The 114864-nt window shown below is 49.4% G+C and carries 115 protein-coding genes and 7 tRNA genes (2 of these 122 only partly in view); 70 read left to right on the forward strand and 52 right to left on the reverse strand.

Features of this window, described 5'->3' with window-relative positions:
* The 3 genes in view from M2371_RS02635 to M2371_RS02645 are tightly spaced (at most 12 nt apart) and all read left to right on the forward strand, a layout consistent with a single transcriptional unit that may run on beyond the window.
* Positions 1 to 375, forward strand: the final stretch of a protein-coding gene (locus M2371_RS02635) for an ABC transporter ATP-binding protein (protein WP_172893762.1). It extends 405 nt beyond the left edge of the window; the window shows 375 of its 780 coding nt (coding positions 406-780); its start codon lies beyond the left edge, outside the window; its stop codon occupies positions 373 to 375.
* Positions 372 to 1130 carry an ABC transporter permease gene (locus M2371_RS02640; protein ID WP_172893763.1) on the forward strand — a complete coding sequence of 253 codons (759 nt, stop codon included), beginning with the start codon at positions 372 to 374 and terminating at the stop codon, positions 1128 to 1130. The genes M2371_RS02635 and M2371_RS02640 overlap by 4 nt, the downstream gene beginning before the upstream one ends.
* Positions 1131 to 1142: 12 nt before the next feature.
* Positions 1143 to 1643 carry a nucleoside deaminase gene (locus M2371_RS02645; protein ID WP_259266821.1) on the forward strand — a complete coding sequence of 167 codons (501 nt, stop codon included), beginning with the start codon at positions 1143 to 1145 and terminating at the stop codon, positions 1641 to 1643.
* Positions 1644 to 1699: 56 nt separating this feature from the next.
* Here M2371_RS02645 and cueP read toward each other — a convergent pair whose 3' ends face one another.
* Complete coding sequence (gene cueP, locus M2371_RS02650; protein WP_259266822.1) at positions 1700 to 2242, reverse strand: copper-binding periplasmic metallochaperone CueP; 543 nt, start codon at positions 2240 to 2242, stop codon at positions 1700 to 1702.
* Positions 2243 to 3699: 1457 nt separating this feature from the next.
* Here cueP and M2371_RS02655 point away from each other — a divergent pair.
* Both M2371_RS02655 and M2371_RS02660 read left to right on the forward strand, forming a co-directional pair.
* Positions 3700 to 4194, forward strand: coding sequence for a molybdopterin-dependent oxidoreductase (locus M2371_RS02655; protein ID WP_172893766.1), 495 nt, complete (start codon positions 3700 to 3702; stop codon positions 4192 to 4194).
* 17 nt (positions 4195 to 4211) lie between these two features.
* Complete coding sequence (locus tag M2371_RS02660; protein ID WP_259266823.1) at positions 4212 to 6140, forward strand: bifunctional diguanylate cyclase/phosphodiesterase; 1929 nt, start codon at positions 4212 to 4214, stop codon at positions 6138 to 6140.
* A 45-nt stretch (positions 6141 to 6185) separates the two neighbouring features.
* Here M2371_RS02660 and catA read toward each other — a convergent pair whose 3' ends face one another.
* On the reverse strand, positions 6186 to 6845 hold the full coding sequence (catA, locus tag M2371_RS02665) for a type A chloramphenicol O-acetyltransferase (RefSeq protein WP_172893768.1): 660 nt from the start codon (positions 6843 to 6845) through the stop codon (positions 6186 to 6188).
* A 475-nt stretch (positions 6846 to 7320) separates the two neighbouring features.
* Between catA and M2371_RS02670 the strand changes: the two genes are divergently transcribed.
* On the forward strand, positions 7321 to 7803 hold the full coding sequence (locus M2371_RS02670; RefSeq protein ID WP_259266824.1) for a glutathione peroxidase: 483 nt from the start codon (positions 7321 to 7323) through the stop codon (positions 7801 to 7803).
* Between the two features lie 71 nt (positions 7804 to 7874).
* Here M2371_RS02670 and M2371_RS02675 read toward each other — a convergent pair whose 3' ends face one another.
* A complete protein-coding gene (locus tag M2371_RS02675) occupies positions 7875 to 8573 on the reverse strand; it encodes an RluA family pseudouridine synthase (RefSeq protein ID WP_259266825.1) in 699 nt (232 codons plus the stop codon).
* Positions 8574 to 8710: 137 nt separating this feature from the next.
* Positions 8711 to 8786: transfer RNA gene (locus M2371_RS02680), tRNA-Asn, on the reverse strand.
* A 530-nt stretch (positions 8787 to 9316) separates the two neighbouring features.
* Between M2371_RS02680 and M2371_RS02685 the strand changes: the two genes are divergently transcribed.
* The 7 genes from M2371_RS02685 to M2371_RS02715 all read left to right on the forward strand — a co-directional run bounded on the left by M2371_RS02685 (position 9317) and on the right by M2371_RS02715 (position 17765).
* Positions 9317 to 10438 carry a branched-chain amino acid ABC transporter substrate-binding protein gene (locus tag M2371_RS02685; RefSeq protein ID WP_034496440.1) on the forward strand — a complete coding sequence of 374 codons (1122 nt, stop codon included), beginning with the start codon at positions 9317 to 9319 and terminating at the stop codon, positions 10436 to 10438.
* Positions 10439 to 10577: 139 nt separating this feature from the next.
* Entirely contained in the window at positions 10578 to 11492 is a 915-nt protein-coding gene (locus M2371_RS02690; RefSeq protein ID WP_034496437.1) for an ABC transporter permease subunit, read from the forward strand.
* Positions 11493 to 11502: 10 nt separating this feature from the next.
* Entirely contained in the window at positions 11503 to 12795 is a 1293-nt protein-coding gene (gene livM, locus M2371_RS02695) for a high-affinity branched-chain amino acid ABC transporter permease LivM (protein ID WP_259266826.1), read from the forward strand.
* The gene (locus tag M2371_RS02700; protein WP_034496433.1) at positions 12792 to 13667 is read left to right on the forward strand and encodes an ABC transporter ATP-binding protein; all 876 of its coding nucleotides are present in this window, start codon (positions 12792 to 12794) and stop codon (positions 13665 to 13667) included. Before livM ends, M2371_RS02700 begins: the two co-directional genes overlap by 4 nt.
* On the forward strand, positions 13664 to 14383 hold the full coding sequence (locus M2371_RS02705) for an ABC transporter ATP-binding protein (protein WP_259266827.1): 720 nt from the start codon (positions 13664 to 13666) through the stop codon (positions 14381 to 14383). The genes M2371_RS02700 and M2371_RS02705 overlap by 4 nt, the downstream gene beginning before the upstream one ends.
* 172 nt (positions 14384 to 14555) lie before the next feature.
* Positions 14556 to 15998 (forward strand): EmmdR/YeeO family multidrug/toxin efflux MATE transporter, encoded by a 1443-nt coding sequence (locus M2371_RS02710; RefSeq protein ID WP_172893773.1) that lies wholly within the window; start codon positions 14556 to 14558, stop codon positions 15996 to 15998.
* Positions 15999 to 16247: 249 nt separating this feature from the next.
* Positions 16248 to 17765: an AbgT family transporter gene (locus tag M2371_RS02715; protein WP_034496429.1), complete on the forward strand. Its 1518-nt coding sequence runs from the start codon at positions 16248 to 16250 to the stop codon at positions 17763 to 17765.
* An 83-nt stretch (positions 17766 to 17848) separates the two neighbouring features.
* Here M2371_RS02715 and M2371_RS02720 read toward each other — a convergent pair whose 3' ends face one another.
* Positions 17849 to 18757, reverse strand: a complete 909-nt coding sequence (locus M2371_RS02720) for a LysR family transcriptional regulator (RefSeq protein ID WP_172893774.1) — start codon at positions 18755 to 18757, stop codon at positions 17849 to 17851.
* A 111-nt stretch (positions 18758 to 18868) separates the two neighbouring features.
* Here M2371_RS02720 and M2371_RS02725 point away from each other — a divergent pair, with 111 nt between their 5' ends.
* The 3 genes from M2371_RS02725 to M2371_RS02735 are packed head-to-tail and all read left to right on the forward strand — an operon-like array spanning position 18869 to position 20862.
* Positions 18869 to 19876: a zinc-binding alcohol dehydrogenase family protein gene (locus tag M2371_RS02725; RefSeq protein WP_259266828.1), complete on the forward strand. Its 1008-nt coding sequence runs from the start codon at positions 18869 to 18871 to the stop codon at positions 19874 to 19876.
* Between the two features lie 27 nt (positions 19877 to 19903).
* The gene (gene nfsB / locus M2371_RS02730) at positions 19904 to 20557 is read left to right on the forward strand and encodes an oxygen-insensitive NAD(P)H nitroreductase (protein WP_259266829.1); all 654 of its coding nucleotides are present in this window, start codon (positions 19904 to 19906) and stop codon (positions 20555 to 20557) included.
* Positions 20558 to 20559: 2 nt separating this feature from the next.
* Positions 20560 to 20862 carry a putative quinol monooxygenase gene (locus M2371_RS02735; protein ID WP_259266830.1) on the forward strand — a complete coding sequence of 101 codons (303 nt, stop codon included), beginning with the start codon at positions 20560 to 20562 and terminating at the stop codon, positions 20860 to 20862.
* 71 nt (positions 20863 to 20933) lie between these two features.
* Here the strand turns inward: M2371_RS02735 and M2371_RS02740 are convergent, their stop codons facing one another.
* On the reverse strand, positions 20934 to 21833 hold the full coding sequence (locus M2371_RS02740; RefSeq protein ID WP_259266831.1) for a LysR family transcriptional regulator: 900 nt from the start codon (positions 21831 to 21833) through the stop codon (positions 20934 to 20936).
* A 107-nt stretch (positions 21834 to 21940) separates the two neighbouring features.
* Here M2371_RS02740 and M2371_RS02745 point away from each other — a divergent pair, with 107 nt between their 5' ends.
* Complete coding sequence (locus M2371_RS02745; protein ID WP_259266832.1) at positions 21941 to 23323, forward strand: MFS transporter; 1383 nt, start codon at positions 21941 to 21943, stop codon at positions 23321 to 23323.
* The gene (locus M2371_RS02750; protein WP_259266833.1) at positions 23320 to 23697 is read left to right on the forward strand and encodes a DUF4440 domain-containing protein; all 378 of its coding nucleotides are present in this window, start codon (positions 23320 to 23322) and stop codon (positions 23695 to 23697) included. The genes M2371_RS02745 and M2371_RS02750 overlap by 4 nt, the downstream gene beginning before the upstream one ends.
* Positions 23698 to 23700: 3 nt before the next feature.
* Here M2371_RS02750 and M2371_RS02755 read toward each other — a convergent pair whose 3' ends face one another.
* The 6 genes from M2371_RS02755 to M2371_RS02780 form a co-directional block, all read right to left on the reverse strand.
* Positions 23701 to 24402, reverse strand: coding sequence for an ABC transporter ATP-binding protein (locus M2371_RS02755; protein ID WP_172893780.1), 702 nt, complete (start codon positions 24400 to 24402; stop codon positions 23701 to 23703).
* An 11-nt stretch (positions 24403 to 24413) separates the two neighbouring features.
* Positions 24414 to 26102, reverse strand: coding sequence for an iron ABC transporter permease (locus tag M2371_RS02760; RefSeq protein WP_259266834.1), 1689 nt, complete (start codon positions 26100 to 26102; stop codon positions 24414 to 24416).
* Positions 26086 to 27123: an extracellular solute-binding protein gene (locus M2371_RS02765; protein WP_259266835.1), complete on the reverse strand. Its 1038-nt coding sequence runs from the start codon at positions 27121 to 27123 to the stop codon at positions 26086 to 26088. The genes M2371_RS02760 and M2371_RS02765 overlap by 17 nt, the downstream gene beginning before the upstream one ends.
* 240 nt (positions 27124 to 27363) lie before the next feature.
* Positions 27364 to 27439 (reverse strand) — tRNA-Asn (locus M2371_RS02770).
* 198 nt (positions 27440 to 27637) lie between these two features.
* On the reverse strand, positions 27638 to 29416 hold the full coding sequence (locus M2371_RS02775; RefSeq protein WP_259266836.1) for an aminopeptidase P family protein: 1779 nt from the start codon (positions 29414 to 29416) through the stop codon (positions 27638 to 27640).
* A 12-nt stretch (positions 29417 to 29428) separates the two neighbouring features.
* Positions 29429 to 30889: an AMP nucleosidase gene (locus M2371_RS02780; RefSeq protein WP_034496411.1), complete on the reverse strand. Its 1461-nt coding sequence runs from the start codon at positions 30887 to 30889 to the stop codon at positions 29429 to 29431.
* A gap of 228 nt (positions 30890 to 31117) precedes the next feature.
* On the opposite strand from M2371_RS02780, the gene M2371_RS02785 reads away from it, so the two are divergent.
* Positions 31118 to 31906, forward strand: a complete 789-nt coding sequence (locus tag M2371_RS02785) for a phosphotransferase family protein (protein WP_259266837.1) — start codon at positions 31118 to 31120, stop codon at positions 31904 to 31906.
* A gap of 177 nt (positions 31907 to 32083) precedes the next feature.
* Here the strand turns inward: M2371_RS02785 and M2371_RS02790 are convergent, their stop codons facing one another.
* The 9 genes from M2371_RS02790 to M2371_RS02830 form a co-directional block, all read right to left on the reverse strand.
* Positions 32084 to 32617 carry an RcnB family protein gene (locus M2371_RS02790; protein WP_259266838.1) on the reverse strand — a complete coding sequence of 178 codons (534 nt, stop codon included), beginning with the start codon at positions 32615 to 32617 and terminating at the stop codon, positions 32084 to 32086.
* A gap of 333 nt (positions 32618 to 32950) precedes the next feature.
* Positions 32951 to 33388, reverse strand: a complete 438-nt coding sequence (locus M2371_RS02795) for a glyoxalase (protein WP_172893786.1) — start codon at positions 33386 to 33388, stop codon at positions 32951 to 32953.
* Positions 33389 to 33477: 89 nt separating this feature from the next.
* Positions 33478 to 34092, reverse strand: coding sequence for a transcriptional regulator (locus M2371_RS02800; protein WP_404979378.1), 615 nt, complete (start codon positions 34090 to 34092; stop codon positions 33478 to 33480).
* A gap of 40 nt (positions 34093 to 34132) precedes the next feature.
* Positions 34133 to 35077, reverse strand: coding sequence for an NAD(P)-binding domain-containing protein (locus M2371_RS02805; RefSeq protein WP_259266839.1), 945 nt, complete (start codon positions 35075 to 35077; stop codon positions 34133 to 34135).
* Entirely contained in the window at positions 35074 to 36039 is a 966-nt protein-coding gene (locus M2371_RS02810; RefSeq protein ID WP_259266840.1) for a threonine/serine dehydratase, read from the reverse strand. Before M2371_RS02810 ends, M2371_RS02805 begins: the two co-directional genes overlap by 4 nt.
* Positions 36040 to 36281: 242 nt before the next feature.
* On the reverse strand, positions 36282 to 36485 hold the full coding sequence (gene ydfZ / locus M2371_RS02815) for a putative selenium delivery protein YdfZ (protein WP_034496451.1): 204 nt from the start codon (positions 36483 to 36485) through the stop codon (positions 36282 to 36284).
* Between the two features lie 165 nt (positions 36486 to 36650).
* The gene (locus M2371_RS02820; RefSeq protein ID WP_259266841.1) at positions 36651 to 37679 is read right to left on the reverse strand and encodes a methionine synthase; all 1029 of its coding nucleotides are present in this window, start codon (positions 37677 to 37679) and stop codon (positions 36651 to 36653) included.
* 26 nt (positions 37680 to 37705) lie between these two features.
* Positions 37706 to 38683 carry a DUF1852 domain-containing protein gene (locus M2371_RS02825; protein WP_172893790.1) on the reverse strand — a complete coding sequence of 326 codons (978 nt, stop codon included), beginning with the start codon at positions 38681 to 38683 and terminating at the stop codon, positions 37706 to 37708.
* Positions 38684 to 38966: 283 nt separating this feature from the next.
* Positions 38967 to 39042, reverse strand: a tRNA-Asn gene (locus M2371_RS02830).
* A 189-nt stretch (positions 39043 to 39231) separates the two neighbouring features.
* Here M2371_RS02830 and M2371_RS02835 point away from each other — a divergent pair.
* The 7 genes from M2371_RS02835 to ldtA all read left to right on the forward strand — a co-directional run bounded on the left by M2371_RS02835 (position 39232) and on the right by ldtA (position 45799).
* Positions 39232 to 39597, forward strand: coding sequence for a copper resistance protein (locus M2371_RS02835; protein ID WP_259266842.1), 366 nt, complete (start codon positions 39232 to 39234; stop codon positions 39595 to 39597).
* 49 nt (positions 39598 to 39646) lie between these two features.
* Positions 39647 to 41530 carry a protein-disulfide reductase DsbD gene (locus M2371_RS02840; protein ID WP_259266843.1) on the forward strand — a complete coding sequence of 628 codons (1884 nt, stop codon included), beginning with the start codon at positions 39647 to 39649 and terminating at the stop codon, positions 41528 to 41530.
* The gene (locus tag M2371_RS02845; RefSeq protein ID WP_259266844.1) at positions 41530 to 42141 is read left to right on the forward strand and encodes a DsbA family protein; all 612 of its coding nucleotides are present in this window, start codon (positions 41530 to 41532) and stop codon (positions 42139 to 42141) included. Before M2371_RS02840 ends, M2371_RS02845 begins: the two co-directional genes overlap by 1 nt.
* The gene (locus tag M2371_RS02850) at positions 42131 to 42634 is read left to right on the forward strand and encodes a protein disulfide oxidoreductase (RefSeq protein WP_172893794.1); all 504 of its coding nucleotides are present in this window, start codon (positions 42131 to 42133) and stop codon (positions 42632 to 42634) included. Before M2371_RS02845 ends, M2371_RS02850 begins: the two co-directional genes overlap by 11 nt.
* 221 nt (positions 42635 to 42855) lie before the next feature.
* Positions 42856 to 43773 carry a nitrogen assimilation transcriptional regulator NAC gene (gene nac, locus M2371_RS02855; RefSeq protein ID WP_034496396.1) on the forward strand — a complete coding sequence of 306 codons (918 nt, stop codon included), beginning with the start codon at positions 42856 to 42858 and terminating at the stop codon, positions 43771 to 43773.
* Positions 43774 to 43878: 105 nt separating this feature from the next.
* Positions 43879 to 44823 (forward strand): HTH-type transcriptional regulator Cbl, encoded by a 945-nt coding sequence (gene cbl, locus M2371_RS02860; protein ID WP_034496395.1) that lies wholly within the window; start codon positions 43879 to 43881, stop codon positions 44821 to 44823.
* 61 nt (positions 44824 to 44884) lie between these two features.
* A complete protein-coding gene (ldtA, locus tag M2371_RS02865; RefSeq protein WP_259266845.1) occupies positions 44885 to 45799 on the forward strand; it encodes a L,D-transpeptidase in 915 nt (304 codons plus the stop codon).
* A 45-nt stretch (positions 45800 to 45844) separates the two neighbouring features.
* On the opposite strand, the gene M2371_RS02870 is transcribed toward ldtA, so the two are convergent.
* From M2371_RS02870 to ompC, 3 genes are all read right to left on the reverse strand, one after another.
* Positions 45845 to 45920 (reverse strand) — tRNA-Asn (locus tag M2371_RS02870).
* 100 nt (positions 45921 to 46020) lie between these two features.
* A complete protein-coding gene (mtfA, locus tag M2371_RS02875; RefSeq protein ID WP_172893797.1) occupies positions 46021 to 46818 on the reverse strand; it encodes a DgsA anti-repressor MtfA in 798 nt (265 codons plus the stop codon).
* 340 nt (positions 46819 to 47158) lie between these two features.
* Positions 47159 to 48301, reverse strand: coding sequence for a porin OmpC (gene ompC, locus M2371_RS02880; RefSeq protein WP_259266846.1), 1143 nt, complete (start codon positions 48299 to 48301; stop codon positions 47159 to 47161).
* Positions 48302 to 48880: 579 nt separating this feature from the next.
* Here ompC and drpB point away from each other — a divergent pair.
* The 3 genes from drpB to M2371_RS02895 all read left to right on the forward strand — a co-directional run bounded on the left by drpB (position 48881) and on the right by M2371_RS02895 (position 51456).
* The gene (gene drpB, locus M2371_RS02885) at positions 48881 to 49117 is read left to right on the forward strand and encodes a cell division protein DrpB (protein ID WP_115631804.1); all 237 of its coding nucleotides are present in this window, start codon (positions 48881 to 48883) and stop codon (positions 49115 to 49117) included.
* 103 nt (positions 49118 to 49220) lie between these two features.
* Positions 49221 to 49925 (forward strand): phosphohydrolase, encoded by a 705-nt coding sequence (locus M2371_RS02890; protein WP_259266847.1) that lies wholly within the window; start codon positions 49221 to 49223, stop codon positions 49923 to 49925.
* A gap of 112 nt (positions 49926 to 50037) precedes the next feature.
* On the forward strand, positions 50038 to 51456 hold the full coding sequence (locus tag M2371_RS02895) for a DNA cytosine methyltransferase (protein WP_259267258.1): 1419 nt from the start codon (positions 50038 to 50040) through the stop codon (positions 51454 to 51456).
* Between the two features lie 53 nt (positions 51457 to 51509).
* Here M2371_RS02895 and M2371_RS02900 read toward each other — a convergent pair whose 3' ends face one another.
* Complete coding sequence (locus M2371_RS02900) at positions 51510 to 52028, reverse strand: hypothetical protein (RefSeq protein ID WP_259266848.1); 519 nt, start codon at positions 52026 to 52028, stop codon at positions 51510 to 51512.
* Between the two features lie 341 nt (positions 52029 to 52369).
* On the opposite strand from M2371_RS02900, the gene M2371_RS02905 reads away from it, so the two are divergent.
* Positions 52370 to 52870: a very short patch repair endonuclease gene (locus M2371_RS02905; protein WP_259266849.1), complete on the forward strand. Its 501-nt coding sequence runs from the start codon at positions 52370 to 52372 to the stop codon at positions 52868 to 52870.
* On the opposite strand, the gene yedA is transcribed toward M2371_RS02905, so the two are convergent.
* Positions 52871 to 53788: a drug/metabolite exporter YedA gene (gene yedA, locus M2371_RS02910; protein WP_172893801.1), complete on the reverse strand. Its 918-nt coding sequence runs from the start codon at positions 53786 to 53788 to the stop codon at positions 52871 to 52873.
* Between the two features lie 175 nt (positions 53789 to 53963).
* Between yedA and M2371_RS02915 the strand changes: the two genes are divergently transcribed.
* The 3 genes from M2371_RS02915 (at position 53964) to dgcQ (ending at position 57043) form a co-directional block, all read left to right on the forward strand.
* Positions 53964 to 54878 carry a DUF808 domain-containing protein gene (locus tag M2371_RS02915; protein WP_172893802.1) on the forward strand — a complete coding sequence of 305 codons (915 nt, stop codon included), beginning with the start codon at positions 53964 to 53966 and terminating at the stop codon, positions 54876 to 54878.
* 91 nt (positions 54879 to 54969) lie between these two features.
* Positions 54970 to 55149, forward strand: a complete 180-nt coding sequence (locus M2371_RS02920; protein ID WP_034496372.1) for a YodC family protein — start codon at positions 54970 to 54972, stop codon at positions 55147 to 55149.
* Between the two features lie 214 nt (positions 55150 to 55363).
* Positions 55364 to 57043 (forward strand): cellulose biosynthesis regulator diguanylate cyclase DgcQ, encoded by a 1680-nt coding sequence (dgcQ, locus tag M2371_RS02925; RefSeq protein ID WP_172893803.1) that lies wholly within the window; start codon positions 55364 to 55366, stop codon positions 57041 to 57043.
* Positions 57044 to 57052: 9 nt separating this feature from the next.
* Here the strand turns inward: dgcQ and M2371_RS02930 are convergent, their stop codons facing one another.
* Together M2371_RS02930 and yodD are read right to left on the reverse strand one after the other, a co-directional pair.
* Entirely contained in the window at positions 57053 to 57868 is an 816-nt protein-coding gene (locus M2371_RS02930) for a mannosyl-3-phosphoglycerate phosphatase-related protein (RefSeq protein ID WP_259266850.1), read from the reverse strand.
* A 305-nt stretch (positions 57869 to 58173) separates the two neighbouring features.
* Positions 58174 to 58389, reverse strand: a complete 216-nt coding sequence (gene yodD / locus M2371_RS02935; RefSeq protein ID WP_034496366.1) for a YodD family peroxide/acid resistance protein — start codon at positions 58387 to 58389, stop codon at positions 58174 to 58176.
* Between the two features lie 143 nt (positions 58390 to 58532).
* Between yodD and dsrB the strand changes: the two genes are divergently transcribed.
* Entirely contained in the window at positions 58533 to 58721 is a 189-nt protein-coding gene (dsrB, locus tag M2371_RS02940) for a protein DsrB (protein ID WP_034496365.1), read from the forward strand.
* Between the two features lie 59 nt (positions 58722 to 58780).
* Here dsrB and rcsA read toward each other — a convergent pair whose 3' ends face one another.
* The 14 genes from rcsA to fliF form a co-directional block, all read right to left on the reverse strand.
* Entirely contained in the window at positions 58781 to 59404 is a 624-nt protein-coding gene (gene rcsA, locus M2371_RS02945; protein WP_115627995.1) for a transcriptional regulator RcsA, read from the reverse strand.
* A gap of 215 nt (positions 59405 to 59619) precedes the next feature.
* The gene (gene fliR, locus M2371_RS02950) at positions 59620 to 60405 is read right to left on the reverse strand and encodes a flagellar biosynthetic protein FliR (protein WP_259266851.1); all 786 of its coding nucleotides are present in this window, start codon (positions 60403 to 60405) and stop codon (positions 59620 to 59622) included.
* Entirely contained in the window at positions 60402 to 60671 is a 270-nt protein-coding gene (gene fliQ, locus M2371_RS02955; RefSeq protein WP_034458225.1) for a flagellar biosynthesis protein FliQ, read from the reverse strand. Before fliQ ends, fliR begins: the two co-directional genes overlap by 4 nt.
* A gap of 11 nt (positions 60672 to 60682) precedes the next feature.
* Positions 60683 to 61420 carry a flagellar type III secretion system pore protein FliP gene (fliP, locus tag M2371_RS02960; protein ID WP_034496358.1) on the reverse strand — a complete coding sequence of 246 codons (738 nt, stop codon included), beginning with the start codon at positions 61418 to 61420 and terminating at the stop codon, positions 60683 to 60685.
* On the reverse strand, positions 61420 to 61827 hold the full coding sequence (gene fliO / locus M2371_RS02965; protein WP_172893805.1) for a flagellar biosynthetic protein FliO: 408 nt from the start codon (positions 61825 to 61827) through the stop codon (positions 61420 to 61422). Before fliO ends, fliP begins: the two co-directional genes overlap by 1 nt.
* Positions 61828 to 61831: 4 nt before the next feature.
* Positions 61832 to 62245 carry a flagellar motor switch protein FliN gene (gene fliN / locus M2371_RS02970; protein ID WP_034496354.1) on the reverse strand — a complete coding sequence of 138 codons (414 nt, stop codon included), beginning with the start codon at positions 62243 to 62245 and terminating at the stop codon, positions 61832 to 61834.
* A complete protein-coding gene (gene fliM / locus M2371_RS02975) occupies positions 62242 to 63246 on the reverse strand; it encodes a flagellar motor switch protein FliM (RefSeq protein ID WP_034496352.1) in 1005 nt (334 codons plus the stop codon). The genes fliN and fliM overlap by 4 nt, the downstream gene beginning before the upstream one ends.
* 4 nt (positions 63247 to 63250) lie before the next feature.
* A complete protein-coding gene (gene fliL, locus M2371_RS02980; RefSeq protein WP_034496350.1) occupies positions 63251 to 63718 on the reverse strand; it encodes a flagellar basal body-associated protein FliL in 468 nt (155 codons plus the stop codon).
* A 249-nt stretch (positions 63719 to 63967) separates the two neighbouring features.
* Complete coding sequence (locus tag M2371_RS02985; protein WP_259266852.1) at positions 63968 to 65182, reverse strand: flagellar hook-length control protein FliK; 1215 nt, start codon at positions 65180 to 65182, stop codon at positions 63968 to 63970.
* On the reverse strand, positions 65182 to 65625 hold the full coding sequence (fliJ, locus tag M2371_RS02990; protein ID WP_172893806.1) for a flagellar export protein FliJ: 444 nt from the start codon (positions 65623 to 65625) through the stop codon (positions 65182 to 65184). Before fliJ ends, M2371_RS02985 begins: the two co-directional genes overlap by 1 nt.
* 60 nt (positions 65626 to 65685) lie before the next feature.
* On the reverse strand, positions 65686 to 67044 hold the full coding sequence (gene fliI, locus M2371_RS02995) for a flagellar protein export ATPase FliI (RefSeq protein ID WP_034496345.1): 1359 nt from the start codon (positions 67042 to 67044) through the stop codon (positions 65686 to 65688).
* Positions 67044 to 67745 (reverse strand): flagellar assembly protein FliH, encoded by a 702-nt coding sequence (fliH, locus tag M2371_RS03000; RefSeq protein ID WP_172893807.1) that lies wholly within the window; start codon positions 67743 to 67745, stop codon positions 67044 to 67046. Before fliH ends, fliI begins: the two co-directional genes overlap by 1 nt.
* The gene (gene fliG / locus M2371_RS03005) at positions 67738 to 68730 is read right to left on the reverse strand and encodes a flagellar motor switch protein FliG (RefSeq protein WP_172893808.1); all 993 of its coding nucleotides are present in this window, start codon (positions 68728 to 68730) and stop codon (positions 67738 to 67740) included. The genes fliH and fliG overlap by 8 nt, the downstream gene beginning before the upstream one ends.
* Entirely contained in the window at positions 68727 to 70406 is a 1680-nt protein-coding gene (gene fliF / locus M2371_RS03010; RefSeq protein WP_172893809.1) for a flagellar basal-body MS-ring/collar protein FliF, read from the reverse strand. Before fliF ends, fliG begins: the two co-directional genes overlap by 4 nt.
* Positions 70407 to 70636: 230 nt before the next feature.
* On the opposite strand from fliF, the gene fliE reads away from it, so the two are divergent.
* Both fliE and yedD read left to right on the forward strand, forming a co-directional pair.
* Positions 70637 to 70948, forward strand: coding sequence for a flagellar hook-basal body complex protein FliE (gene fliE, locus M2371_RS03015; RefSeq protein WP_172893810.1), 312 nt, complete (start codon positions 70637 to 70639; stop codon positions 70946 to 70948).
* Between the two features lie 251 nt (positions 70949 to 71199).
* Entirely contained in the window at positions 71200 to 71613 is a 414-nt protein-coding gene (gene yedD, locus M2371_RS03020) for a lipoprotein YedD (protein ID WP_259266853.1), read from the forward strand.
* A 47-nt stretch (positions 71614 to 71660) separates the two neighbouring features.
* Here the strand turns inward: yedD and amyA are convergent, their stop codons facing one another.
* From amyA to fliD, 4 genes are all read right to left on the reverse strand, one after another.
* Positions 71661 to 73148, reverse strand: a complete 1488-nt coding sequence (gene amyA, locus M2371_RS03025; RefSeq protein WP_259266854.1) for an alpha-amylase — start codon at positions 73146 to 73148, stop codon at positions 71661 to 71663.
* Between the two features lie 102 nt (positions 73149 to 73250).
* Entirely contained in the window at positions 73251 to 73613 is a 363-nt protein-coding gene (gene fliT, locus M2371_RS03030) for a flagella biosynthesis regulatory protein FliT (RefSeq protein WP_172893813.1), read from the reverse strand.
* Positions 73613 to 74020, reverse strand: coding sequence for a flagellar export chaperone FliS (gene fliS, locus M2371_RS03035; protein WP_120064550.1), 408 nt, complete (start codon positions 74018 to 74020; stop codon positions 73613 to 73615). Before fliS ends, fliT begins: the two co-directional genes overlap by 1 nt.
* Before the next feature lie 15 nt (positions 74021 to 74035).
* Positions 74036 to 75436 carry a flagellar filament capping protein FliD gene (fliD, locus tag M2371_RS03040; RefSeq protein WP_172893814.1) on the reverse strand — a complete coding sequence of 467 codons (1401 nt, stop codon included), beginning with the start codon at positions 75434 to 75436 and terminating at the stop codon, positions 74036 to 74038.
* A gap of 242 nt (positions 75437 to 75678) precedes the next feature.
* On the opposite strand from fliD, the gene M2371_RS03045 reads away from it, so the two are divergent.
* The 8 genes from M2371_RS03045 to sdiA all read left to right on the forward strand — a co-directional run bounded on the left by M2371_RS03045 (position 75679) and on the right by sdiA (position 83101).
* Positions 75679 to 77352 carry a FliC/FljB family flagellin gene (locus tag M2371_RS03045; RefSeq protein ID WP_259266855.1) on the forward strand — a complete coding sequence of 558 codons (1674 nt, stop codon included), beginning with the start codon at positions 75679 to 75681 and terminating at the stop codon, positions 77350 to 77352.
* A gap of 164 nt (positions 77353 to 77516) precedes the next feature.
* A complete protein-coding gene (locus M2371_RS03050) occupies positions 77517 to 78236 on the forward strand; it encodes an RNA polymerase sigma factor FliA (RefSeq protein WP_259266856.1) in 720 nt (239 codons plus the stop codon).
* 37 nt (positions 78237 to 78273) lie between these two features.
* Positions 78274 to 78825 carry a flagella biosynthesis regulatory protein FliZ gene (gene fliZ, locus M2371_RS03055; RefSeq protein ID WP_259266857.1) on the forward strand — a complete coding sequence of 184 codons (552 nt, stop codon included), beginning with the start codon at positions 78274 to 78276 and terminating at the stop codon, positions 78823 to 78825.
* An 85-nt stretch (positions 78826 to 78910) separates the two neighbouring features.
* On the forward strand, positions 78911 to 79711 hold the full coding sequence (gene tcyJ / locus M2371_RS03060; RefSeq protein WP_172893817.1) for a cystine ABC transporter substrate-binding protein: 801 nt from the start codon (positions 78911 to 78913) through the stop codon (positions 79709 to 79711).
* 124 nt (positions 79712 to 79835) lie between these two features.
* Positions 79836 to 80822 (forward strand): D-cysteine desulfhydrase, encoded by a 987-nt coding sequence (dcyD, locus tag M2371_RS03065; protein WP_259266858.1) that lies wholly within the window; start codon positions 79836 to 79838, stop codon positions 80820 to 80822.
* Positions 80823 to 80844: 22 nt separating this feature from the next.
* On the forward strand, positions 80845 to 81513 hold the full coding sequence (gene tcyL / locus M2371_RS03070) for a cystine ABC transporter permease (RefSeq protein ID WP_034496204.1): 669 nt from the start codon (positions 80845 to 80847) through the stop codon (positions 81511 to 81513).
* Complete coding sequence (gene tcyN / locus M2371_RS03075) at positions 81510 to 82262, forward strand: L-cystine ABC transporter ATP-binding protein TcyN (RefSeq protein WP_034496202.1); 753 nt, start codon at positions 81510 to 81512, stop codon at positions 82260 to 82262. Before tcyL ends, tcyN begins: the two co-directional genes overlap by 4 nt.
* A gap of 116 nt (positions 82263 to 82378) precedes the next feature.
* Positions 82379 to 83101, forward strand: a complete 723-nt coding sequence (gene sdiA / locus M2371_RS03080) for a transcriptional regulator SdiA (RefSeq protein ID WP_172893819.1) — start codon at positions 82379 to 82381, stop codon at positions 83099 to 83101.
* Between the two features lie 73 nt (positions 83102 to 83174).
* Here the strand turns inward: sdiA and M2371_RS03085 are convergent, their stop codons facing one another.
* Positions 83175 to 83399: a DUF2594 family protein gene (locus tag M2371_RS03085; RefSeq protein WP_034496197.1), complete on the reverse strand. Its 225-nt coding sequence runs from the start codon at positions 83397 to 83399 to the stop codon at positions 83175 to 83177.
* Between the two features lie 422 nt (positions 83400 to 83821).
* Here M2371_RS03085 and uvrY point away from each other — a divergent pair, with 422 nt between their 5' ends.
* The 20 genes from uvrY (at position 83822) to M2371_RS03185 (ending at position 104242) form a co-directional block, all read left to right on the forward strand.
* Complete coding sequence (gene uvrY, locus M2371_RS03090) at positions 83822 to 84481, forward strand: UvrY/SirA/GacA family response regulator transcription factor (RefSeq protein WP_034496195.1); 660 nt, start codon at positions 83822 to 83824, stop codon at positions 84479 to 84481.
* A complete protein-coding gene (gene uvrC, locus M2371_RS03095) occupies positions 84474 to 86306 on the forward strand; it encodes an excinuclease ABC subunit UvrC (RefSeq protein ID WP_259266859.1) in 1833 nt (610 codons plus the stop codon). The genes uvrY and uvrC overlap by 8 nt, the downstream gene beginning before the upstream one ends.
* A gap of 57 nt (positions 86307 to 86363) precedes the next feature.
* Positions 86364 to 86912, forward strand: a complete 549-nt coding sequence (gene pgsA / locus M2371_RS03100; RefSeq protein ID WP_034496190.1) for a CDP-diacylglycerol--glycerol-3-phosphate 3-phosphatidyltransferase — start codon at positions 86364 to 86366, stop codon at positions 86910 to 86912.
* Positions 86913 to 87070: 158 nt separating this feature from the next.
* Positions 87071 to 87146, forward strand: a tRNA-Gly gene (locus M2371_RS03105).
* Positions 87147 to 87195: 49 nt separating this feature from the next.
* Positions 87196 to 87269 (forward strand) — tRNA-Cys (locus M2371_RS03110).
* 12 nt (positions 87270 to 87281) lie between these two features.
* A tRNA-Leu gene (locus M2371_RS03115) sits at positions 87282 to 87368 on the forward strand.
* A gap of 316 nt (positions 87369 to 87684) precedes the next feature.
* Positions 87685 to 88596 carry an N-acetylmuramic acid 6-phosphate etherase gene (gene murQ, locus M2371_RS03120; RefSeq protein WP_259266860.1) on the forward strand — a complete coding sequence of 304 codons (912 nt, stop codon included), beginning with the start codon at positions 87685 to 87687 and terminating at the stop codon, positions 88594 to 88596.
* Positions 88596 to 90038: a PTS N-acetylmuramic acid transporter subunit IIBC gene (gene murP, locus M2371_RS03125; RefSeq protein WP_259266861.1), complete on the forward strand. Its 1443-nt coding sequence runs from the start codon at positions 88596 to 88598 to the stop codon at positions 90036 to 90038. The genes murQ and murP overlap by 1 nt, the downstream gene beginning before the upstream one ends.
* 164 nt (positions 90039 to 90202) lie before the next feature.
* Complete coding sequence (locus tag M2371_RS03130) at positions 90203 to 90787, forward strand: UPF0149 family protein (protein ID WP_172893824.1); 585 nt, start codon at positions 90203 to 90205, stop codon at positions 90785 to 90787.
* A 323-nt stretch (positions 90788 to 91110) separates the two neighbouring features.
* Positions 91111 to 92526: an undecaprenyl-phosphate glucose phosphotransferase gene (locus tag M2371_RS03135; protein WP_259267259.1), complete on the forward strand. Its 1416-nt coding sequence runs from the start codon at positions 91111 to 91113 to the stop codon at positions 92524 to 92526.
* Positions 92516 to 93802, forward strand: a complete 1287-nt coding sequence (locus M2371_RS03140; protein ID WP_259266862.1) for an outer membrane beta-barrel protein — start codon at positions 92516 to 92518, stop codon at positions 93800 to 93802. The genes M2371_RS03135 and M2371_RS03140 overlap by 11 nt, the downstream gene beginning before the upstream one ends.
* A gap of 1 nt (position 93803) precedes the next feature.
* Positions 93804 to 94361 carry a polysaccharide biosynthesis/export family protein gene (locus M2371_RS03145; protein WP_115628073.1) on the forward strand — a complete coding sequence of 186 codons (558 nt, stop codon included), beginning with the start codon at positions 93804 to 93806 and terminating at the stop codon, positions 94359 to 94361.
* 2 nt (positions 94362 to 94363) lie between these two features.
* Entirely contained in the window at positions 94364 to 96502 is a 2139-nt protein-coding gene (locus M2371_RS03150) for a polysaccharide biosynthesis tyrosine autokinase (RefSeq protein ID WP_259266863.1), read from the forward strand.
* Positions 96499 to 97710 (forward strand): lipopolysaccharide biosynthesis protein, encoded by a 1212-nt coding sequence (locus tag M2371_RS03155; RefSeq protein WP_034496176.1) that lies wholly within the window; start codon positions 96499 to 96501, stop codon positions 97708 to 97710. Before M2371_RS03150 ends, M2371_RS03155 begins: the two co-directional genes overlap by 4 nt.
* A complete protein-coding gene (locus tag M2371_RS03160; protein ID WP_259266864.1) occupies positions 97707 to 99080 on the forward strand; it encodes a capsular biosynthesis protein in 1374 nt (457 codons plus the stop codon). The genes M2371_RS03155 and M2371_RS03160 overlap by 4 nt, the downstream gene beginning before the upstream one ends.
* Before the next feature lies 1 nt (position 99081).
* Positions 99082 to 100071, forward strand: a complete 990-nt coding sequence (locus M2371_RS03165; protein WP_172893828.1) for a glycosyltransferase family 2 protein — start codon at positions 99082 to 99084, stop codon at positions 100069 to 100071.
* A 9-nt stretch (positions 100072 to 100080) separates the two neighbouring features.
* Entirely contained in the window at positions 100081 to 101292 is a 1212-nt protein-coding gene (locus M2371_RS03170; RefSeq protein ID WP_259266865.1) for a glycosyltransferase family 4 protein, read from the forward strand.
* Position 101293: 1 nt separating this feature from the next.
* Complete coding sequence (locus M2371_RS03175; RefSeq protein ID WP_259266866.1) at positions 101294 to 102406, forward strand: glycosyltransferase family 4 protein; 1113 nt, start codon at positions 101294 to 101296, stop codon at positions 102404 to 102406.
* A gap of 2 nt (positions 102407 to 102408) precedes the next feature.
* A complete protein-coding gene (locus M2371_RS03180; protein WP_259266867.1) occupies positions 102409 to 102816 on the forward strand; it encodes a hypothetical protein in 408 nt (135 codons plus the stop codon).
* Positions 102817 to 102847: 31 nt separating this feature from the next.
* The gene (locus M2371_RS03185) at positions 102848 to 104242 is read left to right on the forward strand and encodes a DUF4832 domain-containing protein (RefSeq protein WP_259266868.1); all 1395 of its coding nucleotides are present in this window, start codon (positions 102848 to 102850) and stop codon (positions 104240 to 104242) included.
* A gap of 56 nt (positions 104243 to 104298) precedes the next feature.
* On the opposite strand, the gene galE is transcribed toward M2371_RS03185, so the two are convergent.
* The 4 genes from galE to yecR form a co-directional block, all read right to left on the reverse strand.
* The gene (gene galE, locus M2371_RS03190) at positions 104299 to 105315 is read right to left on the reverse strand and encodes a UDP-glucose 4-epimerase GalE (protein ID WP_259266869.1); all 1017 of its coding nucleotides are present in this window, start codon (positions 105313 to 105315) and stop codon (positions 104299 to 104301) included.
* A gap of 88 nt (positions 105316 to 105403) precedes the next feature.
* On the reverse strand, positions 105404 to 106267 hold the full coding sequence (locus M2371_RS03195) for a hypothetical protein (RefSeq protein WP_259266870.1): 864 nt from the start codon (positions 106265 to 106267) through the stop codon (positions 105404 to 105406).
* Between the two features lie 309 nt (positions 106268 to 106576).
* The gene (gene ftnA / locus M2371_RS03200) at positions 106577 to 107077 is read right to left on the reverse strand and encodes a non-heme ferritin (protein ID WP_034496153.1); all 501 of its coding nucleotides are present in this window, start codon (positions 107075 to 107077) and stop codon (positions 106577 to 106579) included.
* A 201-nt stretch (positions 107078 to 107278) separates the two neighbouring features.
* Positions 107279 to 107623, reverse strand: coding sequence for a YecR family lipoprotein (gene yecR, locus M2371_RS03205; protein WP_172893834.1), 345 nt, complete (start codon positions 107621 to 107623; stop codon positions 107279 to 107281).
* A gap of 338 nt (positions 107624 to 107961) precedes the next feature.
* On the opposite strand from yecR, the gene M2371_RS03210 reads away from it, so the two are divergent.
* Together M2371_RS03210 and M2371_RS03215 are read left to right on the forward strand one after the other, a co-directional pair.
* On the forward strand, positions 107962 to 109116 hold the full coding sequence (locus M2371_RS03210) for a methyl-accepting chemotaxis protein (protein WP_259266871.1): 1155 nt from the start codon (positions 107962 to 107964) through the stop codon (positions 109114 to 109116).
* Between the two features lie 161 nt (positions 109117 to 109277).
* A complete protein-coding gene (locus tag M2371_RS03215) occupies positions 109278 to 109916 on the forward strand; it encodes an RpiB/LacA/LacB family sugar-phosphate isomerase (RefSeq protein ID WP_034496146.1) in 639 nt (212 codons plus the stop codon).
* A 58-nt stretch (positions 109917 to 109974) separates the two neighbouring features.
* Here the strand turns inward: M2371_RS03215 and M2371_RS03220 are convergent, their stop codons facing one another.
* Positions 109975 to 111393 carry an MFS transporter gene (locus M2371_RS03220; RefSeq protein ID WP_259266872.1) on the reverse strand — a complete coding sequence of 473 codons (1419 nt, stop codon included), beginning with the start codon at positions 111391 to 111393 and terminating at the stop codon, positions 109975 to 109977.
* Between the two features lie 216 nt (positions 111394 to 111609).
* Between M2371_RS03220 and azuC the strand changes: the two genes are divergently transcribed.
* The 4 genes from azuC to M2371_RS03240 all read left to right on the forward strand — a co-directional run.
* A complete protein-coding gene (gene azuC, locus M2371_RS03225; RefSeq protein ID WP_115628089.1) occupies positions 111610 to 111693 on the forward strand; it encodes a stress response protein AzuC in 84 nt (27 codons plus the stop codon).
* A 201-nt stretch (positions 111694 to 111894) separates the two neighbouring features.
* Positions 111895 to 113487 carry an ABC transporter substrate-binding protein gene (locus M2371_RS03230; RefSeq protein ID WP_259266873.1) on the forward strand — a complete coding sequence of 531 codons (1593 nt, stop codon included), beginning with the start codon at positions 111895 to 111897 and terminating at the stop codon, positions 113485 to 113487.
* Positions 113488 to 113646: 159 nt separating this feature from the next.
* A complete protein-coding gene (locus M2371_RS03235) occupies positions 113647 to 114600 on the forward strand; it encodes an ABC transporter permease (protein WP_259266874.1) in 954 nt (317 codons plus the stop codon).
* Between the two features lie 4 nt (positions 114601 to 114604).
* Positions 114605 to 114864, forward strand: partial view of an ABC transporter permease gene (locus M2371_RS03240; RefSeq protein ID WP_115628091.1) — the 5' portion only. Its footprint extends 586 nt past the window's final position; only the first 260 of its 846 coding nucleotides appear in the window; the start codon lies at positions 114605 to 114607; the stop codon falls past the right edge of the window.

Consider the following 114864-nt stretch of genomic DNA (forward strand, 5'->3'; position numbering starts at 1 on the left):
GCGGAGCTGTCAGGCGGCATGCAACAACGCGTTTCCATCGCTCGTTCGCTGCTGCATGACCCGGATATTTTACTGATGGATGAGCCGTTTTCCGCTCTCGATTCCCTGACGCGTGATGAAATGAGCTTTGAATTAATGCGCATCTGGAACGAACGCCCGAAAACGGTGCTGTTCGTTACGCACTCGATTCAGGAGGCGCTGCTGCTTTCCGACCGGATTGTGGTGATGAGTGCGCGCCCCGGTCGGGTCAGTGAAATTATTGATGTGCCGCTGGTACGCCCAAGAAATGAAGAGACGCTGAACCATCCGCTGTTCCACGAGTTAACGGCGCAGATCCGCCACAAAGTATTTAGCCGTCGCAAGGAGCCTGTATGAGAGCGTTTCTGGAAAAGTACATCGCGCTGCTGGCGCTGGTGGTGGCGATTTTGATTTGGGAGGGAGCGTGTAAATTATTCGCCATTCCGGTGTTTATCCTGCCGTCGCCGTCGGCCATTTTTGCTTCTGTCAGCACGCTGGATGCCGGGCGTTGGTTGACGCATATTCTGGCGACGTTAAGCGTGGCGTTAAGCGGTTTCCTGCTGGCGATTGTGATTGCGCTGCCGCTTGCCATTGCTATTGTCAGCTCTAAATTGCTCGCCCGGCTGGTGTTACCGTGGCTGATTGTGATTCAGTCCACGCCGGTTGTGGCAATTGCGCCCATTATTGTCGTCACACTCGGTTCAGGTATGTTGCCACGGGTGGTGATCACCACGCTGATTTCCTTTTTCCCACTGGTGATTTCCACCGCCACGGGTATGACGTCAGTGCCTGCTGAGTTGCTCGAACTCTCGAAAACCCTGCGTGCGCCACGCAACCGCGAATACTGGCAAATCCGCATGCCTTATGCGGTGCCGTATATTTTCAGTGCGCTGAAAGTCGCAATTACGCTTTCGATCATCGGGGCGGTAGTCGCGGAGTTTGTCGCCGCCGATCAGGGGCTGGGTTATTTGATTTTGTTCAGCACCTCATCATTCAAAATCCCCCTGGCCTTCGCCAGTCTGTTCCTGCTGGTGGTGTGTAGTTTGACCCTTTATGGCCTGGTGAGCTGGTTGCAAAAACGCCTGTTCCCGTGGAGCCTTGATGCAAAATAAGGATGGAAAAACATGTCAGTAAAACGTGGGCCTGGGCCGAACAAAGAACAAATTTTACGCCACCTGCGCCGCTCTAATGCCGTGGCGCAGCGAGCGATTGCCCTCGGACATCATCCGTTTGGCGCGCTGTTAGTCGCGCCGGATAACGAAACTGTGCTGCTCGAGCAGTGCAATATCGACACCGTAAACCATGCGGAATCGACGCTTGCGCGAGTCGCCGCCACCAATTACACCGCCGAATATTTGTGGCAGTGCACGCTGTATACCGCCGTCGAGCCATGTTGTATGTGCGCGGGAACCGCGTACTGGGCGAACATCGGGCGGGTGGTTTTCGGCATGTACGAAAGCCAATTGCTGGAGGCGACAGGCAGCCACGAAGAAAACCCGACGATGAGCGTGTCGTCGAAATATGTTTTTGAGCATTGCCAGAAACCGGTGGAGTTGATCGGCCCGGTGCCGGAAATCATCGAAGAGACGAAGGCGATGCAGCAGGCGTTTTGGTCGACGCGGTAGGGGGAAAGGTCGGGTAAGCGTTAGCGCCACCCGACATTCACTCGATATTAAAACGCTTAACTCTGCAATGGCAGCGTGGTTAAACAGGTCTGGCTGTCTTGATGTGTCGCAATGGGCGCGCTGGCCGTTTTGCCCTGATAGTTCACTTCAATTGTGCCTTCGATATCACGAGGTAGCCACACGCCGACAAACCCGTTGGCGTGGCTGGTCATGCTTTTTTGCACCAGTATTTTGCCGCTTTTATCCGTCACTTTTACCTCAAATGGCGTATTCGCCAACTCTCCACGACAGCCCGACAGGCTGTGGTTAAAGCACGGGTGGGTTTGCGTCAGATACGGTGCGAATGACAGATAAAACTTATCGCCCAACGGGTAGCTGAACTGCTGCGTGCCATCGGATAATTTCAACTCGGTGCTGGTGATACCTGCGTTATAAGGCAGTGGACGCGCCTGCGTAGATCCGTCGATCGCCTCCACCATTTGCTCGGTCGTTTTACCGGCTAAACCGTGTGCTGCGAGAAATTCTGCATCAGATTGAGCGGCGATTGCAGAGCCACTGATGCTCAGTGCCAGCAATGCGAACAGTATATTTCGTTTCATCAATGATTCCTTTCTAAAGAGAGAGTTAAGCTACGGCAAACTCTAAACCTTCCTGTAAGGGGAGGGTCAAAAGGATATGCAAAACTTTACGTTTTATAGGGTTATTTGTAGTGATTATCTTCGGAGATTATTTATGACTTTACCCCGTAGCCCCACTTTTCTTCCTTTCCAAAATGACTGGCATCCAGCCGATATCATCGCCGCACTACGCAAAAAAGGCACTAGATTCGGCTGGTTTTGACTGTCCCTTATGTGCCAGGAGCGGACTTTGCTAGTAGGTCGGTACAATGAGTAGCGGGATATATCATTGTCGCTGTAAATAAAAACATGTTTTAAAAAACAGTATTGACCTTAAATCTCAAATGAGTAAATTAGTACTCAGCAGCACAATGAAAGTGGTTAGTAAGTTAGTGAATAGAAAGAAGTTCTGGGAAAGCCATTTTGCTTTACAGGCCACGAAGTTTGTTGTTTGGGATGTAGTTGCTTTCAGGCCTTGTAGTGATTGTGCTGGTTCGCAAAATGGTAGTGTTAGCGCGACGATGTAAGGCCTTGTTTTTTTGTTGATGCTAACGGTTTCGTTTGTTAATGGTAACCGTATTAGCAACGGGCAACGCATCAAAGAGTATATGTCGCGATGGGTGATGTGCTTGTTTAAGTTGCCACGCTTAGGTTCTGAAAGCGCAGGCAGGTGTATGACGAGATAAATAAAGGGAGGATTTTTAGTATTAATGCCCAATATTATCTGTAGTAAACGGGTACATTTGAAAGCAGTATAAATAGCAGTATCATTTTATTAAGTCCATTAATGTTAAATCTGAAGTCTGTAGCACCTTAAAAGCCCTGGCTGCAATGGTCAGGGCTTTTAAGATTACTCCCTCCTTTGAATTGTAAGTTCTCCCAATAAATCATTAATAAAACTAACCTTGCTAATTTCCCCAGATGATCCCCGATGTCTTATCGGTTTGGCTGCGCTTAATCAAGGTAAGCACGCTGTGATCTTCTCCCCATTGATCGTGTTTCCTCAATGGTTCTAGAAATGCTCTCATGTCGTGGCCAATTTTTGTCGGCCACTTCAGTATGAAAAAACGATGGTCTTTCCAGGCACTTTTGGATCATTGCTTCGCTTCGAACTCCTCTATGTACCAGTAGCTGACAATTGCTTTAGAGAAATTCACGCCGGCTCATAAATAAATAAACCTTTATATTGCTGTGTGTTTATTTTAGTCGTGTAAACAGTTGGTTTTTTTTTGTACAGATGAAGCGCTTTTTATGTGTATGTCAAATAACAGTATCGATTTTTTTAATCAATATAAAAATAAAGTGTTTTTTAACCACTTGATTTTAATGAATTAAAATATTAGCGAGATGATTGCATCAACAATAGATCCGGAGCATATATAAATAGCACAGTAACTAAATTATAATTCTTTAACATCCGGTTGATATACGAGGTCAGAATGCGGTTAATTGTCATGCTGTTAAGCTTTGCGCTCTCCACACAGGTCTGGGCGGGTGAATTTTCCAGACCTGCCGGTAAAATCCTTTTAACGCTCTCTGGTAATATCGAAAATACAAATGAAGGTGGAAAAGCCGTTTTTGATCTCGCCAGCCTTGAGAAACTGGGGATGGTCAGCTTTCAGACCACTTCTCCCTGGTATGATGGCCGTACAACATTTACGGGTATTCCACTGCAAAAGCTCATGGATTATGTCGGGGCGAAAGGTTCTGTTGTAAAGGTCACTGCGCTCAATGACTACACCACTGAAATCCCCCTCAATGATTTTAAGAAATACAACGTTATCCTTGCTTTAAAAATCAACGGAGAATATATGCGTATCCGTGATAAAGGCCCGCTGTTTGTTGTTTACCCCTATGACAGCCTGCCTGAGCTGAATAATCAGATTTATTATTCAAGGTCAGCCTGGCAGGTCAGCAGAATGAATATTGAGTAAGGGGTCTGAAGACCAACATGAACAGAATTCTGGCTGGCATCATTTGTTTCCTTTTTATATCTACCGGGTATATCTCTTTCCTTGTGCATGAAAGGCAACAAGAGTTACAGAAACTGACTCACTACGCCGCTTCGTGGTCTGCTGCACAGATGGTATCAGAGTATTACCGGTTCGAGTCGTTACTTGGTCTTTACACTATCGATGAAACGATGACGCTTGATGATGTGCGCATGCGTCTCGACATTATGCTCAGCCAGAGTGATTTAATGAAAGAAGGTGATCTGAGGGATTATATAGAAAGTAATAAAGCCCATCATGCACTGGCTCTACAGCTTGAAAAGACACTTGAGTATCTGGATATTCATCTTGAGAAAATGAACCGCTCAGAACTCCAGGCATATCTGAAAAGAATGCAGACGCTTGACCCACAACTAGCTCGTCTGTCGTCCGGCGCTTTAGACAAAGACATTAATTCAATTAATGACGCCAACCTCAAAATTAAAACCCTGTACTATATTTACTCAGCGACGTCTGTATTGTTGATAATAATGAGTGCAATACTCGGCGTGCTGATATTTTATCAAAACAGAAATATTCTGAAGGCGCATCTTCAGGTAAAGAGTCTTGCTGAAGCGCTGCAGGAATCTAAAGAAAAATTGCAAATCCAGAATACAAAGTTGGAGTATGACGTCTACCATGACTCTTTGACAGAGATGAATAACCGCCATTTTTTCTGGGGGAATTTAAATGAAACCATCGAGAACGCAGTAAAAAGCAATAATTCTGTGAATGTGATGTTGTTTGATTTAGATCGATTCAAGGAGGTCAATGATACGTATGGTCATGATGTCGGTGATATGTTATTACGCCAGATATCACACCGTCTTATTTCAATGGGCCTGACTTCCGATACGCTTTATCGTTTAGGCGGGGATGAGTTTGCGTTTCTCTCCAGTGGCCTGACGGAGAGCAGTGCCGTTTCACAAGCCCAAAAAATATGCAATATAATCAGCCAGCCCTACACTATTAATAATACGATTATCAATATAACCACCAGTGTCGGTATTGTCGTCTCAGACACTGAACGCCGCTCCGACTATCTTTATAAATTTGCCGATCTGGCCCTTTATGAAGCCAAAAAGGAAGGCGCTGGTAAGATAAAAGTCTTCCGGCAATGGATGTTAGATAAGCTGCAAGAAAGCCGAACCCTTGAGCATGATATGGCACTGGCGTTAGTGAATAAAGAATTCGTGGTTTACTATCAGCCAATTGTCGATTCTTTCAGCCAGGAAATTTACAGTTATGAAGCCCTTATTCGATGGATTCATCCTCAGAAGGGGCTCCTGTCGCCGGACAGCTTTATTCCTGTGGCTGAAAAAACAGGAATGATTAACGAGATGGGGAAATTGGTGCTTGAAATGGCCTGCCGGGAAGCCGCTTCCTGGGTGATTCCGACTAAAATTTCAGTCAATGTCTCTCCTGTCCAGCTAAGCAGTAAAACCTTTGCCGGAATGGTGTTGTCCATTCTGAACGAAACAGGACTTCCCGCTGAGCGTCTTGAACTGGAAGTGACAGAATCCTCTCTCTTTACTGAGAGCAATACGCCGATGAATACGCTTAACAGGCTACGGGCTCTGGGGGTGAAAATCTCCCTCGATGATTTTGGTACCGGTTATTCTTCTCTTTCGCGCCTCAGCAGGCTTGCCTGCGATAAAATCAAAATAGACAAATCCTTTGTGCATTCAATATCGACACAGGAAGACGCCCTTAATATTATCCGGCTCATCATCGGCATGGCGAAATCCCTCAATATGAAGTCCGTTGCGGAAGGTGTTGAAACACAGGAGCAACTGGAAAGCCTTCAGTTGCTGGGCTGTGATTTCATACAAGGCTATCTGTTTGGTAAACCTCAGCCTTATGTAGATGGGAAAATCAGATACGGTTAAATGGAGGTCTTCAATACTTCTGGCGCATCAAGCATTGAGTTCCTCTCAAAGGTGCTTGATGCCATCACTCATCTCTTGTAACTCATTGATCAGTCTTGCTACATGGAACCCATCGCACACGGAATGATGTACCTGAACAGCGAGAGGCAACAGTACTTTTCCATCTTGTTTGTAGTATTTTCCAAGAGTGAACATGGGGGCAAAAAAGTTCTGCATGTTAGCAACATTAATATTAAAACTGGTGAAACTTACCCAAGGAATAGCCGATACGAAAAAGATATTTTCCCGCGACTCCCCCTTAGGCCAATAAGAAAGGTTATTACCATAACGTGCAACGTCTTCTGAATAAACGTCCTGGAAGTGCTGAATATTGCCATCGTAGTGACTCCATAATGATGAAAAGGTCTCCGTTTCATTATGGAAAATGGTATAGCTTGGATGAATTTCATTCCATATAACTAACTCATTATTCTTTATAGCCATACGGAACTCCGCATGACTGTTTACGATTTTAGAAAGGAGGAAAATAATAGTAGGGTAAAATTTCCAGCCGGCTTCCCTTATATGTTTTAGCAGTTCGGTAATATCTATCAGGACAGTTTGGTTAATTGTACTTTGAGCAAATGACTGGAATACCTCAAAATGCTCCTTCCTTGCCCAACGAGACAAGTCAACAGGTGTATATTCCAGGGTTGTTTTTTCCATTTTTTAACCTTTGATTATAAATTATATATCCGATGTTAGTCTAAGTTTTATTATGAATTATGCAAGCCTATAGAACCAAACTATTTTGGTAGTGAACGCATTTTTGTGAGTAGCGCATCCTTATACAGAAGGGAAGGGGGAAAACATTTAATATATCAGATAATAAATGTAAGTTGCGCAATCTACAGGTGTTTGCCTATCGGCAAATAAGTATGGAGTAACGGCATATTAGTTGTTCATTTGACCAGATTTAGTATTCCACTTCAGCTTCACCCACATCGCAGTCAGATGATGACACGATGTTTGGTTTCGTGCCAAAACGCGCACCACTAACATCATGGTGTATTGATCAGCGGGGAGCACATCAAAGGTCGCCTGTTTGTTGTTCTTTTCGTTCGACTTTGCAAAGATGTATTGCTTACGATTCCAGACCTGCCGCGTAATCAGCAACAGGTTCTGCTTTGAGGATTCCGATATGACCCCCTTTCATCAACTTACAGCCACCAGTCTGGGCGGCCAGCTTATCTCTTTTGACGACTACGCAGGTAAGGTGGTTCTGGTCGTGAATACCGCCAGCCATTGCGGCTTCACTAAACAATACGCTGGCCTTGAAGCACTCTACAAAAAGTACGCCACCCATGGCTTGGTGGTGCTTGGTTTTCCCTGCAACCAGTTCGGTAAACAGGAACCCGGCGGCGGCGCCGAAATCGCGCAGACCTGTCACATTAACTACGGTGTGAGTTTCCCGATGTTCGAGAAAGTAGAGGTCAACGGAACCGCTGCGCACCCGGTGTTCCGTTATCTGAAAAACGAATTGCCCGGCGTGCTGGGGAGACGGATCAAGTGGAACTTCACTAAGTTCCTGGTCGGACGCGATGGTAAACCGCTCAAACGTTTCGCACCGTTCACCACCCCGGAGAAAATGGAAGCCGCAATCCTTGCAGCACTGGAAATCTAAGTGTTTCGGTCATTTAGCGTAAACAAAGCCAACACAAAAAGGAGACCTTGCTTAAAACACAGAGTCCTTACTCAAAACGGACTCGCATGGCGCGCTTTAATCAACTCACCACTAACCGGGTGAACAAAATCCAGCTCACTGGCGTGCAGCATCAGCCGCGGGGTGTGTTCAGTTCCTGGCAACAGAAGGCCGCCGTACAAGTCGCAGCCCAAAATAGGGTGGCCCAATTGCTGGCAGTGAATGCGAAGTTGATGAGTACGCCCGGTTTCCGGGGTAAGTTCTACCCGCGTCAATGGCAGTAACGCCCCGTCTTCCCGCTCATGGTAAAAGCGTTCAACGACCCGATAGCCAGAACGTGCAGGCTTGCCGTTGATGGCGCAAATCGACATGAGCGGGAACAGCGCTGGATCTTTGGCAATTGCTGCGTCTATCACCCCGTCGTTGTCGCTCACATGCCCACAGAGCAGTGCGCTGTAGACTTTGGTGACTGCGCGCTGGCTGAATTGTTGGCATAGAGCGGCGTTGATAGCTTTATTGCGCGCAATCACCATCAGCCCGGAAGTCCCGAAATCCAGGCGATGTACCAGGGTGCAGCCGGGGAATTCTTGTACCAGACGATGATGCACTGAATCGAGATTTTGCGGGTTTTTCCCCGAGAGGCTGAGTAACCCGGTAGGTTTATTGATCAATACCAGGTGTTCGTCCTGATAGAGCGTCTCAATCTGCTCATGGCACGGCGGGGCAATAAAATTATCGATAATGGTAGACATCAGACTGCCTGGACGGAGAGTGGAAGCGGATGATAGCGAACTTTAAACCGACAGGCGAATTGGGTTATTCGGCTTTTAGCCCCAATCATCAGTCACAAAAAAAGCCTGCTTAGTTTCCTAAGCAGGCTTTTCGAATTTGGCTCCTCTGACTGGACTCGAACCAGTGACATACGGATTAACAGTCCGCCGTTCTACCGACTGAACTACAGAGGAATTGTGTAACGGGGCGCATATTAACGAGAAGCAGGGGGCATGTCAAAGGGTTCGCGAAAAAGAATTTTGTTTGCTCTTTTTATAGTCAACTTGTTGAGTATTAAGGTGAATTGTCTTGGTCTTAATCATCCATTGCTCATTTCACGCAAACTCACCTCCTTAAGCATGACTAACCACATTATCAGTAAGCTCTTTATTGGTGCAAAGCGGCGTAATTCTCAACTTTTCTGCTTTATTGTTAAGCAGATGTGATCCCCGCTGTAATTTCAATCTGTCATACCGGGCCGCTTTCAACCGCACTCTATACTGACATATGTCGAAACAATGACATTCGGTTAACAACGTTGGCAACCATTTTGCTTAATGTTCAGGGCCGTGAAAATCGTAAGGATACCCCGTAAGGAAACCCCGCCGTAAATCACAGGATTTTGTCTGGATAGTCCAATTTGTACTCGTTCGTGTTTTTGCTTGTGAATGGTCTTAAACCGTTGTGCATAAACCTCTTTGCTTCTTTGCTAAGGAACATACAAATGTCGCTGAAATTAATCAGAAGTCCTCTTTCTCTTGTGTTGGCAGGTTGTCTGGTGACGGCATTCTCCGCCCAGGCCGATATTGTGATTGGTGTTGCCGGGCCATTCACCGGGCCGAATGCCACTTATGGCGATCAATACTGGCATGGCGCGACGCAGGCCGCTGAAGATATCAACGCCGCAGGCGGGATTAACGGCGAAAAAATCAAACTGGTTCAGGGCGATGATGCTTGTGAGCCGAAACAGGCGGTGTCCGTCGCTAACCGATTAGTGGATCAGGATAAAGTGAAAGCCGTGGTCGGCCATTTCTGTTCATCTTCTACAATGCCTGCGTCCGAGGTGTATAACGACGCCGGGATCCTCGCTATCACCCCGGGGTCAACGAACCCGCTTATCACCGAGCGCAAGATGAACGATATGTTCCGCATGTGCGGGCGTGATGACCAGCAAGGGAAGGTCGCCAGCGATTTCATTATTGATAAGCTCAAAGCCAAACGCGTGGTGATCATCCACGATAAAGACACTTACGGGCAGGGGCTGGCCGATGCGACCAAAGCCGCGCTCGCCAAACGTGGCGTCAACGATGTGATGTATGAAGGTTTGTCGCGCGGCGAAAAAGACTTTAACGCGCTGGTGACTAAAATCAGTGCGCAAAAACCCGACGTGGTGTTCTTCGGGGGTTGCCATCCGGAAGCCGGACCGCTGGTGCGCCAGATGCGTGAGCAGGGTGTGCAGGCCAAATTCTTCTCCGGTGACTGTATCGTAAACGAAGAGATGGTCACCGCCGCAGGCGGCCCACAATATACCAACGGTATCTACATGACCTTCGGGAAAGATCCGCGTTTGATCCCGGACGGCAAAGCCGTTATCGATAAATTCCGCTCCAGCAAATTCGAGCCAGAAGGCTACACCCTCTATTCCTACGCATCCGTTCAGGCAATTGCTGCGGCCTTCAAAGCCACAGGCGGCACCGATTCCGCCAAAGCCAGCGCCTGGTTAAAAGCCAATCCGGTGGATACCGTGATGGGTAAAAAAGCCTGGGATGAGAAGGGCGACTTAAAAGTCTCGGATTATGTGGTTTATCAGTGGGATGCGCAGGGTAAATACAAAGAAGTTCAATAATATCGGGATTTGTAGGGGGGATAAGCGTTAGCGTCATCCACCATTTACGCCTGTCATTGCAGGAGAAAGTGTCGGGTGACGCGGCGCTTACCCGACCTACAAAAGAAGTTTGTCCGCCACCAAAAGAGACTGCCAAACTATGGATGCCTTCTTCCTGCAACAATTGATAAATGGCTTAACGCTAGGGTCCGTTTACGGGTTGATAGCCATCGGCTACACCATGGTTTACGGCATTATTGGCATGATCAACTTCGCGCACGGCGAAGTGTATATGATCTCCGCATATCTGTGCGCCATCGGCCTGGCGCTGCTGTCGTTCTTCGGCATTCACTCGTTCCCGTTATTAATCCTCGGCACGCTGGTATTCACCATTGTGGTGACGGGCGTATATGGCTGGACGATTGAGCGTATCGCCTACAAACCGCTGCGCAACTCCACACGTTTAGCGCCGCTGATTTCCGCAATCGGCATGTCGCTCATCCTGCAAAACTACGCGCAAATCAGCCAGGGGCCGCGTCAGCAGGGCATTCCTACCATGCTTGATGGCGTGTTCCGCTTCCATATTGGTGAAGGTTTTGTGCAAATCACCTACACCAAAGTGTTTATTTTGATTGCCTCGTTTGCCGGCATGCTGTTGCTCACCTGGATCATCGGCAACACACGTCTGGGGCGCATGTGCCGCGCGGTGCAACAGGACCGCAAAATGGCCTCGATTCTGGGGATTAACACCGACCGAATTATCTCGATTGTATTTGTGATTGGCGCGTCGATGGCTGGGCTGGCGGGCGTGTTAATCACCATGAACTACGGCACTTTCGATTTCTACGCCGGGTTTATCATCGGCATAAAAGCGTTCACTGCGGCGGTGCTCGGGGGGATTGGCTCATTACCCGGCGCGATGTTAGGCGGCCTGATTCTGGGGATTGCCGAGGCGCAATTCTCCGGCATGGTGAATTCTGATTATAAAGATGTCTTCTCGTTTGGGTTGCTGGTGGTGATCCTCATTTTCCGGCCACAAGGGCTGCTTGGTCGCCCGATCGTTGCCAAAGTGTGAGGGAGCAAAAATGACAGCAGAAACGGTATTGCATGAAGGTTTTTCCCTCAAGCGTTGCTTGCTGGACGCGGTTTTCGCAGGCCTGGTGGCGTTAATCATTTTTGGCCCGATTGTCGGTGTGGTGCTGGATGGTTACAGTTTTAACTTCGACGGCCAGCGCCTGGTAATGATTGTCGCGGCGGTAATGGCCGGGCGTTTTCTGTTGAGCGCTTTCTTGACAACCGGAGTGGGAACCCGCTTTCTCAGCCGCTTTGAAACTGATAACTCAGGTGTGTATGTGCGCCCGCCGGACTATAAAAGTCGTCTGCGCTGGATAATCCCGCTGGTGTTGGTGCTGGCGGTTTGCTTCCCGTTTGTCGCCACCAAATATGTGCTGACAGTGGCGATTCTCGGGCTGATCTATGTTCTGCTCGGTTTAGGTCTAAATATCGTCGTTGGCCTCGCCGGATTGCTGGATTTAGGGTACGTCGCATTTTATGCCATAGGCGCGTATGGCCTGGCGCTCGGCTACCAGTACCTCGGTTTGGGTTTCTGGTCGATGCTGCCGCTTTCGGCACTGATGGCGGCGGCGGCGGGCGCGCTGCTCGGTTTCCCGGTGTTGCGTATGCATGGCGATTACCTGGCGATTGTGACCCTGGGCTTCGGGGAAATTATCCGCCTGGTGCTCAATAACTGGCTGACGTTTACCGGTGGCCCGAACGGGATTTCCGCACCGCCTCCCACGCTATTTGGCCTGGAATTTGGGCGGCGCGCAAAAGAAGAAGGTGGCGTGCCGTTCCACGAATTCTTCCATCTCACCTATAACCCCAATCTGAAGTTTATCTTTATCTACGCCATTCTGGTGCTGGTGGTGTTGCTGGTGCTGTACATCAAACACCGCCTGACGCGCATGCCGATTGGTCGTGCCTGGGAAGCGCTGCGTGAAGATGAAATTGCCTGTCGATCTATGGGGCTGAACCACGTGCTGGTGAAGCTCTCTGCTTTCACCCTCGGCGCTTCCACCGCAGGGATTGCCGGCGTTTTCTTCGCCACTTATCAGGGCTTTGTTAACCCGACATCGTTTACTTTCTTTGAATCGGCATTGATTCTCGCCATTGTCGTCCTCGGCGGAATGGGCTCGACGATTGGCGTGGTGCTGGCGGCGTTTGTGCTGACGGTGACGCCAGAATTGCTGCGCAGTTTTGCAGAGTATCGCGTGCTGCTGTTTGGCATGTTAATGGTGGTGATGATGATCTGGCGGCCACGCGGCCTGATTCGTATCAACCGCAGCGGCTATGTGGTGCGAAAGGGAGTAGCGCCATGAGCGAAATGATTTTAAGCGTCGAGCATTTAATGATGCATTTTGGCGGAATAAAGGCGCTAAACGATGTGAATCTTGAAGTGCGACGTGGCTCGATTACCGCGCTAATCGGCCCTAACGGCGCGGGCAAAACCACGGTTTTTAACTGTCTGACGGGGTTTTACAAGGCCTCCGGCGGCAATATTTTATTCAATACGCGCGACAAAACCACCAATGTGATTCAGATACTCGGGCAGAAATTCCAGCCCGGTGACTGGATAAACCCGGCGCAATTAGGCTCGCGTCTGTTCTACAAAATGTTCGGCGGCACGCATCTGGTGAACCGCGCCGGGCTTGCGCGAACCTTTCAGAATATCCGTTTGTTCCGCGAAATGTCGGTAGTGGAAAACCTATTGGTGGCGCAGCACATGCAGGTGAACCGCAATTTACTCGCCGGGGTGCTGAACACGCCCGCCTATCGCCGCGCCGAAAGCCGCGCGCTGGATCGCGCGTTTTACTGGCTTGAAGTGGTTGAGCTGGTGGATTGCGCCAATCGCCTGGCGGGTGAGATGTCATACGGGCAACAGCGACGGCTCGAAATTGCCAGGGCGATGTGCACCGCGCCGGAGATGATCTGCCTGGATGAACCGGCGGCGGGTCTGAACCCGGTGGAAACGCGCACGCTGAGTAAAATTATCCGCTTCCTGCGTGACCATCACGACATCACCGTTTTACTGATTGAACACGATATGGGCATGGTGATGGAAATTTCCGACCACATTATCGTGCTCGACCACGGGGATGTGATTGCCGAGGGCAAACCTGAGCAAATCCAACACGATGAGAAAGTGATTGCCGCCTATCTGGGCACCGACGAAGACGAGGTCAGTGTATGAGTGAGGCGATGCTGGAGTTTCGCAATGTGGACGTGTATTACGGTGCGATTCAGGCGTTAAAACAGGTTTCGTTGCAGGTTAACGAAGGGGAAACCGTGGCGCTGATTGGCGCAAACGGGGCCGGGAAATCGACGTTATTGATGTCGATCTTTGGCCAGCCGCGCATACGTGGCGGGCAAATCCTGTTTCGCGGCGACGACATCAGCCATAAATCGACGCACTTCGTGGCGTCCGGCGGCATTGCGCAAGCACCGGAAGGGCGACGCATTTTCCCGGATATGACGGTCGAAGAAAACTTGCTGATGGGCACGATTCCCATCGGGGATCGATACGCCGCGCAGGATCTGCAAACCATGTTTGATCTGTTCCCACGTTTGAAAGAGCGCCGCAAACAGCGGGCGATGACCATGTCCGGTGGCGAGCAGCAAATGTTGGCGATTGCCCGCGCACTGATGAGCCGCCCTAAATTATTACTTTTAGACGAACCGAGCCTGGGCCTGGCACCGATTGTGGTGAAACAAATCTTCCAGACGCTGCGTGAATTAGCGCGTAACGGCATGACGATTTTTCTGGTGGAGCAAAACGCGCACCACGCGCTGAAACTTTCTGACCGCGGATATGTGATGGCAAACGGGCAAATCAGGTTGAGCGGCAGCGGCGAGGAGTTGTTGGGGAATGAGGAAGTGCGCAAGGCGTATTTGGGTGGTCACGGTTGAGATTTTGCCGGATGACGCTGCGCTTATCCGACCTGCGGTTTGGTTTTGTAGGGTGGATAAGCGTAGCGTCATCCACCGTGATTTCAACGAATATACAAAAAACTCTTTGCAGGATAACGATTTGTAAATCATTATTTGAAATGTGGTTTCACTTCTCCCCCCAAGGTCAATCTTGAACTTACAAGCAGCACTTCGCCAGCGCGTGGCTAAAACACGCTGGTACGCCAAACGAAAAAGCTATCGAGTCCTGTTCTGGCGCGAAATTACACCCCTTGCGGTGCCTATCTTCCTGGAAAACACCTGCGTTTTATTGATGGGGGTTTTAAGCACCTTCCTGGTGAGTTGGCTGGGAAAAGAGGCGATGGCAGGCGTCGGGCTGGCCGACAGCTTCAACATGGTGATCATGGCGTTCTTCGCCGCAGTCGATCTCGGCACGACGGTGGTGGTTGCCTTCAGTCTTGGCAAGCGTGACCCGAAACGGGCGCGTGATGCGGCACGTCAGTCACTGATATTAATGACGATTATCGCCATCGGTCTGGCAGCGGGTATTCACCTGGCGGGTGAGCATGTCGTAAACGTTATCGCCGGAGCGGCAACGCCAGAAGTTAAGGCGCTGGCACTTTCCTACCTGCAAACCACGGTGTGGAGTTACCCGGCGGCGGCGATTGCGCTTATCAGCAGCGGCGCGTTGCGTGGGGCAGGGAATACCAAAATCCCGTTATTAATTAACGGCGGGATGAACATTCTCAACATTATTATCAGTAGCATCCTGATTTACGGCGCGATGGGCTGGAACGGGCTGGGATTTTTTGGTGCAGGACTGGGCTTAACCATTTCGCGCTATATCGGTGCGCTCGCTTTTGTTTATGTGTTAGTGGCGGGTTTTGCGCCGTCGCTGCGCATCTCGCTGAAAAGTTATTTCCGGCCTCTCAAAGTCGGCATTTTATGGGAAGTGCTGGGGATTGGTATTCCGGCGAGCATTGAGTCGGTGCTGTTTAATGCCGGGAAATTACTCACGCAAATGTTTGTCGCCGGTATGGGCACCAATGTGATTGCCGGTAACTTTATCGCGTTCTCCATTGCGGCATTAATTAACTTACCCGGCAACGCCCTGGGTTCGGCATCGACCATTATTGTCGGCAAGCGTCTGGGGAAAGGGCAAATTGGACAGGCCGAAAGGCAACTGCGCCATGTGTTCTGGCTATCCACTCTGGGCCTGACGATCATCGCCTGGGGAACAGCACCATTCGCCGGATTGATGGCCTCGTTTTACACGCATGAAGATGACGTAAAAGAGGTGGTCAAAATCCTCATTTGGCTGAATGCCGCCTTTATGCCGATTTGGGCCGCGTCCTGGGTTTTACCTGCCGGGCTGAAAGGCGCTCGCGATGCCCGTTTTGCGATGTGGGTTTCAATGGCGAGCATGTGGGGTTGCCGCGTGGTGGCGGGCTACACGCTCGGTATCGTGCTGGGAATGGGCGTGGTCGGGGTGTGGATGGGGATGTTCTTCGACTGGACCGTGCGCGGCGTGCTGTTCTACTGGCGAATGGTCAGCGGCCGCTGGCTGAAAAAGTACCCGCGTCTCAAAAAAGAACCGCTTTCACAAACAGAATAAAGCTCTTACTGGACGCTTTTGAGCGATATCTTAATTGCCCTGTGTGTTGATTAAACTCACAGGGCAATTTTCATTTAAAAGCATGATATCTATCACTCTACTATGTCTCGTTTTGACTAGTAACGTAAAGTTACTAGCAGTGAAATATTCTAAAATGTTATTAATTGCTGCAAGCAATCACTTTGGTGAATATAACAGGAAGACGAGGTAGTGATGAGTACAACGACAAGGAACACGGAAGGTCGTCTGATGACAGGATTTCTCAACGCTGTTGAGAAAGCAGGGAACAAATTACCCGAACCCGCATTAATCTTTTTCTATTTTTTACTGGTCGTCATGGCGATGTCGGCGGTGCTTTCCACCGTTGATTTTGATGTCGTCAATCCTGTGACCAATGAAGCGGTCAGAATTAATAACCTGCTTTCGGCACAGGCGTTAACCGTCACTCTTTCCTCAATGGTGACCACGTTTACCACCTTTGCTCCGCTGGGGATCGTGCTGGTGGCGATGTTAGGTGTGGGTGTCGCAGAGAGTTCAGGCTTTATTAATACCGGCCTGAAAAAAATGTTGCGTGTCACGCCGAAGAAACTGTTAACCCCAATGATTATCTTCGTCGCGATGTTCAGCCACGTTGCAGCAGATGCAGGCTATGTGCTGGTTATTCCATTGGGCGCGATTATATTTATGTCTGCCGGTCGCCACCCGTTAGCGGGTATTGCGGCGGCATTTGCCGGGGTTTCCGGGGGCTTTGCGGCCAACATGGTGCCAACCGGTAACGATGCGTTGCTGCAAGGTTTTACCCAAACAGCCGCGCAGTTGTTGGACGGAACTTATACCGTCAACACATTGTGTAACCTGTTCTTCGGTATCGGTTCGACAGTGATGATTACGCTGGTTGGCTGGTGGGTGACGGAACGTATTGTTGAGCCACGCGTGTCTAAACTGGAGATCGACGGCGATTACCAACATAACGAAGATATGAGCAGCTACACCGCTGCGGAAAGCCGTGGTTTTAAAGTGGCAGGTCTGGTGATGCTTCTGGGGCTGGCAGGTCTTGCGGCGCTGGCATGGCCTGAAACGTCTCTGCTGCGTAGCCCGACGGATGGCTCGCTGACCAGCTATGGCGCGCCAATCATGAAATCCATCGTGCCATTGATTTTCCTGATCTTTATCATCCCAGGTATTGTCTACGGTTTTGTAGCTGGCACCTTTAGCCGCGGCAAAGATGTCATCGACGCGATGAACCAATCCATGAGCAAAATGGGTTCGTACATGGTAATGGCCTTCTTCTGCGCGATGTTTATCAAAGCATTTGGTGACTCCAACATCGGGACGCTGATTGCCCTGGCGGGTGCGGACGTGCTGAAAACCATGGCACTGCCGGGCGAAGCCACCATCATCGGTATGATTCTGCTCACCGCAGTGGTGAACATCCTGATTGGTTCGGCTTCGGCGAAATGGGCGCTGTTATCGCCCATTATGGTGCCAATGCTGATGGCTGTAGGGATTTCCCCGGAACTGACGCAGGCTGCGTTCCGTATTGGTGACTCAACCACCAACATTATTACGCCGCTGATGGTGTTCTTCCCGCTGGTGGTGGTGTATTGCCAGCGCTACGTGAAATCAACCGGTGTGGGTACGCTGGTGTCGATGATGATGCCTTACTCGGTCATCTTCTTTATCTGCTGGAGCATCTTCCTGCTGGTGTGGTGGGCAGTAGGTCTGCCGCTGGGTGTGAACGCGCCGTATACCTACCCGATTTCGTAGCACCGGTGGATGACGCTGCGCTTATCCACCCTACAATTGAAGTTTTGTAGGTCGGGCAAGCGCAGCGTCCCCCGACAAATTTGCTAAATTTTAAGACTCTGTAATATGTCACACCGCTGTTTAACCGCCTGATGCAACAACCGCACGGTGGTGGAAAGCTGTTTGCGATGCGGGCAAATCATATTCAGCGGCACGCTATCACCCTGATACTGCGGCAGAATAATCTTCAGGCGACCTTCGCTGACATCCTCACTGACATCCAGCCAGGATTTATAAGCAATCCCTTCGCCCGCGACCGCCAGGCGGCGAATCACTTCGGCATCGTCGCTCATCATGGCGCTTTTCACGGCTACATGATGCGTATCTCCATCCAGGCTTAACGTCCATTTGTCATAAACTCGTCCGCGAAGTGCGTAGGTTAGCGCATCGTGATGGGACAGTTCGCTGATGGTTTTGGGTTCGCCACAGCGGGCAATATAGGCCGGTGAGGCGACAACAACCCGCTGATTATGCGGTGCCAGGGGGAGTGACACGTACGACGCGTCATCGTTGTTGCCATAGCGGAAGGCGACATCCACCGGGTCTTTAAACACATCGGTGATTTGATCGGAGAACAGAATTTTCAGATGCAGTGCCGGGTGTTCGCGGCGAAAAGCCTGAAATATCCCCAGCAACATATTGCGCCCGAGGTCAGATGGCACCGCAATTTGCAGCACGCCACGCACTTCGTCGCTTGCGGGCTGGATTTGCTCGAGTCCACTTTCCAGGGTTTGCAGCGCGCTAATGGCATATGGCAACCAGGTTTCGCCTTCGGGAGTGAGCCGCAGGCTGCGGGTCGAACGGGCAAATAAACGGATATTCAGTGTTTGCTCGAGGCGCTTGATGGCCGTGCTGACCTGCGCAGGCTGCAATCCTGCCTCACGCGCGGTGTCGCTAAAACTGTTTAAAGCGGCGGCCCTGACAAACAAAGTGAGGTCTTCCAACCTGAGCATTTTAACTCTCCGAGTATAAGTGTTGTTTTCAAAGGGCTATTTTTCACCTGCGGCACACCTTGTACCATGAGTTCATTCACTCGCTGAACTCTTAATTCTCTGGAGCACACCATGAAAGCTATTGCTATTACTCAAGCCGCGCAGGCGGGCACTAATCTGGAATTTCTGGCTGAGATCACTTTACCGACACCTGTCGCCACAGGCCACGATTTGCTGGTGGAAGTGAAAGCAATTTCCGTAAACCCGGTTGATACCAAAGTCCGCGCCGGTTTTAAAGCTGACCAGCCACGTATTTTAGGCTGGGATGCGGTCGGCGTGGTGGTGGCAACCGGCGAAAAAGTCTCGCTGTTTAAGCCGGGCGATGAAATCTGGTATGCAGGTTCGTTGACTCGCCCTGGGAGCAACAGCGAATTCCAGTTGGTGGATGAGCGCATCGCCGCGCTGAAACCAAAATCCATTGATAACGCTTCCGCAGCGGCAATGCCGTTAACGGCGATCACCGCCTGGGAAATGCTGTTTGACCGCCTGGGTGTGAAAGAGCAGGGCAACGAATACGACGTGTTGCTGATTGTCGGCGCGGCGGGTGGCGTGGGTTCTATTCTCACGCAACTGGCCCGCAAGCTCACCAATATTACGGTTATCGGCACCGCGTCACGTCCGCAAAGCCAGAAATGGGTGTCCGATTTGGGGGCGCATCATGTTATCGACCATAGCAAACCGCTGACGGAAGAACTGGCGCGGATTGGCGTGAAGCACGTGACTCACGTTGCCAGCCTGAACCAGACCGATAAACATTACGCGCAGCTGATAGAAGCCCTGGCTCCGCAAGGCAAACTGGCGCTGATTGATGACCCGGAAACCCTGGATGCGCGTCCGTTAAAAGTGAAAAGCATTTCACTGCACTGGGAATTTATGTTCACCCGCTCCATGTTTGAAACCAGCGACATGATTGAGCAGCACCGTCTGTTGACCCGCGTGGCTGACCTGATTGACCAGAAAGTATTGCAGACGACGCTTGGCGAGCATTTCGGCACGATTAATGCCGCCAACTTGCGCCGCGCCCATGAATTAATTGAAACCAATCGTGCGGTCGGTAAAATCGTCCTCGAAGGCTTCTAATTACATAAAAATCATAGAGAAATAATCATGGATATTATTAAGGCAGCAGCATCCCGTTACTCGACTAAAGCGTTTGATGCCGACAAAAAAATTAGCGAAGAAAACATTGAGAAAGTGAAAGATTTGCTGCGTCTCAGCCCATCCAGCACTAACTCGCAGCCGTGGCATTTTATTCTGGCAAGCACGCCGGAAGCGAAAGCGCGTATTGCCAAAGCGACGTCCGGTTTTTATGTTTTCAATGAGCGCAAAGTGCTTGATGCTTCACATGTAGTGGTGTTCTGCGCGAAAACGGCTATTGATGAAACGCACCTGTCTAAATTGTTGGACCAGGAAAATGCCGATGGCCGTTTTGCCAGCCAGCAGGCGATGGAAGGGCAGCACAAAGGCCGTTCCTATTTTGTGAATATGCACCGTTTTGATTATAAAGATGCGCAGCACTGGATGGAAAAGCAGGTTTATCTGAACGTTGGCAACTTCTTGCTGGGTGTTTCCACGCTGAATATTGACGCCGTACCAATCGAAGGCTTCGACGCGCGTATTCTGGACGAAGAATTTGGCCTGCGCGAAAAAGGCTTCACCAGCCTGGTTATCGTGCCAATTGGCTATCGCAGCGTGGAAGACTTTAACGCGGCACTGCCAAAATCGCGTCTTGAGTTCAGCGAAATTTTAACGGAGTGCTAAAAATGTCCGATAACACACTGTCGATCATCGCTGTTCTGAAGGCCAAAGAAGGGCAACGCGACAATCTGAAATCCGCGTTACAGGTGCTGATAGCGCCGACGCGCCAGGAAGAAGGTTGCCTGGATTACGCTTTGTTCCAGTTACAGGAAACGCCGGATGTGTTTTACATGCGCGAGTCCTGGAAAGGGCAGGAAGCGCTGGATGAACATATCGCATTACCGCATTTTCAGGCGTTTGTGCAGCAGATGGACTCCCTGCTGGCCGAACCCTTACAGCTCATTCGTTTGACTGCGGTTGAGCCATAAGCCCTGACTGTTTTCTCTGTAAATTGAGCTACCAAACCGAGGCCGCCACAGTATCTGTGACGGCCTTTTTTCTAGTTTTTCGTGCGAGCCACCCACGCCTGAAAGAAATCAATAAACACGCGGACTTTCTCAGGGACATGGCGGGTATTGGGGTAAAGCGCATAGATGCTCTGGCGAGGAAACTGGTGGTGATTCAGTACCGCCTGTAACTGACCCGAGGCGACAGCCGGGCGCACCAGCCACTCGGGTAAAAGGGCGACACCTGCACCGGCAAGGGCAAAGGCCAGCAGCGCGGATGCGCTATCCGCGACGATAGTTGGCGGTTTTTCCACATCAAATAGTATCGCCTGCCGCTGCGGGGTTGTGACTTGCCAGCTAAGAGGCGAAGCCAGGCGGCTGTGTGCAAGCCATGTGGCCTGCGCCAACTGAGCCAGGTTTTCTATGGGGTGTCCGGCCAGATAAGCCGGGGCGGCCACGGGTAAAATCGCGAAGCTATCGACAGGTGCGGCCCGATGATTTGAATCCGCAAGCTGACCCAGGCGGATAGCCACATCGAATCGTTCCGCTATCAAATCCGCATGATACGAAGAAGAAACGTGTTGGATGCGCAGTTGCGGATGTTCACGCGAAAAGGCCGCAAGTGCAGGCACCACCACCTGTGAGCCATATTCCGGTGTGCTGGTAATACGCAAAACGCCGCTCAACCCCTGGTGATCGCGCTGCACATCGTCCAGCAGGTTTTGAGCTTCCTCAAGCAGATGCTGGCAACGGGGATAAAAACGCGCTCCCGCGTCAGTCAGCGAGAGCCGCCGGGTACTGCGCACCAACAGCGATACGCCTGATTCGGCCTCAAGCTGTTTGATGTTAAAACTCACTACCGCTTTGGTCAGGCCCAGCGCGGTAGCCGCTGCGGTAAAACTCCCGGCCTTCACCACGGCGACAAATATGGTTAACCGTTGCAGATTCAGCACAATTATTCTCATCACTGTCAAAAATATTTTGACAGTGTAACGCCTGCCAGACGATTTATCCCCATCTTCCCTCCCGCTACACTCCGTCGCCTCTAATCGGAGGTTTTATGCGTTATCGCACCAAAGTTGCCATTGTTTATCTGCTGGGCTTTTTCGTTGATTTGATCAACATGTTTATCGCCAACGTCGCGTACCCGGCGATCGGGCGCGGGCTTGGGGCCACAGTTAGCGAGCTTTCCTGGGTCAGTAACGCCTATATTTTAGGGCTGACGCTGGTTATTCCGCTGAGTGCCTGGCTCGCGCAGCGCCTCGGTGGGCGCAACGTTTTGCTGCTTTCGCTGAGTTCATTCTTGCTGGCGACACTCGGCGCGGGGATGGCGCACTCTATCGAGCAACTGATTGGCTGGCGGCTATTACAGGGCTTAGGCGGCGGGCTGCTGATCCCGGTTGGGCAGACGTTAACCTACCAGCTTTATCGCAGCCATGAACGCGCCGCATTATCGGCGGCGATCATGCTAGTGGGTCTGTTAGCTCCGGCGCTGTCGCCGGCGATGGGTGGTGTGATTGTCGATTCACTCAGCTGGCGCTGGGTTTTCTTCGCTAATCTGCCGCTTGCTTTCATCGCGCTGCTGCTGGCGGCAGTCTGGCTACAAAAAGAGCCCCGCGCTACACCGTCCACTGCGCTTGATTTTATCGGACTGATTAGCGGCTGCGGTGCGCTGATGTGTACTTTACTCGGCTTCACGATGCTGGCTGAAAATGGCCAGATGTTGAAGGGCATCATATTGTTGCTATGCGCGATAGCGCTGTTCGCGGGGTTTGTGCGTCATAGCCTGCGTCATCCGCAACCGCTGATTAATCTGCGTCTGGTGAAGGAGCCGTTATTACGCAGCGCGATGATGATTTATCAGTGTATTCCGGGGATGTTTATTGGCGTTAGCCTGATAGCGACGCTCTGGCTGCAAACCCAGCTTAACCTGAGCGCGACACGAGTCGGCAGCCTGATGGTGCCGTGGTCGATGGCTTCATTACTGGCGATAACGTTCACCGGAAAACAGTTCAACCGTTTTGGCCCACGCCCGATGCTGATAACGGGTTGTCTGCTGCAAGGGCTGGGTATTCTGGCGTTGACCCAGGTTCACAGCGCGGAACAATATCCCCTTTTGCTGGCGGCATTTGCCTTGATGGGGTTTGGTGGCAGCCTGTGCAGCAGCACCGCGCAAAGTTGCGCCTTTTTACAGGTGGCAGATGAGCAACTCGGCCAGGCCAGCGCCCTTTGGAACATCAACCGCCAACTGAGCTTTTGTATGGGCATATCGGTATTGAGTCTGTTGCTTAATACTTTGCTGGAAACGCTTCCTCCCGCAACGGCTTATCAATGGTGTTTTTATCTGGCGGCGGCCAGCACATTAATTCCTGCGCTGCTTTGTCTGCGCATCGCTAACGGCGCTATCTTGCGTCAACTCAAGGCTCAAAAGGAGAGAAGATGAATCGCTACATTCAGGAAGTGATCGAGGCTCACGTCGCAATCGAAAACTGGCTTGGCAAAGGAGAAGGGGACGTGCAGGCGCTGCTGGCTCGCTTTTCGCCGGTGTTTACCATGGTCACGCCCGGCGGCAAAACACTGAATTTTGACTCACTGAGTGCATTCTTTCAGGCCCAGCCAGCCGCAAAACCTGGATTGAAAATTTCGCTGGATGAGATAACGGTGATTGCCGAGTGGCCTGGCGGTGCGGTGGTCAGCTATAGCGAGTGGCAAAGTTTACCGGGACAAGAAAACACGCTGCGCCATTCCACTGTCGTATTCAGTCAGATGGATTCTGAGCTGCTCTGGTTACGCCTGCACGAAACCGCCGCGGTTTAAGCGTTAAATTAAACCTTCCGTTTGTTGCGCGCGAGAATGCTGACTCGCGCAATACTCACCTTGTTGCACATAACCGATATGGTCGGCCATGAGCTGGGCTTCGTGTTCGCTGTGCGTGACCAGCAGCGCGGTTTGCCCCGCGTCGCGCAGAATATCACGCACCTCACCGCCGAGGCGTTCACGCGTTTGCTTATCAAGGCTTGAAAACGGTTCATCCAGCAGCAGAATTTCGGGATGAGGTGCCAGTGCTCGCGCCAGTGCGATACGCTGCTGTTGCCCGCCGGAAAGCTCATGGGGATAACGGCTGGCATGGCTATGTAACTCCACCATTCGCAGCAGTTCCGTCACCCTCGCGTTTTGCTGTTCACGCGGGAGACGGCGCAGGCCAAACGCCACGTTTTGCTGGGCAGTCAGATGCGGGAATAAGGCATATTCCTGAAATACCATGCCGACGTGACGCTTTTCCGGGGGCAGATGAACCTCCGGCCCGGCGACTCGTTTTTGTGACACATAAATCTCACCGCTTTGCAGCCGTTCAAAACCGGCAACCGCGCGCAATACCGTGGTTTTCCCGCAGCCTGACGCGCCCAATAAGCAGGCGAGTTCGCCCTTGCGCACCGACATCGAAAAGCCCTTCAACACGGATTGCTGGCTGTTGCTGTAAGCAACGTGAACATCCTGCAGACGTAAGGCAATTTCTGACATAAATCTCTCCTCTAATCCTGGCGTGTCATCTGGTGGCGCACCAGTAAAATAACCGGCAATGTGCCCGCGAGAACAATCATCAAGGCGGCGATGGCCCCTTCTTCGTAGGTACCGCGTGCGGCTTCGGCATACAGCAGCGTTGCCAGTGTTTCGAAGTTTACCGGGCGCAAAAGCAGGGTTGTTGGCAACTCTTTCATCGCATCGGCAAAGACTAACAGCGCACTGCTGACCAGCGCCGGACGCAATAACGGCAGGTGAATACGGGCAAAAGTGCCAGTGCCATTTTCGCCCAACAAACGCGAAGCCTGCTCAAGGGAAGGGGGAATACGGCTAAGGCCGGAATCCAGTGCGCCGATGGCGATGGCCTGGAACCGCATCGCGCAGCAGATAACTAGCAAGATCCCGGCAGACATCAACGGCAGACCGCGAATCTCCAGCAAATCGGCCAGCCATCTGTCTACAGCCATAGCGGGAGTCAGAAAACCAATCGCGAGGATGGTGCCAGGCACGGCGTAGCCTAAAGAGGCAAGGCGCATCACACCGCGGCGAAACCCGGACATTGAGTTGTCGGCGGCACTGTGGCGCGCGCTCCACGCCACCAGCAAACTCACACAAACCACCACCAGCGTGGTTCCCGCAGCCAGCGATAACGTGTTTTGTAAGGCCGATAGCAACGCAGGTGAGAGCGCATTTTCTTCACCCAAACGTTTTGCACTTTCCCATGCCAGAAAGGCCACTGGCGCTAAGAATCCGAGGATTACCGGCAGCGCGATAACGGCGCCAAGCAGCCAGCCACGCCAGCCGTGTACGCGTGTGGGCTGAATTTCACGCAGGCTGCGGCTGCTGAACCCCTGTTTTTTGCGGCCATAAAACTCCAGCGTCAGGATGCAGAAGATGAACATCAGCATCATGCAGGCAATTTGCGCGGCAGAAGCGAGGTCTGAGCGCGAAATCCAGGTGGTATAGACCGTGACTGTGAGGGTTTGTACGCCGAGAAACTCAGATGCGCCAATATCGTTAAGCGTTTCCAGAAGCGCAAGGCTAATGCCCACTGCCAGCGCCGGGCGGGCCATGGGAAGTGCCACGCGAAAGAACGTCCCCGCAGCGCTACAACCCAGCGTTCGTGCGGCTTCCAGCAATTGCGCAGGCTGGCTGATGAACATGGCGCGGGTCGTGAGGTAGACGTAAGGATAGAGCACCAGCCCCAGCAAAATAATAGCGCCTGGCAGCGAGCGTAAATCAGGAAGACGGAACTGGCGCGGGCTGTCGAACCCCAGTACAAAGCGAATGAAGGTTTGCAGCGGGCCTATCGGGTGTAATAAATCGAGCCACGCGAATGCCACAATATAAGTGGGCATCGCCAGCGGCAACAGCAGTGCCCAACTGAGAATTTTGCGTCCGGGGAAATCCCACGCGGTGACGGCCCACGCGCTGCCAACACCAATCACTCCCACGATGACGGCGACACCTGCCAGCAACAGCACGGTATTTTTCAGCACCGAAGGCAGAACAAAAGTGATGAGATTGTCCCAGTGCGAGAAATCAGCCTGCGTTGCTTGCCAGATAAGCGCCACGACAGGTGTGAGTACGCCAAGCGCAACACATAATGCACCAAGATGCAGTGGGGTTAATAATGACTGCGGCCCGGAAAACAGGCCGCGTAACGTCGGAAGACGAAGTGATTTATTGATCGAATCCAACTTTATCTACCAGCAGACTCGCTTGTTTACGGTGTTTAACAATCTCGGTTAATGGAATTTTATCAACGTCGATTTCGCCAATGACATTGCTGATGACCGGGTCAAGCGCCACACCTTTCAGAACCGGATATTCATAGTTCGCTTTGGCATATTGTTGCTGAGCGGGTTCGGAGACCAGGTATTCCATCAACTTCACGGCATCTGCTTTGTTAGGGGCAAACTTCGCCACTGCGGCACCGCTGATGTTGACGTGTGTGCCGCCTTGTTCGAAGGTTGGCTTCACGACTTTAATGGCATCGCCCCATTTACGCGCATCGGTGCCTTCTTTGGCATTTTTCATATGGCCGATGTAGTAGGAATTCGCCAGGCCAATATCACAAATGCCGCCGAGGATATCGCGTGCAACATCGCGGTCGCCGCCGGTGGCTTTACGTGCCAGGTTGGCTTTGACGCCACGCAACCATTCTTCGGTTTTTGCTTCGCCGTGGTGCGCAATCATCGCGGCAATCAGCGCGGTGTTATAGGGATGCTGGCCGGAACGGATACACACTTTCCCTTTATATTCCGGGCTGGAAAGTTGTTCGTAATGCCAGTTATCAATCGGCAGCGATTTTTCGGCGTACAGCACGCGGGCACGCATAGAAAGTGCAAACCACTGGTTATCTTCGCCACGCAGGTTGGCCGGGATAGCTTTTGTCAGTCTTTCTGACTGCACGGGTTGTGTAACGCCCGCTTCAACTAAATCGATAAGATTGCCTGCATCTACGGTCATCAGCAGGTCGGCAGGGGAGTTTTTTCCTTCCGCTTTTACACGCTCGAGCATGCCATCCTTGATGTAAACCGTGTTCACTTTGACACCACTGGTTTGCGTCCAGGTGTCCAGCAATGGCTGAATCAGGCCCGGTTCACGAGTGGTGTAAACAGTCAGAGGATCTTGTGCGAAAGCCGGCAGGCTGACGGATAAAACCACAGCCGATGCAAGCGTGATACGGCGCAGTCCGGTGCGAGGCAGAGCATTCATCGTTTTATATCCCAGAGTGGTTGGAACGTCGTTGGTGTCCCGTCAGGAAGAGTTCTTACGGGCAGGCGCACGATAAATGATAACTACTAGCATTTACAATAATCGCTAAGTGCAAATAATTCACATTTACACAACTTTAACCAACGATGTGATGCCGAACGCGGTGAGGGAAAATAGAGGGTTGGCGGGGAAATAAAAAGCAAAAAGCCCGCTTAGTTTCCTAAGCGGGCTTCTTAAATTTGGCTCCTCTGACTGGACTCGAACCAGTGACATACGGATTAACAGTCCGCCGTTCTACCGACTGAACTACAGAGGAATCGGTTAACGGGGCGCATAGTAACGAGCGCTCGTCAGGTTGTCAAAGGCTGTTTAGAGGAAAATTGTTTGATTGCTGGTTTAATCAACAAATAGAAGAAAAGAGCCGCAATGTGCGGCTCTTTATACGGGTGACAAGCCTCTCCGTAGGTTGGAGAAGCGGTAGCGTCATCCGACAAAACCCGTTGATCAGTCGGGTTTATGCACGTTGAGTTCTGACCGGCGCAGTCGCTTCAATCAGCCACGGACGGGCATCACCGGAAACCAGCGGCGACAAGATTTCGCGTACTTGCTGGTGGTAACCATCAAGCCAGGCGATGTCTTGTTCGCTCAACAGCGATATTTCAACCGCGCTCAGATCGATTGGGATCAACGTCAGCGACGCAAACTTGCAGAAGCCTGGCTGTGAGGCAACGATTTCAACCTGGTTTTCAACTCGCATACCGTGGCTGCCTTCCAGGTAGTAACCCGGTTCGATGGTCTGGATAACGCCCGGCAACAACGGCCACGGGTTCACTTTCTTCGCCAGACGGTGCGGGGCTTCATGGATAAACAGGCAATGACCCACGCCGTGGCCAGTGCCGTGGTCGTAGTCGAGACCCATTTCCCACAATGGACGGCGGGCGAACGCATCCAACTGGTGGCCTTGCGTACCTTGCGGGAATTGCAGTGAAATCAGCGCCAGGAAGCCTCTCAATACCGCGGTGTAATGCAGGCGGCGCTGGGCGTCGACTTGCCCAAAGTTCAGGGTGCGTGTGGCATCGGTGGTGCCGTTGAAATACTGGCCGCCAGAATCGTTCAGGTAGAACGCTTTGGTGGTTATTGCCATGTTGGTTTCTGGTGTGGAATGGTAGTGACACATGGCGGCATTGTGGGCCGCAGCAGAAATAGTGCTGAAGCTTTGCTCGCGGAAGTTGTCGCACTGCTGGCGGAAGGCGAGTTGTTTTTCCTGCGCTTCGAGTTCAGTGACCGGGTTGCCCGCCGCTTCACGCAGTGGCACTTCGTGGCTCAGCCAGGCCAGGAAGTTCACCCATGCCACGCCATCTTCAATATGACACGCGCGGTAACCTTCCAGTTCGGTGCTGTTTTTATTCGCTTTTACCAGCGTAACAGGATCTGGCTGCCAGACTATCTCACCGCCGCCAGCTTCTACGGCAATGCGCACTGCGACAGGCGCAGTGTCACCGTCAAGCGAGAAACGCTTACCTGCGGCAAGTTTCTGGCAACGGGCCAGGAAAGAGTCATGATGTTGTAGGCTGACCGAGTTCAGCAGGGTGCTGTCAAGCTGATGCAGTTTTGCATCGTCGACAAACCATTCGATTTCACCGTCGTTTTTCAGCAGAGCAAAAGACTGTGCAACCGGGTTCATGGCAACGTCGGAACCGCGCACGTTGAGCAGCCAGGCAATGTTGTCCAGCAGGGTGATGGCAAGATAGTCGACGCCTTTTTCGTTGAGCAAAGCCGCCATGCGTGCACGTTTAGCAGCGCCTGGTTCACCACTGATCTCATCTGGCATTTGGGTCACAACGCCGCGAGGTGCTGCCGGGCGATCGGCCCAGATGGTATTGAGCGGGTCGTCATTGACGGCAACCAGGTCGCAACCGCTGGTGCGCAGGCTTTCGTACTGGCTGTTGACCATCAGCAGCGGCTCAAACGCGATACGTTTACCGGCGGGTAAGTTGTCACGCAGCCACAGATGAAGCGGTTCGTCGTGCAAATGATGGATTTCAAACTCTTCAAGGTTCACTTGCTGACGCGCCTGAACTTGATAACGCCCGTCAACGAACAGCAGCGCGCGGTCAGCCAGAATCAGAGCCAGACCCGCTGAACCGTCAAAGTTGCTGATAAATTCCAGTTTGTTGTCATTCGGTGAGCAGTCTTCACTTTGATGCGCATCCGCTCGCGGAATGATCATGCCATCGAGGTCGCGTTCTTTGAGCAGTTTGCGTAGGGCATGCAGAGATGATGTTGGTTGCATTCTTATGTTCTCTTATCGGAATGGGGGTTCGTTAAAGGTACGGAGTTTACGTGAGTGCAGGCGTTCACCTTCCGCTCGCAGCAAATCAATGGCGCAGATGCCGATTTGCAAATGCTCAGAAATAGCACCTTCATAGAAGCGATTTGCCTGGCCTGGGAGTTTGATCTCACCGTGCAGCGGTTTGTCGGAAACGCAAAGCAAGGTGCCGTATGGCACGCGGAAGCGATAACCCTGCGCGGCAATGGTGGCGCTTTCCATATCAATTGCAACGGCGCGGCTCAGGTTAAAGCGCAGGGCCGAGGCGGAGTAACGCAATTCCCAGTTACGGTCATCGGTGGTGACGACGGTTCCGGTACGCAAACGCTGTTTAACTTCTTCGCCCGGCATGCCGCTCACCAGTTTAGTAGCGTCGTACAAAGCGCGCTGCACTTCGGCGATGCTTGGGATGGGGATATCTGGCGGCAGAACCGCATCAAGCACATGGTCGTCGCGCAGGTACGCATGCGCCAGCACGTAATCGCCAATCGACTGGCTTTCGCGCAGGCCGCCACAGTGGCCAATCATCAGCCAGGCCGCAGGGCGCAACACCGCCAGATGGTCGCAAATGGTTTTCGCATTCGATGGGCCAACACCAATATTAATCAGCGTGATGCCGTTACCGTTGGCATCAATCAAGTGCCAGGCGGGCATCTGGTGTTTCTTCCAGGCCAGATCGGAAATGGCTTCTTCGGGAGCCTGGCTGTCGGCGGTTAGCCACACGCCGCCTGCGCAGGAAAGCGCAACATATGGGCTTTCCGGGTCAAGGATCTGCTGGCAACCCCAGCGCACAAACTCGTCCACATAACGGGTGTAGTTGGTGAACAGGACAAAAGACTGGAAGTGCTCAACCGGCGTGCCAGTGTAGTGGCGCAGGCGGGCGAGCGAAAAATCAACGCGACGGGCGTCGAAGTGTGAAAGCGGGTAAAACTCGGTGGGATGGAACAGGCCGTCCGCCGTTTCATCCCCAATTTGCGCCAGTTCGGTAGTCGGGAAATGGCGCGGTAAACCGGCACTCATTGAACGGTCCAGCGACAAACTGGAGCCATCAATCACATACGGATAAGGGATTTCATGTTGCGATAAACCCACTTCAATCTGCGCACCATAATCTTCGTAAAGTAGCGTTAATTGTTCGGCGAGATAGTGGCGGAAAAGTGCAGGGCGGGTGATGGTGGTGGTGTAACTGCCGGAATGGGTGAAACGGGCATAAGCGCGGGTTTTATTTGGATGCTTAACGGTGCCATCCCAACTGACGCGCAGTTCCGGGTAAACAAATAATCCTGCGGCGCGTTTTTCAAATTCAGGTAGTGCGCCGTTTTCAACATACTGGCCAATGGCATCGCGCAGTGCGTTGACCGAGGCATCGTACAGCTCCTCTAATTTATCGAGGGCCTGGTTCGGGGTAAGGGCCGTGGCGGCTGTCTGATGCGTCATCTTCTCTCCTCATCCTGCTGATTTTTACAGGGCTGTTTGCAGCTTCGATAGTATGTCATCGGCGGGCGTCAACGGAAGGGGCAGGAGGAGAAAACAAGAAACCTGGTAATAAACCTCTTCCCAGGTCGGCTAAGCGATAGGGAGAGCGTCTTATCGTAAGGATTTCAGTCTACGCTAAACTCAAACGCCTCCGAATTAACCAACCGATCAAAGCTAAAGGAAATATGCATGTCTGTTGATAATTTATCCTGCATGGGTTCCGCTAAAGTGACACTTTTTGTGGATGAAACAAATCATCAGGTAATCGAGAAGTTTCCTGTCAGTGATGTGGAGTACAACTTTTATCAACATGCAGCCCGGGATCTCGCTCAGGCAGACATTGCCACCCCAAAGTTGTTGTTAGCCGAACCATCCTCACGCAAGTTAAGACTGGAATATATCCCGCACCAGGTTGATCAGGACGAAGTTGGACGAGATGAAGTGTTGTCAATTCTGTCTCGCTTACATTCCTATCGACCTGACCCTTCATGGGTTTATCATAATCACACCTGGTCAGAAACAGCCCTCGAAAAATCTCTCATACTGTTGGCATTACCGGATAGAGCAGCAAAACAGCTACGGTATTTTCAGCGGGAAAGTAATGCTCTTTTTAGTGGTCAGTGCTTAATTTCAGGCGATAGTAATGCGGGTAATTGGGGGAAAAGGGATAACGGTGATTTAGTCCTTTTTGACTGGGAGAGATTCAGCATGGGTAGCCCTGCTATTGATCTTGCTCCACTGATAAAGGGAATGGGTTCTAAACAAAAATTTATTGAGCTTGCTGAACGCTATAACTGTATATCTCGTCAATATAATCCTGGTGACTTAGCTAAAGAAATTGCAATTGCTAAAGCATGGATTGTTACCGAGGTAGTCGTATTGCTTAATGAACGGCAGAAAAGTGATTTTCAATTCTATCTCAACTGGTACAGAGAAAATCTTCCTGCCTGGCTAGATAACACTGTAAAAATGCTTTGAGGTTTTCAAAACCATTGAGCTATGACCGATGCGGATTCCACTATGAATAGCATGTTCGCTATGGGCCAAAAGCAGACATCACTATTACCCTGTTTCGTTAATAAACTAAGGCATATTGTCTCAGGAGGTTGGAAAAAAAAGCCCCGCGGATGCAGGGCGTTCGATGGCGGGGACGAATTAATCGAAAACACCATTAATGACTGAAGTCACAATGGCCGTGCTTAAAGCAACAAGCACCAAATCATTACCAACGGCTCGCCATTCGTAGCCCGGGTAATATGGCAAATCGTTAATCATTGATGCCGGCAAAGTTTTCTTAGCAATACCTGGAGGCAGAGGTTTACCTCGTACTACATTTTTAGCGATACCCGGTGGCAGCGCCTGATATCCAACAAGGCCATAATTTACAGCAAATGAGCGAGCACGGGAGAAGCTGATATCGGAGTCAACATGGTCTGGTTTGCCGTAGTTTTTGCGGTTTCCATGATCCTTATTAGACTTTTCATTACCCTGACCTTTGTTGCCATTGTCGGCGCTTTTTCCGCTGTTGCTATGGTTACCACTGTTACCACTGTTACCGTGATTACCTCCGCCATTGCCTTGCCCACCTCCGCCATTACCGTTACCTGGGTTTGCAAAAACTGGTGCTGCAAGGACAGTGAGAGATATAACCGCCGCAAGTGCAGTTTTGAGAGTGCGACGCTTAAACATGATATTTATTCCTTTATGTTAGATACACACTTTGAAGATATGACAAGGCTATAACCTACACAATCTCATGATTTCTTATTTTTAAATATTTTCACATGAATTGTATAAACCTCATCTTTGTGCGGGCTGATTTTCGGTCATTGGGCCTACGCTGCTTTCTTTTGCGAGAGGATGTAGCGTTTTCCAATCTACATCGTCCCGTAAATCATGGATAGATTCAGTTACGAACCTTTTAAGTCTTTAGGCAATAAACACAACAAAATTTCCGCTCCTCCCTCAAAGCAGACAATAAGGCCCTTCAACCTGACCGCTTCGTGCAGGAGCGGACATTATTTACCCACGAAGCCAGGGGGTAATTGTCAGTCCGGTAAGCAACCCTTCAGGGCTGAGCAGGCGCGTGACGGTTTGCCCCCACGGTTCTATGCGGTTAGCCACCAACAGGCGATAACCCTTCTGACTCAATATGCGAGTAGCAGAATCGAGATCCTCTACCTCGTATTCAATCCATCCCTGTGGTATCGGGTGTTCAGTTGGCCACTGCCCAACACCAAAACATGAATTGGCTGCCTGTGATAGTGGCCAGACGGCAAAATGCTTTACGCCCTTCAGCAGGTCTTTTTCCGACAGCAGGTAATCGCAGTTCCCCTCCATTGGCTTTAGCGGCAGACCGAGTGTCTGCACATAAAACTCGGAGCTGGATTCAGTATTCTGCGAGATGGGCCCAAACCCAGCGACAAATAAGACTTCAATTCCCGGTATATTCTGCGACATGCCTGCTTCCTTAATGGTCTGAAATTGAATACTAAATTGATACTACGACTCACTGAGTCACCACGCCTAGGATAGTCCAAAGGACATTTTCAGTTTTTGATTTCCTTGAGGTGCTTATAAACAGTGGCGCGCCCCATAGAGAGCACGTTAGCAATGTAGTCTGCAGAGTTTCTGACCGTGAATGCACCCTGGCGATACAGCTCCGTCACCAATTCCTTTTTCTGCTGGCGAGAGAGTGTGGAAAGCGAAGTATTATTTTCATTCAGCCACTGATGAAGAAAAGTATTAATTTTTTCCTGCCAGTCATGTTTAAAAAGCTGGACGGGCTGCGGCTGCAAACGGTTAACAGAAAGGAACATCTCGAGGGCATTTTTGGCATCCTCTAACAGCGAAGTGCTGAAGTTGATGCAAAAAATATATTCGGTTTCACCTTCTACGTTTGCGCGGATACTGACTGAGCGGACTTTTTTACCATCCCAGTTCAGTTTTTCGTAAGGCCCGGTCATGCTTTCAAGGTCATGAAGCGACAGCTCCTCAAGCCCGGCATCATCCCCGATGCTGCGTTTAGAGATATTATTAGCAAGCCAGGCAATTTTGCCGCTTTTAACGTTGTGTATAGCGACTTCTACAACCGGGAAAAACAGCGCTGCGATTCCATCTGCCATCGCTTTTAGCGTGGCAAACTGCTCATCTTTAAGGCTTATATTTTCGTTCAAACTTTGATTCCTTCCGCCTGGTAACCGTTTACGCTTTCAACTGCGCCAGAATACTGGCCGAAATTTGCGCATCCTGCACGCCCAGCCCGGTTAGATCGGCAAGGGTAATATCAGTTTCGCTACGCACATATTGCGAACGGTCTGCCAGTAAACACCCCAGCTCAATCACCTTTTTGCTCTCACGAAGGTCAGCCGGTAAGCGGCTTAACTCACCGTAAGCCCCGCACTGCTTGAGCGAATCAGCCACAATACAACCCGCTTTTGCTACCAGTTTTGCGTCAAGCTCCTGCTTGCCTGGGCTATCGGCACCCACGGCGGTGATATGTGTTCCGGGCTGAACCCACTCAGCAAACACTAACGGAACGGTTGATGGCGTGGCGGTGACGATAACCGTAGCGCCGCTTGCAGCCTGCTGCTCGCTGGTCGTGGTAATAAGCTGAATGTCGATATCGGAAACCTGCTCGCGGAAACGGGCCAACGATGCCTCGCTACGTCCCCAGACAATCACGTCACGGCAAGAAGTTAGCTCAAGTAACTGTCGCAGTTGAAGCTCTGCCTGTAATCCGGTGCCGAAGATAGCAATCCGCTCTATGCGCTCAGGAAGCAGCATTTCCGCGGCAATGCGTCCTGCTAGTGCGGTGCGTACGCCAGTCAACCAACCATGATCGTCCAGCAGCACCAGGGGTTGTCCCGTTTGTGCCGAGAAAACCATATTGAGTCCGTCATTGCTGGGTAATCCCAGGGAAGCATTGTTATAAAAGCCCGTTGAGATTTTTACACAAAAACTATCGCTACCCTCAATCCAGGCGGACTTGATACAGCAGTCACCTTCGGCTTGCGTGAAGGCAAATTGCTGGGCTGGCGGAAGCTGCACCCGTCCTGCGGAAAACGCTTCGAAACCGGCTTTTAGTCGGGTCAACGCGTCGGTCTGGTTAAATAGCGCTTTGATTTCTTCAAGGCCGATAACCTTCATTTCACCGCTCCGGTGAATTTTTCCAGGGTGATATTTTTACCGCACAGCACCACCGCGACACGCTTGCCACGCCATTGCTCGGCCTGCTGCATAAAGGCTGCCATTGCCACACCCGCCGCGCCTTCCACCATCCAGCGTTCATAACGGGCCAGGGTTTTCATCGCCGCTTTGATTTCTTCTTCGCTGACCAGCACACAGTCATCGACAACCGCCTGGCAGAGTGGGAAGGTGATTGTGCCGGGTTCCAGCCCGCCCGCCGTGCCGTCTGAAAGCGTATCGTGCTCTTCCGGCTCCACAATTTCACCCGCCTGAAGTGAGGCGTACATCGCCACAGACGCTTCAGGCCAACAAGCCACGATGCGGGTTTCCGGTGATAGATGTTTCATTACCGCGCCGATGCCGGAAATCAAACCGCCACCGCCCACCGCCACAAAAACGGCATCAAGTTTTGGCTCTGTTTCAAGCATTTCAAACGCGATGGTGCCTTGCCCGGCGATCACATCTTCATCGTTATAGGGAGAAACAAAGGTTATCCCTTCACGGGCCGCGGTTTCTGCCGCTTCCAGTTCGACGCTAAGGGCGTCCTTTTCGATCATATTCACCGTTGCGCCGTAGGCACGAATAGCGTCAATCTTCAAAGGCGAAGCGGTGGCTGGTACAAAAACAGTAACCGGAACGCCTGCCATTGCCCCCGCCAGTGCCATACCTTGCCCGTGATTACCCGAAGAAGCCGTGATCACTCCCTGTGCTTTTTGTTCCGGGGTCAGCAGGCGAATCTTGTTGCTGGCACCGCGGAATTTAAACGAACCGGTGTGTTGCAGATGCTCACCCTTAAGAAACAGATCGCACCCGTACAGCGTCGAAAGCATGTGGCTGCGATCGAGCGGCGTTTTTCTGACTTGTGGGCGAAGTGCGGTATGCGCTTCCTGGCTGGCGGTGAAAAGTTTGAGTAGCTGTGACATAGTGATCTTCTCTATATGTATTTATTGTCTAATATAGACTTTTAGTACACTTTGTCTATCGCCATTTTGTGCATTGCAGGCCATCGTAAAGCGTTGTTAAGTCCGCCCTGTATTCATTGTTGGGGAGTAGGTCAGCGTGGCTATATAGTCCATAAAAAAAGGCCACCTATTCGGTGACCTTAAATAATGAGTGTTCAGGGTTATTTTATTTGTAAAACAATGTGCTAAATCGATATGCCCTATCAGTGAAGTTCAAGTCTAACCAACTCCATCGGGCAGAACACACCTTCGCAACCTTCGATTTCAACACACTGAGAACGACGAATTTGTTCGGCTGATTTACCTTCGCCGTGAATGGCCTTAATAACACCAGTCAGACCTTTATTGAAAACCATAACACGGCTGCCAGTTGAGATAGCGTTACGGTAGCAATCATAGGTCAACATCATCATTCCTCCTTTTATGTTGTATCCAGATGAGATGATTTAACGGCAAATAAATAGCTCTGAATCGGTCAAAATGTTTTGAGCTAAGTCAAAATTTTATAAGTTTCAGATGCTCAGGAAAAGACCGAAGTCTATTTTTTCAATCAACTATATTTTGCGACGTTATTAAGCCGAGAGTTCTCTGCGGACGATTTCTGCGCCTGCACATAAAGCACTCAACTTGCCTCGTGCTACCTGGCGAGGTAAAGGGGTCATGCCGCAGTTGGTGCTAGGGTAGAGCTTGTCGGCGCCTACAAACTGAAGTGCTTTGCGTAAAGTATTCGCGACTTCTTCTGGTGTCTCAATAATATTGGTTGCCACATCAATGGCACCGACCATGACTTTTTTCCCTCGAATGAGTTCAATGAGATCCATTGGTACGCGAGAGTTCTGACATTCCAGTGAAATTATATCGATGGCAGACGCCTGCAATTTGGGGAAAAACTCCTCATATTGCCGCCATTCTGAACCCAGCGTCTTTTTCCAGTCTGTATTAGCTTTGATGCCGTAACCGTAGCAAATATGTACGGCCGTTTCACATTTAAGCCCTTCAACTGCTCTTTCTAACGCAGCAATTCCCCAGTCATTCACCTCGTCAAAAAATACATTAAATGCAGGTTCATCAAACTGGATAATATCAACACCCGCCGCCTCTAATTCTCTGGCTTCTTGATTAAGAATTTTGGCAAATTCCCAGGCGAGTTTTTCGCGGCTTTTATAATGGCTATCATAAAGCGTATCGATCATTGTCATTGGGCCTGGCAGCGCCCATTTAATGGGTTGTTTAGTTTGCTGACGTAAAAACCTGGCATCTTCAACAAAAACAGGTTTTTGGCGAGAAACAGGCCCGACAACAGTGGGTACACTCGCATCGTAGCGATTGCGAATTTTAACAATCTCACGCTTCTCAAAATCAACCCCGCTGAGGTGTTCAATAAATGTCGTGACAAAATGCTGACGCGTTTGCTCGCCGTCGCTGACGATATCAATCCCGGCATGCAGCTGATCTTCCAGGCACAAACGTAGAGCATCTTGTTTGCCCTCAACTAATTCATCACCTTGCAGTTTCCATGGAGACCAAAGCGTTTCAGGTTGTGCAAGCCAGGAAGGTTTAGGCAAACTGCCCGCAGTCGAAGTGGGTAACAATATTTTCATAATAAATAACCTTAATTTTTTGATAATCAGTGAGCGTAATTAGCAGACCATTTTTCAAGAATAGTTTGGTATGGTTTGATGAAGTTCTCTTCTGTAAACTTTCCCTGCTCAATAGCTAACTGGCTACGTTCTTCTCGATCATAAACAATTTCAGTTAATGAATAATCCTGTTGATTCAGGCTCGGTTGATAGATTTTTCCGGCGGTAGAGTTAGCATTGTAAATCTCAGGCCGATAAATTTTTTGGAAAGTCTCCATCGTACTAATAGTCCCGATCAGCTCAAGATCCGTATAGTCGCTCGTCAAATCACCTGCAAAATAAAAGGCTAATGGCGCAACGCTATTTGGCGGCATAAAATAGCGCGCCTGCAACCCCATTTTATTGAAATAGTGATCGGTCATGGACGACTCATCTTGCTGATATTCCACACCCAATACCGGGTGATGATTTTCAGTGCGATGATAAGTGTTTTTACTGGACACGCTCAGGCATATCACCGGTGATTTATTAAAGCGTTCTTTGTAAGCGCTTGAGTTAATAAAGCATTTGAATAGGTTTCCATGCAAATCACCAAAATTCTCTGGCGTGCTAAACCCGGCATTGTTCTTGTTGTGCTCTAATAGCAAGACGCTAAAATCATAATCCCGGACGTAAGAGGAAAAATTATTCCCAACAATGCCTTCAATACGCTCGTTAGTTTTTTGATCGACAATATTCGTTTTTAATATTTCAATCACTGGGAAGGTGTCGCCTTTACCTTCAACATCCATCTCCACGGAAATAATTTCAAGTTCGACGCCATAACGATCGCCTTGTGGATTATGCCAATGCGCCAGGGAATTGAAACGGTCGTCAATCATTTTTAAGGTATTGCGCAAATTCTCCTGGCGCTTTTGACCTCTGGCTAAATTAGCAAAGTTGGTCGTGATGCGCGTATTTTCGGATGGATTGTAATTCTCATCGAAAGAAATGCTTTTAATAGTAAATTTAAATTCTTTATTCATCGCGATTGGGTATCCTAATTTCTGATAAGACCTGAATTTATTTTTGCTTTTGCAGCACGACCCAATTTTCTTTTCAGGTTTCTTAACCAGTAGTCTTCATATTGTCTGTAACTGATTGCAGTAGGATATTTATGCCAGAGTCACTGATTGAGTAAAAGTGATTAAATTTCAGAGAACATGAGAGAATTTCATGTTCAGGTGAGGGGGCATGTTGGCAGAAGGTCGACCGCTGGCAACAAACACGAAAAAGCCCGCTTAGTTTCCTAAGCGGGCTTCTTAAATTTGGCTCCTCTGACTGGACTCGAACCAGTGACATACGGATTAACAGTCCGCCGTTCTACCGACTGAACTACAGAGGAATCGGTTAACGGGGCGCATATTAGCGATGCCATCATGGCTTGTCAAAGCCTGTCATCATCCCGCTGGTTCGTTTGCTGATAAAACAGACAACCGCGGCGTTTCGGGCGTACAGACAGTTCTTTACAGCTCATTTGTTGCCAAACCGGCACGACTGGCTAAGATATGCGGTTCAATGACGCGAGGGTTTCATGCTTAAACGGCAGAATTTGGCAAAGTGGTTTTTATTTCTTGCATGTCTGGTGGTGCTTGTCTGCACGGCCCAGCGCATGGCGGGAATGCACGCCTTGCAGATGAAAGTTGCCGAAAACGTCATGCTCTCGCAAAATAGTGCCTCTGAAATTGAGGAAGCCGCGCCAGTGACGCCGTGCGAATTAAGCGCGAAATCATTGCTTGCCGCACCTCCTGTTTTGTTCGAAGGCGCGCTGTTTGTTTTCAGTCTGCTCCTCACACTTCTTGCGCCACTGCTGGCGGCATCTTCCTCCGTTACACCGGTTCGGGAGTTTTCCTCGCCCACGCTCCGGGTACATCTGCGATTCTGCGTCTTCCGTGAATGAAACGTCGGCTGTTTAACACAGTTCGATAATTCATTAACGGAGAAAAAATATGTTGAGTCTTTTCAGGCAGACGTTGCTCTGTCTTTTATTGCTATGGCACCCATTTTCATGGGCGGCGCAGGCAGGCTGGCTTCAGTCTGCTGAGAATGATCATGCCAGCGTCAGGTTACGTGCGGATACCACCGGGGCTGGGAAAACCCAGTTTTTACTGGATGTAAAACTCGAAGAGGGCTGGAAAACATACTGGCGTTCACCCGGCGACGGCGGCGTTGCGCCGACGATTAGCTGGCACGAGCCGGTAAAATCGGCCCAGTGGTTTTGGCCTGTTCCACAGCGTTTTGATGTGGGCGGAATCACCACCCAGGGTTATCACAATGAAGTCAGCATTCCGATGCAGCTTGACGGCGAAATCCCGGCGAAAATTGCGGGCGTGTTGACGCTCTCGACCTGCAAAGATGTTTGCTTGCTGACGGATTACCCTTTTGAAATTACCCCCACTCAAGATGATGCGACATTTACACATGACTACGCACAAGCGATGGGTAAAGTCCCGCTTGCCGACGGGCTGACGGACAATCTGATTGCCGGATATCACAATGCTGAACTGGTGGTGCAAGCCACTCGTGCGGCTGGCTGGCAGAAACCCGAATTGTTTCTCGATATGCCCGAAGATGCCAGTTTCGGTAAGCCAAAATATTGCGTTGATGGCGAAAAGCTGTGGGCAACGATACCGGTGAGCGATGGCTGGGATGGCGCCGGGCCAGATCTGCGCGGGCGTCATCTTTCACTGGTTATCGCTGATAACGGTGTTGCACAACAAAGCCAGATTACGATAACCGATGCGCCGGTTATGCCGCCAGCCAGTGGCGATTTTGTGTTGTGGCAGGTTTTACTGTTGGCGTTGCTGGGCGGTTTTATTCTCAACCTGATGCCTTGCGTTCTGCCGGTTTTGGGGATGAAACTCGGCTCGGTATTGCTGGCGGATAAGCAGGATCAACGTGTGATCCGCAAGCAATTCCTCGCCTCGTTTGCCGGGATTATGGTTTCGTTTATGGCGCTGGCATTGTTAATGACGGTACTGCGTTTGACGAATCAGGCTGTGGGCTGGGGCATTCAGTTCCAGAATGTCTGGTTTATCGGCTTTATGGCAGCAGTGATGCTGATCTTTAGCGCCAACCTGTTTGGGCTGTTCGAGTTTCGACTTTCATCTAATGTCACCACTAAACTTGCTACTCACGGCGGAAAGGGCATTAGCGGTCATTTCTGGCAGGGCGCACTGGCGACGCTACTGGCGACACCGTGTAGCGCCCCGTTCCTTGGCACTGCCGTCGCCGTTGCGCTGGGGGCATCGCTGCCCACGCTTTGGGGGATCTTCCTCGCGCTTGGCGTAGGCATGAGTTTGCCGTGGCTGTTAATTGCCGCCCGCCCATCGCTTGCATTACGCCTGCCTAAACCCGGACGCTGGATGAACTGGCTGCGCCGGATACTGGCAGTGATGATGCTTGGCTCGGCGTTGTGGCTGGTGAGTCTGTTATCTGTGCATTTTGGCTCATCGACAAAACCCGCAGCGCAAGAAAATATCCCCTGGCAGCCGCTCACCGAACAGGCGATTACGGACGCGCTGGCGCAAAATAAACGCGTGTTTATTGATGTCACCGCAGACTGGTGCATTACCTGCAAAATTAATAAGTTAAACGTCCTTTCCCGTGGCGACGTGCAGGCGGCATTACAGCAACCTGATGTGGTTGCGCTGCGCGGTGACTGGACGCTCCCTTCAAAAGATATCACCGCATTTCTCAAACAGCGCGGGCAGGCCGGGGTGCCGTATAACCAGATTTATGGTCCCGCATTCCCCGAAGGAAAACCGCTGCCAACACTGCTGACGCGTGACGCTGTGCTCAATACGCTAAACGATGCGAAAGGAATGAAATAATGAAAATGATCATGACGATTCTGCTGTTAGTGGCAGCGACTTTTGGCGCGAATGCCGCAGAGCCAACGAATGAAGAGCAAATGCAACAAATGATTTATCAGGCGTTGTTTCACGATCCTGCCAGCCCACGGATGGGTGCTGCATCCCCGAAACTTACGATTATCTCTTTTACGGATTACAACTGCCCGTACTGCAAAAAGTTTGACCCGATGCTGGAGAAAATTGTTAAGAAATACCCTGATGTTGCAGTCATTTTCAAGCTGCTGCCGTTTCGTGGTGAATCATCTTCTCTGGCTTCGCGCGTGGCGTTGACTACCTGGCGTGAGCATCCGCAGCAGTTCCTGGCTTTGCACCACAGTTTGATGTCGAAAACCGGGAATCACACCGCCGCCACCATTGATGCCGCGGTGGCTAAAAGCGGTGTAACAGCGGTCAAGCCTGATGAACTGAGCCGGGAAACGCTGAATCTCAATCTGCAACTGGCGCGGGTGGTTGGGGTTCAGGGCACGCCGGCAACTCTGGTTGGCGATACGCTGCTGGCCGGTGCTGTGCCGTGGGACTCACTTGAGGAGCTGGTGAAAGAAAAACGGGAACAGGCCAATGAAAAGTAAGCTCAGGCGTTGGGGGAAAGAAGCGCTGGTGATGGTGGTGATCTTTATCACCATTGTGGTGCTGATGGATTTGTGGCGGGCGCCAAAGATGCCCGCAACCTTTGACAGCACGCCGCTTCATACGCTGGATGGCAATTCCGTGACGTTAAGTACATTAAGCGAAGAACGCCCGCTGTTGCTCTATTTTTGGGCCAGTTGGTGCGGCGTTTGTCGTTACACAACCCCTTCGGTCGCGCAGTTAGTGGAGGAGGGCGAAAACGTCATGACTATCGCACTGCGCTCCGGTGCGGCCGTCGATGTTTCACGCTGGCTTGAGCAGAAAAAAGTTCAGCTGCCGGTGGTGAATGACGCTTCTGGCGAGCTATCCCGCAACTGGCAGATTGGCGTCACACCGACATTGGTGGTGCTATATAAAGGTGAAGTGGTTTCTTCGACTACCGGCTGGACAACGTATTGGGGAATGAAGGCGCGGCTATGGTGGGCGGCCTTATAATCTTGTGAATTTGCGCACCATTACGGTGCGCAAATACCTCTTATGGGGCATAAGAGAACCGCTGTTTCAATCCCATTTTTCGCGTTATTTAATCACTTTCGCTTATTATCCAGCTTGTTAGCGCATCTGGTCGGATGTTTCTCAAAAGTGGCAAGCATATTGCAATTCTTAGAGAGACATCACTGCCGAGACTGGCGTTGGCATTCCGTGTAGGAGGCAAAATGAATTTAAGACGACTGAAGTACTTCGTAAAAATCGTCGATATTGGTAGCCTGACTCAGGCCGCAGAAGTGCTGCATATTGCGCAGCCCGCGCTGAGTCAACAGGTCGCTACCCTTGAAGGTGAAATGGATCAGCAACTGTTAATTCGTACTAAACGCGGCGTAACGCCAACAGAAGCAGGGAAAATCCTCTATACCCATGCGCGGACGATTCTGCGCCAGTGCGAGCAGGCACAGCTTGCCGTTTGCAATGTGGGCCAAACTTTAGGTGGGCAGGTCTCTATCGGACTTGCGCCTGGCACTGCAGCTTCATCTATCACCATGCCTCTATTACAGGCAGTACGTGCGGAATTACCCGACGTGCTGGTCTATCTGCATGAGAACAGTAGTTCTGTCCTGAATGACAAGCTGTTAAGCGGCCAGCTTGACATGGCGGTCTTGTATGACCGTTCTCCAACGGCGGGCATTACCAGCCAACCGTTACTCAAAGAGGAGTTGTTTCTTGTCGGCACCCGCGACTGTCCAGGTCAGACAGTCGATCTCGCTGCGGTGGCCGAAATGAACCTATTCCTGCCGCGCGACTACAGCGCAGTGCGTAAACGGGTTGATGAAGCGTTTTCACTGCGCCGCCTGACGGCAAAAATTACCGGTGAGATTGATTCTATTTCGACGCTGACCGCCGCGATTGCCAGTGGTATGGGCGTGACCGTGTTGCCAGAATCTGCCGCGCGGTCGCTGGTGAGTTCCGCAAATGGCTGGATGGCACGTATCACCAGTCCGTCGCTGAATTTGCCGCTTTCGGTTAATTTGTCGGCCCGTACGGCTTTATCGCCGCAAGCCCAGGCCGTTAAAGACATTTTAATGTCGCTGGTGGTTCGCCCGACGCAGGAAAGCCGCGAGTTGTTACTGGTCGGCTAATTAGGCTTATGTCTAAATCGAATAAGTTGCTGGTTTTTATTATTTGTTATATCCGGGTTGCCACTTTAACAATAGTGTAAAGAACGGTCATGCCCCGGGGGCAATGTGAACTTCCAGCAACTTAAAATTATCCGCGAGGCGGCACGACGGGACTACAATCTCACCGAAGTCGCTAACATGCTTTTCACTTCGCAATCGGGCGTCAGTCGTCATATTCGTGAGCTGGAAGAAGAACTCGGTATCGAGATTTTCATCCGTCGTGGCAAGCGTTTATTAGGCATGACGGAACCGGGAAAAGCGCTGCTGGTGATTGCGGAACGCATCCTCAATGAAGCCAGTAACGTGCGCCGTCTGGCCGATGTCTTTACTAATGACGCCAGCGGCGTACTCACGATTGCGACCACCCATACCCAGGCGCGTTACAGCCTGCCGTCGGTGATCAAATCTTTCCGGGCGCTATTTCCAGAGGTGCGGCTTGAGCTGATTCAGGGAACGCCGCAAGAAATAGAAACGCTTTTGCATAACGGTACGGCAGATATTGGCATTGCCAGTGAGCGCCTGAGTACCGATCCTTTAGTTGTCGCTTATCCCTGGTTTCGTTGGTATCACACGTTGCTGGTGCCGCGCGGTCATCCACTGATTCATGCTAATCCCCTTACGCTTGACGATATCAGCCGCTGGCCGATTATTACCTATCGCCAGGGTATCACCGGACGTGCGCGCATAGACGAAGCTTTTAATCGCCGTGGTTTAACGCCGGATATTGTTTTGAGCGCGCAGGATTCCGACGTGGTGAAAACTTATGTTGAACTGGGATTAGGCATCGGTCTGGTGGCGTTTCAGGCAAGCGGCGATGACGGGGAGTTAGTCAGGCTCGACACTCGCCATTTATTTGATGCTAACACCGTATGGCTGGGCCTCAAGCGTGGGCAGTTGCAGCGCAATTACGTCTGGCGTTTTATCGAGTTATGTAACCCGGAGCTTTCCGTCGCCGATATTAAACGCCTGGCGCTGGAGCCAGAAGAAACGGTGCTGGATTATGAAATCTGACGAAAGCTTAACGGAGGGTTATATTTAAGCTATCTACATCACGTCAAATAATAGGGAAATTATGATCCGTTTGTCCTCGCTTGCCCTGGTGCTTGCTACCGTTACTCATAGCGCACTGGCGGTGACCTATATGCTTCCGCCAGAGGGTAGCCGCCTGGTCGGGGCACCGTTGACCATCTCCGTTCCGGAAGGGAATACTCAGCCGCTGGAGTATTTTGCTGCGCTTTACGGACAGGGCTTTAGCAATATGCTGGAGGCTAACCCAGGTGTTGATCCCTTCCTGCCAAAAGCCGGAACTCAGTTGACCATTCCGCAGCAAATGATTCTGCCGGATACCGTACGCCAGGGCATCGTGATTAACGTCGCCGAAATGCGGCTTTACTACTACCCGGAAGATAGCAATACGGTGGAGATTTTGCCGATTGGTATTGGCCAGGCCGGGCGCGAAACTCCGCGTAACTGGGTGACGAAAGTGGAACGTAAGCAGGAAGCTCCCGCCTGGACACCAACAGCGAATACTCGTCGCGAGTACGCAAAAGAGGGTAAAACACTGCCAGCATTCGTGCCGCCAGGTGAAGATAACCCGATGGGGCTATATGCGATTTATATCGGTAAGCTGTACGCCATTCACGGCACTAACGCTAACTTTGGTATCGGCCTGCGAGTAAGTCAGGGCTGTATCCGCCTGCGTAAAGACGACATTAAATATCTGTTCGATAATGTCCCGGTAGGGACGCGCGTGCAGCTGATTGACCAGCCGGTGAAAACAACCGTCGAGCCAGACGGGCGGAGTTGGCTGGAAGTGCACGAGCCTTTGTCGCGTAACCGTGCGGAGTTTGAATCTGACAGAAAAGTCCCGCTGCCAATGACTTCGGCACTCAACAATGTCACGCAGGGTTCTGGCGTGGATGCCAGCGTGGTGAGTGCTGCACTGACCCGTCGTTCCGGAATGCCGGTGCTGATTAGTTCTGAATGAGAAAGCAAAAAGCCCGCTTAGTTTCCTAAGCGGGCTTCTTAAATTTGGCTCCTCTGACTGGACTCGAACCAGTGACATACGGATTAACAGTCCGCCGTTCTACCGACTGAACTACAGAGGAATCGTTTGAACGAGGCAAATAGTATCGTGACGTTCAAAAAGAGTCAACGACAAAAATAACGCATTGATTCAAATGATTAAATTAAATCCAGATTGTCGAATTAATGCACCGTATTTCCACTGGATGCTGCTGCATTTTCACTCTCACGCAAGCGTAACAATGGGTTCTGACCATAAAACTGGCAAAACCGTTGATAAAGCGCTGGGAAGCGTGGCGCGAATAGCTCAGGCGCACTGAAAAAATACTCTGATAGCACGGCAAAACACTCAGCCGGTTCAGACGCCGCGTAGGCATCAATGCTGGCGGCGTTTTCACCCACCATGTCAATCTCATCCTGAATATTGCTCATAGCAGCATGGAGATCGTGTTCCCAGCCTGCGACCTCGCGTAACGCTATCAACGGAATGCCGCTGGCGCGGTCGCCATTGCGCATATCCAGTTTATGAGCCACTTCATGGAAGACCAGGTTAAAACCAGAGGCGTCAAAAGAGTCCTGTACATCCAGCCAGTTCAGGACAATTGGGCCTTGCTGCCAGCTTTGCCCGGATTGCACAATGCGCTGGTTATGCACCAGGCCAATATCATCTTCCCATTCATCGTCGACAACAAATGGGGCAGGGTAGATGAGGATTTCGTGAAAACCGTCCAGCCACTCAATACCCAGTTCAAGTATGGGCAGGCAGAACAGAAGCGCGATACGCGCGCTTTTCAGCTCATCGAGTTCAAAACCCTGCAAAGGCACCAGGCGTTTTTGCTGCAAAAAACGATCGGCCAGACGAACCAGCTTTTCTTGCTCGGCATGGGTGAGCGTTGCCAGAACTGGAATAGCTAATGCCTGCTCCCACGGCAATGCCGTGACAGCGGATGAATCACTTGATTTCCAGGGCCACTTAATCATGTTACTCGCTCGCAAAGTCATCTCTTGAACGGAAAACTACTATACCGTGACTGTGAAAGTGCCGCACTAATGTGGCACATGGCAGCGACCAGAACAGGACCGCCTGAGAAGCGGATTATCGCGCTTTCTCTGTGACATTATTCAACCACTTACTGGTTTTTCGTTCAACGACGCGAGTCACAGGTTGATGCGAGAGAGGTAAATTATTTCATTTGAGAATAGTTGGAGGGGAGATATATGTTTTTGTTATGGGATAAATCGGTGTTTATGTGGTGGGCTGAAAGCAAAAAAGCCTGCTTACGCAGGCTTTTGAATTAACAAGCAACCGTATTGATCGAGATTAGAACTGGTAAACCAAGCCAACACCTACAACGTCATCGGTAGAGATGACGTTAGCTTTGTAGAAGGAGTCATCGTTATCCAGCAGGTTGATTTTGTAATCAACGTAGGTAGAGAAGTTTTTGTTGAAGTAGAAGTAAGAGCCAACAGAAACGTATTTAACCAGGTCTTTGTCATTCCAGTCGCTGTTATTAGAAACATCACCCATCAAGTCCTTACCTTTAGATTGCAGGTAAGAAATCTCTGGGCGCAGGCCGAAGTCGAACTGATATTGCGCAGTCACTTCAAAGTTCTGGGTTTTGTTAGCAATACCGTAATTACCAAATGGTGTCATGTTGCGAGTTTCAGCATACATAGCAGCCAGATAAATATCGTTGGCGTCATACTTCAAACCTACAGTCCACACATCAGCATTTTCACCACCCGCCATCAACACGCCAGCGCTGCGAGTTTGCTCATTGGTACGGTCTGACGAAGCATATGCAGCGCCTGCACTGAAGCCCATGCCGAAGTCATAAACTGTTGAAAGACCCCAGCCATCGCCATTCTGGAAGCGAACATCGCGGCCGTTATTGGTGCCTTCCTGGTCTTCGTTTGCATTAGTACTTTCGTTATTGCCCTGATATTGCACAGCAAAACTCAAGCCATCAACCTGGCCGAAGAAGTCGCTGTTACGGTAAGTGGCAACGCCGTTTGCACGGCCGGTCATAAAGTTGTCAGTCCAGGTGTATGAGTCGCCACCGAATACTGGCAGCATATCTGTCCAGGCTTCAACGTCGTATACGACGCCATAGTTACGGCCATAATCAAATGAGCCGTAATCGCCAAATTTTAAACCAGCAAATGCCAGACGCGTAAATGCGCTCTTGCTGTTATCACCATCCTCGGTGTTATTAGCGAACATTTTGTATTCCCACTGACCATAACCCGTCAGTTCGGAAGTAATCTGTGTTTCACCTTTAAAGCCGATCTGGGTATAGGTACCGTCGCCGTCATTTCCTACATTGTCAGAGAAAGTATGACGAGCATCAACCTTGCCGTAAAAATCTACTTTATTACCATCTTTATTATAAATTTCTGCCGCATTTGTAGCGCCCATTGCCAATAAAGCGGGGATCACTAATGCCAGTGCTGTTCTTTTCATTTATCTATTCCTTTAAATCATAATTATTATGAATGATGAGTTATTTAACGCCCTCAATAACCGCAATGATCTTATTACAGATAGTTCCATTTATTTATAATTAAACATGTAACTGTGTTATTTGAAATAAGACAAAATGTTTCTTGATGGTCATTGTGTATGTTATTGAAATATATGAATTAAAATTTATTTTAAGATGCTTCTGATATTTTTTGCGCATGGTTTTAGTGGTATGAATATAAAAATATTATTTATTTTAAAAGTTACATCGTCGCGCAGGGCGATTTATTTTTTATCGGGGATTTGTTTTTCATTTTAATATTTAAGCGATGCTTTATAATTTATTTATTGCCTATTAAATATTAATTAAATGGGCGACTGAATAATATCCAGATGTGGTTTTATTGTTAACTTCATGATAATCAACATTATATGTTACATATTTTAAGATAATTCCTAATAAAAAAGAGGGCCCGGGACTGTCAAAAAATGGCAAAAATGTGATAAAAATCACATCAGGAAGATGGGACCCCATCGAAGAACAAAAGCTAAACAATTGGGAGAGTTATGTCAGACGTTATGGATGCGAAACCAACCCGTACACCGGGTGGTAAATTGGCGTTGTGGTTGTTCTATGGGTTCTGCCTGTATACGGTTTGGTCAGTGTTACGATATTTTTGGGTGGTCAGTGATGTTACCGACGGCGATATGGGCTCGCTCGGCGGAAAACTACTCGGTGCTTTGATGGGCCTTTTGGTTCTTGGTTCGGTGGCGGCGCTATTAGGCTGGCTTGCCTGGTATACGCGCGCCCGGTAAATAAATCGTGCCAAAGTGGATTGTTGTCGGCGTGGAACTTGCTAATTTTGTGATCCTGTACTCATATTAAGTACCGGGTCCAGCTGCGAAGTAAGGAGTACGTATGCCGATAGCCCACTGGCAAGCGCGTTTTGAAGAGTATTTGCAACACAACTGGTTGCAGGACGATAAAGCCCACGACGTGGCTCATTTTCGTCGCGTATGGAAAACGTCACAACAGATCATGGCTACGACAGAAGCGGATCGATTAGTTGTCCTAACCGCCTGCTATTTCCATGACATCGTCAATTTGCCAAAGAACCATCCGGAACGACATCTTGCTTCTACCCAGGCTGCGCAAGAGACACTACGCATTCTGGACACGACATTTCCCGATTTCCCACACCATTTGTATGATGCGGTAGCCCACGCCGTGCGTGCACATAGTTTCAGCGCCGGAATTGCCCCTCAAACACTTGAAGCAAAAATCGTGCAGGATGCAGACCGCCTTGAGTCACTAGGGGCGATTGGCCTGGCACGCGTTTTCTACACCTCTGGCGCACTCGGGCGGCCTCTGTTTGATAGCGAAGACCCGCTGGCTAACGGGCGTGAGCTTGATGATGCCACATACGCCCTGGATCATTTCCAGAAAAAGCTCCTGAAATTACCAGAGACTATGCAAACCGAAGCAGGGCGAGAGCTTGCCCGTTATAACGCCGATTTTTTAGTGAGTTACATGGCTAAGTTGTGTGCCGAACTGAAAGGTGATTACTGCGGTATAGAGCAAGAAGTCATGCAGCAATTTTCATCCCAAAAACATTCCTCATAAAAGCGTCGAATTAAAACAAAAGGGATGCCCGCGATACTGGCGGGCCGCTCTCATTCTCTCTGGGTCAAATCAGTGATAGAGTGACACTCTCTTTTCCCGAATATGGTTCATGATGAACGACTTCGACGCGATTGCCGAACAACTCTCACAACAATCTCTGCGCCAGCAACAACAGCAACTGGAAGAAGACTCCGCGTTAGTGTCCCGCATTCTGGAAATTTATGACCAGAAAACAGTGGCGCATCATTTGCGTCAGGTTAGCGGTGACTGGACTCGTGAATCGCTCAATCGCTGGGTTAACCGAAAATCGTCCCCGCGTGTTCTGAGCGCCGCTGAAAATCAAATGCTGCAAAATATGTTGCCGCCGCCGCCTGCTCATCACGGGAAATATGCGTTTAAATTCGTGGATTTATTTGCCGGAATTGGCGGGATTCGCAGCGGTTTCGAAGCGATTGGCGGGCAATGCGTGTTTACCAGCGAATGGAACAAACATGCGGTGCGTACCTATAAAGCCAACTGGTATTGCAACCCGGAAAGCCATCAATTTAACCAGGATATCCGCGATGTCACACTTAGCAATCGTGACGATGTCAGCGATGAACAAGCCGCCGCGCATATTCAGTCCACCATGCCGGACCACGATGTCCTGCTGGCAGGATTCCCATGCCAGCCATTTTCACTGGCTGGGGTGTCAAAGAAAAATGCTTTAGGCCGTGCACATGGTTTTGCCTGTGAAACGCAAGGTACTTTGTTTTTCGATGTCGCTCGCATTATTGATGCAAAACGCCCGGCTATTTTTGTCCTGGAGAACGTTAAAAATCTAAAAAGCCACGACAAAGGTAATACCTTCCGCATTATTATGGAAACGCTCGACAGCCTCGGTTATGAGGTCTCCGATTCCGCGATAATGGGCGCGGGTGATCCAAAGATTATCGACGGTAAAAATTTCCTGCCGCAGCATCGTGAGCGCATTGTGCTGGTGGGCTTCCGTCGCGATCTCAATCTGCATAAAGAATTCACACTCACGAAGATCAATGAACTGTATCCGCAACGCCGCCCGACGTTTGGTGAATTACTCGACCCGACCGTTGACGCGAAATACATTCTGACCCCGACGCTATGGAAGTACCTTTATTATTACGCCAAAAAACACCAGGCGAAGGGCAATGGTTTTGGCTACGGTCTGGTAGACCCGACTAATCCGGCGAGTGTCGCGCGCACTTTGTCCGCCCGATATTACAAGGACGGCGCTGAAATTCTCATCGACCGTGGCTGGGATAAATCACTCGGGGAAGAAGATTTTGATAATGCCGATAACCAGTTGCGTCGTCCGCGCCGTTTAACGCCGCGTGAATGCGCGCGCTTAATGGGTTTTGAAGCGGTGCAGGGGAATGCCTTCCGTATACCGGTATCCGATACGCAGGCTTATCGGCAGTTTGGTAATTCAGTGGTGGTGCCTGCATTTGCCGCCGTCGCCAGGCTGCTCGAACCCCTAATAAAGCAAGCCGCTCAAAAACGCATGGCGCGATAATTACCCGTAAATTCAAATGGGGTGACGGTATCAGTTACCCCTTATTTTCAGGATTATTTTTGGCGATTTAATTTTTGTTTCTCACTATTTACGCCGTATCTCGCAGTAATAATGCCGGCCTGGAATTCCAGAGTCTTTATTTGTTCCCAGGCATCGTTGCCATTTTTAGCTTCCATATCGTGAAGTTGCATACCGAGTGCTTCGATTAAGCGATCACCATAACCTTTAAGCTCGTATTCTGCGCCCTCAAGGCAGGAAAGGGTTCCCAGTCGGTCGAACATTTGCAGGTCTTCTGAAAGAAAGACTGTATCGGTCACTTGTGTACCCGTTTTATGTGACCACTGGCGAATTATTTCACGGCGAAACTGCGCCGGAGCTGAGCTTTTACAGTCTTTTACCACATCAGGTTCAAGCGTTGCTGAGAGTACTCCCGGAGTGATTTCCCCGTTTGCAACCCTCTTCCAACTCATGAGGTAATCGTGGGTAATATTATTTTCTGCTTCCCCTGCGTAAATATTGAATACTCCACTCCCCAGCAAGAATGGAATGAATAATGATTTGTATAGTGTCATGTCATCGTCTTAATCAGTGTCAATCGAGTTAATAAATGTACTTTATTCTGTGAGGACTTTTACATGGTTACAAAATAATATCATTGATGTTAACAATTGATTTTTATTTGCTGCATAATAAACTTATCTCTGAGTGTAGATTGCCACTTTAATTGAGTTGAGAAAAGTTGAAATAATTTCAGTTATGAATATAGGTGGATTGGTTAATATAATATTATTAGTTGATACAGCGTGTTAGGTGAATACTTGTCTTTGACTAATGTCCAAAAATATACATAATCAACTCAGATGTCTGGTCGATAATATTTAGAATCATACATAGCGAAAATAAAGAGGAGCCTATGGTCGATGTACACAGTAAGGCAGTGCGCAGCAAAAATATGCGTGCCATTGCGACTCGCGACACGGCCATTGAAAAGCGACTCGCGGGTTTATTAACGGAGTGCGGGTTTTCCTTTCGTGTCCAGGATGCAACCCTGGCAGGGCGGCCCGATTTTGTCATTGATGAACACCACTGCGTTATCTTCGCTCACGGCTGTTTCTGGCACCATCATCACTGTTATCTCTTCAAAGTTCCCGCCACGCGTACCGAGTTCTGGCTGGAAAAAATCGGCAAAAATGTCGAGCGTGATAAACGCGATACCCGGCGTTTATTAAGTGAAGGCTGGCGAGTCTTGCTGGTGTGGGAATGTGGGCTGCGTGGGCGAGAAAAACTCAGCGATAGCGATTTGGCTGAACGGTTAGAAGAGTGGATTTGCGGCGGCGGGAATTATGCGCAAATTGATAGTCAGGGGATCCAGTCGATAAATGAAAACGGGTGGCAAGGGCCACCCGAAAACTGATTACTTCTCTGCCTCACACACCGTCACTACCGGCTTTGGGGGCAACAGATATTTCCCCAGCGTGACCAGCACAACGGCAAAAATAATCACCCCAAGCGCCAGCCATTCGACAGGTGACAAACTTTCCCCGGCAAATCCGGTTCCCAGCAATACCGCAACCACCGGGTTGACGTAGGCGTAGCTGGTTGCCACCGCAGGTGCCACATTACGAATCAGATACATATAAGCGCTGATGGCAATGATCGAACCGAATAAAGAGAGATAAGCCACGGCCATAAAACCAGCGGGTGTCGGCATGGCGGTCAGACGTTCCCCGGTTAGCGCAGAAGCAGCCAGCAGCACAATGCCAGCAGCGAGCATTTCCACCGCACCGGCCATCAAACCCGTTGGCAATTCAATACGCGAACCGTATACCGAACCGAACGCCCAGCTCAGTGAGCCAATCAGAATCAACAGCGCACCCCACGGATTGCCGCTCAGGTTTCCGCCGCTGTTGAGCAGCACGATGCCGCCGAGGCCAATGGCGATTCCCAGCCATTCCAGTTTACGGGTTTGAATGCCGAACAGACGACTAAAGCACAAGGTGAAGAGGGGAACGGTGGCGACCATCACGGCCGCAATGCCGGAAGGTACATGCTGGTGCTCTGCGACGGTCACAAAACCATTCCCGACTGCCAGCAGCAACACGCCAATCAATGCGGCGTTAAGCATTGGGCGCAGGGCAGGTAATTTGTGTCCACGTAATAACAAAACGCTCATCAGCAACACACCGGCGACCATAAATCGCACGCCCGCCATCATAAACGGCGGCCAGCTTTTCACGCCGACGGCGATGGCAAAATAAGTGGAACCCCAGATGATGTACAATGCAAATAATGCAGCAACCAGCGGCAATAGCTGACCCGAGCGAACGCGCATGTTTCCTCTCAATCTATTAGCAATAATGCTAATAGTTAACGTCAAAACACTCTTTCTGGCGAGCATTTTACTTGTTTCTGGAATGTTAATTTTTATTGACATATGGCTTCGTTTTTCCCAGGCCGACTTTTGTTCCATACTGTTAGGCAGACAAACAAAAAAGGATGTTCATTAAATGGCTGGAAGTAGCTTATTGACGTTGCTGGATGATATCGCAACCTTGCTGGACGATATTTCAATGATGGGGAAACTGGCGGCAAAGAAAACCGCCGGGGTGTTGGGCGATGATTTATCGCTCAATGCGCAACAAGTTTCAGGTGTGAGAGCCAATCGGGAACTCCCGGTGGTCTGGCGAGTGGCGAAAGGGTCGTTTCTCAACAAACTGATCCTTGTGCCTCTGGCTCTGATTATCAGTGCCTTTGCGCCATGGGCTATCACGCCTTTATTAATGATTGGTGGCGCATTCCTTTGTTATGAAGGCGTTGAAAAGGTGATGCACACTCTGCATGCGCGCAAACATAAAGAAACGCCTGAAGAACGGCAGAAACGCCTGGATGAGATAGCCGCTCAGGACCCAATGGTTTATGAAGGCGATAAAGTAAAAGGCGCGATTCGCACCGACTTTATTCTTTCGGCTGAGATTATCGCCATCACGTTAGGCATCGTGGCGCAGGCACCGCTGCTCAATCAGGTGCTGGTGTTGTCCGGGATAGCGATTGTGGTCACGGTCGGCGTGTATGGCATTGTGGGGATTATCGTGAAACTCGATGATCTGGGCTTCTGGCTGGTAGAGAAAACCTCGGCTATCGCGCGCGGAATCGGTAAAGGATTATTAGTGCTCGCGCCCTGGCTGATGAAATTCTTGTCAGTGGTGGGCACGCTGGCGATGTTTTTAGTCGGCGGTGGCATTCTGGTTCACGGTATTCCGGCTCTCCATCATGCCATTGAAAACTGGACCGGGCAGATGGGCGGCGCGGTTCATTTACTGGGGCCAACCGTGGCGAATCTGGTGATTGGTTTTATCATCGGCGCGATAGTGCTGGCAGTGGTTAATGGTATCGGGCGTCTGCGCGGCAGCACAGTTCACTAACTATTTGCGTAAATTTGCTTGTTTCGCCAGGCAAAACCCCAGGACCTTGTCTATAACTGTAGAAGTTTTCACCCTGATACAGGAGGCGGTTATGGTCTTTGTGGTCAGCGATGAAGTCCAACCTAAGAATGGTGGCCCAAGGATGATTGTTACCGGGTTTTCCAGCGGTATGGTGGAGTGTCGTTGGTATGATGGATATGGTGTTCAGCGTGAGGCTTTCCGAGAGGATGATCTTGCCCCACTGGTAACAGGGGGCAGCCCGCAAGGATAACCCTGAATCGCCCGGTCAATGACCGGGCGATTTTATTTTCAGATTACCGTGCATTTTGATAGTAATATAGTTTCCATGAATATATTTACCCTTGGCGATAATCCTGAGTGTTAATGTATTATTTCTGGATTGAATAACCGTCCATGTCGGCTAAATCAGGGATTGGGCTGGGGTAAATGACTTCTGGATGATAGCGGTTTCAGGGAGTGTGTCAGTGTTTGGCAATGCAATTCAACGCGTGATAAGCCGCTTTAAAAATCCGCAGAAGGTCGTTAACCTTTGTTTTATCGTGGTGTTTATATTCTCAACGGTACTGACCTGGCGTGAAGCCGTCGTGCTTGAGGGGGCGTACGTTGCCAATCAGCGCAACAGCCTTGATAGTGTCGCCACGTTGCTTGATAGACAGTTGCAGCACAATATCGACAATCTCCTGTTTTATCGCAACAGTATGCTTTACGCGCTGCAATCGCCCATTTCTACTGATAAAACCCGCAAAACTCTCGCCGATTTTGATTCGTTACGCACTCAGCCCTACTGGCAACTGCGCCTCGATTTAAACCGTAGTCTGCCGATGAACGGTGTCTCCGATGAATTTGTGAATAATAGTCCATTGCTTGATCGTGACGAGCAGACGATTCACACGGAATTAAGCTCGGCTCTGGAACTGAGCTACATCATGCGCCTGTCACACCGGACGCAAACGCTCCCGCAGCGAATGTTCTATGCTTCGCGCAGCGGATTTTTCCTGACCAGCACGCCGCCGTCGAACGATCCGCAAATTGTCGCGTTGTACTATCGCCTGGTCGCGCAGCCTTATTTTTCCTCGCAATCCCCGGAAAACAACCCCAGGCGTGAATTGAAATGGACGCACACCTTCAACCCTAATATGTCTTCCGGGCAAATTGTCACGGCAGCCATTCCTCTGGATTACAATGGTCGTTGGTATGGTGTTCTGGCACTCGATTACCCGATTGATTCGCTTCATAACTTTCTGCGGCTGGCCCACAATAATGAACAACATGAAGGCACGGTTCTTCTGTACGATAACGAGCTAAACCCTATCGCCACTTCGGCAAAAAGTTTGCCCAAACACCCATTGTTTACCGCGCCGCAACTGGCACGCATTGCCAGCGTAGTGACGGCGGCAAAGCAGGGGGCGCAGGGTGAATTGCGTATGGACAGCCGTTTTATCACCTGGGCGAAACTGAACAATTACGATGGTCTGCTGATAAAAGTTCACACGCTGGAAGAGGGCGTTCAGGGCGAATTTGGCCGCATCAGCGTGGTGCTGAGTGTGTTGTGGCTGCTTTCCACACTGATGCTGTTCGTTTCATGGGTAGTGATTCGTCACCTGGTCAGCAACATGTTTAGCCTGCAACAAACCCTGACCTGGCGGGCAAACTACGACACCTTAACGCGCTTATATAATCGCGGTGCATTCTTCGACTTAGCGCGCAAACTTTCGCAAGAGTGTCAGCAGCAGGCGCAGCCGTTCTCTGTTATCCAGATGGATCTTGACCTGTTTAAAAGTATTAATGACCGCTACGGGCACAGTAGTGGTGACAAAGTTCTCGCGCACGCGGCAGCCATGTTGAGCGATGCGTTCAGGCAGGGCGATGTCGCCGGGCGAGTGGGTGGGGAAGAGTTCTGCATCGTCCTGCCGGACACGTCCCTTGAAGAGGCCACAAAGGTCGCCGAGCGCATCAGGGTGCGCATCAACAGCAAAGAGCTACTGTTAAAACAAGGCAGCACGGTCCGGATCAGCGCTTCATTTGGCGTCAGCAGCGCATTTGAATTTAATGATTACGATTTTGAGCGCCTGCAATCTTACGCCGATCATCGTTTGTATAAAGCTAAACAAGACGGGCGCAATCGGGTCTGTAATACCGATTAATCTTCACGATTATTTAGCGGTAATAAAGTGGTCCAGGCCTTCTTTCCAGCCTTCAGGGCCATAATGCTGGCTGCGGTAAACCCGCTGGGGATTATCCTTTTGCAACGTCACGGCCTGGCGGCTATAGCCTTTGACAATCACCGCGTAATCGACAGCATCGAGCAATAATGCATCGCTCGGGCTGTCGCCAAGCCCGATGGTGATGCGTGCTCTACCTTCGCGCTGCTGAAATTGTTGTTGCAGCCAATGTATCGCTTTATCTTTGCCCGCTTGCATATCCAGCACGTGCCAGAACCGCCCACCTTGCAGCAGCATTAATCCGAGTGTGGCGAGTTGGTCACTAAACGCCGTCATCATTTCCTCGCTATCACGCCAGATTAATGTCTCCGAGGCTTCGCTAAGTTTCGCCAGACTCGCCTGTTTGCGCGTCAGCCCTGTTAGTTCGCAAAGCGTGTTTTCATCAACATCGGCGAAGCAGGTAAATTTAAAGCCATATTTCTGGCGTAGTTTATCCAGGACGGATAGCAGTTCTTCGTGGCTAATTCCGGTGTGCAGGCGAGGGTAGTCATCGTTATCGCTCCAGCGGGAATCCAGTTGAATAACGGCGCCGTTCTCGGCAATAAAGGCTTGTCCTGTCAAAGAAAGTTCGTCCTGCCAGCCCATAATCTCAGCCGCAGTTTTAGTGCTGCACAAAACCAGCGGGATATCGTGTTGACGCAATACACTGATCCACTGACTCGCTGCTTCCCAACGGTGGGAGTGATGTTCCAGCAATGTCCCATCAAGATCTGAAATCACTAAAAGTGGATCATGCAAATGCGGCATAGCGTTTCTCCTAAAATTCAAAAATTAAGATCCCTGCGGTTAGGAATGCTCTCAATTAAATAATTTCATAATCATTAATGGGTATGCAGCCAGTCCCTGACAAGCCACGAACCATAAGGCGTCGCAGGGATTTTTGTCTTCACTTATTCAAAATCTTTATATTCATAGAGTGAATATTTAATTGTTTTGAAATAAATCTGAGGTAAGGTGAACGCACATCAGATTTCCTGGTGTAACGAATTTTTCAAGTGCTTCTTGCGAACGCAAGTTTGATCCCGGCATTAATACTGCCGGGATTCTTTTATCTATCTGTTCACTTCATTGACACTAAAATCATGAATATCCAACTCAAAGGCTTCTGCCAGTTCAGAGTAGGTGTGCCATGTGCGTCCATCGATACTTGCCCGTTGTGGGTCATCGCCAGAACGTGTCACTTCGCTTTCGCTTATCTCATTGATGGCCGCTAATAGCGCATCAACATCGATACGCGTGGTTTCATTGAGATCTTTCGCGGTCTTCATGCCTAGTCCTCCAGGGAGTACCCAGTGTAAGTCCCGCTATCAAGTATAGTCGTTTAACAAAATGCTCAAGGCGGCACATCATCCGATGCGAATGAGTCGTTTTTGTTCTAAACTGGCAGCAAAGAAACCGGAGGACTTTTGTTATGAATATCAACGATCGCGTCACAGTAAAAACCGATGGTGGTCCGCGTCGGCCAGGCGTGGTGTTAGCCGTCGAGCAATTTAGCGAAGGGACGATGTATCTGGTCTCGCTCGAAGAGTATCCGTTGGGGATCTGGTTCTTTAATGAATTAGGGCATCCGGACGGCATTTTTGTAGAAAAAACGGCCTGATGATTCTCCCTCATCCTACGCCAGATATGGGCGAGGGTGAGGGGACTTAAATTTAATGCTTAACGTAAGTTCACAAAAATACCATTGGTCACATTATCAGTCAGACGCACCACGTGATAAATCACCTGTTTGTTATGCGTCTTTATCTTTCGTTTTATATTCCCTTTATGCGATGACACCGTTTTAGCTTTAATATTCATCTGGTCAGATATTTGAATAGTGCCTTGCCCGGACATCCACATTTTCAACATACTGGACTCAGTACGACTCAATGATAACGTGGGTAAATTAATATGGCCGATGCAATGCGCATTTTTTGCTAAATATTCAGAAAGTATTTCGTCCAGCGATTCTGGTTTTATCGATTTAGAACTGATCAGTAAATTGCTACGCACCAGGAGATATTCATCGAAATGAATATTTGCAATTGCCATAAAGACTAAAAATAAAGTGCTGGGATGTTGATTAATGATCTGCTTAATTCGTTCGCTGCTCTGAGCATCATGAATAAAACAGTCTTCATTAATAAACACCACATTGGGTGTCTGAGACTCGCAGGCCTGCGCCAGCTCTTCGATAGTCTCCACGTTGGTCATCTGTCGTTTTCGGATGCCACGGCTGGTTAAATATCCCGTTAATCCCAGCCGGGTATAACTGCATAAATCCATAATGATCGTTGACATAACATCCCCCCCTTTTTACCCGCGAAGTATTTTTAGGCATAACAACTATCCAGTAAAGTTATGTATAATTTGCTAAGAAACTTCTCAAAGTAAAGTGAATGTTAGATTATGTGAGATAAGTAAATGCATATAAGCCGCGCCGGATATATCCTGGTGGATGTCGCACAACAAAGCTTTTAGGAATATCCTCAATAAGCGACACAAACTGTATGGGATTAATTTGCAGGAATTTCACTCACAATATCGGCGAGTAAATTAAAGACTTCGCTAAATAAGTGTTCGGTGAAGGGAGCCATTAAAGGAATTAATGCTGTCATCACCAACATACCGACGGCGAGCGTCAGCGGGAAACCGATCACAAATACCGAAAGCTGGGGTGACATGCGGTTGAGCAAACCGAGCGCAATGTTGAGCGTCAGCAGCAAAGTAATCAGCGGTAATGCCAGCATTAACCCATTGAGGAAGATTAAACCGCCAGCACGCGTCAGCGCCATAAACGCATTGCTGTTTATCGGATTGCCGCCAATCGGCAGGGTGTGAAAAGTATCGACCAGCATCGAAATCAGCCATAAATGGCCGTTAAACACCAGAAACAGCAGCATCGCCAGCATATCCATAAAGCGGGCGAGTACCGGCATATTCAGGCGACTACCGGGGTCGAAGAAGGTGGCGAAAGACAACCCCATTTGCAAACCAATAATTTCACCGGCGGTACGTACCGCAGCAAAAGCAAACTGCATGGTGAAGCCCAGCGCGATGCCAATCAGGATTTGCTGCGTGGCGAGCCAAAAGCCTGCTGCCGAGAAAATCGTCACGTCTGTTGCGGGAAGCGTGGGAGCCACAAGCCAGGTAATCATCAGCGCGAGGCCAATTTTGACTTTTTTAGAGATAGCCCGCTCGCTTAAAATTGGGGCGGTAGAAATTAAAGCCAGAATACGCAGGAATGGCCAGAAGCCCATGCTCAATAGAGTGAGCCACTGGCTGCTATCAATATGAATCATCCAATGTTCATCGGAATATTCGTTAGCAGTGTGCGCATATAATCCAGCAGCAGATTAAGCATCCACGGCCCTGCAACGATAATAGTGACAAACACCGCCAGAATTTTTGGGATAAACGACAGCGTCATTTCGTTTATCTGCGTGGCAGCCTGCAACATACTGATGACCAGACCCGTTACCAATGCCACCATCAACAGCGGAGCAGCGAGCGCCAGAGCGACTTTCATGGCTTCGGTGCCCATCATCATGACCGACTCAGGAGTCATCTTTTTCCCCTCTAACTGTAGAAACTTTGCGCCAGTGACCCAACCAGCAACTGCCAGCCATCCACCAACACAAACAGCATTAATTTAAAGGGCAGGGCAATGGTTGCCGGTGGCACCATCATCATCCCCAGTGCCATCAGCACGCTGGCAATGACCAGGTCGATGATCAAAAACGGAATGAATACCGTAAAGCCAATCTGGAAAGCGGTCTTCAACTCGCTGGTGACGTATGCCGGAAGCAAAATGCGCATCGGCACAACTTCTGGCCCTTCCAGCGGCGGCGTATTGGCGAGACGGGCAAACAACGCCAGATCCGCTTCACGGGTTTGACGCAGCATGAATTCGCGCAGCGGTTGAGAGCCTTTTTCAATGGCTTCATCCATCTGGATTTTATTTTCGCTAAAGGGCTGATAGGCATCGGTATAAATTTTGTCGAATACCGGAGCCATAATGAAAAAGGTCAAAAACAGCGCAAGGCCAAGCAACACCTGGTTTGGCGGTGCGGACGGCGTGCCCAGCGCACTGCGCAACAGGCCAAACACGATAATGATGCGCGTAAAGCTGGTCATCATCAGCAAAATAGCCGGTAAAAACGTCAGCGAAGTAATAAAGACTAATGTCTGAACCGGCAACGTCCAGCTCTGGCCGCCATTAGACATCGGCTGGCTGATAAGACCCGGAAGTTGAGCAAAAGCGGCAGGCATCAAGAACAGCAAGCCAAGCAACGAGAAGGGAAGCCAACGTTTCATCAATCTTTCCCTTTACGTTTAAGCATGCTTTTCATCTGGCTAGTTTTCATCAGACTATTTTTCATCAATTCGCGGAAATCAGCAGATTGGGCAGGCGACACAGTTTCGCTCACCGTTGCGGCGGGTAGCGTATGCAGATGGGTGATTTGCCCGGCAGTCACCCCAAGCACCAGACGAGCATCCTGCACATCGACAATCACCACGCGCTCACGCGCACCCACGCTGCAACTGGCGCTCACTTTCATCTCTTTGCTGGAGCCGGTTTTCGGCGCAAAACCAAAACGTTTCGCTATCCAGGCGGCAAGCAAAATAAAAACGATAATTGCCGTTAACGCGCCGCTGACTTGCACCAGCGGAGAGCTGTTGCTGGCAGCGGTCTGCGGCTGTACGGTCGCCTGGGTTTTCATCGAATTAACGGCTCAGACGACGCATGCGTTCTGATGGCGTAATGATATCGGTGATACGCACACCGTATTTATCCGCCACTACCACGACTTCACCCTGAGCAATCAGATAACCGTTGATCAGAATATCCAGCGGCTCGCCCGCTAAACCGTCGAGCGCCACCACTGAACCTTGCGATAAACGCAGCAGTTCTTTAATGGTCATGCGCGTGCGACCCAGCTCAACCGTCAGCTTGACGGGAATATCCATAATCAGGTCGATGTCCTGCATCGCGCCTGCAATGTCATTGCCTTCAAGTGCACGGAAGACGCTGTCTGCGGTGCTCTTGTTGGTTGAGACTTTTTGTTCGTTTAGCGCATCAGCCCACAGATCGTCCACGGAGCCTGCATTGTCGTCGGACGGTTGATTAATATCACTCATTTGGGCTGTTCCTCGTTCAGCGAATTCAGTATCGGGTTGATCAAATGTTCGACGCGCAAAGCGTACTGGCCGTTAAGCGTGCCGTACTGACTGGTCAGCACCGGAACACCGTCAACATGCGCCAGAATCCGGTCCGGTTTATCAATCGGCAGCACGTCACCAGGTTTCAATTTTAAAATTTGCGACAGACGCAGCGGAATGTCGGCAAAGTTAGCTATCAGCTCAAGCTCAGAATGCTGAACCTGGCGCACCAGCGTATCGCGCCAGCTTTGGTCTTCCTGACGGGAGTTTTCCAGCGGCGGGTTCACCAACAGCTCACGCAGCGGTTCAATCATGCTAAACGGCAGGCAGATATTAAACTCGCCGGTCAGGTTGCCGATTTCCACATGGAACGGCGTGTTCACCACGATGTCGTTTGGCGACGTGGTGATGTTGGTAAATTTGACCTGCATTTCGGAACGCACATATTCCACTTCCAGTGGATAAATGGCTTTCCAGGCATCGCTGTAAGATTCCAGCGCCAGCTTCAACATGCGATTAATCACGCGCTGCTCGGTGTGGGTAAATTCCCGGCCTTCCACTTTGGTCGGGAATCGGCCGTCGCCACCAAACAGGTTATCCACCGCGATAAACACCAGGCTTGGCGAAAACACGAACAGGCCAGTGCCGCGCAGCGGTTTCAGGTGCATCAGGTTGAGGTTGGTAGGAACCGGCAGGTTACGGGCAAACTCGTGATATGGCTGAATGCGGATCGCCCCGACGGTAATATCCGGGCTACGGCGCAATAAGTTAAACAACCCCATACGGAACTGACGGGCAAAACGCTCGTTGATAATTTCCAGCGCCTGTAGGCGTTCACGCACCACACGACGCTGGGTATTGGGGTCATAAGGACGAATGTCGGTTTCGTTAACGACACTGGTCTTCGGTTCGTCGGAAGTATCACTGTCGCCATTTAATAGCGCGTCAATTTCTGCCTGAGAAAGAATGCTATCGCCCATAGGATTATCGCAAAATGAAAGCGGTATACAGCACGTCGCTGACTACCTGCTGAGGTTGCCCGGCGACGAGCGGTGGAGCGAGCGTATTTTTGATAGCTTCAACCAGCTTCTGTTTACCTTCGTCGGTTGCCAGAGCAGCACCATCCTGACGGGAAAACAGCAGCAGCAAACGGCTGCGGACTTCAGGCAGGAATTCGCTCAGACGCTGGCGCGTCGCGTCATCTTTCAGACGCAACGTGACGCCGATGTACAACACGCGGTCAGCATCACCGAGGTTAACGGTGAAGGTATCCAACGCATAAAACACCGGAGCGGGTGGGGGTTCAGGCGCTTTCACCTGAGCAGACGCGGGCTGTTGCTGCATACGCCAGTAGCTGTAACCGGCGGTTGCACACGCGGCAAGGGTAATCAGGACCAGTAACGGCATCCAGATGGAGCGCTTGCGGCCTTTTGGCAAAGCGTTGTCAGTCATAAAATGAATCTTTCCTGTATCGGTACTGCATATATACCCATCGCCCTTCAAGTTGCAGGGGTGTTGGCTGCTCTCATTCACCCGAATCACTTACTCAAGTAAGCTCATCGGGATTCATTCGATTGCCGCCTACCTGCATCTTGAAGTAGCTTGGGTATCGGTTGATTATCCTGTGTCGACGGGCGTTCAAAGGCCCGATAACAGGGGATTTTTGTTGCTACCTCTGACGTTTAGCTTAGGGAACGCAACTCAGGCGAAAATATCCACCGCGTTATTTCCCGACGCTAAACGCTGCACGCTGGCAGGAACGGCCAGTGATTCGGCATCACCCATTGACGGGAATGCGTTTCCTGAGCGCTGAGTCTGTGGGTTTTGCTGGCCCGATTGCTGTTGTTGCTGCCCGGCAAAACTCTCGCTGCTGATATTGCTCTGCCCAAGTTCAATTCCGCTTTCTGCCAGCGCAATACGCAAGTTAGGCAGTGTGGCTTCCAGCGCCGCACGCACATGGCTGTGCGCTGAAACCATCTGCAACTGTGCCTGGTTATCATCCAGTTTCATGCTGATTTGAATCTGGCCTAAGTCCTCAGGATGCAGACGTAATTCGGCACTTTGCTGGCCCTGGCGGGTAAACAATGTGATGTGCTGGCTCACTGCCTGTTGCCATTCCTGGCTACCGAGTTGGGCGCTAATTTGTGGCGCGACTGGCACGGCGATTTGTGTGCTGGCAGGCGTCGCTATGGTTGCAGTGCTAAACACAGGCGTTGCGAGTGTCGACGAGGCCGGGCTGGTGTTATTCGTTGCGGCGTCGCGGTTGCTATTTTCCGCGTTATTCAGGGTGAATGATTTCGCATCGACAAGCGGCTCGTTGGTCGACGGTGCGCTTTTCGCGCTCACCGGGGTATCAAGCGCCACAGCTTTATCGGCAGGGGTTGCTGGCGTGCGGGGATCACTGGTTAAGGTATTTTTTATGCCGCTTGAGCCGAGTAACGTATTCAGGCTAACGGAGGCATCGCTATCCGCATCAGGCTCAACATTCAGTGTGCTCGCGGTGGGTATTTGCTGTGGGAGCATGGCAAACAGGGCGCTCAACGCCTGCATATCGGCAGTGCTCAACGTGTGCGTCTGTTCACTTTGCGCATCGACCTGCGCCGTTTTATCTTCCACACCTGTTTTCTTAACGTTGGCGAGCAGGGCCGATAATGCTTCAGGCGTATCCAGGTTATCTAACAGCGAGGCGAGCGTGGCTTTTTCATCGGCGGCTGGAGCGCCTTTGCCGGTGGCTTTATTGAGTGCGGCCTCGAGCGACACGGTTTTACCATCTGCCAGTGAAAGTTCGCCAGGCAGGGCTTTGCCGAGCAGACTCAGAAAATCTTCGCTGAAACCTTTATCGCCTGCCATAACGCCGCCGGAAGCCGTTGTAGAGGTGGCGACATCTGGAGAAGTGATCATCAGGGGCTGCATCATTATTCTGGTTTCCTCAGTGTTGCCCGCTGGGCATATTCATCCATCAGTTTTTGGTCGAGTTTGTTTTCAGCCAATAACACCTGAGCGGCTTTTCGCTCCTGCAACGTGCGCCAGGCCTGCAATCTTTTCTGTTTCTCTTGCCACAGGTTCAACGCCTGACTGACCTTGTTATTCCACTGCATCAACTGCTGGCGGTGCTGGTCGATAGCTTTTTCCAGGGTTTGAATAAACTGCTGATAATTCTGCCAACGGTTACTGGCGATCCCCTGGCTCATGCTGTCATTGAGACTGGAACTGTACTCAAACTGATAGTTAATCAGCATGTTGAGCTGTTCTTCTGCCTGCTGGCAGCCGCGGCGCATTTCCCCTAAGCGTACTGCCGCATCTTCGACCTCTTTTTCGGCGAGATCATGAAGCGTATCGAGTGCTGTGCTTTGGTTCATAGTGACTCCTGTCGAGCTTTTGTCGGATGACGCTAGCGCTTATCCGACCTACGAATTCGATCAAACCGTTGGGAAAATAATCTCTAATGACTGACAAGCCTCTTCCCAGCCGCTGCGCTCAAAAATCCCTTGCTGCAAAAACGCTTCCAGTTGCGGCCATAACACAATCGCTTTATCAAGCTGCGGGTCGCTGCCTTTGGCATACGCCCCGACGCTGACTAAATCGCGGTTACGCTGGAAACTGGATAACAACTGTTTGAAATGGCGGACTCGCGCGTAATGCTGATCGGTAATCAATGACGTCATGGCGCGACTGATTGACGCTTCAATGTCGATTGCCGGGTAGTGGCCAGCTTCCGCCAGACGGCGTGATAAAACGATATGGCCATCAAGAATCGCACGCGCCGAGTCGGCAATCGGGTCTTGCTGATCGTCGCCTTCCGTCAGAACGGTATAAAACGCGGTAATCGAACCGCCGCCAGAAATGCCGTTACCCGCGCGCTCGACCAGCGCCGGAAGTTTGGCAAACACAGAAGGCGGATAACCTTTGGTTGCCGGAGGCTCACCAATAGCGAGAGCGATTTCGCGCTGCGCCATCGCGTAGCGGGTGAGGGAGTCCATAATCAGCAACACGTGCTGACCGCGATCGCGGAAATCTTCCGCAATACGGGTGGCGTAGGCTGCACCCTGCATCCGTAATAACGGTGAAACATCCGCAGGCGCGGCAATAACGACCGAGCGAGCACGGCCTTCAGGGCCAAGAATGTTCTCGATAAAATCTTTAACTTCGCGACCACGCTCGCCAATCAAGCCCACCACAATGACATCGGCCTGGGTATAGCGCGCCATCATGCCCAACAACACGCTTTTCCCGACGCCGGAACCGGCAAACAAACCCATACGTTGCCCACGCCCCACCGTCAGCAGCGCGTTGATCGGGCGCACGCCGACATCCAGAACATGTTCGATGGGGGTTCGTTGCAGCGGGTTGAATGGTGCCGCACCCAGCGCACCCATGGTGATGGTTTCGGGCGCGGGTAGGCTATCGAGCGGACGCCCGCTGCCGTCGAGCACGCGGCCCAGTAGGGCCGGGCCGAGGGGTAATTGTTTGCCGCTGTGTAAACCGCCCTCGCTGGTGGCGCGGGCATAAACGCGTGCGCCAGGTAAAATGCCTTCAACTTCTTCAAGCGGCATCAGGAACAATCTTTGGCCGTTAAAACCGACCACTTCACATTCGATATCACGGGAATGCTGCTCGATAATGCAGGTCGCGCCCAGCGGCAATTGCAGGCCAGTGGCTTCCAGCACCAGACCGGTCGCACGGGTCAATCGACCGTAGCGGCGCACCGTCGGTAACTGCGACATCTTCGCTTCGAAAGTGTCGAGAGAGGTGAGCCAGCGTGTTAACCGGGCAGTCATCACAATACTCCAGGGGCTGCGAGGCGGCAGAGTTCCTGCCAGCGTGTGGCAACACTGGCGTCGAGATCGCCTTCGTCGGCAGAGACTTTGCAGCCGCCCTGATGCAAACTCGGGTCACCGCGTAGTCGCCAGCCATGCAGGCTCAGTGTGGCGCCCAGCATCTCTTCCACGCGGCCTAAATCATCCGGATGAACCCGCAGTTGCGGTTTGCCGCTGAACAGGGGTTCTTGTTGTAGCAAGGTCTGAATCTGTTTAATCAACGCGTTGTTATCAATGCCTTTGGTTTCGCCAATCACCTGGCGTGCCGCTTCCAGCGCCATTTGCATCAAACGCGACGCGATCACGCTATCGAGGGCATCGAGCGTGTACTGGAATTCGCTAACCAGTTGCTGCATTCGCGCATGCACCGGGGCTTGTTGCTGTTTGGCCTCAGCAAGCCCTTGATCCAGACCTTGCTGCAAGCCGATTTTGCGGCCTTCTTCCACGCCAGCTTTTTGACCTTCGGCGTAACCCGCCTGATAACCTTGTTCATGAGCCTGCATTTGCATTTGCGCAAGCTGCTGCTGCAAGTCGGGTGCACTTTCCTGCGGATGTTCGCCTTCTTCTGGTTCAGCATCAGACGGAAACAGTGGCTCGAAGCTTTGCGAAGGCGGAGCCAGGTCGTCTGGCGTCCAGATTTTCCATGGCAGCCCGTCAGACATAGGTATCCTCGCTGGTGCCAATCACCATCTCGCCGGTTTCTGCCAGACGACGAACAATAAGCAGAATGGCTTTCTGTTCGTTTTCCACCTGAGACAAGCGAACCGGGCCACGGTTGGAAAGATCGTCGCGCAGAATATCTGCCGCACGTTGCGACATATTGCGCAGGAACTTCTCGCGCAGCGGTTGTTCGGCACCTTTGAGGGCGATAAGCAGCGACTCGGACTCCACTTCCTGAAGCAGGCGCTGGATGCTGCGGTCGTCGACTTCCACCAGGTTTTCGAACAGGAACATCTCGTCGATAATTTTCTGTGCCAGTTCGCCGTCGAAATCGCGCACTGCGGAGATAACCGCTTCTTCCTGCTGGGTTTTCATCAGGTTGATAATTTCGGCTGCGGTTCTTACGCCGCCCATTTTGCTGCGCTTGAGGTTCTGGCCGTCGAGCAAGTTGTTGAGCACTTCGGTCAATTCGGCCAACGCTGCCGGTTGAACACCGCCGAAGGTGGCGATACGCAGCATTACGTCGTGGCGCAAACGCTCATCGAACAGAGCCAGAATATCGGCCGCCTGGCCACGTTTGAGGTGTACCAAAATAGTGGCGATAATCTGCGGGTGCTCGTCGCGAATAAGGTCCGCAGCACTTTGCGGCTCCATAAAGTTGAGCGTTTCCATACCGGAGGTCGTTTCGCGAGTTTCCAGAATGTCTTCCAGCAAGCTCGATGCACGCTCTTCGCCCAGCGCTTTGATCAGCACCGAACGGAGGTAGTCGTTGGCGTTAATCGACAGCGCCGCAAACTGTTCAGCTTCTTGCTCGAATTCGGCCAACACTTCGGTTAACTGTTTATTGGAAATCTGGCGAATGCTGGCCATTGCCGCACTGAGATGCTGGACTTCACGCGGGCTCAGGTGCTTAAACACCTCTGCCGCACGGTCTTCACCAATGGTCATCAACAGAATTGCGCTTTTCTCTGTTCCGCTAATACTCATAGTTCGTTACTCATCCATTGGCGTATCACCAGCGCAACCACGCGCGGATCGTTATCAGACATCTCGCGAATGCGTTGGCTCATCACTTCAGCGCTAAGTTTTTGATTCATCTTACGTTGCTGCTGTTGCTCATCTTTTGTCAGGCGGACTGAAACAGCATCTTCTTCTTCAACTTGCTGGCGTTTGGCTTCCACTTGCGCCTGTTGCACTGCATCTTTGCGCTGGACGAGCGGACGAACCACTTTGCGCCACAGCAGCCAGGCGACAATCAGCACCACCAACCAACGGCCCGCAGACATCAACATTTCGAAGAAGGCTTGTTGCTTCCAGAATGGCAACTCGTTGCTGGTTTCTTCGGTTGCGCTAAACGGTGAATTCACCACGTTAAGTGTGTCGCCGCGCTTATCGGAGTAGCCCATCGCTTCACGCGTCAGGTTCTCAATTTGCTTCATCTGGTCAGCGGTCAATGGCAAGGGTTTGCCATCCGACAACTGGCGGTAATTCACCACCACTGCCACAGAAAGGCGTTGCACATCGCCAGTGTTCAGCTTGGTGTGGCGAATGGTGCGGTCCACTTCGTAGTTGGTGGTTTCATCACGCTGAGTGTTGCTCGAACCGGTTTGACCTGAAGTCGAAGTCGATTGGTTCTGCGGCTGCGCATTCGCCGCGTTATTTTGCGGTGGCGTAGAAATTGGTGCGTTATTTGGCGGAGCCGGTTGGTTGGACAGCGCACCCGGCACGCCGCCTGGGTTACGGCCATTCACTTGCTCGCTTTGGTTTAACTGACGTGAACGCACCGCGGACTGAGACGGGTCGCTGTTCGGGCGATACTGCTCTTCAGTCTGTTCTTTATTGGAGAAATCAATCTGCGCTGTGACCTGCGCGTGAACATTACCGCTGCCAACAATGGGCGCAAGAATAGTTTCAATGCGGCGCTGGAAGCGGTTTTCGACATCCATCGCATATTTAAGCTGCGCATCGTTCAGGTCGCGCCCGGCAGTATTGGACTGCGTGAGCAGATGACCGCCTTGATCCACGAGCGTGACATTGCCAGGCGGTAAACCGGCAACCGCGCTGGAAACCATATGCACGACCGCGCTGATTTGCCCTTCATCCAATGCGCGGCCAGGTTCGAGGCTCAGCGTGACGGAAGCGGATGGGGATTTTTGTTCGCGGACGAATAAAGAAGGTTTTGGCATCGCAAGATGCACTCGCGCCGTTTTAACCGGGCCGAGGGTTTCGATGGTGCGGGCCAGTTCACCTTCCAGCGCACGCTGATAGTTCACTTGCTCGCTAAACTGGCTGATGCCGAATTTTTCCTGGTCCAGCAATTCAAAGCCTACCGCTCCGCCTTTCGGCAACCCTTGCTGGGCGAGGCGCAGACGCAAGTCGTAGACTTTATCGGCGGGGACTTCAATCGCGCTGCCGTTATCCGAGAAGCGATAAGGCACGTTCATTTGAGTCAATTGCGTGACGATGGCACCACCGTCCTGATCCGCCAGATTGCTATAAAGCACTTTATAATCAGGCGCTTTTGCCCATAGTACGAGGGCCATAATAATGGCGATAGTCGCGGCACCCGCAACCATCAGTGGGATTTTAGGATTTGCGCGAATGCGGGTCAGCCACTCCTGGGTTTTGTTTTGTGGCGTTTGTGCCAGGCCAGCTGCGGTCATTGAGCACCTCGCGAGCGAGCGTAGACATCATTTTTAATATAAAGAGTGAACAAAACGAGCTCCCGGTTCGACAACCACAACAAAAGTTCCACATAGATGGCAACGTCATTATTTTCTTTTACAAAAATTTCGATGGCTGAATTAGCTCTATTTATTGACGCTATTTACCGCCTTTATCCTATTGACAAGGTGTTAATCTTGCCGCGTTAAAAATTACTGGGGCAGGGGAAATGGCAATTCAGGGTATCGAAGGCGTACTTCAGCAGTTGCAGGCCACTGCACTGTCGGCGGGGAATCCGGTTCAAAATTACGAGCCAAAAGTGAGCTTTGCCGGTGAATTACAGGCAGCGCTTGGCCGAATCAGCGAGACACAATCCGCTGCCCGTACCCAGGCTGAAAACTTTGCCATCGGCAAACCCGGCGTTGCGCTCAATGATGTGATGGTCGATCTGCAAAAATCTTCAGTTTCATTGCAGATGGGCATTCAGGTGCGTAATAAGCTGGTATCGGCGTATCAGGAAGTGATGAATATGCAGGTGTAAATTCCCTTCATACTTGAAGCTGCGTCTGCGTTGGCTGCGCTCGCGCACCCAAATCACTTACTTTAGTAAGCTCATTGGGATTTACTCTCTTGCCGCCTTGATGCAGCTCCAATTATTTTGGGAATTGTGGTGCTTATTTTCTGCAATAACTAAAATTTGAAATCGCCTCAAATAACAGCAAGCCACTGAAACACTGGCGGGCTAAGTGCTTTAATGCGAAAATTATTTTTTCTCCGCAGTCGGGATAGATGATGAAGAAGATTGCATTATTGACAGTGTTGCTGGCGTTAAGCGGCTGTGTGCAAGTTGATGATTACCGCGAAGTGGTGAAAACCCCAGCGCCTGCCGGGCTTGCGGGTTACTGGCAGTCCGAAGGGCCGCAAAGTGAGATGATAAGCCCTGAGGCGATAGCGACTCTGGTTGTCACCAAAGATGGCGACACGCTGGATTGCCGCCAGTGGCAGCGAGTTATCGCTTTGCCGGGCAAACTGACTCAACGTTCAGACGATTTTTATAACGTGACGAATAAACGCGAAGTTTATAGCGTCGAGCGTGAAGGCGACACGTTGGAATATGCGGGCATGACGCTGAAACGTGTTGATCGCCCAACGCAAGAATGCGCCGATTTTTTGCAGAAAAACCCGCTGGTGAGCAAATTACCGTAAGCGATAAATTCCCTCTCCGTGAGTCGGAGAGGGGTTAATCGGCAACGCTACAACACCTCTTCAATCACCCAAACACTCACACTGCCGCCGTTACAGGCAAACGTTGCGCTGCCGTTTTCATCGGTAGTGACGGTTTCTTCGCGGTTGCCTAAATAATCCCGCCAGTTTTTGCCGCCGTAGTTATCACCAAGGGTAATGACTTTTTCGCCATCGTCCCCATTCGATAACACCACCACGCAACGCGGATACTCTTCCGTGCCGCTGCGGCTGAAAGCGATGCAATTGGGGTGGTCAAAATAGAGCGTTTGCACGCCGTGAGCGAAAAGTTCACGGGCATGAATCAGGTCGTCGAGCTGTTCGATAACCGGCATGTCGATGTGATAGGTTTCACCATCGCCGCCTTCATCGTCGTAACTCGCGCCAAACAAGTCCGGGTAAAATACGCTGGGTACACCGTTTTCACGTAATAAAATCAGCGCATAAGCCAGCGGTTTGAACCAGGGTTCAACGGGAGCTTCGAGGGCTTGCAGCGGTTGCGTGTCGTGGTTGGCGACCAGCGTCACCGCGTGGAACGGGTCGGCTTCGACCAGCGTTCCGGTGAAGATTTGGCTCATGTCGTATTCGCGGCCTTCTTTGGAAGCCTGGTGGAATTTCATTTGCAGCGGGGCATCAAACAGCATCGTTTGGCCGTCGACCTGAGCGATGTATTCCTGAAGTTTATCCACCTCGTGCGACCAGTATTCAGCCACGATAAACAGCGGTTGTTCAGCCACTTCCTGAACATGCTCAATCCACTCTTTGTAGAACCAGGCCGGAATGTGTTTGACCGCATCCAGGCGGAAGCCATTACAGCCCGTTTCTTCCATCACCCAGCGCGCCCAGTATTTTAGCTCTTCCGTCACGGCGTGGTTGCGGAAGTCGATATTCTCGCCCATCAAATAGTCGAAATTACCCAGTTCGTCATCCACCTGGTCATTCCAGCCGTCGCCAGTGTAGTCATTAATGATTTTGAAAATGCCGTCTTCGTGAGGGTTTTCGATATGGTCAACGCCGCTAAAGCATTTGTAATCCCAGATAAATTGCGAATACTTCCCGGCGCGAACGGGGAAGGTGTAGCGCGTCCAGGCTTCGCATTCGATAACCTCGTCGTCAATTTCATTACGGTTTTCTTCATTGACGCGGTTAACGCGAACCTGCTCTTTTTCGTCGGCCCCCATTTTGTGGTTCAGCACCACATCAAGTACCACGGCGATGTCATTTTCTTTTAAGGCTTTTATCGCGGTCTGCAATTGCGCTTTGTCGCCGTATTTGGTGGCAACCGATCCTTTTTGGTCAAACTCACCCAGGTCAAATAAATCGTAAACATCGTAGCCGACCGAGTAGCCGCCAGAGCTACCTTTATAGGCGGGTGGGAGCCAGACCATATTGACGCCGATGTCGTTGAGCGTTGCTGCACGTTCGGCAACTTCCGCCCACAGCTTGCCGCCACCGGGGTAATACCAATGGAAAAATTGCAAAAGGGTTGGGTTTTTCATCGAGTCCACGCTCCAGGAGTCATTTAGCTGACTTCTGGAGTATGGAAGATTTTAAGCGGGACGCGGAATTACTTACTGAAGGCTTTGCGGTATGAAGCAAAATTATTGTGGTGCATCCGGCACCAGCAACTGGCCAGATAAATGTCCGTAAGTGTGATTCAGCGTTTGCTGGCGCGATGACTGGCCGATAAGCGAGCTCAGTTCGTCCAGACGCTGCTGTAAAAGGTTTTTTAGCGCCTGCTCATTTGCCAGAATTTGCTCGAGGTTCTGCTGCAACATATCCTGCACGCTTTTCGCCGTCCCCGGAGGGATTGGGTTGGCGTTGAGTATTTCGATACCTTGCAGGTAAGCCATCTCTTGTTGCAGCAATAAATCCCACTCGCCCCGTTCAGCCAGGTCCAGCATGGATTTACTGAGTAGAACGACGTTCTGCCAACGACTGATTAACTCTACATACGGCGACATTAGGCAGGCTCCCGCGCAGCGTTCAGTGGTGAAATCTGTTTCCAGGCATCGGCAATGTTAGTGAGCAGCCCTTCAACTTCTTCTATTAATTCAACGTTGTTTCGCAGATTAGCCAGCATCAGTTGGCGAATCATATAGTCATACAGAGACGATAAATTCTCTGCGATTTCGCCACCTTGTTCGTTATCCAGACCCGCTTTCAGGCCGTTATCGATAATGTTGATAGCCTTGCTCAGTGCTTCCCCTTTCGCGGCCAGCTCTCCTTGCTGCATAAACAAGCGAGCTCTGACCAGGGCGCTTAATGCTCCATCAAAAAGCAAAACAATCAGTTGATGAGGACTCGCGCTCATCACGGCGCTTTCCACACCAATCTGAGCATATGCTTGTGTACCCCGCGCGCTGTACATAATTACCCCTTGTTATCAGGAACTGCTGGATGAGAATTGTTGAGTCAGATAATTGCTGGTGTTGTTCAGCTTGCTCATCATGGTATCGAGCTGCGTAAACTGAGCTTTATATCGGGCGATGGTGTCGTCGATGCTGGAGCTGGTTGCCAGGTACTGTTTCGTCAGGCTTTTTAACGTGGCATTTATGCTGTCGGTAGCGCTGTCGATAATACCGTCGTCCTTGAGATAATCTTTTACCAGGTTCGCAGTGGTCGTGGTGATACCGGTGGTTTTACCGTCGCCGACCAGTAATTTTTGCGTATCAACTGAGTTAGTGGTTAATGCTGTTTTCAGCTTATCGTCGTCAATTTTCAGCTTGCCGGTCGTTGGGTCCTGGGCAATGCCAATTTGAGATAGGGTGCTGAATTTTGAACCGGTGTCGCCCGTCGTAAACTGGCCACGAATACCGGTCTGAATGGTGCGCACTACGCTGTCACCCAGCAAGACACCGTTGCCAGCACTTTGGTCGGCACCCGCATCTACCGCACTGTATTTCGTCAGGGAGCTGAAGGTGTCCAGCATTGAGTTGTAGGCATCAACCCAGGCTTTGATGGCGGCGGTAGCTTTATCATTGCTTTTGGTCACCGTAACGGTGGCGTTGGTGACTTCTTTATTCAGGGTTAAGGTGACACCTTCTGGCGTGTCTTTAACAGTATTACTTCCGCTCTCAACTTCGATATTGTTGATAGTTAGCAGGGCATTTTGTGGAGCAATAGTTTGCGTTAAATTGCCCGTTTTAGTTTTTGAATCATATCCGAGCAGATCGTTGAGTTCGTTGTCACCAGTGAGGCTTATCGTCATCGCGTTATCTACACCGGTTTCAGCCGATGAAATAACTAACTGGAATTCACCACTTTTATTCTTAATGACGCTGGCAGAAACACCACTATCAGCGGCGTTAATCGCATCACGAATACCATTCAGTGAGGTTTGGTCGTCGGTGAGTTTGATTTCCAACGGTTCTTTACGACCCGGCTGGTTAATCACCAGCGTGCGGTCGGTCGATGCAACCGAGCTTTGCTTGTCGGTAGCGCTGGAGATTCCGCCTGTTGCCAGTGACTGTGCCTGGGCAAGCTGAGTCACGCTGATGGTGTATTTACCCGCTGCGGCTCCCGCACCGGTACTAACAATTAAATCAGTGCTCGTGCTAGTCGCTGTGCTGCTTTTAAAAAGGGTGGCGTCATTAAGTGTGGTATTCGCCGTCTGGAATTTTTCAATCGCACTTTTGAGCGTGCCATAAGCCGTTAGTTTTGAGCTGTAGCTGGACTGCTGAGCCGTAATCGGTGTCAGTCGACCTTTTTCCGCCGTGCTGAGGTTAGCCAATAAAGTATCCAACGGCAGGTTGGAGCCGACCCCTAATGAAGAAACGCTAGCCATTATTATTCCCTTTTCATTACTAACAATTATTCACAGTGGTATCGGCAATGAGAGCGCAAAGTTTAATGATATTTGCACTTATTTAATGGCGGGAATAATGAAGGCGTTGCGGGTTATTTCTGCGGCTAGAGAAAAAGTGAAATTATTCTAAAGTTCGAATTTTACATGCCGATACAAGGGTTACGGTGCAAAACCGTGGGCAACAGCCCAACCCCATAATGTGAATTGATAAGGATAAAATCATGGCACAAGTTATCAACACTAACAGCCTGTCGCTGTTGACCCAAAACAACCTGAACAAATCTCAGTCTTCTCTGGGCACTGCTATTGAGCGTCTGTCTTCCGGTTTGCGTATTAACAGCGCCAAAGACGATGCAGCGGGCCAGGCAATTGCTAACCGCTTCACTGCAAACATCAAAGGCCTGACTCAGGCTTCTCGTAACGCCAACGACGGTATCTCCATCGCGCAGACTACTGAAGGCGCATTGTCTGAAATCAACAACAACTTGCAGCGTGTGCGTGAGCTGTCTGTTCAGGCAACTAACGGGACTAACTCCACGTCTGACCTGGACTCAATCCAGAATGAAATCACCCAACGTTTGGGCGAGATTGACCGCGTTTCCGGTCAGACTCAGTTCAACGGTGTGAAAGTTCTAGCTGGTGACAGCTCTATGAAAATTCAGGTTGGCGCAAACGACGGCGAAACTATCACTATCGACCTGAAAGAAATCACTTCCAGCACACTGGGCCTGAATGGCTTTAACGTGAATGGTAAGGGTGGTGTTGCTAACACAGTTGCTACTGATAAAGATCTGAAAGCAGCTGGGTTTACATATACTGATGCAACAAAAAAATGGGATGGGAAAGCTGACTTTGCGGATGCAAAATCAGCCGATGTTCTAAAATCACTAGCAAATAACGAAACGGTTATAGCAACAGGTGTTGATAACGGCTTATCAACTGCTGCTGCTAATACAACGTATAAATTCGACAAAGCATCAGGTTCATATTCTTTTGATGCTTCAGGTGTTGATGCTACTAAACTCCAAAATTATTTGACTCCGAATTATGGAGATGTGGCCCAAGCAACCGTCAAAATTGGCACAACAACACAAGATGTTTTGATTGCTAAAGATGGTTCGTTAACAGCAGCAGATGATGGCAGTGTTTTATTCATTGACGGCAGCGGTAACCTGACAAAAACTAGCGCGCCAGGCACCACTACTCCAGCCAGCTTAGAAAATTTGGCAGTTAACCGTTCTGATGCAACTACAGCAGTAGAATCAACTGTTACTATTAAAGGAACAAATACTTCAATCAAGTTCTTAGGTAGTGATGATGACGGCGCTACTGCTGGAACTATCGATGTAACTGGAGCTAAAGTAGCTTCTTCTGACGCACTGGCTAATGTAGTTAAAACTACAGGATATGTTACTAGCAATGGCTACAGTGTATCTAACACTGGAGCTGTTAATCGAGGTGCGGCCCCAGTATATGTTGGAGATAACGGTTTAACGACTAATAAGGATGTTTCATTCACAGTTCAAGACGACGGGCGCATCACTGACGCAACTGGTAAAGCTGCATACGTTACCGCTGACGGAAAAATAACCACCAAAGATACAACCGCAACTGACAAAACTACAGATCCACTTAAGCAACTTGACGATGCCCTGGCTAAAGTCGACGCCCTGCGTTCAGACCTCGGTGCGGTACAGAACCGTTTCGATTCTACCATCACCAACCTGGGCAACACCCTGGGCAACCTGACCTCTGCTCGTAGCCGTATCGAAGATGCTGACTACGCGACTGAAGTTTCCAACATGTCTAAAGCACAGATCCTGCAGCAGGCGGGTACTTCTGTTCTGGCACAGGCTAACCAGGTTCCGCAGGGCGTGCTGTCTCTGCTGCGTTAATTCGCAAATTCCTGACCCAACCCCGCGCTTGCGGGGTTTTTTCTTATCCATTGTTACCCATAACCCCTAAATAACCCCTCATTTCACCCACTATTCTTGCGATTAAAAACCCTCCAGAAACGGATAATCATGCCGATAACTCAACTAACGCAGGGCTGTTTATCGTGAATTCACTGTATACCGCTGAAGGTGTGATGGATAAACACTCGCTGTGGCAGCGTTATGTACCATTGGTGCGTCACGAAGCATTGCGCCTGCAGGTACGCCTGCCCGCGAGTGTGGAGCTTGACGACCTGCTACAGGCGGGCGGCATCGGGTTGTTAAACGCAGTGGACCGTTATGATGCCCTGCAAGGAACGGCATTTACTACCTACGCGGTGCAGCGCATCCGTGGGGCGATGCTTGATGAGTTGCGCAGCCGTGACTGGGTGCCCCGCAGCGTCAGGCGTAACGCCCGCGGCGTTGCGCAGGCAATTGGTCAACTGGAGCAAGAGCTGGGCCGTAATGCGACTGAAACAGAAGTGGCAGACCGGCTGGATATCCCGCTCAACGAATACCGTCAGATGTTGCTCGACACCAACAACAGCCAACTCTTCTCCTATGACGAGTGGCGTGAAGAGCATGGCGATAGTATCGAACTGATTACTGAAGAGCATCAGCAGGCGAACCCGCTGCAACAATTGTTGGAGGGGAATTTACGCCAACGCGTGATGGACGCCATTGAGGCGCTGCCCGATCGTGAAAAAATGGTGCTGACCCTTTACTACCAGGAAGAGCTGAATCTCAAAGAGATCGGCGCGGTGCTGGAAGTGGGGGAGTCGCGCGTCAGTCAGTTGCACAGCCAGGCGATTAAACGCTTACGCACTAAGCTCGGAAAGCTGTAGGGAGTGCCGCATATTATAAGACGACCGGGATCACATCATGACGGTGCAGCAATTAAAAAAACGGCCATTAAGCCGCTTCTTGAAAGACTTTAAACACACGCAAACACATTGTGCGCAGTGCGCAAAATTGCTCGACCGCATCACGCTTACGCGCCGTGGTGAAATTGTCAGCAAAACGGCAATCGCACAACTCGATACCCTAATTGATGAAAATGGCTGGCAGGTTGAGCGTCAGTCATGGGCGGCGTTGTGCCGTTTTTGTGGTGATTTGTACTGCAAAGAGCAGCAGCACTATTTCGATATCATCGGTTTTAAAGAATATCTTTTTGACCAGACTGAGATGAGCCACGGCACCATTCGCGAATATGTGGTGCGGCTGCGCCGTCTCGGAAATCATCTGGCCTCGCAGAATATTCCCGCTCCTTCCTCCGCTAAAGGTTATTTCGACGACTCGCTTGAACCGTGGTTGCCGACAACCAGCACCAATAACTACCGCATTGCGCTGCGCAAGTACGGGCAGTTTCAAACCCTGAACCAAAATACCCGTGCCCAATACCAGGAAAATAAATCAACTTCTGATATATATTAAAATGGCATAAGTTGTAGCGTAGTGTTTTTGATTGATTATATTAAGTCGCTACAATACAACCAAATTATCAATCTTCGGGGTGACTATGAAATTTGCAATGGTAGGGCGTCAGGCGCTGATGGGCGTACTGGCAGTGGCAATGGTCGCGGGTGCGAGCGTAAAAACTTTTGCGGCAGAAAATTTACTTAATAAAGTGAAAGAGCGCGGCACGCTGTTGGTTGGGCTGGAAGGAACTTATCCTCCGTTTAGCTTCCAGGGTGACGATGGCAAGCTGACCGGCTTTGAAGTGGAGTTTGCCGAGCAACTGGCACAACACCTGGGCGTGAAAGCCGCGCTCAAACCGACCAAATGGGACGGTATGCTGGCTTCGCTGGACTCCAAACGCATCGACGTGGTGATTAACCAGGTCACCATTTCTGACGAACGTAAGAAAAAATATGATTTCTCCACGCCGTACACCGTTTCCGGTATTCAGGCGCTGGTGAAAAAGGGCAATGAAGGCAGCATTACCGGGCCGGATTCGCTGAAAGGCAAAAAAGTCGGCGTGGGCCTTGGGACTAACTACGAAGAGTGGTTGCGTGCCAATGTGCAGGGCGTTGATATCCGCACTTATGATGATGACCCGACTAAATATCAGGATCTGCGCGTAGGCCGTATCGATGCCATTCTGGTTGACCGCTTGGCAGCGCTGGATCTGGTGAAGAAAACCAAAGACACCCTGGCCGTAGCGGGTAATGCGTTCTCGCGTCAGGAAGCCGGTGTCGCCGTGCGTAAAGGCAACGAAGACCTGGTTGAAGCGATTAACAAAGGTATCGCCGAGATGCAGAAAGACGGCTCTTTAGCCAAACTTTCTGAGAAGTGGTTTGGCGCTGACGTCACCAAATAATTTCTCAAAACCTGAAAAAAGGTGCTGATTTCAGCACCTTTTTTATTTGTATTTGCGGGCATTTTGCCCGGCTGGTGCATAATGAATAAATCTGGATTTTATTCAAAGTGTAATGGAGTTGCTCATGTCACTGCACAATCTGACGCGCTTTCCGCGTCTGGAATTTATCGGCGCACCGACGCCTCTCGAATATCTGCCGCGTTTTTCCGATTACCTCGGGCGAGAAATTTATATTAAACGTGACGACACCACGCCAATGGCTATGGGCGGTAATAAGCTGCGTAAGCTTGAGTTCCTGGCGGCTGACGCGTTGCGCGAAGGTGCGGATACCCTGGTTACGGCTGGAGCTATTCAGTCGAACCACGTTCGCCAGACTGCGGCCGTTGCCGCAAAACTCGGCCTGAAATGTGTCGCTTTGCTGGAAAACCCGATTGGTACCCAGGCTGAAAACTACCTTACTAACGGCAACCGTTTGATGCTCGATTTGTTTGATGCCGAAATCGAAATGTGTGATGCGCTGCATTCGCCGGATAGCCAACTGGAAGAGATCGCTGTGCGCCTTGAAGCGCAGGGGTTTCGCCCGTATGTGATTCCGGTAGGCGGTTCTAACGCCCTGGGTGCTTTGGGTTATGTGGAAAGCGCGCTGGAAATCGCGCAGCAGTGTGAAGGTGCGGTGAATGTGTCGTCTGTTGTGGTCGCATCAGGTAGCGCGGGTACGCATGCCGGGTTGGCTGTAGGGCTTGAGCAAGTGATGCCTGATGTTGATTTAATCGGCGTTACCGTTTCACGCTCTATCGCCCAACAGTTGCCGAAAGTGGAAGTGTTACAGCATGCCGTTGCGCAGTCTCTGAGTGTCAGCGCAAATAATCCGATCGTGCTTTGGGATGACTATTTCGCCCCGGGTTACGGCACGCCTAACGAAGAAGGACTTGAGGCCATCAAATTACTGGCTCGTCTGGAAGGGATTTTGCTCGACCCGGTCTATACCGGCAAAGCCATGGCGGGTTTAATTGATGGTGTGGCGCGAGAGCGTTTTAAAGACGACGGTCCAATCATCTTTATTCATACCGGTGGGGCACCCGCGTTGTTCGCCTACCACCCGCACGTCTAAGTCATAAGAAAACAGGGTATCTATGCAAGAAAGTATTCAACTGGTGCTGGACTCAGCGCCATTCCTGCTCAAAGGTGCGGTGTTTACGCTGCAACTGAGCATCGGCGGCATGTTCTTTGGGCTGATTCTCGGCTTTTTACTGGCGCTGATGCGTCTGTCGCCATTCTGGCCGTTTTCGTGGTTATCACGTTTTTACGTGTCGATCTTCCGCGGTACGCCATTAATCGCCCAGCTGTTTATGATTTATTACGGTCTGCCGCAGTTTGGTATCGAACTGGATCCCATCCCGGCAGCCATGATTGGTTTGTCTCTGAATACGGCGGCTTATGCTTCTGAAACCTTGCGTGCGGCGATTTCGTCAATCGAGAAAGGGCAGTGGGAAGCGGCGGCGAGTATCGGGATGACGCCCTGGCAAACGCTGCGCCGGGCAATTTTACCGCAGGCGGCGCGGGTGGCATTGCCTCCGCTGAGTAATAGCTTTATTAGCCTGGTGAAAGATACTTCGCTGGCAGCGACCATTCAGGTTCCTGAACTGTTCCGCCAGGCGCAGCTGATCACTTCGCGTACGCTTGAGGTATTTACCATGTATCTCGCGGCTTCATTGATTTACTGGGTGATGGCAACGGTGCTTTCCACGTTGCAAAACTACTTTGAAAATCAACTTAATCGCCAGGACAGGGATCCAAAATGAGCGCCATCGACGTAAAACAACTGGTCAAAAAATTCCATGGGCAGACGGTGCTGCACGGGATCGATCTGGAAGTAAAAGCCGGGGAAGTGGTGGCGATTATCGGGCCGAGCGGTTCGGGTAAAACCACACTACTGCGCTGTATTAATTTGCTGGAACAGCCGGAGTCCGGAACCATTAAAGTCGGCGAGATTACGATTGATGCCGCACAATCGCTTAGTAAACAGAAAAATCGCGTGCGCGAATTACGCCAGCACGTCGGTTTCGTGTTCCAGAGTTTTAATCTTTTCCCTCATCGGACGGTGATTGAAAATATCATTGAAGGGCCGGTGATTGTAAAAGGTGAGCCGAAAGAAGAGGCGATTGCGCGAGCGCGCGAATTGTTGGCAAAAGTCGGGTTGAGCGGTAAAGAAACCAGCTACCCTCGTCGCTTGTCTGGCGGTCAACAGCAGCGCGTGGCGATTGCTCGTGCGCTGGCGATGCGTCCGGAAGTGATTCTGTTTGATGAACCGACTTCTGCGCTTGATCCGGAGCTGGTGGGCGAAGTGTTAAGCACCATTCGCCAGTTGGCCGAAGAAAAACGCACGATGGTGATTGTGACCCACGAAATGAGCTTTGCGCGTGATGTGGCAGACCGCGCAATTTTTATGGATCAAGGGCGCATCGTTGAGCAGGGTCCAGCCCGCGAACTGTTTGCTAATCCTAAACAGCCGCGTACTCAGCAATTTCTCGAAAAATTCCTCACGCAGTAATCTTGTTGGCCCTGTTCGGGGCCAACATTAAAATACATTAATAATTTTGATAAATGTGATAGCGTTAAACATAACTTTCGAGAATGATTTAAGTGTCAGGAGAAACGCCAGACATAATGGATGATCACAACTTTTTTCGCTGGCGACAGGATGTACTTAATATCTTCCAGTCGGTTACCGAGGCGGATGAAATAACAAAAATTCTCCATCAGCAAACAGAATTGATGGAATTTGATTATTTCTCTCTGTGTATTCGCCACCCGGTGCCTTTTACCCGCCCTAAAACGTCGCTCAGGTCGTCGTATCCGCAAAGCTGGCTTGATCACTATCATGCTGCTAATTATTTCGCGATTGACCCGGTGTTGCGTCCTGAAAATTTCATGCGCGGTAATCTGCCATGGGACGATGCGCTTTTTGGCGATACGCAGGAATTCTGGGATGCGGCGAGGGATCATGGTCTGCGGCGCGGCATCAGTCAGTGTGTGATGTCGCCGAATCGTGCGTTGGGATTTTTGTCTGTTTCACGCACCGCTAATAAAGGCAAAATATTAGCCGATGATCTCCTGCAAATGCGTCTGCAATATTTGGGTGAATTAAGCCTGATGACATTAACCCGTCTTAATGATTCAACAATGGACGCCGTAACATTGAAACTCAGTAAGCGTGAGCGGGAAATATTGCAGTGGACGGGCGAAGGGAAAACATCTGCTGAGATCGCGATTATTTTGTCGATATCAGAAAATACCGTGAATTTTCACCAGAAAAATATGCAGAAGAAGTTTAATGCGCCTAATAAAACGCAAATTGCCTGTTACGCCGCAGCGATTGGGATAATTTGAAGTAAAGGAATTGAGAGGGTGGTGCTAACAAAACGGCTGGAGAATAAGAACTCATCCAGCCATTGTGCAGAGATTACTGACGGTAAGCCTGTTTAATTTGCTTAACAGTGTTACCAAACACCTCTGCATGGGACGAGTCTTCCATTTGAGCAATTTGCTTTTCCATTTTGATGATAACCTTGCCTGCATCGGCTTGGCCCATGGCTTTAAGCATCTGAGTCAGCATGGCTTTCAGGCAGGTGACTTCAATAGCCAGTTCACTACTGTTATCTGCAGTGGAAAAATCAGGAGTGCTCATTTGTGTTCCTCGGTCTCGGTTGGTACACCGTCATTTAGTGTAACGGCTTCGTAAGGCGGCGGAGTATAGCACACTCATAAACCATTTTATTAGTGCTTAAGCGTATAGCGCAGATTGCTATCTGTACGATGCCGTTGAATTGTTTTAAAGATGTTTATTAATAGTTAAAAAGCAGTGCATTTATCAACATTAAAAATACTTTAAATTATTATGGGTTATCGTTTTTTTTAATATGAAAAGCATTTTTATTATTTGGCTGTATGAATTAAACAGCAGGTGTGTACAGTTTCCACTGTACAATTAAATTTCCAAAAGCAGTTTGAATTCTTAAAATCTGCTTTTAGATTTTAAAGTTGCCGAAAAACCCGTTAATATGTCCCGGTAATTTTAGCAGCGTAATCCCTTTTCTGGAGAGTTCCCCTTTGATCAACGTACTTCTTGTTGATGACCACGAACTGGTGCGCGCAGGGATACGACGCATTCTTGAAGATATCAAAGGGATCAAGATATCAGGTGAAGCAAATTGCGGTGAGGATGCCGTTAAGTGGTGCCGTAGTCATCCGGTTGATGTTGTCCTGATGGACATGAATATGCCAGGAATGGGTGGTCTTGAAGCAACACGTAAAATCGCGCGATATTCAAATGATATCAAAGTGATTATGTTGACGATTCACACCGAAAACCCGCTGCCAGCAAAAGTCATGCAAGCAGGTGCCTCCGGTTATTTAAGTAAAGGTGCTGCGCCGCAGGATGTTGTGAACGCGATTCGTTCGGTTAACGCCGGCCAGCGGTACATCGCGTCCGACATTGCTCAGCAGATGGCATTAAGCCAGATTGAACCGGAGAAAACGGATACCCCGTTTGCCAGTTTGTCTGAGCGCGAATTACAGATTATGCTGATGATCACCAAAGGCCAGAAGGTCAATGAAATCTCAGAGCAGCTTAATCTCAGCCCGAAAACGGTCAACAGTTACCGTTACCGCATGTTTAGTAAACTGAATATCAGTGGCGATGTTGAGCTGACACACCTTGCAATTCGTCATGGTTTATTTAGTGCGGAGACGTTAATCAGTAGTGAGTGAAATTTTTGACCCACGCGCTTTTCTCAAAACTGTCACCAGCCAACCTGGCGTCTATCGCATGTATGACGCCAGCGAAACGGTCATTTATGTTGGTAAAGCCAAAGATCTAAAAAAGCGCCTGTCGAGCTACTTCAGGAGCAATCTTGCCAGCCGTAAAACCGAAGCTCTGGTGGCATTAATCCAACATATTGATGTGACGGTGACTCATACCGAAACAGAAGCGCTGCTGCTCGAACACAACTACATCAAGCTTTATCAGCCGCGCTATAACGTGCTGCTGCGTGATGATAAATCCTATCCTTTTATTTTCCTCAGCGGTGATACACATCCGCGGCTTGCTATGCACCGTGGAGCGAAACACGCGAAAGGCGAATATTTCGGGCCTTTCCCGAATGGCTATGCCGTGCGTGAAACGCTGGCGTTGCTACAAAAAATCTTCCCCATTCGCCAGTGCGAGAACAACGTCTATCGCAACCGCTCGCGTCCTTGCCTGCAATACCAGATTGGGCGTTGCCTGGGTCCGTGTGTGGCAGGTTTGGTCAGCGAAGAGGATTACGCTCAACAAGTTGAATATGTGCGCTTATTCCTTTCCGGAAAGGACGACCAGGTTCTGAATCAACTGATTGAGCGCATGGAGCAGGCGAGCAAAAATCTTGAGTTTGAAGAGGCCGCGAGAATTCGTGACCAGATTCAGGCTGTACGTCGCGTCACGGAAAAACAGTTTGTTTCAAACACTGGCGACGACCTGGATGTGATTGGCGTCTCCTTCGATGCGGGCATGGCGTGCGTACATGTTCTCTTTATCCGTCAGGGTAAAGTGTTGGGCAGCCGCAGTTACTTCCCAAAGGTGCCAAATGGCACGGAGATTGCGGAAGTCGTTGAAACGTTTGTGGGGCAGTTCTATTTGCAAGGCAGCGCGATGCGCACATTGCCTTCTGAAATTCTGCTCGATTTCAACTTGCCGGATAAAACATTGCTTTCTGACTCCCTGACTGAGTTAGCCGGGCGGCGAATTAACGTGCAAACCAAGCCTCGGGGCGATCGTGCACGTTACCTGAAACTCGCCCGTACCAACGCCGCAACGGCTTTGGTGACCCGACTGGCGCAGCAGTCTACGATACATCAACGTCTGGCGGCCTTAGCCAGCGTGCTGGAAATACCGGCCATTAAAAGAATGGAGTGTTTTGACATCAGCCACACGATGGGTGAGCAGACCATCGCTTCCTGCGTGGTTTTTGATGCCAATGGTCCACTACGCGCTGAATATCGTCGCTACAACATCGAAGGGATCACACCTGGCGATGATTACGCGGCGATGAATCAAGTTCTGCGCCGCCGTTATGGTAAGGCCATTGACGAAAGCAAAGTGCCAGACGTCATTCTTATTGATGGCGGTAAAGGGCAATTAGGGCAGGCGAAAAAGGTATTCGCGGAGCTGGACGTGTCGTGGGATAAAAATCATCCTCTGCTGCTGGGCGTGGCGAAGGGCGTTGACCGTAAAGCTGGCCTTGAGACATTGTTCTTTGAACCGGAAGGCGAGGGCTTTTCGCTGCCGCCAGATTCCCCGGCGCTCCATGTCATCCAGCATATCCGTGATGAATCCCATGACCACGCGATTTCCGGGCATCGTAAAAAACGCGCGAAAGTAAAAAATACCAGTGCGCTGGAGACTATTGAAGGCGTTGGTCCGAAACGTCGCCAGATGTTGTTGAAATATATGGGGGGATTGCAACCATTAAAGAATGCATCCGTAGAAGAAATTGCAAAAGTGCCAGGTATCTCGCAAGCGTTGGCAGAAAAGATCTTCTACTCGTTGAAACATTAAGGCCTCTGTAGCAACATAGAGACAATTTCCACTTACGACAGACAGTTAACCAGCACTATGCAATTTAATATCCCAACATTGCTTACTCTGTTTCGTATCGTCCTTATCCCATTCTTTGTGCTGGCATTTTATCTGCCGTTTAGTTGGGCGCCATTCCTATGCGCGTTTATCTTCTGGTTTGCCGCTATCACTGATTGGTTCGATGGTTTTCTGGCCCGCCGCTGGAACCAAAGCACGCGTTTTGGGGCCTTCCTGGACCCGGTAGCGGATAAAGTCATGGTCGTTGTCGCGCTGGTGCTGGTGGTTCAGCACTATCACGCATGGTGGGTCACGCTGCCTGCGGCGACCATGATCGCTCGTGAAATCATTATTTCTGCGTTACGTGAATGGATGGCGGAAATCGGCAAACGCAGCAGTGTGGCGGTTTCCTGGATTGGCAAAGCCAAGACCATGGCGCAAATGCTGGCGCTGATCGGAATGCTCTGGCGTCCAAATATGTGGATCGAGTACACCGGTATCGGTTTGTTCTTCATTGCTGCGGTATTAACTTTCTGGTCAATGTTCCAATATTTGGCCGCTGCAAGGGGCGATTTGCTCGAACCGTGATCGGTCCGGTGCAAATTTCAGCAAACGGAACGCGGTGGTGGAAAATTTCATTGACTCACCGCGCCATCTAAGTAGAATGCAACGCATCGAACGGCAGCACAGCTTGCCAGAAGATAGTAAAATCAAATGATTAGCGTAAAGCTTCATCAAAAGATTTTGCGGGAATAGCTCAGTTGGTAGAGCACGACCTTGCCAAGGTCGGGGTCGCGAGTTCGAGTCTCGTTTCCCGCTCCAAATTTATGTAGCAGAAATTCTGTTACAGCCTGCAAAGGTAAAAAGTTTTGGCGCGTTAGCAAAGCGGTTATGTAGCGGATTGCAAATCCGTCTAGTCCGGTTCGACTCCGGAACGCGCCTCCACTTTCTTCCCGAGCCCGGGTGGTGAAATCGGTAGACACAAGGGATTTAAAATCCCTCGGCGTTCGCGCTGTGCGGGTTCAAGTCCCGCCCCGGGCACCATGGGAATAAAAGCTATAAAATCAATGATAAAGCAGTGTCGTGAAAACCACCTTCGGGTGGTTTTTTATTGCCTGAAATTCGCCTTTCTGTCATTTCTCCTCAGGTCGACTCCATACACCTTTTCTTCATCCGTTTTGGCTACCTCCCGCTCCGCTGATCCTCAAGAATATGACTACCGTCACATTCCATCATGAAAGAATAAATTATTCCTTTTAAAATTATTTGTAATAATTAATTATTCCTTTATCTGTGAGGTTCTCATCATTGAACCTTTACGCCACAGCAAGTCATGTTAACAATCCACTGCGAGACACTGATGAAAATTGATTTATCTGCCCTGACTACCGAAGGCCGCAACACTGATAGTGAAAACATCGACATGCTTTCGACCGAGGAGATGTTGAGAGTCATCAATAAAGAAGATCAAAAGGTCGCTCTGGCTGTAGAAAAGACCATCCCGGCCATTACTCAAGCCGTTGACGCGATTGTTGGGGCTTTCCAGAAAGGGGGGCGCTTAATTTACAGTGGCGCGGGGACGTCTGGCCGCCTGGGTATCCTTGATGCCAGTGAATGCCCTCCGACTTATGGCACACCACGAGAGCAGGTTGTCGCGCTGATAGCCGGTGGACATCAGGCCATTTTGCAGGCCGTTGAAAATGCGGAAGACAACCTGGCGATGGGCGTAGATGACCTCAAAAACATTCAGTTCAATGCTTCTGACGTGCTGGTGGGAATTGCGGCAAGTGGGCGCACGCCATATGTGGTTGCGGCGCTGAATTATGCCAAAAGTCTTGGCGCAACAACCGTGGCATTGACCTGCAACGCTGGCAGCGAAATCACACAAATAGCGGATATCGCCATTACGCCAGTAGTCGGGGCTGAAGTGGTGACAGGATCGTCTCGTATGAAAGCAGGCACAGCTCAAAAACTGGTGCTCAATATGCTGACCACTGGCGCGATGATTCGCAGCGGTAAGGTTTACGGAAACCTGATGGTTGATGTCGAGGCCACAAACCAGAAGCTGGTTCAACGCCAGATTAATATCGTGATGCAGGCGACGGATTGCGACCAACCAACCGCTTCCGATGCGCTACGCAGCTGCAACGGGCACTGCAAAACAGCGATTGTAATGGTCCTGGGAAATCTCAGTGCGACAGAAGCAAATCAACTTCTCAATGAGAGCAATGGATTTATTCGCAAAGCATTAGCCAACAGGACGAGTGAATAATGGCCAAAATCACGGAACAGCTGATTGCATCAATTCTGCACCTGGTCGGCAATAAAAATAATGTTCAGAACTGCGGAAACTGTATGACGCGTTTGCGTTTGACGCTGAACAACGACCAGTTAATTGAACATGACAAATTGAAAGCGCTCCCGGGAGTTTTGGGCGTAATTAATACCGACGACCAACTGCAAATTATTCTGGGTCCAGGGAAAGCGCAAACCGCCGCAGAAATGATGAACCTGATGATTAATTCGCAGGCTGATGATTCTGCAGAACCCGCGGATCTGCGTTCGGTAACCAGTGACAACAAACAAAAAATGAAGGCGAAACAGACCAGCGTGGTGCATCAGTTTCTCGCTAAGTTTGCCACCATTTTTACGCCGCTCATTCCGGGTTTTATCGCGGCGGGCATGTTGCTTGGGTTCGCCACATTAATCGAACAAAGCCTGCTGGCAGGTGCAGCTGAAAAGAATGCGACAATCGTTCATATCGTCGGTTATATGAAAATATTCGGTAAAGGGTTATTCACCTTCTTACCTATATTGATTGGTTACAACGCACAGAAAGCATTTGGTGGCTCTGGGGTCAACGGGGCGATAATTGCTTCTTTATTCCTGTTGGGCTATTCCCCGAACGCGACAGTCGGGTACTTTTCCGGCATCGATAATTTCTTTGGTATGGGCATCGACCCGCGCGGGAATATTATTGGCGTGTTGATTGCCGCCATTTTGGGCGCGTGGATTGAACGCCAGGTGCGCAAAATTATTCCTGATAACCTCGATATGATCCTCACTTCATTGTTGACGCTGCTCATCACCGGCGCGCTGACATTTACCGTCATCATGCCGTTTGGTGGCGAGCTGTTTAAAGGGATGTCATGGTTATTTTTACACCTGAACGGTAACCCGTTTGGTTGCGCTATTCTGGCTGGATTATTCTTGATTGCCGTGGTGTTTGGGGTTCATCAGGGATTTATCCCGGTCTATTTCGCGTTAATGGATGTTCAGGGCTTCAACTCTTTGTTCCCCATTCTGGCGATGGCAGGTGGTGGGCAAGTCGGTGCGGCACTCGCTCTTTACTTCCGCTCGGCGAAAGATTCTGCCACGCGTATTCAGGTCAAAGGTGCCATTATTCCGGGTCTATTGGGGGTGGGTGAACCCTTGATTTATGCGGTTACGCTGCCTCGTGTGAAGCCTTTTGTGACCGCCTGTCTCGGTGGTGCTTGCGGCGGTTTCTTCATTGGTCTGGTGGCATGGTTGGGTCTGCCAGTCGGTTTAAATACCGTGTTCGGTCCTTCAGGACTGGTCTCACTGCCGTTGATGACATCGCATGAGGGAATTTATGCCGGTATGGGTGTGTATGCGGTCGGGATAGTTATCTCGTACGCCAGCGGTTTTATTCTGACCTGGTTCTTTGGCCATAAAGATGTTGATCTAGCTTAAGATCATGGGCAGGCGGCTTCCCCCCTTCAACTCATATTGCCGTTTGCCCACTTTTATTACCGGTGTAAGCCGGATTTATATTGCCTGAAAATCCTCTTTACTGACATCATTCACCCATTCCGCTAACCCGGCCAGAAAATCGAATAATCTCAGGAGTAAATATTATGAATCACGGGCCTCTAAACGAAGAAGAACTGGAATGGCTGGATGACACGCTGACTCAATACGGCAACGATGATTCTGTGCTGGATGTCTCCGAACTGGACGGTATGCTCACCGCGATACTTTCTGCTCCAACCGTGCTTCCGGCAGCTCAGTGGCAATTAGCGCTCTGGGGTGGGGAAGATCAACTCCCGAACTGGGAGTCTGAAGAAGAAATGAATCGTTTTAACTCACTCGCACTGCAACATATGAATGATATTGCAGAGCGTTTACGAGATGCTCCAGACCAGTTTGAACCCCTTTTCGGCTATCGCGAAATGGACGGCAAAGACTACACCATCGTTGAAGAGTGGTGTTTTGGTTATATGCGCGGTTTAACGCTAGTTGAGCGTGCAGCATTGCCAGCAGCACAACAAAAAATGCTCGATGTCATTGCACTTCACGGCAATGAAGAGAGCATTACCACGCTGGAAAAAATGACCGAAGAAGAATATGAAGCCAGTCAGGCAGAAATTGGGCCTGCGGCATTACAGCTTTATCATTACTGGCAAGAACAGCGTGATGCTGAGTCCAAAACGTTACATTAATCACAACTGCGAAATATTTGTTCTGAACAATCAGGCTGCGATCTAGTGCGCTGCCTGGTTTACCAGCATATCTTCTGCACCTTCCTTCTCTTGCGACATAAATTAAAAAAGCAGGGCTAAATGTTGCTCTCGCTATCCCCTGCAAAACAAACACCCGCATCGCATAGCCCGGAAAGTCATACCGGTTGAAAATCACCTCATGTCAGTAACATTGCCTTTTACAATTCCTAACACCGAAACCGCGGGAAATTTACAAATATGATATAATCAGGTGAGAAAGGAATGTATCAATAACGATAATTCAATGAATAATGAGTCTAATGATGCTGAGCAATTCACTGAAAATTACCCATGGAGGGTACCCGGTATTTATCAAGCTGGCAGACTTTGTCGCTATTACCACGGTTTTAATAATCAGCGCATGGCTATTAGCGATAGCGCCTATGAGCATTGTTATAATGTACAGCTTACTTTTTGCTACCTCTTTTTTGTTATTCGGGGAGTACACTGAGCTTTACATTCGCAATCTCAAAAATATGAGATTGCGCAGTCAACTTCGCTTGTTTTTGTGCACATTTCTATCTATCTGCTTTGTAGAAATTATTCGCATCTTGACCGGTGGGTTGCCCTCTTTGGGATATTTGAGTGCGCTCGAAAACCCATTTATACCCGCTGTATTACTTTGGTATCTCATCTCACTGATTCCGCTCTATTTGATCCGACTTTTCGTTTTTAAGTATTCCATCAGGAAAAATATTCGCGTGGCCATCGTTGGGGTAACGGCGAATGGTCTGGCTGCGGAAACAGCATTACTGAAAGAATATTCCAATATGCATCTGGATTTAGCTTTTTACGACGAACGAGATGCATCACGGTTTAGCGATCTGTTTGCACAAATACAAAGTCCATTCAAAGGCTCGGTTAGCGGCCTGGTTGAAGACGCACAGGCGGGGAGGGTAGATGAAATCTATATCGCCTTACCGATGGTTGCGCTGGAACGCATACGCCATTTTCTGGCCGTGATGTCAGACACCACGGTTGATACCTACATTGTGCCAGACTTCAACTCCTACAGTACGCACATGTCGCAGTTGCGCTCGATAGATAACTTGCAAACGATCAGCATTTTCAGCTCGCCGTTTGAGGGGGTGGGTTCCTTTATAAAACGAGCCGAAGATTTAGTGCTTGGGAGCATTATCCTGGTCATGATCTCTTCGTTGTTGCTGGTGATAGGCATCGGCATAAAACTCACATCGCGCGGCCCGGTATTTTTCAAACAAGACCGTTATGGTTTGAGCGGGCAAAAAATTAAGGTCTGGAAGTTTCGAACCATGCGCGTGATGGAGAATTCGGACACGGTCATTCAGGCAACCAAAGATGACCCACGTGTTACGCCGTTTGGCGCGTTTTTACGCCGCACATCGCTTGATGAGCTACCCCAATTTTTCAATGTAATACAAGGGAGTATGTCGATTGTCGGTCCGCGTCCGCACGCGGTGACACATAATGAGCAATATCGTAAGCAAGTAGAGAACTACATGATTCGCCATAAAGTTAAGCCGGGGATCACAGGTTTAGCGCAAATTAACGGCTACAGGGGCGAAATCGACGCATTATATAAAATGGAAAAACGTGTCGAATACGATATCGAATATATTCAAAACTGGTCATTATGGTTGGATATAAAAATCATAATTAAAACTATTTTTAAAGGATTTGTCGGCAAAAATGCATATTAAATATATTGTTGCTGCCGGAATGGTTTTATCACAACCGGCCATAGCGGACTTAACACCGAAATCGCATATCGGCATTGCGGGTATTGATTTTCAAAGCAATGTTGGGGTGAATTACGGTCATGAAAGCAATGTGACTTATCAGCCCTATGATAACGACGCGATTAGCTCAGATTTTGTGAGCGTAACGCCGATGTTGAGCATGATCGGCGAGCGCTACCAGGATAAATATCTATTAATGTACTCGGGTGATTATCGCAGTTATAACAGTGACTCTGCTGATAATTACGCTGACCATTTCTTCCGTTTTAATGGTACCTGGCGATATGGGCAAATGCATGGCCTGATGTTTAACATTGAAGACTCTTTAGGCCATGAAGAACGTGGGCGCGGAGTGACTGAAGGTTTTGTACCTGAGCAATTTCAACAGTTTGGTGTTAATTCCCCCCTAAGCACTAACTTGCTTAATAGCGAATTACGTTACAGTTACGGGGCGCCAGAAGGGCGTGGAAAAGCAGAAGTCGCGCTGCTGTATAAGAAATTACGATTTGGAAATACTCAGGATACGCAAAATACTGATGAGGATTTTTACAATTATATTCGCGAGCAGGAATGGCACGAAAATAGCCTGATTGCAGAAATTTTTGATCAATACACATCACAAACACGCTTCCGTTATAGCTTTATTACCAACCAGCGGCATTACGATAATGCGTCAGAAAAAGACAGTAACGAATATTATTTGCGTTATGGCGTGAAATCACAGCTGACGGGTAAAACCAACATCGATATGAATCTTGCATGGCTGTATAAAACATTTGAAAACAATCCCAACTCGCAAGATTTTAATGGACTAAACTGGGATATTCAGGCTGAGTGGAAACCACTCAAACAGTCTATTTTTACAGCACATACCTCGCAGCGTATTAAAGACCCTTCAGAAGTGGGGGGTTATATTCTGGTTTCTCAGTACGGTATTTCTTACCAGCATTATTGGTTAGATGATCGCTTCTCTGCCTTGTTAGATTACTCCTACACCACGGAAGACTATAAAAAACAGGACAAGGACAGGAATGATAAAGATGGGATATTCAGCGTTACTATGAGTTATGACTTCAGACCTTCTATTAATTTTGAAGTTAAATATCAGATAGATACATTGCGTTCAAATAAAGACACCGATTCGTTCTATATCGGTCCTGACGACAACCGGGAAGTCCTGAGAACGTTGGGTTATGACAACTCGCTGATAATGTTTACAGCTAAGGTGCAGATTTAAAATGAAAATAATTAAACTGTGGGCATTTTTATTACTCAGTACACTTTTGGCCGGATGTAGCACCTCGACGCCACCATTAATGGATAGCCCGGATGCTGGTTCAAAAGGGTACCAACTTGATGCGGGTGATGCTGTGAATATTAGCGTTTACGGCGAACCCGATATGACCATGAAATTTTTAATCGATAAAAGTGGAACGATTACTTTCCCTTATATTGGTGAGTTAGTTCTGAAGGGGAAAACACCTGAACAGGTTAGCGAAGAGCTAACAAATCGTTTGCGCGGTGATTATCTGCAAAACCCAATGGTGTCGGTGAGCATCACCGAATTCCGTAAATTCTATATCTCAGGTGAGGTGGCAAACCCGAATGGGTACGCTTACGAACCGGGTTTGACCGTTGAGAAAACCATCGCACTGGCGGGCGGTTTCACTGACCGGGCTGACCGCAAAGATATCAACATCCGTTTATCTGGCACTAACCAATTACTTGAAAACGTGGACGTAAGACACTCCGTTCACCCAGGTGACGTCGTGATCATTGGCATGGGGTTCTTCTAACTATGAAACTATCAATAGTGGAAAATGGCAAGAACCGGGAAAGCTCAATCGACTTCTCAAGATTTGCCAAAGAATTGAAAAAGAACAGTTGGAAAATCCTGCTCGCGGGTGTGGTTGCGGGGGCAATCGCTTATCCGCTCATCAGCATGATGACGTCGAAATATGTCTCAACGGCAACGGTGCTGGTGAAAGCGCAGCCCGATAATATTTCGCCCTTCCCGCAAGTTGATGGTTATGACTCGACACGCAACGGCTACTACGAAACACAGTATGCATTAATGCAGTCGAGAATTGTGTTGGAGCAGGCAGTGAAGAATTTGAAACTGGATGAAAATCCCGATTTCAACGGTGTCAAAGCAGGGAGCAAACAGGCTAACACCCCTGAGAATCAACAACAGCGCGTCGATCGTGCTTTGAAAACGATGCTCAAAAACCTGACGTTCAATCCGGTTCGCACCACACATCTGGCGACTATTTCTTACGAATCAGCCTCGCCACAGCTTGCAGCAGAAATCGCAAACGGAGTAGCACAGGCGTTTATTGACTACACCGTTGAACAAAAACGGACGAATACGCTGAAAGCTCGTGAGAGTAATCAGCAGCGAATGGATGAGTTGCAAAAGCAGATAACCGAGCAAAAACTGGCGATTAATGACTATCTGAAAAAAGAAGGTCTGCTGACCTTTCGTGGCGTCGATGGTTTTGAAACGGAACAGTTGGGCATCGTCACCAATCGTTTAGCCGATGCCACTCAGCGTCGCATTGCTGCGGCTTCGCTATACAACGAAGTGCGCCAGAATGCCGGGAAATCATTGGAAGATGTGATTTCACTGCCCGCAATTTCTAGTCACGCACAAATTCAGGACTTGCGTATCGCGCTCATTCAGGCGAAACGTTCGCTTTACGAACTACGAAAATCGTATGGCCCGAAACACGCTAAAATTCTGGAAGCGCAGGCTCAAGTTCAGGCGATTCAGGATCAAACCTCTATCGTCCTGGGTGAGCTGGAATCGGGGTTACGTCAGCAGTATCAGGCCGCGTTGACTGACGAAAATAGCTATCAGCAGCAATTGGATCAGCAAAAAGAAATCTTCCAGAAAATTGCATCGAAGCGCGATGGCTATAATGGACTGAAACTGGCGCTTGATAAAACCGAAGACATGTACAAAGCACTTTATCAGCGCACCCAGGAGCAGTCTTTATCCGGCAGTTACGCAGATGCCGATGCAGTGTTATATGACCCGGCGGTGCCAGCCGATCGTCCAGCGAAGCCGAATAAGTCTCTGCTGCTGATCATGGTTGTGATGCTGGCGCTGGCGTTTTTCATCATGTACATCATTGTGAAAACCGCGATGGACAGCACCATTAATAATCTCAGCCAAATGCGAAAACGTTTGAAACTCGAACCTTTAGGCGAGATTCGCCGTTATCCGGGTGTCGGGAGTCGGGCACAAATCCGCGACGTTATTGCCAATAACCCATTGAACGCCGACATTATTCACAGCATTCGCACGCGTATTATGCTGGATAATCGGCAGCTTCAAACCATAGCAATTACTTCCTCAGAACACGGCGAAGGGCGCACGCTGCTGGCGAATTTGCTGGCTAACTCCTTTAGCTTTGATCAAAAAACGCTGTTGATTGATTTAGATTTTTTCAACAAAGATGGACTATCAAGTGAGCTGGCGAAACTTGCGGCCCCCGGTGCTGCCGAGTTGCTTCGTGGTGCAGCGACGCTTGAAAATCTGAGCGTAAAAGTGAATGAGAATCTTGATTTTCTGGCGCGTGGCAATGCCAAAGTCTCATCGTTGCTGATGCTGTCATCAGAAAATCTTGAGCATTTGATGCGCGAGTTAAGGAGCCGCTATCAACGCATTATCATTGATGTCGCTGCGCTCAACCAAAGCCAGGATGTTCAACTGATTAGCCGCGTAACGGATGGCCTGATTTTCGTGCTCAAAGCCGGGACGGTACCTGCGGAAAATATTAACCAGACACTGGATAAAATCGAATCAAACCAGTCGGTTATTATTGGTGCTGTCATCAATCAGGTGATTGATAAAAATCTGGAAACGAAAGAGGGATTACGCTCACTTAACCTCCAGACGAACGAACTGATGCACGGTACAGGTCAGTTATGAGTTTACTCAGGAGCGCATCCACTATAGCCGGTTCATCAGTCATTTCGCAGTTGATTGGTGCACTGTCTATTTGGTTGATTTCGCACAAGTATCATCTGGCGGAAGTGGGGCTTTACGCGCTCAATTATAGTATTGCGTTGATAGGTGCTCAGGTTTGTACCTTTGCATCACAGCTATTAATTCCCAAACAGCATGACGAAGATTTAGCGCAAAATGTGGTGTTTTGCTTATTACAAAGCGTGAGTATCGCGGTGCCTTACGCGTTATTCACGGCATGGTTATTCGATCAAAATATCTTTTTCCTGTATCTCCTTACGCTTTCAAATACGTGGGTTTTGATTTCGGAAAACTTATCGCTACGTACGGCTAATTTCAGTTTTCTGGTCTTTCAACGTATTTCTGTCTCGGTTGTCGTTGTGCTTTCTGTGTTGCTCACTTCAAGCATTCAGGCATTTTATTGGGCGTGGGCGGGGTCAATGATGCTTCTGACTATTGGCTGCATCCTTCGTGCGTTTGATATCCGCACGGTCACAATGCAGCATTTGAGTCCGAAAAATAATCTGGAATTCTTTAATAAACACGTTCATCACATAACTAAAGTGGGCAGTGCAGAAGTGCTGGCGATGGCGAACAGCAACCTGCCGATCATGTTAATTAACTTCTGGTTCTCGGCACTGACTGCGGGCTATTTTTCTATAGTCAGCCGCTTCTGCCTGGCTCCCGTCGTCATCGTCGGGAATGCAGTGCGTAATGCCATCTTCTCGAAATGGTCGATTGATTTCAGACACAACACGTTTAATTTCCATGAGTATAAAAAAGTACGCCTGCTGTTATTAGTGTTAGGCATCGTCTGCACGCTGGGGGTGTTTATTTTCTATCCCATCGTTATGCATCTCGGTTTTAGTGAGGACTGGATAAACTCCATTCCTACTTCACGCTATATGCTGCCTTACTTATTCCCGGCGCTGGCCGTTTGCCCGCTCACGGTTATCGAGCTGATTTTTGGCTCCCACCGCTACTTCTTACGTATCCAGTTTGAACAGCTGGCTATCGTGTTGATTGCCTTTATTGTTGTCCCTTATTTTTATAATGACTATGCGACATCGATTATCTTGTTCTCCATTTTAACTTTCGTGCGTTATGCGTTTATTTATCTGAAGGTTAATAAACGCGCTAATTTGTTGAAAGACAGGCCGGCTGTTTTATGAATCTAAATACTGGGCATTACTTACAGACTTACACGTTTGTCGCGTTGGTGTTTTGCGGACTGGTGCAATATTTCACCGGTGTGCTTGCTGTGCTGTGGCTGCCATTCTTCCTGACTTTGCTGATGCTTGGATTGCTGGTGATGCAAACGCGCTACGAAGCATTGCAGCTTGATAAACAAGAGATTGTTGTTCTGGCGCTGTATTTCATCTTCCTGGCGATGGCGGGTGTTTCGACGCTATTGCAGGGAGGTTTAACGGTTGCCATCGTCGGTTTTAAAAATGAAATTGCGATTTCGCTGGTGATGCTGTGTTTATTGCTCGGTTTCTGCCGGGAATCACAAATTTATCGCGTGACCAAAACCTTATATTGGGTGTTTTACGCGCAATTTCCGATAGTCATTTATCAGCTATTGTTTGTGGTTCCCCAGCGTGTAGCCATGCGTGGTGAAGATGAGAAGTGGGACTCTGTTGTCGGAACGTTTGGCGGCGATCCGATGGGGGGAGGGAACACCGCAGCCATGGGATTGTTCTGCCTGCTCATTATGCTGTTAAAGGTTTCCGAATTTAAGCATGGGCTGACTACATTTAAATCAATGGCGCTGCATGTCATTCTCGGTTTTGCGCTGTGCATTGTGGGTGAAGTGAAGTTTGTTATCCTGCTTTCACCGCTTTTACTGGCATGGGTATGGATTATGCCCAGCTATGTGAAAGGGGTAAGTAAAGTGAATATCAAAGCGTTGCTGCTGATATTCGCGGGTATGGCGTTATTAATTACCCTGGCGGTTGTCATTTTAGCTTCTGGTTATTCATCTGCTTTCGGCAGTGACCCGACGCAAAGCTCATTCAGCATCTTCTTAGACTCGCTCAGTTATATTTTCGACCCCAATTACATCATGCCAAATGGTGAAGTCGGGCGCTTTACGACGTTGATATTTTGGTTAAAAAATAATGATCTTTGGGGATTATCAGGCACTTTATTTGGCTACGGCCTGAATGCGACTAACAGTGGGAGCACGGTTTCACCGGGCTTTTTGAATCTAACCTACAATTTGATTCTCGACTCAACTTCGCTGAGTATGCTGCTCTGGGAAGTGGGTGTCATTGGAACACTGATCTTCATTGGTTTAATTATCTATATTTTGAAAATTGCACGGCCTCAACCCTTACTGGAACGCGAGCAATTAGACCCGCAAGATCTCCAGTTATTAAGTTTTGCACCTGCCTTTAATGCCTTTGCTATCAGTTGCTTACTGAGTCTGCCATATAGCCAGATACTGATGATCATTCCGATGTTACAATTCCTCTTCTATTTGTCACTAGGCGCAAGTCTGGTTATTCGTCGGTCCGTTCATCGTTATGCAGAGCAATAGTATGATTAATAAACCCTTTATCTCCGTCAGCATCAAAACGCTCAACGAAGCGGAATGTATCGAAAAAACTATTGATAGCATTCGGCAGCAACTTACTGATTACCCGCATAAAATCATTGTTGCCGATAGCTTATCGACCGATAACACCCAACAACTTGCCAGTGACAAAGGCGTTACCGTTGTCTCACTGACTCAGCCTTCCGATCGTTGCTGTGGTGTGGGTCATCAATTAGGTTATCTGTACAGCGAAGGTGAGTTTCTGTTGCTGATGGACGGTGATATGGAACTGGAAAAGGGCTTTATTGATAACGCCGTTGCCTTCCTGACTGAGCATCCGGAATATGCGGGCGTTGCGGGTACGGTTGAAATGGATGATGCGACAAATTATGAATTCAAATCGCGTAAGCAGCGGTTGCATAAAATATATCCGGTTGGGGATAGCGATCATCTGGGTGGCGGCGGCTTATATCGTCGCTCCGCCATTGAAAAAATTGGCTATCTGACAAATCGTAACCTCCACGCCTATGAAGAGGCAGAACTCGGTATGCGTTTGCTTGATGCCGGATACAAGCTACATCGTCTGGATATCCCTTATTTCAGCCACACCTCGCACAGCATGCCGACCTTTAAACTGCTGAAGTACCGCTGGCGCAGCGGTTATCACCAGGCGCCCGGTGAATTATTGCGCAGTGCGTGGGGAAAACCTTACCTGCGTAATGCGTTAAAAATGGTCAAAAATGAAGTGGTATTTCTGCTTTATCTTCTGTTTTTATTCATTGCCATCCTGACGTTTGATTTGGACGTTATTGGCCTGGCATTACTCCCCCTGATAGCCTTTATTATTTTGAAAACGCTTAAGAATCGATCATTAAAAAGCGGGATTCAAAGTGTTATCAATTTATCAGTGCTTTCTATTGGGTTATTGAAAGGATTAAGTCATCCAGTGCGTGACCCGATGACACCACCGGACAGCAAAGTTATTCATGAATAGGCAGGCATAATGAAAATTCTACTGGTGAATAAATTTTTCTACATCAAAGGTGGTGCAGAAACGGTTTATTTTCAAGAACGTAATATGCTCAAGCAAGCCGGTGTAGAGGTCATTGATTTCTCAATGCAGCACGAGAATAACTTCCCGTCAGATTATGCTGACTATTTTGTCAGCAATGTCGATTATCATAAAGGTAATAACTTACTGGGTGGGATCAAAACAGCGGTAAACTTTATTCATAACGCTGAAGCCTGCAAAAAAATGCAGAAGTTACTGGAGAAAGAACGCCCGGATATTGTTCACTTCCACAACATTTATCACCAGTTAACACCTGCCATAATAAAAGTCGCCCGCGATTTTGGCTGTAAGACCGTATTAACAGCTCACGATTATAAAATTGTCTGCCCGTCCTACTCCATGCTGCGTGATGGAAAAGTCTGCGATTCCTGTATTACTGGCACAGTATTTAATGCCTTCAGATATCGCTGCCAGGACGGTTCAGCATCGAAGAGTTTACTGCTTTCTTTAGAGGCGACGTGGCAATACATTGCCAAAAATTATCAGGCTCTGGATGTGATTGTTTCCCCCAGTGAGTTTTTACGTGGGGTTATTAAACGAACGTTGCCCGACTCACGCATCGACGTCATTGTGAATGGTATTGATGACAGCCTACCTGTGGATGATATTGCAGATATTGGCTACTTGCTGTTTGTGGGCCGTTTAAGTCGTGAGAAAGGTGCGGAATCTTTGTTGCGCGCGCATCAGAAAATGGCCAGTAAAATACCCCTTAAAATCGTGGGTCACGGCCCACTGTATAACCAACTTATTGAGCAATATCCCAATGCGGAATTCCTTGGCTATGTACAACAAGGTGAAGGTTTAGATCATCTGATTAAACATGCCCGCGCCGTTATTGTGCCTTCAGAATGTTATGAGAATTGCTCCATGTCGGTGCTCGAGGCGATGTCATTTGCTCGCCCGGTTATAGGTGCGCGAATTGGCGGCATTCCTGAACAAATACGTGATGGCGTGGATGGCGTTTTATTTGAGCCAGGAAATGTCGAGGAGCTTGCCAGTGTGCTTGATGATTTTGCGCAAAGTCCCGAGAAGGCTCATCTCATGGGACGAAATGCTCGCGAACGTTTATGTGAAAAATACGCGCTGCGCAAACACATGGACACGCTTCTCAATCTGTATCAAGAACTACTGAGTAAGCCATAATATGACTCAAAAAATAACCGTTATTGGTACGCGCGGCATTCCCGATGTATTAGGTGGCGTGGAAACGCATTGCCAAAATCTGTATCCCGCTATAAAGCAACAGTGTGATGTTGATATTTGTGTCATTGCCCGCTCTCCGTACGTTGGATATACCCAATCGAGCTATAAAAATATCGAAACACGGGCTTTGTGGGCGCCGAAAAAACGTTCGCTCGAAGCAATAGTCCATTCCGTACTTGCCGCGTTTAAGACCTGTTTTGATAAGTCTGAAATTGTCCATGTTCACGCCATCGGTCCTGGCCTTGTCGTCCCTTTATTGCGTTTACTGGGTAAAAAAGTCGTCTTTACTCATCATGGCCCGGATTATGAACGCCAGAAATGGGGAGGGCTTGCCAAACAGGCTTTACTGCTGGGCGAAAAGTTTGCGGTCAAATATGCCAGTGAAGTTATCGTTATTTCTGAGGTGATCAACCAATTGATCCAGAAAAAACATGGCAGGATGGATGCACATTTGATTTACAACGGCGTGAATAAACCGCTGCCTTTATCCGATGAAACCATCAGCAAGACTTTAGGGCGTTATAACCTTAAGCCTAAGAACTATCTTGTCGCTGTGGGGCGTTTTGTCGAAGAAAAAGGCCTGCATGATTTAATTACCGCTTATCATCAATCAGGTGTTTCAATTCCGTTGGTATTAGTAGGCGATGCCGATCATCCTTCAGATTACAGTCTGCGCCTGAAAGAATTAGCGCTAAAAACTCCCAATGTTATTTTGACCGGTTTTTTAAAAGGTGATGCACTCGCGGCGGTATTTTCACAGGCCCGAATGTTTATCATGCCGTCTTATCATGAAGGCTTGCCGATAGCTCTCCTGGAAGCCATGTCTTATTCACTTCCGGCAATAGTCAGTGATATCCCTGCTAATCTGGAAGTAGCCTTGCCGGGCGATGCCTATTTTAACGTCGGTAATGTGGCGGATTTAGCCGAAAAAATTAACACCCGGGCAGCTCTCGATACCGCCGACTACAGTGATTTTTTGAAAACTTATGACTGGCGTGAAATTGCCAGAAAAACCATAAGCGTCTACCATACAATAGATAAATCAATAGGTTAAATTTGACCAATTCAACCCGACGCCCGCTCGTTATTGACCGTTTTTATGATGTTCTTGATGAGCAAACCCAGGCACAACTGACGCCGGAACAAAAGCAAGAAATTGAGGACGCGATAGTTTCCATCACTCTGGCGTCCCGTCACCGTATTGATGTTCGTAAAAGCTTCCCCTTTTTTGGGGCGCGGTATTACCTGGTATTTTTACTGGGCAGAGATTTGCGTAAACGGCCGCGTAAAGAATCGACGTTGGTGCGCATTATTGTGACCATCCTGATTCTGTTCGGCGTTTTGTTCGCGACATTCTGTGTGTTATTGACGCTCTACATGCTGAAATCTGCGGCGGGTATCGATCTTATTCATAATTTTCACGTCGGCATCTGGGACTGGTGGCTCAGTCTGAGAAATCACTAAATTTCAATGCCTGGAATAAAACGGAAACCCTATGACGATTAAAACTTTAGTTGCGTTGATGTGCATGGCATTTCCGGGCGTTGTTTTGGCCGCGCCGATGACGGTCGTAACGCCAAAAGCACTCACCGTTCCTATAACCAATCCCGGAACAGGTGTTGCCAGCTTTCATGAGGGTTACGGTGAAAAGTTGAGCCAGGCGCAGTATCCCAATACCGGATTTGAGTATGAGCGCTTTTACTGGCGTGATCTGGAGCCGGTGGAAGGACAGTATAATTTTTCGCTCATTGATGAAGCTTTTAAGTTTGCGGCGATGCATCAGCCAGCTATGAACGTAGGTCTGCGTTTTATGGCGCTCGATGGCCCTGAAAGTGGCTCAAAAATTCCAGACTGGCTTATCCAAAAAGGAGTGAAAGGGGAATGGACTTCCGATCACAAAACCTTTGCCCCAAATCTCGATGACCCAATATTTCTGGCCTATAGCCAGAAATTGCTGAATGCCCTTGGCAAACGTTACGACGGAAATGAAAACCTGGCGTTTGTGGATATCGGCATGGTGGGTTCCTGGGGGGAGTGGCACAACAGCAATTTCCCCTCCATGACGCCGTTGTTAAAGCGCTACGCCCCAGCGCAGTTAGATAAATACGTCAAAATGCATTTTGCTGCATTTCCGAAAACACCCAAAATTATGTTAATAAGCGGCGGCGATACGCTTGCCAGTGCGGTTCGCCAGGGGGCGGGTTGGCGCGCGGATTGTTGGGGCGACTGGCGTAATTTCTCAACCACCTGGAATCATATGGAAGATGATTATCCCCAGCGTTTAGAAGCCGCGCAGGCGGCATTTTCAGGTTTTAACGATGCCTGGAAAAAGGCACCCGTTAGCTTAGAAATTTGTGGGTATATGCCGGAATGGAAAACTGAGCAGCATTACTCGCGTGATGAAGTAAAACGCACATTCGACTGGGCGCTGGAAAACCACGCCAGCACTATTAATTTAAAGTCGCGCGCGGTGCCGGAAGTTTATCGAGATATTGTTGATAACGCGCTGATGAAACTGGGCTATCGATTCCGCTTAGCCGCACTGAGCCATGAATCGGTATTAGCAAAGGGAAATAGGCTGACGCTTAATAGCCAGTGGATTAATGAAGGCGTGGCGCCAATCTACCTGAAATATGCCGTGAATTACCGTGTTGTGGATGCCTCGAATAAAGTGGTTGCACAGGGGAAAACGGCAGATGATATTCGCGCCTGGTTGCCGGGCGAGTATTCCACAAATTATCAACTGACCATTCCAGCAAACTCAGCAAGCGGGCAATATTATATTGAAGTGGGAATGTTGGACGGGCAGGGTAAACCGAGAATTAATCTGGCTAATGAAGGCCAGCAGAGTAACGGTTGGTATCGGGTATCAAAGATAAACATTCAGTAGTAATACACCCTGAGCCAGTTTTCTGGCTCAGGGTGGGAAACAATTATGAGATAAAATTAAGAGTTGAAACCGTTAGGGTTATTCTTCTGCCAGTTCCAGGTATCACGCATCATTTCGTCCAGAGTATGAGTGGCCTGCCATCCCAGCTCTTTCTTCGCTAAAGATGAATCTGACCAGCACTCAGCAACATCGCCCGCTCTTCGCTCAACGATTTGATAGTTAATTTTAGTTTCAGCGGCTTTTTCAAATGCCTTAATCAGGTCAATGACGGAATAACCCACGCCCGTTCCCAGGTTAATGGCTTTGAAAGCGGCTCCTTGCGATTTATTGTCCAGCGCCGCGAGATGGCCGCTTGCAAGATCCAGCACGTGGATGTAATCGCGCACGCCGGTGCCATCTGGAGTGGCGTAATCATCACCAAACACGGACAGGCAATTAAGTTTGCCAATGGCAACCTGGGAAATATATGGCACCAGGTTATTAGGAATACCGTTGGGATCTTCGCCAATTCGCCCTGATGGATGAGCACCAACCGGATTGAAATAGCGCAAGCAGGTGATGCGGAAATCAGGTTGCGCGTGAGAGAAATCACGTAAAATCTGCTCAACCATTAATTTAGATGTACCGTACGGGTTGGTGGTTCCCCCGGTCTGGCATTCTTCGCTCAATGGAACTCTTTCAGGATTACCATACACCGTTGCGGATGAACTAAAGATCAGGCTATTAACGCCTGCGAGTAACATCTCATTGAGTAATACCATCGACCCAACGACATTGTTCTCATAATATTCCAGTGGTTTTTTAACCGACTCGCCCACAGATTTCAAACCTGCGAAATGGATAACATCGGTTATCGAGTGCGTTGAAAAAATCTCTTTCAGAACGTTCTTGTCTAAAATATCAGCAACGTATAACGTCGGTTTTTTCCCGGCAAGTTCTGCAACACGGTCTAACGACTGTTTAGAGGAGTTAGAGAGATTATCGATGACAATGACGTCGTCCCCGCGCTCCAGTAATGCCAGAACAGTATGCGAGCCAATATAGCCAGCACCACCCGTTACAAGAATAGCCATAGTCTCTCCAGATAAGATTTTCTACTGATGTTACTCCACTAAAGTTGAGCCAGTGTACCAGCAACGAACAGGTTGTTCATCTTGAGTTTCAGGCAAAAAAATGTTTGCGGAATTTGACCTGGAATTTATAGGAAATCTTTTTAAGAGGAGATAACAAGCTGAAGATTAAATTTTTAGTATCATAAACGATATAACTTTCGGTGAAGTTTAGGGTATGAACACCTGCGCTATGATTAATAAGTGGGGAGATGTTTGCAACAAGTTTTTCTTCAAAGTTAAAAGGGCTTATTCCAATTAACTCTTTGATGTAAATGGATTTGCCATAACATCCGGGATGGCATTCTTGCGTCAGGATATAATTTTTGTCATTGATGAAATAAGGTTTCCCCGCGCCGCGATGATGATAATTACTTAATTTAAGCGTAGGGGTTATTTTCTCCCATTTGCCAAACAGGCTACAAGCAGTATGAATGACCATCTCATTTTTCATCGTTGTAGAAATGAGATAACTCTTATCACCTGACGTAAAGTAAATATTGTCGGTGAATTCTGCATCAGAAATTAATACCTTTACCATCTCCCAGCGCCCAGGAAATTCTGTACATCGGAATAACATCACTTCCTTTCGTTCCGATGACTCAGGGATCATAAATAACTCACCCTCATGATAAAACAAGAAGGGAAATGAGAGATGGCACTTTAATCCGTCAAAACCTTCAAGTTTAATATCCTCGACTTCACCCAGATTTCTGTCCAGAACACGGCATTTCAGCATGCCTCTGGAGTTAAGAAAGCTGAACGCTTCATAGAACACATACAGCTTGTCCTCTTTTTCAATGATAAAAGGGTCTGCCTGGAAGGTGTACTTTTTACGTAATAGTTGTGCTTTAGAATTATTTAAAATATCCAGGGTGTTTTCAGGGAACAAATGCGAGTTATTTTTAATGATCATGATGTCCCATGATTCATGGAAAAATAACTTCTTAATTAACATGCTGTATGTGTTTAACATTTATCTTCGTGTCCATGTTAGTTAACACTATTATTAAGAAGAACAGCGGGATTTTTATTTATAATAATAAGAAACAAACACTTACCTGGCGGCGGATGAAAATGATAACCACCATGCTAAAGCAGTATAGACGCAGAAACGTGATACGCCATCAACCAAAAGTCGTAGACGAAACGTTGGGCAGACAGGAAGGAATTGATGAGGTTGGGGCAGAAAAAACGGCAAGCCAGGCGGCTTGCCGATGACAATTTACTGAGCCTGAGAATCCAGCGTTGAGAGTTCTTTATCAACGAAATACAGACCTTCGCCGCTTTTACCGACCAGACTTAATTTATCCAGTACAGATTTAAACAGCTTCTCTTCTTCGTGTTGCTCTGAAACATACCATTGCAGGAAATTAAAGGTTGGATAATCCTGAGATGTCATCGCGGCGTGAGCCAGTTCGTTAATTTTACGCGTAATTAACTGTTCGTGTTCGTATGTGGCGTTAAACAGATTATCCAGAGACGAATAGTCGTGTTCCGGTGCTGGAATCGCATTAATACGCGGCAGGCTTCCGGTATCTGTTAAATAAGCGAACAGGCGCTGCATATGCTCCATTTCTTCCTGAGCATGGCGGCGCAAGAAAGCGGCTGCACCTTCAAAGCTGTGATAGCTGCACCAGGCGCTCATTTGCTGATAAAGCAGGGAAGAGTAAAGCTCAAGATTCATTTGTTCATTCAGTTTTTCGATCATTTCAGCTTTTAACATGACACGCTCCGTGGAATTCGCTTCTCAATAATAGCGCTACTTTAATTTTATTATTTCAATAATGCAAAGAGAATGTTAATTAAATTATCGTAATGAGAATGGTTGCCAATATTATTCTTTTTTAAAAACCAATCCTGAAATGGAATAAGAATGATTGCTATTTAAAGCTTGTCCATAATTATCGACAAGCTTTTATATGCATTACTGAACAATCATTTCATCTCTGAGGAACGTTTCCATTCCCGTTCCGCGACACTGGTATTCAAGCGTTACCTTTTGGTTCAGGCACAGCGCCCCGCTGCGCACGCTACAGGTTTTGATTGGCTCGCCATAAGGGAACGCTGAAACATAGCCCCATTGCTGACACTGATGGCTGGCCGCTGATTGAGCAATGTAAGTATCCACTTTTCCGTTTTGTAAGGGAGCAAGATCGAAGCCCAGACGAACCACGCCAGCGACTTCGCTGCCTTTGACCGGTTGCGGTGTTTTATTGATGGTGCAACCGGTTAATAACACGGTGGCTAAAACTAAATAGACAATTTTCATCACGCTGACACCCGAGTGTTTTTTATTATTTTAGCACGCGCAAAATTAGAAAATGAGCATCAGCATAAAGCGTTTTAATTTAACTTAGGGTGCGCCATCGAATAAGACTTAATGCAAATTAAAGCGAGATGGCTAATTAATAGTAATCAACAGTAACATTAATGATTTGATTAAAAATTGATCATGGTGGGCATCAAGTTTGGCTGAATCGTGCCGACAATACAGATAATGCATGGTTTAACTTCAGTTAGTCATACAAAAACCGAATAAACGACGATGAAGCGATCTCAGCTGACGCAGGAAGTTAATTTCATTTTTTCACCGGGGAAATACATCACATGAATTTTATTCGTAATATCAAAATCCGCGTCATGGTGGTACTGATACTCATCTTCTCGACGGTTGCCTGGCTGGCTATTTCCGTCCTGGCATTGTGGTTTTTAAATGATCTTGAGCAGAACATTGCCCTGAATGCCGCGCAAGCAAAATGGATAGATATTATTCAGTTCTTACTCGGGGCTTCTGTCGTGGCAAGCATGATTATTACGCTGGTGACAGAACGTTACCTTTATCACTGCCTGGTGAAACCCGTCGAGAGCATTCGCGAGCATATGCATATTCTCGCGCGCGGCGAGCTTGAAACTAAATTACCGGATTTAGGCAGTAACTGTATCGGTCTGATGGTCTCGCCGATTCAAAAAATGCAATCCAACTGGGGAAAAGCCGTTTCCAATATTCGCACCAGTGCAAATACCATTCGAGGGAATGCCACTGAAGTTGCTGGCGTAAACGGCGAACTATCCACTCGTTCTGAACAGCTCGCCGCGGCTCTGGAAGAGACGACGGCCAGCATGGAGCAATTAAGCAGCACCGTTACACTCAATGCTGAAAATGCCAACCATGCGAGTCATCTTGCAAAAAACGCCACTCAAACCGCACGCAATGGCGGAGAGTCGGTGAAAAAAGTCATGACGACCATGGAAACCATCACCAGCAGTTCACACAAAATTGTCGATATCACCACGGTCATTAATAGTATTTCCTTCCAGACCAATATTCTGGCGCTCAACGCCGCCGTAGAAGCGGCGCGAGCAGGTGAGCAGGGACGAGGATTTGCGGTGGTGGCGAGTGAGGTTCGAAATCTCGCACAGCGCAGTGCTCTGGCGGCAAAAGAAATTGAAACGTTACTTAAAGAGTCCGTCGATAACATTTACGCCGGTTCAGAGCAGGTGAAAAAGGCCGGCGAAGCAATGGGCGAAATCCTCGATGCTGTGATGCAAGTGAACAATATTATGGGCGATATTGCCAATGCCTCGGGGGAACAGAGCAAAGGAATAGGGCAAGTGGAGATTGCCGTTCGACAGATGGATGCGGTGACACAGCAAAACGTAAGTCTGGTGCATCAATCTGCGTTGTCGTCGGTTGATCTGGAGCAACAGGCGCATCAGCTAAACGACATTTTGGCGATGTTCCGCATCGCCAAATCGGCCTGATCTGGAGACTGAGCTATCATCAAAATGCAGAAGTGTGAGCACACCTTTATTTTTTGAAACAAAATTTCATTAAATTTGAAAGTATGTTTGCTAGATAGTATCGTTACTGCAGACCAAGCTATTCACCGCGGGAAATCCCGTGACCCAATCAGGAGACGGAAATGAAAATAGCACTGATGATGGAAAACAGTCAGGCTGGAAAAAACGCCATCATTCTTAATGAGTTGAATGCGGTTGCTGCTGAAAAAGAGTACCCGGTTTACAACGTAGGCATGAGCGATGAGCAGGATCACCACCTGACTTACATCCACCTCGGTATTATGGCCAGCATTCTGTTGAACTCTAAAGCGGTTGATTTTGTCGTAACCGGTTGTGGCACAGGCCAGGGCGCAATGATGTCCCTGAACATCCACCCAGGTGTGGTGTGTGGCTACTGCCTGGATCCAGCCGATGCGTTCCTGTTCTCTCAAATCAACAACGGTAATGCGCTGTCTCTGGCATTCGCGAAAGGGTTTGGCTGGGGTGCAGAACTGAACGTACGCTATATGTTCGAAAAAGCGTTCACAGGCCGTAAAGGCGAAGGCTACCCAATTGAGCGTAAAGAGCCGCAGGTTCGTAACGCCGGTATCCTGAACCAGGTTAAAGCCGCTGTTGTGAAAGAAAATTATCTGGATACGCTGCGTGCTATCGACCCAGAACTGGTGAAAACCGCTGTGTCTGGTGAACGCTTCCAGCAGTGTTTCTTCGAGAATTGCCAGAACAAAGAAATTGAAGCATTCGTTCGCGAAATCCTTGCTTAATCATTTCTGAAAATACGTAAGGCCAGCTTCTGCTGGCCTTAATTTTTTGTACTTTCACTCACTGCTTTTTAGACACGCTAGTTCCTGCATCACGGGGTAAACGCAGCAAATCGATTAGCCCAAGCAGGCAAATTAACGTGATCATCACAAACGAAATCTTGATCGAAAACCCAGGAATATGGGTAATATCCAGCCACTGACTGACTTTTTCCCCCAACCGAATTCCAATTGCGCCGAGCGTAATCCCCAACCCGACGGAAAGCTGCGTTGCCGTGCTGAATAACGTATTGGCATAACTCATTTGCGCGGATGGCACATCGGAAAAGGCGAGGGTGCTGATTCCGGTAAATTGCATTGAACGGAACATACCGCCAAAAAACAGTATCGCCATCGTCAGCCATGCGGCGGTGTCTGGGGTGAGAAATGCACAAGCCAGCAAAGAAGCGACGTTCAGCAATCCATTAATTATCAGCAGCTTTTTAAAGCCTAACGCGCGTATCAACGGTGTGGTTGCCGGTTTCATCGCGAGGTTCCCGGCAAATACCGCTAAAACCAGTAAACCTGAATGGAACGCGTCCATCCCAAAGCCAACCTGAAATAGCAGCGGCAGCAAAAACGGCACCGCACTGATGGAGGTTCGGAACAGCGAGCCGCCGTACATCGTCACGCCAAAAGTTTGTACCTTTAATGCTTCCAGGCGAATCATCGGGTGTTCTGCGCGTTTAAAATGCCTGAGCGAGAACCAAAGTGCCGCCGCACCCAGCATCAGAATACTCACTGTTGGCAGCACATTGACTTGCGATTGTCCGAGCATTTCCAGCCCGTACACCAGGCTAATCATGGCAATGGCGGTACTGGCAAAACCAATGCTGTCAAACGGACGGCGGGAATCATCATGGATATCAGGAATCAACCGCCATGCCAGTGCCATCGCGATTAACCCCAGCGGCAGGTTGATATAGAAAATCCAGCGCCACGACGCATAACTGGTGATGAACCCCCCGAGCGGCGGGCCAATGATCGGAGCCACCAGCGCGGGCCACGTTAATGTGGCAATCGCGGTTATCAACAAATGCTTGGGAGTTGTGCGCAATACGGCAAGTCGCCCGACAGGCACCATCAACGCGCCGCCAACGCCTTGTAAAATGCGCATGGCAACAAACTGTTCGAGCGTATTGGCGATGCCGCACAGCACCGAGGCGAAGGTGAAAATACCCAGCGCGAGCGTGAAGATTTTGCGTGCGCCGAACCTGTCAGCAATCCAGCCGCTGGCTGGAATCAACACCGCCAGCGTCAGCAAATAAGCGCTCATGCCAATGTTGAGATCGACGGCATCCACGCCAAATGTTTTTGCCATTTCGGGCAGCGCGGTAGCAATGACGGTTCCGTCGAGAAATTCCATGAAAAATGCGCCAGCAACCAACAGTGCCATACCTGAAATGCCACGTTTAGGTGCCGGAGAAGGGGTGTTAGTCATGAGTGAAACTCAAAATTAAAATAATGTTTTAAAAATTAATTGAGCCAATTAACCAGTTAAGTGTTGGATTTGCAAGCCATTTCATGTGACTGAGTTGTAAAATCCACAAGAAAAATGTGTGATATGCATCACAAAACTATTGATTTGTGTGACGGATGTCATATTATTAGCCCCATAACGAGCAACATCTGCAAAACAAAAAAACTGGAGCACACAATGAAAATGCGCAAAATCCTGAAAAGCATGTTTGAACAATACTGCAAGACCTTTAAAGATGTACCGCCAGCTGGCATGTTCTGATTTGTCAGCCTGAAGAAAAACCTGCTGCGGCAGGTTTTTTTATGCCTGAAATTTGGCTTTTAATTGTCAGTTGCTCGCGTTATATCCACATTTTTTGCTTTAGCACTTTTTCGCATAACGTTATGCGTTTTACACTTATTTACATTGTGGGTATGGCTGGTGCACTATGCGGTCTCTAATTGAGACGGAGTCCGTGAATAAATGCGTAAACCCCTGTTGTTATCTGCGCTGTTTGCCTCTTTGGCCCTGGCCCTTTCTGGCTGTGATGATGCGAAAACCGAAACTGCGGCAAGTCCTGCCCCAGCAAAACAAGCAGCCCAGGATGGCGGCAATTTAATTGTTGGCGTAACCACCGGTGACCCGTTAGCCATGAACCCGTTGTACGCCAGCGACCGCACTACGCTGACGATTATGCAAGCGCTATATGCTCCGCTTTATAGCTTCAACGGTGACAAAATTGAATGGGGCCTGGCTGAAAGCCTGACACCTTCAGAAGACAACCTCTCATACGTTTTAAAACTCAAACCGAATCTGAAGTGGCAGGATGGCAAAGCCATTACGGCTGATGACGTCGTCTTTACCTTCAACAAATTGCTGGATGAGAAGCAGCACAGTTTCTTCCGCAGCATGTTTGTTTATGGTGGCAAACCTGTTCAGGTCAGCAAAATTGATGACCAGACCGTTAAATTCACGCTGCCACAGGTGAGCGCGGCGTTTGTCGGCACCCTGGTTCAAATTTACCCGATCCCGCAGCATGTATTTGCCAGCGAAAATGGCGACCTGGAAAAGAGCACTAAAAACGATGCTCCAGTCGGTTCAGGTCCCTTTAAATTCAAAGAATATCGTGCCGGGCAATATTACGCGCTGACGCGTTTTGACGATTACTGGAACGGTAAACCCAAACTTGATGCCGTGACTTACCGTTTCGCTAAAGACAGCAACTCCGCCAATCTTGCGCTGCAAAATGGCGAAATCAACATGAAGATGATTGATCCGCAGGATGTCACTCGCCTGAAAACCACCGGGAAATTTGATTTCGTGATTTATCCGGAAGGGCGTCTGGCGTACATGACGTTTAACCAGAACATCGACAGCATGAAGAACAAGGCGCTGCGTCAGGCCATTGCTTATGCCATCAATAAAGACGAACTGGTGCAGGCGGCATTTTCTTCACTCGACTACGCGCAACCGGCTGCTTCTATTCTGACGCCAGATACGCTGTATCAAACCAACGATGTTGAACCCTATAAGTTCGATGCTGAAAAAGCCAAAGCGCTTCTAAAAGAAGCGGGCGCCCCGGCCAATCTGAAATTGCGCCTGGCTTATATCAACAGCAACAAAACCCAGGAAAGCATGGGGCTGTATATTCAACAGCAGCTGAAAAACGTCGGTATTGCGGTTGAGCTGATGCCGCTCGATGCTAACGCGATGTCCCAACGCAGCCTGGATATGAAAAACACCGATTATGAGCTGAGTTTGGGCGGCTACATTATGGGGATGGAACCTGACGGTTATAAGTCTCTGTATATGAGCAACGAAGCCTATAACTACGCGCATTATAAGAACCCGGCGCTCGATGCGTTGTGGAACCAGGGCGCGACTGAAACCGACAAAACGAAACGCGCTGAGATTTATAAACAAATCCAGCAGACCGTTGCTAACGACATGGCATGGTATCCGATTGCTTATACCAACGCGGTTGTTGCAGTAGATAAGCGTTTTGCCGGAACCAAAGAGGCGGAACCTAAGCCTGTTTACATGTTCCAGGACCTGTCAAAAATCTATCAACAATAATTAACTTTATCTTTTAGGGTCTCTCCTGAGAGGCCCTTTTTGATGAAGGTATAATGGTGGATGACGCTACGCTTATCCCCCCTACAAGGGCAATTCACTTTTTGTAGGTCGGATAAGCGTAGCGTCATCCGACATTGCTTGAGTCAATTTTGAGGCAGTATGAATAATGTTTTAGTCCGACGCCTGGCGCAATTAGTGCCGATGTTGTTCTTCATTTCGCTGGTATCATTTTTGCTGGTTAAACTAGCACCTGGTGACCCGGTTCAGGCCTATATCACGCCGCGTATGAACCCGGAGGATATCGAGCGTATCCGCCAGAGTCTCGGGCTTGATAAACCGCTATTTATGCAATATCTGCTATGGCTCAAAAATGTCCTGCATGGGGATTTAGGCTATTCGCTGATTTACCATCGCCCGGTATTAACCATGATTGCCGAGCGTATACCGGCCACGCTCGGTTTAATGGGCGCATCGCTGATTATGGCGATGATACTGGCGATCCCATTGGGGTTACTGGCGGGAGCGTACAAGCACCGCTGGCTCGATCACTTCCTGAATATGTTTGCCTACATTGGTATTTCGGTGCCGATTTTCTGGTTTGGCATTTTGCTGATCACCGTATTTTCCGTGCAGCTGAACTGGCTGCCCAGCATGGGAATGCGCACCATCGGTACGGAAGACTCCTGGCTGGATGTGGTGCGCCACGCCATTTTGCCGTGTATCGCACTGAGCTTTTATAACCTCTCCACTTATGTGCGTTACATCCGCTCCAACACCATCACTCAATTATCGGCTGATTACGTGCAAACCCAGCTGGCGTATGGCGCCACGCGCCGCTCAATCCTGTTCCGCCACGTGCTGAAAAACGTCCTTCTGCCGGTTATTACGTTGTTTGGTATTTCATTTGGCGAGCTGGTAGTTGGGGCTTACGTGACAGAAAGCGTCTTCTCATGGCCGGGGATGGGTCTGTTAGGGATTCAGTCGATAACCTCGCTGGATTACCCGCTGATCATGGCGATGATCATGCTTTCCTCGACGATGATTATCGTCGGTAATTTAGTGGCAGATTTGTTATATCGCGTGGCCGATCCGCGCATTAAGGCCTTGAGGTAAGACGATGAGTAGACGTTGGCAACAAGTGAAACACGGCCTGAAACGTAATCGTCCAGCTCAATTCTCATTACTGGTTCTGATCGTTTTCAGCATTGCGGCATTGCTGGCTGCACTCAGTCCTTTTGACCCCAATCAGATGTCGCTTACCGCAAGGTTGTTAGCGCCGGATGCGACGCACTGGTTCGGTACGGATGACTACGGGCGCGACTATTTTACTCGCGCCCTGTACGGCGGTCAGATCTCCTTAATGGTCGGATTCCTGTC

This window comes from Buttiauxella sp. BIGb0471, assembly GCF_024807715.1.
Taxonomy (GTDB): domain Bacteria; phylum Pseudomonadota; class Gammaproteobacteria; order Enterobacterales; family Enterobacteriaceae; genus Buttiauxella; species Buttiauxella agrestis.

Excerpts from the sequence above, each read along its gene's own strand:
- M2371_RS02640 (WP_172893763.1), top strand. The coding sequence starts at position 372 with ATGAGAGCGTTTCTGGAAAAGTACATCGCGCTGCTGGCGCTGGTGGTG.
- M2371_RS02645 (WP_259266821.1), top strand. The coding sequence starts at position 1,143 with ATGTCAGTAAAACGTGGGCCTGGGCCGAACAAAGAACAAATTTTACGC.
- cueP (WP_259266822.1), bottom strand. The coding sequence starts at position 2,242 with ATGAAACGAAATATACTGTTCGCATTGCTGGCACTGAGCATCAGTGGC.
- M2371_RS02655 (WP_172893766.1), top strand. The coding sequence starts at position 3,700 with ATGCGGTTAATTGTCATGCTGTTAAGCTTTGCGCTCTCCACACAGGTC.
- M2371_RS02660 (WP_259266823.1), top strand. The coding sequence starts at position 4,212 with ATGAACAGAATTCTGGCTGGCATCATTTGTTTCCTTTTTATATCTACC.
- catA (WP_172893768.1), bottom strand. The coding sequence starts at position 6,845 with ATGGAAAAAACAACCCTGGAATATACACCTGTTGACTTGTCTCGTTGG.
- M2371_RS02670 (WP_259266824.1), top strand. The coding sequence starts at position 7,321 with ATGACCCCCTTTCATCAACTTACAGCCACCAGTCTGGGCGGCCAGCTT.
- M2371_RS02675 (WP_259266825.1), bottom strand. The coding sequence starts at position 8,573 with ATGTCTACCATTATCGATAATTTTATTGCCCCGCCGTGCCATGAGCAG.
- M2371_RS02685 (WP_034496440.1), top strand. The coding sequence starts at position 9,317 with ATGTCGCTGAAATTAATCAGAAGTCCTCTTTCTCTTGTGTTGGCAGGT.
- M2371_RS02690 (WP_034496437.1), top strand. The coding sequence starts at position 10,578 with ATGGATGCCTTCTTCCTGCAACAATTGATAAATGGCTTAACGCTAGGG.
- livM (WP_259266826.1), top strand. The coding sequence starts at position 11,503 with ATGACAGCAGAAACGGTATTGCATGAAGGTTTTTCCCTCAAGCGTTGC.
- M2371_RS02700 (WP_034496433.1), top strand. The coding sequence starts at position 12,792 with ATGAGCGAAATGATTTTAAGCGTCGAGCATTTAATGATGCATTTTGGC.
- M2371_RS02705 (WP_259266827.1), top strand. The coding sequence starts at position 13,664 with ATGAGTGAGGCGATGCTGGAGTTTCGCAATGTGGACGTGTATTACGGT.
- M2371_RS02715 (WP_034496429.1), top strand. The coding sequence starts at position 16,248 with ATGACAGGATTTCTCAACGCTGTTGAGAAAGCAGGGAACAAATTACCC.
- M2371_RS02720 (WP_172893774.1), bottom strand. The coding sequence starts at position 18,757 with ATGCTCAGGTTGGAAGACCTCACTTTGTTTGTCAGGGCCGCCGCTTTA.
- M2371_RS02725 (WP_259266828.1), top strand. The coding sequence starts at position 18,869 with ATGAAAGCTATTGCTATTACTCAAGCCGCGCAGGCGGGCACTAATCTG.
- nfsB (WP_259266829.1), top strand. The coding sequence starts at position 19,904 with ATGGATATTATTAAGGCAGCAGCATCCCGTTACTCGACTAAAGCGTTT.
- M2371_RS02735 (WP_259266830.1), top strand. The coding sequence starts at position 20,560 with ATGTCCGATAACACACTGTCGATCATCGCTGTTCTGAAGGCCAAAGAA.
- M2371_RS02745 (WP_259266832.1), top strand. The coding sequence starts at position 21,941 with ATGCGTTATCGCACCAAAGTTGCCATTGTTTATCTGCTGGGCTTTTTC.
- M2371_RS02750 (WP_259266833.1), top strand. The coding sequence starts at position 23,320 with ATGAATCGCTACATTCAGGAAGTGATCGAGGCTCACGTCGCAATCGAA.
- M2371_RS02755 (WP_172893780.1), bottom strand. The coding sequence starts at position 24,402 with ATGTCAGAAATTGCCTTACGTCTGCAGGATGTTCACGTTGCTTACAGC.
- M2371_RS02765 (WP_259266835.1), bottom strand. The coding sequence starts at position 27,123 with ATGAATGCTCTGCCTCGCACCGGACTGCGCCGTATCACGCTTGCATCG.
- M2371_RS02775 (WP_259266836.1), bottom strand. The coding sequence starts at position 29,416 with ATGCAACCAACATCATCTCTGCATGCCCTACGCAAACTGCTCAAAGAA.
- M2371_RS02780 (WP_034496411.1), bottom strand. The coding sequence starts at position 30,889 with ATGACGCATCAGACAGCCGCCACGGCCCTTACCCCGAACCAGGCCCTC.
- M2371_RS02785 (WP_259266837.1), top strand. The coding sequence starts at position 31,118 with ATGTCTGTTGATAATTTATCCTGCATGGGTTCCGCTAAAGTGACACTT.
- M2371_RS02790 (WP_259266838.1), bottom strand. The coding sequence starts at position 32,617 with ATGTTTAAGCGTCGCACTCTCAAAACTGCACTTGCGGCGGTTATATCT.
- M2371_RS02795 (WP_172893786.1), bottom strand. The coding sequence starts at position 33,388 with ATGTCGCAGAATATACCGGGAATTGAAGTCTTATTTGTCGCTGGGTTT.
- M2371_RS02805 (WP_259266839.1), bottom strand. The coding sequence starts at position 35,077 with ATGAAGGTTATCGGCCTTGAAGAAATCAAAGCGCTATTTAACCAGACC.
- M2371_RS02810 (WP_259266840.1), bottom strand. The coding sequence starts at position 36,039 with ATGTCACAGCTACTCAAACTTTTCACCGCCAGCCAGGAAGCGCATACC.
- ydfZ (WP_034496451.1), bottom strand. The coding sequence starts at position 36,485 with ATGTTGACCTATGATTGCTACCGTAACGCTATCTCAACTGGCAGCCGT.
- M2371_RS02820 (WP_259266841.1), bottom strand. The coding sequence starts at position 37,679 with ATGAAAATATTGTTACCCACTTCGACTGCGGGCAGTTTGCCTAAACCT.
- M2371_RS02825 (WP_172893790.1), bottom strand. The coding sequence starts at position 38,683 with ATGAATAAAGAATTTAAATTTACTATTAAAAGCATTTCTTTCGATGAG.
- M2371_RS02835 (WP_259266842.1), top strand. The coding sequence starts at position 39,232 with ATGCTTAAACGGCAGAATTTGGCAAAGTGGTTTTTATTTCTTGCATGT.
- M2371_RS02840 (WP_259266843.1), top strand. The coding sequence starts at position 39,647 with ATGTTGAGTCTTTTCAGGCAGACGTTGCTCTGTCTTTTATTGCTATGG.
- M2371_RS02845 (WP_259266844.1), top strand. The coding sequence starts at position 41,530 with ATGAAAATGATCATGACGATTCTGCTGTTAGTGGCAGCGACTTTTGGC.
- M2371_RS02850 (WP_172893794.1), top strand. The coding sequence starts at position 42,131 with ATGAAAAGTAAGCTCAGGCGTTGGGGGAAAGAAGCGCTGGTGATGGTG.
- nac (WP_034496396.1), top strand. The coding sequence starts at position 42,856 with ATGAATTTAAGACGACTGAAGTACTTCGTAAAAATCGTCGATATTGGT.
- ldtA (WP_259266845.1), top strand. The coding sequence starts at position 44,885 with ATGATCCGTTTGTCCTCGCTTGCCCTGGTGCTTGCTACCGTTACTCAT.
- mtfA (WP_172893797.1), bottom strand. The coding sequence starts at position 46,818 with ATGATTAAGTGGCCCTGGAAATCAAGTGATTCATCCGCTGTCACGGCA.
- ompC (WP_259266846.1), bottom strand. The coding sequence starts at position 48,301 with ATGAAAAGAACAGCACTGGCATTAGTGATCCCCGCTTTATTGGCAATG.
- drpB (WP_115631804.1), top strand. The coding sequence starts at position 48,881 with ATGGATGCGAAACCAACCCGTACACCGGGTGGTAAATTGGCGTTGTGG.
- M2371_RS02890 (WP_259266847.1), top strand. The coding sequence starts at position 49,221 with ATGCCGATAGCCCACTGGCAAGCGCGTTTTGAAGAGTATTTGCAACAC.
- M2371_RS02895 (WP_259267258.1), top strand. The coding sequence starts at position 50,038 with ATGAACGACTTCGACGCGATTGCCGAACAACTCTCACAACAATCTCTG.
- M2371_RS02900 (WP_259266848.1), bottom strand. The coding sequence starts at position 52,028 with ATGACACTATACAAATCATTATTCATTCCATTCTTGCTGGGGAGTGGA.
- M2371_RS02905 (WP_259266849.1), top strand. The coding sequence starts at position 52,370 with ATGGTCGATGTACACAGTAAGGCAGTGCGCAGCAAAAATATGCGTGCC.
- yedA (WP_172893801.1), bottom strand. The coding sequence starts at position 53,788 with ATGCGCGTTCGCTCGGGTCAGCTATTGCCGCTGGTTGCTGCATTATTT.
- M2371_RS02915 (WP_172893802.1), top strand. The coding sequence starts at position 53,964 with ATGGCTGGAAGTAGCTTATTGACGTTGCTGGATGATATCGCAACCTTG.
- M2371_RS02920 (WP_034496372.1), top strand. The coding sequence starts at position 54,970 with ATGGTCTTTGTGGTCAGCGATGAAGTCCAACCTAAGAATGGTGGCCCA.
- M2371_RS02930 (WP_259266850.1), bottom strand. The coding sequence starts at position 57,868 with ATGCCGCATTTGCATGATCCACTTTTAGTGATTTCAGATCTTGATGGG.
- yodD (WP_034496366.1), bottom strand. The coding sequence starts at position 58,389 with ATGAAGACCGCGAAAGATCTCAATGAAACCACGCGTATCGATGTTGAT.
- dsrB (WP_034496365.1), top strand. The coding sequence starts at position 58,533 with ATGAATATCAACGATCGCGTCACAGTAAAAACCGATGGTGGTCCGCGT.
- rcsA (WP_115627995.1), bottom strand. The coding sequence starts at position 59,404 with ATGTCAACGATCATTATGGATTTATGCAGTTATACCCGGCTGGGATTA.
- fliR (WP_259266851.1), bottom strand. The coding sequence starts at position 60,405 with ATGATTCATATTGATAGCAGCCAGTGGCTCACTCTATTGAGCATGGGC.
- fliQ (WP_034458225.1), bottom strand. The coding sequence starts at position 60,671 with ATGACTCCTGAGTCGGTCATGATGATGGGCACCGAAGCCATGAAAGTC.
- fliP (WP_034496358.1), bottom strand. The coding sequence starts at position 61,420 with ATGAAACGTTGGCTTCCCTTCTCGTTGCTTGGCTTGCTGTTCTTGATG.
- fliO (WP_172893805.1), bottom strand. The coding sequence starts at position 61,827 with ATGAAAACCCAGGCGACCGTACAGCCGCAGACCGCTGCCAGCAACAGC.
- fliN (WP_034496354.1), bottom strand. The coding sequence starts at position 62,245 with ATGAGTGATATTAATCAACCGTCCGACGACAATGCAGGCTCCGTGGAC.
- fliM (WP_034496352.1), bottom strand. The coding sequence starts at position 63,246 with ATGGGCGATAGCATTCTTTCTCAGGCAGAAATTGACGCGCTATTAAAT.
- fliL (WP_034496350.1), bottom strand. The coding sequence starts at position 63,718 with ATGACTGACAACGCTTTGCCAAAAGGCCGCAAGCGCTCCATCTGGATG.
- M2371_RS02985 (WP_259266852.1), bottom strand. The coding sequence starts at position 65,182 with ATGATGCAGCCCCTGATGATCACTTCTCCAGATGTCGCCACCTCTACA.
- fliJ (WP_172893806.1), bottom strand. The coding sequence starts at position 65,625 with ATGAACCAAAGCACAGCACTCGATACGCTTCATGATCTCGCCGAAAAA.
- fliI (WP_034496345.1), bottom strand. The coding sequence starts at position 67,044 with ATGACTGCCCGGTTAACACGCTGGCTCACCTCTCTCGACACTTTCGAA.
- fliH (WP_172893807.1), bottom strand. The coding sequence starts at position 67,745 with ATGTCTGACGGGCTGCCATGGAAAATCTGGACGCCAGACGACCTGGCT.
- fliG (WP_172893808.1), bottom strand. The coding sequence starts at position 68,730 with ATGAGTATTAGCGGAACAGAGAAAAGCGCAATTCTGTTGATGACCATT.
- fliF (WP_172893809.1), bottom strand. The coding sequence starts at position 70,406 with ATGACCGCAGCTGGCCTGGCACAAACGCCACAAAACAAAACCCAGGAG.
- fliE (WP_172893810.1), top strand. The coding sequence starts at position 70,637 with ATGGCAATTCAGGGTATCGAAGGCGTACTTCAGCAGTTGCAGGCCACT.
- yedD (WP_259266853.1), top strand. The coding sequence starts at position 71,200 with ATGAAGAAGATTGCATTATTGACAGTGTTGCTGGCGTTAAGCGGCTGT.
- amyA (WP_259266854.1), bottom strand. The coding sequence starts at position 73,148 with ATGAAAAACCCAACCCTTTTGCAATTTTTCCATTGGTATTACCCCGGT.
- fliT (WP_172893813.1), bottom strand. The coding sequence starts at position 73,613 with ATGTCGCCGTATGTAGAGTTAATCAGTCGTTGGCAGAACGTCGTTCTA.
- fliS (WP_120064550.1), bottom strand. The coding sequence starts at position 74,020 with ATGTACAGCGCGCGGGGTACACAAGCATATGCTCAGATTGGTGTGGAA.
- fliD (WP_172893814.1), bottom strand. The coding sequence starts at position 75,436 with ATGGCTAGCGTTTCTTCATTAGGGGTCGGCTCCAACCTGCCGTTGGAT.
- M2371_RS03045 (WP_259266855.1), top strand. The coding sequence starts at position 75,679 with ATGGCACAAGTTATCAACACTAACAGCCTGTCGCTGTTGACCCAAAAC.
- fliZ (WP_259266857.1), top strand. The coding sequence starts at position 78,274 with ATGACGGTGCAGCAATTAAAAAAACGGCCATTAAGCCGCTTCTTGAAA.
- tcyJ (WP_172893817.1), top strand. The coding sequence starts at position 78,911 with ATGAAATTTGCAATGGTAGGGCGTCAGGCGCTGATGGGCGTACTGGCA.
- dcyD (WP_259266858.1), top strand. The coding sequence starts at position 79,836 with ATGTCACTGCACAATCTGACGCGCTTTCCGCGTCTGGAATTTATCGGC.
- tcyL (WP_034496204.1), top strand. The coding sequence starts at position 80,845 with ATGCAAGAAAGTATTCAACTGGTGCTGGACTCAGCGCCATTCCTGCTC.
- tcyN (WP_034496202.1), top strand. The coding sequence starts at position 81,510 with ATGAGCGCCATCGACGTAAAACAACTGGTCAAAAAATTCCATGGGCAG.
- sdiA (WP_172893819.1), top strand. The coding sequence starts at position 82,379 with ATGGATGATCACAACTTTTTTCGCTGGCGACAGGATGTACTTAATATC.
- M2371_RS03085 (WP_034496197.1), bottom strand. The coding sequence starts at position 83,399 with ATGAGCACTCCTGATTTTTCCACTGCAGATAACAGTAGTGAACTGGCT.
- pgsA (WP_034496190.1), top strand. The coding sequence starts at position 86,364 with ATGCAATTTAATATCCCAACATTGCTTACTCTGTTTCGTATCGTCCTT.
- murQ (WP_259266860.1), top strand. The coding sequence starts at position 87,685 with ATGAAAATTGATTTATCTGCCCTGACTACCGAAGGCCGCAACACTGAT.
- murP (WP_259266861.1), top strand. The coding sequence starts at position 88,596 with ATGGCCAAAATCACGGAACAGCTGATTGCATCAATTCTGCACCTGGTC.
- M2371_RS03130 (WP_172893824.1), top strand. The coding sequence starts at position 90,203 with ATGAATCACGGGCCTCTAAACGAAGAAGAACTGGAATGGCTGGATGAC.
- M2371_RS03135 (WP_259267259.1), top strand. The coding sequence starts at position 91,111 with ATGCTGAGCAATTCACTGAAAATTACCCATGGAGGGTACCCGGTATTT.
- M2371_RS03140 (WP_259266862.1), top strand. The coding sequence starts at position 92,516 with ATGCATATTAAATATATTGTTGCTGCCGGAATGGTTTTATCACAACCG.
- M2371_RS03145 (WP_115628073.1), top strand. The coding sequence starts at position 93,804 with ATGAAAATAATTAAACTGTGGGCATTTTTATTACTCAGTACACTTTTG.
- M2371_RS03150 (WP_259266863.1), top strand. The coding sequence starts at position 94,364 with ATGAAACTATCAATAGTGGAAAATGGCAAGAACCGGGAAAGCTCAATC.
- M2371_RS03155 (WP_034496176.1), top strand. The coding sequence starts at position 96,499 with ATGAGTTTACTCAGGAGCGCATCCACTATAGCCGGTTCATCAGTCATT.
- M2371_RS03160 (WP_259266864.1), top strand. The coding sequence starts at position 97,707 with ATGAATCTAAATACTGGGCATTACTTACAGACTTACACGTTTGTCGCG.
- M2371_RS03165 (WP_172893828.1), top strand. The coding sequence starts at position 99,082 with ATGATTAATAAACCCTTTATCTCCGTCAGCATCAAAACGCTCAACGAA.
- M2371_RS03170 (WP_259266865.1), top strand. The coding sequence starts at position 100,081 with ATGAAAATTCTACTGGTGAATAAATTTTTCTACATCAAAGGTGGTGCA.
- M2371_RS03175 (WP_259266866.1), top strand. The coding sequence starts at position 101,294 with ATGACTCAAAAAATAACCGTTATTGGTACGCGCGGCATTCCCGATGTA.
- M2371_RS03185 (WP_259266868.1), top strand. The coding sequence starts at position 102,848 with ATGACGATTAAAACTTTAGTTGCGTTGATGTGCATGGCATTTCCGGGC.
- galE (WP_259266869.1), bottom strand. The coding sequence starts at position 105,315 with ATGGCTATTCTTGTAACGGGTGGTGCTGGCTATATTGGCTCGCATACT.
- M2371_RS03195 (WP_259266870.1), bottom strand. The coding sequence starts at position 106,267 with ATGATCATTAAAAATAACTCGCATTTGTTCCCTGAAAACACCCTGGAT.
- ftnA (WP_034496153.1), bottom strand. The coding sequence starts at position 107,077 with ATGTTAAAAGCTGAAATGATCGAAAAACTGAATGAACAAATGAATCTT.
- yecR (WP_172893834.1), bottom strand. The coding sequence starts at position 107,623 with ATGAAAATTGTCTATTTAGTTTTAGCCACCGTGTTATTAACCGGTTGC.
- M2371_RS03210 (WP_259266871.1), top strand. The coding sequence starts at position 107,962 with ATGAATTTTATTCGTAATATCAAAATCCGCGTCATGGTGGTACTGATA.
- M2371_RS03215 (WP_034496146.1), top strand. The coding sequence starts at position 109,278 with ATGAAAATAGCACTGATGATGGAAAACAGTCAGGCTGGAAAAAACGCC.
- M2371_RS03220 (WP_259266872.1), bottom strand. The coding sequence starts at position 111,393 with ATGACTAACACCCCTTCTCCGGCACCTAAACGTGGCATTTCAGGTATG.
- azuC (WP_115628089.1), top strand. The coding sequence starts at position 111,610 with ATGAAAATGCGCAAAATCCTGAAAAGCATGTTTGAACAATACTGCAAG.
- M2371_RS03230 (WP_259266873.1), top strand. The coding sequence starts at position 111,895 with ATGCGTAAACCCCTGTTGTTATCTGCGCTGTTTGCCTCTTTGGCCCTG.
- M2371_RS03235 (WP_259266874.1), top strand. The coding sequence starts at position 113,647 with ATGAATAATGTTTTAGTCCGACGCCTGGCGCAATTAGTGCCGATGTTG.